Genomic DNA, 113,897 nt, shown 5'->3' with positions numbered 1-113,897 from the left:
ATCCTGAAGTTAATAGAACAAAAAGAATTGTGATTGGGTGAATATTCAATTGGCTTCCTAAAATCAATGGTGATACAAAGCGTCCTTCAATGGTTTGCTCAACAATAAAGACGATAATAACTTTTAAGAGCATGACAGGACCTGCAATGAGAGCCAACACAAGGGCTGGAAGCATAGCAAGGAAGCTTCCAAGATAAGGCACAAGGTTCAATACACCTGCAGTAACACCGAGCGCTACTGCATATCGAAGCCCAATTATCTTAAAGAAGATAATAAACATGATAGCTACGATTACAGCGACTGTAATTTGTCCTCTAACGTAATTAGCAAGTTGTTGGTTCACATCTGATAGAACCTTACCTACTGGTTCTCTTAATTTATTTGGTAAAAACTGAGTGATATAGTCTCTTAGCCCTTTACCGTCTCGAAGGAGGTAAAAGAGCATAAATGGCATGATAATTAGAGCAACAATCACTTGTGACGTTCCACTAATAAGAGCACTCACCCAGTTGACAGCTTTAGAAGAAATATTACTTGCCCATGCAGTTGCCTGAGTTGAAAATTGCGCTAAAACCTGTTCCAGTTGAGGTCTAAAGTCATCTGGCAAACGCTTGGTTACAAGGTCATCAATAACTCTATCAGCATCTTCGAGATAACTTGGGACATTTTGCGCAAAAATTACTACTTGACGTTGAAGGTTTGGAATTGCAACAGCTAGACCAATAATCAAGAGTACGGCAATAATGACGAAGATAATACTAATGGCTAAGACGCGGTTAATCTTGTACTTCTCCATCAAATCTACTAGTGGATTCAAGAGATAGAAAAGTAGTCCCGATAAAATAACCGGCAACATGACTACTGATAAAAAGTCTATAACAGGGATAAATAAAAAGCTGATTTTACTGAGAATAAAAATATTCAGACCTAGTAACAAGGCCACCAAAAATACAGTAACAGCCTTATTATCTAAAAACCATTTAAAAAACCAAGATAAGGTAAAGTGTTTCTCTTTTTGTTCCATTTTTTCTTCCTTTCCTTTGTCCTAACATTATACCATGTTTTAAGAAAAATAAGGGGTTTTTATAGTGTTTTAAAAAAGGATAAATTTAGCTTTTTGTCAAGAGTCCAGGACCGTTTTATGAATTAGAATTTTCATCTAGTAGACCTTTTTATGTTATAATTGAAGTATATTTTTTTAGAGGTATGAATATGAAAGAAACAGTCTATTTTGGAACTTATACACGCCGTATTTCCCAAGGGATTTACAAGGCAGATTTTGATACTGAGACAGTCAAGCTAGCAAATTTAAAACTCTTTGCAGCAGAACCAAGTCCAACCTATTTGGCCTTTGATCAAGACCAACATTTATACACTGTAGGAAGCCATGATGGTAAAGGTGGTATCGCAGCATACAAGACTGATGGTAGTCTCCTTAATCATGTCGTTGAAGAAGGTGCTCCTCACTGTTACGTTGCAGTTGATGAGAAGCGTAGTCTAGTCTATGGCGCAAACTACCATAAAGGACAAGTGCTAGTCTATAAACGAAAAGAAGATGGCAGTCTTGAATTAGCTGATATTGACCAACATACCGGCCATGGTCCACATGAAAACCAAACTTCTCCTCACGTACACTACACAGATTTAACACCAGACCAATATTTAGTAACTTGTGACTTAGGTACTGACCAAGTTACTACCTACGATGTCAGTCCAGAAGGACAATTAAAGAAATTAGCAAGCTACAATTCTAATCCTGGTGCTGGAGCTCGCCACCTTGTTTTCCACCACCACTACAAGATTGCTTATCTCATTTGTGAACTCAATAGTACGATTGAAGTATTGATTTACGATGGTGTCGGAGAATTTGAACAAATGCAGGTCATTTCAACCTTACCAGATGACTATGATGGTTTCAATGGAACTGCCGCTATTCGTCTCTCAAAAGATGGTAAATTCCTCTACGCTTCTAACCGAGGACATGATTCTATTGCTGTCTATAGCGTTTTAGCAGATGGTAGCTTGGAGTTATTAGAGATTGTTCCAACGCATGGGAAAAATCCACGTGATTTTGATTTATCACCTGACCAGGAGTTCCTTATCGCTGTTCACCAGGATTCTGATAATGCGACTGTCTTTAAGCGCAATCCTGAGACTGGTAGACTGGCAGAACTCTCTAATGAATTTCATGTTCCTGAAGCAGTCTGTATTAGTTTCAATAAATAGGGCATAAAAAAATGAACTTGATTTAACAAGCTCATTTTTTATTTTATAATTTATTTCCGACATTGATACGGTTAATAGCACGTTGCAATGCAATTTTAGCACGGCGCTCTTGATCAATTAAGTGTTTGTCTTGTGCTTCTTCGATTTCACGTTCTGCACGAAGTTTAGCACGTTCTGCACGACTAACATCAATATCGCGCGCACGTTCAGCTGAGTCAGCAATAATGGTAATGACATTATTAGCAATCTCAATGATTCCTCCGTTTACCGCAATCCAGTTCACATGAGTATCATCATCGATGCGTTTAACCTTTACTTCATCAACTGCTAGAACCGCAATCATATTTTCATGTCGTGGCAAGATCCCCATCTCACCATCCAGAGTTCGTACCGATACAAAGCTGGCATGGTGATCATAGACGAGGCCATCTGGTGTCACGATCTGGACAGTTAAATGTGCCATAGATCACCTCTTAAAATCCCATTTTTTCAGCCTTAGCAATAACATCTTCGATTGAACCTACTCCACGGAAGGCATCTTCTGGCAAATGATCGTATTTACCGTCAAGAATTTCCTTGAAGCCACGAACAGTTTCAGCTACTGGAACATAAGATCCTGGTTGACCAGTAAACTGTTCTGCAACGTTGAAGTTTTGTGACAAGAAGAACTGAATACGGCGTGCACGAGCAACCAAAGTCTTTTCTTCGTCAGAAAGCTCATCCATACCAAGGATGGCGATGATATCTTGCAACTCATGATAACGTTGAAGCACACGTTTCACTTCAGCAGCTACTGCATAGTGCTCTTCTCCAACAATTTCAGGTGCCAAGGCACGTGAGCTTGAAGCAAGTGGGTCAACGGCTGGGTAAATCCCCAATTGAACCAATTTACGTTCCAAGTTAGTTGTTGAGTCCAAGTGAGCAAAAGCTGTTGCTGGCGCTGGGTCAGTATAGTCATCCGCTGGCACATAGATAGCCTGGATAGAGGTTACAGACCCCTTCTTAGTTGAAGTGATACGTTCTTGCAATTGACCCATTTCTGTTGCGAGGGTTGGTTGATAACCAACGGCTGAAGGCATACGACCCAAAAGGGCAGATACTTCTGAACCAGCTTGTGTGAAACGGAAAATGTTGTCAATGAAGAGAAGAACGTCTTGACCTTCTACATCACGGAAGTATTCAGCGATTGTCAAACCAGTAAGAGCAACACGCATACGCGCTCCTGGTGGCTCATTCATCTGACCAAATACCATGGCTGTTTTTTCGATAACGCCTGATTCTTTCATTTCCCAGTAAAGGTCATTCCCTTCACGAGTACGTTCCCCAACACCAGTAAATACTGAGATCCCACCGTGTTCTTGGGCAATGTTGTGAATCAATTCTTGGATCAATACGGTCTTACCAACTCCGGCACCACCGAAGAGTCCGACCTTACCACCTTTAAGGTAAGGGGCAAGAAGGTCGATAACCTTTATCCCAGTTTCTAGAATTTCTGAAGAGGTAGACAATTCATCAAAAGTTGGTGCTTTTTTATGAATTGGCTGACGCTCTGCATCTTCACCAAAAGGAGCTTCCAAGTCAATGGTATCTCCCAAAACGTTGAAGACACGTCCTAGAGTTTCTTTCCCAACTGGTACTGAGATTGGACGGCCTGTGTCCAATACTTCCAAACCACGGGTCAAGCCATCAGTTGATTCCATAGCGATGGTACGAATCATACCATCTCCCAATTCCAAGGCTACTTCAAGGACGATTTTTGTTTTTCTTTCGTCATTTTTGTAGACGACAAGTGCATTATTAATCTCTGGTAGTTTCTCACCTGCTGCAAACATGACGTCTACAACGGGACCGATAACCTGAGCAATTTTACCTGAACTCATCTACTTCTCCTATTCTGTATAAGATACTATCGGTTCCTAGTATGACTAGGTCCTAAGTTCATTTCTCTGAGCAATATTGCTTTATTCTAAAGCACTAGCTCCTGCTACGATTTCTGTAATTTCTTGTGTAATCGCCGCCTGTCTGGCACGGTTATACTGGATAGTCAAATCATTGATAACTTTTTTAGCATTATCTGTAGCTGTTTGCATAGCCGTCATCCCTGCCGCATTTTCAGCTGTCTTGGCATCAATTATGGCACCGTAAATCATACTTTCTGCAAACTGTGGCAATAGTTGATCCAAGATTTCTTCACGACTTGTTTCAAGCTCAAATGTCAAGCTGTAGTTATCATCTGCTTCATTTGGGTCCAAGTCGACAATTGGAAGCATCTGCTCCACACGCATTTGACTTGTCAGTGTATTCACGTGGTGGTTGTAACAAACATAGAGCTCATCGAAAAGTTCATTTTGATACATTTCAATGGTTTTTGAAATAATCTTATGAACTTCATCGAAGCTTGGTTGACTGGCTAGACCACGCAATTCATAAATTGGCTGAATACCACGAGCTTTAAAGAAGTCTGCTCCCATACCACCGATACAGATGACTTCGAAATCATCACCTGAAGGATGGTATTCTTGTTGAAGTTCCATGACTGCCTTCAAGATTGAAGAGTTATAGCCTCCAACAAGACCTCGGTCAGATGTAATGACGATATAGCCTGTTTTTTTGACAGGGCGACTAATCAACATTGGATTTGTTGATCCGCCAGCACCATCTCCGTGAAGGATGTCTGTAAGGAGTTTACGGACTTTTTGAGCATAAATCTGGAAGTTGCGTGCAGCTTCTTCAGAACGACCTAACTTGGCTGCAGAAACCATCTGCATGGCGTTAGTAATTTGACTAGTATTTTTCGTTGAGGCGATTTTTGTTTTAATATCATTTAGAGATACTGCCATCTGACACCTCTATTCTTATTGGAAGCTGGATTGGTTGAGAAACTCAGTAATCGCAGCATCCAAGACTGCTTCTTCTGGCAAGTCTTTTGTTTCACGAATAGTTTCCAAAATCTCTGGATGTTGCGCATCAAAGAAGACATGGAATTCTTCCTCAAAACGAACAATATCATCAACTGATATAGTATCCAAGAATCCATGAGTTAAGGCATACAGAATGGTCACTTGTTTCTCAACAGGTAGTGGTTTATGAACTGGTTGTTTCAATACTTCTACAGTACGACGACCACGGTTCAATTTAGCCTGAGTAGCAGCATCCAAGTCTGAACCAAACTTAGTGAAGGCTTCCAACTCTCGGTATGAAGCAAGGTCGATACGAAGAGTACCAGCAACCTTCTTCATGGCTTTAATCTGAGCTGAACCACCAACACGAGATACAGAAGAACCCGCATCAATAGCTGGACGAATACCCGCATTAAAGAGACTATCACTTAGGAAGATTTGTCCATCAGTAATAGAGATTACGTTTGTCGCGATATAGGCTGAGATATCTCCTGCTTGGGTCTCGATAAATGGAAGAGCCGTGATAGATCCACCGCCAAGCTCATCAGATACTTTTGCAGAACGCTCAAGTAGACGGCTGTGAAGGTAGAAGACATCCCCTGGGAAGGCCTCACGACCTGGTGGACGACGGAGCAAGAGAGAAAGTTCACGATAAGCTACCGCTTGTTTAGATAGGTCATCATAAACAATCAACACATGCTTCCCTTGGTACATGAACTCTTCTGCCATAGCAACCCCTGCATAAGGAGCAAGGAATAGCAATGGAGAAGGTTGTGAAGCGGAGGCTGTCACAACGATTGTGTAATCCAAGGCACCGTACTGACGAAGTGTTTCTACTTGTGTACGAACTGTTGATTCTTTTTGTCCAATCGCTACATAGATACAAATCATATCTTGACCTTTTTGGTTCAAGATAGCGTCAATAGCGATAGTTGTCTTCCCTGTTTGACGGTCACCAATGATCAACTCACGTTGCCCACGACCGATTGGAACAAGGGCGTCAATAGCTTTCAAACCTGTTTGCAATGGTTCTGAGACAGACTTACGTTGCATGACACCAGGAGCTGGTGCTTCAACAGGACGAGTCTTATCTGTGTTGATTGGACCCAAACCATCCACTGGACGACCTAGGGGATCGACAACACGCCCAATCAAGCTATCACCAACTGGAACTTCCATGATTTTACCCGTACGACGAATTGTATCGCCTTCACGGATATCTGTAAAGTCCCCAAGGATGATAATACCGACATCTGTTGATTCCAAGTTTTGCGCCATACCATAAGAGCCATTTTCAAAAATCAACAGCTCACCGCTCATGGCATTTTCAAGACCATGAGCACGGGCAATCCCGTCACCGATATAGGTTACAACACCTGTTTCAGTCACATCAAAATTGGGTTTGAAATTTTCAATTTGTTGCTTAATTAAAGCGCTGATTTCTTGTGCGTTAATTGCCAAAAGAACACCACTTTCTATTTCAAATTTTCCTTAACAACTTTAAGTTGTTGTTTAATACTCACATCAATTGTCTTGTAATTGGCAAAAATAACAAAACCACCGATTAAACTATCGTCAATTTTTTCCTTAATGCTACGAACTTTTAGAGACATCTTTTTCTCGATGAGAGGAATTAGTCGTTCTTTCTGTTCACCAGTCAAAGGATGTGCAGACAAAATAGTCACTTCAAAACGATTGGTTTCTTTTTCAAGACGATTCAAGCAATCTACAATCACATCATAAAACAGGTTTGATCTGTGATTGTAAAGTAGAACCTCGATAAAGTTTTGCACTAAAGGTGACACAGAGTCCTGGAAAAAACGAACCGTTTTTTCTTTATCCGACTCATCTACTGCCACCTGAGCTAAAAAAGAAGGTAAGCCTGTTTCTTCAGCTACTTGCTTGATTTGAGACAAGTCTGAAAAAATAGAGTCTTCTTCTCCTTTTTCAATCACCAATTGGACAAAAGGCATGCTGTATTTTTCAATTACCTTTAGAGTCTTTTTGTCCATTAAGCTTCTCCTAGCTGATCGATATACTGATCAATGAGTTCTTTATGGGCCTGACTGTCAAGGTTTTTAGAGAGAATTTTCTCAGCTAGACTGATTGTCAAGTCTGCCACATCTCCCTTAACACTTTGTAAAGCCTCAGCTTTATTTTGAGCAATTTCTTGGTTGGCTTTTTCTTTTAAGCGCCCTGCTTCAAGTTTAGCTTCGGCTAAAATATCGGCTCTACTTTTCTCAGCAGTTCCCTTTGCATTCTCGATAATCGTTTTAGCTTCGGTACGGCTACCTGCTAACTCAGCTTCACGTTTGCTAGCTAGTTCCTCAGCCTTTTTACGGGCTCCCTCGGCACCATCAATATCTGAAGAAATCTTTTCAGCACGTTCATCTAAGATGCTGGAAATATTTCCCCAAGCATATTTCTTCACTAAAAAGATCAATAAAAGGAAGGAACCAGCGATAAGAATAAAGTCACCGATAATGGTACTAATAGTTAAATCCATCTTCTAATCCTCCTCTACTTACTCTTCCCCTTCGTTTATTTTTTTACCAATGTACATTGATGACAACATGGTAAATACATAAGCCTGAATACATGAAATGAAAATTGAAAAGGCTGTCCATAACATGTTTGCGATAAAGGCAAAAGGATACCAATACAAAGCATTTTGTGACAAGGCCAATAGCAATCCAGCTAAGACCTCACCGGCAAAAATATTTCCGTAGATCCGAATCGCCAAGGAAGCAAAATTGGTGAACTCTTCTAAAATGTTCATCGGAGTCATAAAGCCAGGTGTAACAAATGCTTTCAAATATTCTTTAACGCCTCTACGACGAACTCCTTCTACATGAGCGATCAAAGTGATCAATAATGAGAGGGATAAATCGTATCCAAGGTTAGCTGTTGGGGAAGTCCACAAGTTATAACCGTTTGTTGTTTGTACTTTTGCCATTAAGCCAATATTGTTGGCTACCAAGATAAACAGAAATAGAGAAAACAGAAACAAGGAATAGTCCTTGATGTATGATTCTCCAATGTTTGGTTTGGTAAAACCAATCACAAAGTCATAAATCATCTCAAGAGCATTTTGTTTGCCCTTTGGACGGATGGTCATTTTTCGACTTGCCCAGTAGACAAAGGCAAAAACCATCAAAACAGTTACAAGAGACATGGCAAGCAGGGTCAAATCAAAGGATATTGGTCCAATATTAACGGTTGGATTCAAACTTTCTTCCATGGTTTGACACCTCCATTTCTAAATAGAGTTGTCTATTTAATGACAAATGACATCGCTAGGGTTACAAAGAATGTTCCTTCGATAAAGGCAATCCCCATGATCATCAAACTACGCAATTGAGGGATGATATCTGGTTGGCGTGCTGCAGATTTGAACAAACCGTTCATCAAAAATCCTTCTGCAAGAGATACACCCATACAGGCAAGACATAGACCGAAAAATGTTAAATTCATGACGAATTCTCCTTTTTTAAATTAAATTTACCTCCCTAGTTTAGTCCTAAAATTTGCTTTTGTCAACTTTTTACTAGTAATGAAAGCGTTTCGAATCATTTATTTCTAATTTTACGATTTTCAAGACAATTATATAGAAAATTTTATTGTCTTTTCATACCACTTTCGCTACCTTTCCTTGTTTTCTGAAAATAAAAAAAACGAGTTTTACAACTCGGATTTGTCAGTTCTTATCTGAAATAAATTGAGTAATGATTTTGACAAGCTGGATTAAATGCAGCATTACAAAATGGACAAGTGCCCGTCTCTGTATACTCCTCATACGTTAGTGTTTTCCCACAGGATCCACATAAGACAGGTCTATCCTCTTTCAGATTTAAAGGATAGGGAGAAAATATGTGCGACTCCAGTTCATTATGACACTGATAACAGGCATAGTATTTCTGACACTCATAGCACTGAAGTGCTACAATATCCTTATCACTATGGTAATGAACACATCTGCTTTCATGATCTACTAGTAAGCCCTGAGCTTGAACCATTCTTTTTCCTTATCTAGGCACGAACTGTGACGCTTGTCCCATCTTCTTTATAGAGATTGATGAGACCTTCTTTCAAAGCACGTACCATGTCACCAGCTTGAACAGGTTGAGGAACCTTGATAGTCAAAAGTTCCATTGGATTTGGTGCACGATCGATTTTATTTCCTTTAGCATCGTGAAGGTCTTCTATATAAGTCTCAAAATGACGGAAACCTGGACCGTAGAATTCAACTTGGTCACCTTCGTTGATAACATTACGTTGACGAATAGTTGCTGTTTGAGTTGCAGCATCATATGCTACTACTTCAGCAACAAACTTGTATTCTGGGATCTTTCGACGAGCGCCGAACAGTTGTTCATTTTCAGATGGTGTCCCATAGTAGAAACCTGTAGCCAATTCACGTTGGGCAACCTTCCACATTTCATCAATCAAGTCTTGCTTAATAGCTTCAAACTTTTCAGGGCTCTCAAGATAGGCATCAACAGCAGCCTTGTAGCAGTTTGTTACTGTTGAAACATAGTGGATAGACTTCATACGGCCCTCAATCTTAAGACTGTCCACACCATTTTCAATCATATCTGGGATATGGTCAATCATAGACATATCAACCGCAGACATAGAGAATTCTTCAGGAATTTCTCCCTTGAGACTCTTACGTTCCTTACCGAACGGCATATCGTAAAGGTCATATTTCCAACGACAAGATTGTGAACATCCACCACGGTTGGCGTCACGCATGCTCATATGGTTAGAAAGAGTACAACGACCAGAGTATGAGATACACATAGCTCCATGAACGAAGGCTTCAATCTCAACATCGGTACGTTTGCGAATCTCTGCCAATTCTTCCATAGAAACCTCACGCGCCAAAACGACACGAGTCAAGCCAAGTTCTTTCCAGAATTCTAGGGTTTCGTAGTTAGTCGCACTTGCTTGTGTTGAAAGGTGGATTTCAAGCCCTGGTGCTTCTGTTGCTGCAATCATGATCAAGGCTGGATCTGATACGATAACCGCTGCAATCCCAATATCACGTAATTTACGGAACCATTCGCCGGCCCCTTCTTCGTTTCCTTCGTGCATGACCATATTAGCAGCCACATATACCTTAGCTCCATACTTAGCCGCGAACTGTACTCCTTCTTCCATTTGTTCGAAAGTAAAGTTCCCTGCACGGCTACGAAGACCATAGGCCTGACCACCGATAAAGACAGCATCTGCTCCATATTGAACAGCTACTTTTAGTTTTTCAAGTGTTCCTGCAGGTGATAGAACCTCAGGACGTTTCAAAGTTTTTGTCATGTTTTCTCCTATTTGCAATATAAAAGTTTGACACTAATCTTTACCATTTTATAGCAAAAAGGTTCTAAAATCAAGTTTTGATTGATTGTTTAGACAATTTTAATTTTCTTGAAAAGCTAAGCTCAGCGAACTGTTTCTATTTGCCAAGCACCCCAACCTTTAAAACGAATAGCCCCCTTTTGATCCGTTTTGTAAATCGAATTCCCAAATTCATGGTTGTTCTCCCCATTTTTTTCTTTAAATTTTTTCTTCTTGTCTACAGAAACGACAGTGATTTTAGGATGAAATATTTCGAAGACTTCGACATCTGTCTTTTTCTTCGATGCTTGCTGATGAGTTAGCACTACATCTGCTTGGATTTTTGGATAAGACTTGTTCAAGAACTTCTCCTCTATATTTCCAGTGACTAGAAAAGTTTGATTTAGTAGCTTTCCATACATTGCTATTGAGGCTTTACTATCACTGTTTTGATTTTCGATTACTTCTAAACTACTCCCAAAAATAAATAACTGCTCTCCTGTTTTAATAGGACGTACTTTCAAGTTACTTTCCTCTAATTTATCCATAAATTCTCTTTTAGATAGAGTTTCTTCAGTTACTAGAATCTCTCCAAGATTGAAGGTTTTACTAATTTCTAGTAGATGGTCTAGTTGCTTAGGTTCACTATCCGTTAAAACAAGCTGATCAATCTTTGCGACTCCTCTACTTTTTAGATAAGGGATTAGACTACGTTTGGCATTGCTCGTTATGACCTTCTCCTGCCAAGCTTCTTTTTTCTCAACTGCTAACTTTTCACCGACATCCAGTAGTATGGTCTTTCCTGTCATGTCTCTTAGGAAAATGCTACGTCCCTGCTCCATGTCTAGAACTGTGATTTCATTTTCCAGGGGATGTTTGCTTACTAAGAAAAGGGAAACGATAAATAGGATAAGCAAAGGTGCTTTCTTCAAATTTTTACGATAATCATAAATTAGCGCTAAAGAGACTAATAGACATACCAAAACCCAGAGATTCGGTTGACCAAAAACAAAGGGTCTAGTAGATAGCTGAGAAACATAGCGTATGATGTTCTCTAGCCATTCAAAGAGAAAGTTAAACTGGGTAATAGGATATATCCATGACAGACAGAAGAGTATTGATAAAAGTGGTAGCAAGACCATATCAAATAAAAAAGAAAAGACAAAGGTTAAGAGTATGGACCAAGGTTGAAATTCAGAAAAATAGAATGATAAAATCGGCAGAATTCCTAAGGAAATAATAAAGCTTTCTCTAACCAGACCTTTTATCCCTGCTACTTTTTCACCAGTCATGGTCAGGATAAAGGCATAGGCACAGGAGAGCACTCCACCAGCAGTTAGGAAGAAATTCGGCATCACGATAAACAAGACAAGGACTGTCAAAGCAAAATTATCCAGCCCCTTGAAACCATGTTGAGCCAAAAGTTTTTGTAACAGACTTCTAATAACAGAAGCTGAGAACCCTGTCAAACCTGCATAGATCAAAGAAAAGGGATAGGCAAGCCATTTGAACTTCTCTTGCGTCAAACCCAATCGTAAGAGTGACTTTTTAAAAGCATTCATGAAGAAACCAACCTGCATCCCTGACAAAGCAAAAAGGTGAATAATCCCTAGACTGGAATAGAGTTCATTCATTTCCTCAAAATCTGTGTCCAAGTGCCCTAATAAAAGACCTGTCATATAATTACGCATGGGGTCAGGAAATTTCCTTTTTATCCAGACAACTGCTTTTCTCCGCAAGCTGGATAGATTTTCTCCTATATCCCAGCTGGATGTTTTCTTCAATTCGACAATTTCCGATATAGTTAAGGTCTGATAAATCCCCTGTGTTTTGAGATAGTTTCGATAGTCAAATCCAGCAAAATTATTTGCTTCTTGAGGAATAGCTAGCTTTCCTTTTACTACTATCTCATGCAGTTCAGATAACTCTTTAAACCTTTCCTTTTCAACCTCTGACTGGAATTTATAATAGACCTGAAAGAGTCTACCATCAGCCTTCCCACGAAAGGATAAACTATCTCCATTGACCTTGATAGTATCAGGCAAGATTCGTACCGTATTAACGGAGTCAACAAGATGTTGACTCGTTTCTTCTTGTTGCCATTTTTGAAATATAAACCAGCTTCCAAAAAGACCACAAACAAAGAGAACCTTGACCACAGTCTTCCATGGAAATTGGAAAAAGAGGCAGACGAGTAAAAAGACAAAGCCCAAAAGTGCTAAAAAGCTTGCTGAAAAAATTGCATAGTAGAGCCATAGCAAAAGAAAACTGAGATAGATTTTTGGAATTGGAAAGCGACTAATCCACTGTAACATATTCTTTTAACTTTTCTATCGTTTTTGCACCAATACCAGAAACCTTTTTGAGCTCATCAACTGACTTAAACTTACCGTTGGACTCACGATGGTCGATGATATCCTGAGCACGTTTGGCTCCCAAGCCCTTGACTTGTTTCAGCTCCTCTAAACTGGCTTTATTAAGGTTGACTTTCTTATTTTCTTTGGTGTTGGAAGCATTTGACTGCGCCTCTTGACTAGTAGCTTCTTCCTTAGTCGGAACATAGACAAGTGCTTCGTCACTAATTCTCTGGGCAAGATTGATAGACTTACTATCGGCATTATCTGTCAATCCCCCAGCTTTTTGGACAGCATCGTTAATCCGACTTCCTACTGGCAAATCATAGATCCCAGGTGATTTAACAGCCCCTTTGACATCGACAGTAATTAAATCTTGCTCTACCACTTCTTCCTTCTGATTCCCATCCTCCTTTTCATCCGTCGAATCCTTTGAAACAGTTGTAAATTCTGTCTGCAAATTACTTTCTTTAGCAGGTGTTTGAGGGACTGGTTTTAAGAGGAAAAATCCACCCAGGATCAAACCCAAACTAACACAGATGACGATGATTTTATATTCTTTTATTTTCTCGATAAATACTTCCATATTTTCTCCTCTCTTAACTTATTCGTAAGAGAAAGAAAAAACAGTCGAAAAATCTTTTCAACTGCTTACTTATTTGCAAAATAATCTTCCTTGGTTAAGACATAATGGACATCTGTTACGATTCTTCCAGTTTCATTTTTATCCATTCTAGCATATGGTTCTTCGTGAGAAAAGCTCATGCCTGATTTCTCCATAACCTTTCCTGATGCAGGATTATCCTTATCATAAAAAGCATCTAACTTATTCATTCCTATCTTTTCAAAAGCCAGTTCAATTACAGCACGATTGGCTTCTGTCGTAAATCCTCGGTTCCAATATTTTTGATTGATAATATAACCAATGGTTGCCTTCTTAAGAACAGTATCCATCTTGTGCAGGTCAATGGTTCCGATAAACTCTCCAGTACTTTTTAGTTCAATTCCCCATCGACCCAATGGATTGGCTAGATAAAACTGGGCAATATTATTCTTGGTTTCCTCTAAACTTTGATTGGTCGGGAAAGTGTAGCGTGTATTTTCCTGATTTGAAGCATACTCAAACATGGCTTCTGCATCATCAAGTGTTACTGGTCTAAGTACTAAACGTTCTGTTTCGATAATTGGATACTTCGCTAGTTTGATAAATAGTGATTCCATGATTGTACCTCCTAAAATAGGTTGGTAAAAGAATAACATAAAAGAAATAAGTTTACAAGTTTTTCTTGCAATTTATAGCGGTTTTATATAAAATAAGAACATCACAAGAAAAGACTGGGTTCTTCCTGTGATGATTTCGTATAAGAACCTAGATGTTAAATAAGGAGCTAATCTCTATGTTAATTGGAATTCCAAAGGAAATTAAAAACAATGAAAATCGTGTTGCTTTGACACCTGCTGGTGTACAGAGTCTTGTTGGTCGTGGTCACCGTGTCATCATTGAAACAAATGCGGGACTTGGATCTGGTTTCGCTGATGCTGACTATGAAAATCAAGGAGCTGAGATTGTCGCAACTGCTGCTGAAGCCTGGGCTGCAGAGTTAGTTGTTAAAGTCAAGGAACCCTTAGCTAGTGAGTACCAGTTCTTGCGTGAGGATTTACTTCTATTTACATACTTGCACATGGCTGCCGCTCCTGAATTGGCAGATGCTATGTTAGCAGCGAAAACAACAGGTGTTGCTTATGAAACTGTACGCAATACTGAAGGTCAACTTCCTCTACTGGTTCCAATGAGTGAGGTTGCAGGTCGTATGGCTGTCCAAATCGGAGCTCACTTCTTGACGAAACAAGCTGGAGGTTCTGGAGTTCTTTTAGGTGGTGTCCCAGGTGTACCAAAAGGAAAAGTAACCATTATCGGTGGTGGTGTCGTTGGTACACACGCAGCACGTATCGCTCTTGGTCTAGGAGCTCAAGTAACTATTCTTGATATCAGTGCTAAACGTCTCTCTGAACTTGAAGATGTCTTTGGTCACCAAATCCAAACACTCATGTCTAACCCATTTAATATCGAAGCAAGTGTGCGTGAAGCAGACGTTGTTATCGGTGCAGTATTGATTCCTGGTGCCAAAGCTCCAAAATTAGTGACAGATGACATGGTTCAACAAATGCGTCCTGGTTCTGTCATCGTAGACGTTGCAGTAGACCAAGGTGGTGTTATTGCAACAGCAGACCGTGTGACAACCCATGATGAGCCTGTCTATGAAAAACACGGTGTTCTCCACTATGCAGTTGCTAACATTCCTGGAGCAGTTGCACGTACTTCTACTATCGCCCTTACAAATGTGACCCTTCCTTATATCGAAGCCTTGGCAGGAAAAGGATTTAAGAAAGCAATCCTTGAAGACGCAGGCTTGCTTGAAGGTGTAACAACTTACCAAGGTCAACTCACAAGTCAACCAGTTGCTGAAGGTTTAGAACGTGACTTCACACCTATCAGTGAACTTGTCTAATAAGAAATTCAAAAAAAAATTAAGAGCAGTTTTTCAACTGCTCTTTTTCTTTATTCTGTTTCTTCTTGATTTTCTTCAGCTTTGACAGGTCGAGGTTCATAGGCTCTGATAATCTGAGCAACAACTGGATGGCGAACCACATCCTTGGCTGAGAAGTGTACAAAGTCGATCTGGTGAATGTTCTTAAGTTTTTCTTGGGCATCAATCAAACCTGATTTAACATTACGCGGCAGGTCTATCTGGCTAATATCGCCATTGACAATCATTTTTGAATTGAATCCAAGACGTGTCAAGAACATCTTCATCTGCATGATAGTTGTATTTTGAGCTTCATCCAAAATGACAAAGGCATCATCCAAGGTACGTCCACGCATGTAGGCCAAAGGCGCAATCTCAATAATTTCTCGCTCCATGAGACGAGTTGTTTGGTCTTTCCCTAAGATCTGATATAAAGCATCATAGACTGGTCGAAGATAAGGATCTACCTTTTCTTTCAAATCACCAGGTAGAAATCCCAAGCTTTCCCCAGCTTCTACTGCTGGACGAGTCAAGATAATACGCTTTACTTGGCCACGTTTGAGGGCTGTAACAGCCAAGGTCACTGCTAGGAAAGTTTTTCCTGTCCCCGCTGGCCCAATCCCAAAGGTAACATCATGGTTCTTAACACTATCTACATAAAGTTTTTGACCCAGTGTCTTTACACGTATCGGCTTACCAGTATTGTCTTTGATAATCTCTTCTTCATAGAGGGCAACAAACTTATCGATTTCATTGTTTCTAACCATATTGATGGCAGTCACCACATCCGGAGTTCCTACTGTCATGCCACGATTGACCAAGACCATCAAGGCTTGAATTACTTGTCGTGCTTCTTCACAAGAAGACTCCTCTCCCAAGACTTGTACAATCTCTGTACGAGCATGGATGATAACATCTAACTCATCCTCCATCAAGCGAAGATGGCGTTCATTGGAACCAAAAAGATGAAATAGGTCATCTGGATGACTTAACTGAATGTCTATTGAATGTTCCTTCAAATAAAGAACCTCTCTAACTCTTTAATTTCTTTTTATTATAGCAAAGGCATTTAGAAATTGCTATCCCTAACACCTATGGTATCTTTAATGTTCTAAATATTCTTGCCAGATACGATCGAAGTCTCCCATATTAAAGGAAAAACTAGCATGTTCTTCTAAAAATCGACTCACCTGATCGAAATCATCCGTATGTTTTGGGAAGGCTGACTCCTCAAAGGCAAGATCCGCTAAAATTGCTTTGGGACTATTACTTTTAGGATTACGCTCTGTCATAAGCCAAGTATAAAATGATTTTCGCATAAGCCTCCCTAAATTAACTCAGTACCAAACTGGTCTTGTTTAATCTTTCCAGCTTTCATTAAACCACCAAGCGCTTTTTTAAATTGACCTTTAGAAATACCAAAGGTAGCCTTGATGTCATCTGGTGATGATTTGTCATTTAAGGTCATAAATCCACCATTACTTTCCAAGTATGTCAGAATCATTTGTGCATCGTTTTCTAACATCTCAAAAGAGCGAGGTTTTAGCGATAGATTAAGAGTTCGGTCAACTTCACGGAAACCAATGACACGCACATCTAACACTTGCCCCAAACGTGGCTCTGCATAGCGCTCACTTGGGTGGATAAATCCAAGCATGTTGTTTTCTGGTAGATAGACAAAAGTTCCTGATAACTTAAGACGATAAACGATTGCAGGCCAGTTCTGATTTTGCATGTTGTTGTATGCTGGACGTGCCAAACGTTGGAAGTCTTCCTGATAAGCCAAAACTCCCCAGATACGGTCTTTCTTGTCTACTTCTAGACGAACATAAAGTTTATCGCCCTTCTTAGGCCAAAGCTCTTTCAGTTCAGGTAGGATATCAAGTGACACAACGATTTCCTTGTCAGGAAGCCCTGTATCAACAAAAACACCCAAATCCTTACGAACCTCTGTTACCGTTCCCCAACCAAATTGATCCTGAGTCGCAGTCACTTCTAGGCTAGTCAAGCGAAGTTTTTGCTTCATATCCGTGTAGGCGAAACCTTTGACCGTATCACCAACTGTATGCTGACCTTCTTCTTTAGCAAGAGCATAGGTTTGACCATCCTTTTGTACAAAGTAAAAACGGTCATTTTCATCGATGATGAGTCCAACGATAAAACTTGCAAGATTTGTATTCATGTTTCCTTCTTTCGAATAAAACTCAGCCAGCAATGCCAACTGAGTTTTTCTGTTTATTTCTTAGACTTCCAAGATTTCTTTTTCTTTATTGGCAGTCATGTCGTCGATGTGTTTAACAGCATCGTCTGTCGCTTTTTGAATATCTTTTTCAAGAGTCTTCAATTCATCTTCAGTGATTTCTTTAGCTTTTTCTTGTTTTTTAGCTTCATCCATAGCGTCACGACGAATATTACGGATCGCTACTTTAGCATTTTCACCAACTTTTTTCACCTCTTTAGCGAGGTCGCGACGAGTTTCTTCTGTAAGAGCTGGGATTACCAAGCGAATAACAGAACCATCGTTAGCTGGTGTAATACCAAGATCTGAAGCGTTCAAAGCACGCTCGATATCCTTCAATGAAGATTTATCAAATGGTGTTACCAACAAGACACGCGCTTCAGGAATTGTGATAGAAGCGATTTGGTTAAGAGGTGTTTCGACACCATAATATTCAACAGTAATACGGTCAAGCAAGCTAGCGTTAGCACGACCTGCACGGATACCACCAAATTCACGAGCAAGTGAGTGGTGAGATTGAGTCATTCTCTCTTTAGCTTTTTCTACAATTGCGTTAGCCATAATTTTTCTTATTCCTTTTCTTCGATATTGTTTGAAACAGTTGTTCCGATATTTTCACCAAATACAACACGTTTGATATTGCCAGGTTGGTTCATATTAAAGACTACCAAGTCGATGTCATTATCCATTGAAAGTGTTGAAGCCGTTGAGTCCATGATACGAAGACCTTTATTAATGACATCACGGTGAGTCAATTCTTCAAATTTAACAGCCGTTTTATCTTTCTTAGGATCCGCATTGTAGACACCGTCTACACCATTCTTAGCCATCAAAATAGCGTCTGCTTCAATCTCGGCTGCACGAAGAGCCGCTGTTGTATCTGTAGAGAAGTAAGGTGAACCAATTCCCGCGCCAAAGATAACGATACGTCCTTTTTCAAGGTGGCGAAGGGCACGTCCACGAATATAAGGCTCTGCTACTTGTTGCATGGCAATAGCTGTTTGTACACGAGTATCAACACCAGCTTGTTGCAACGAATCTGCCATCACAAGAGCATTCATAACTGTCCCAAGCATTCCAGTGTAATCCGCTTGAACGCGATCCATACCAGCTTCTGCTGCAGGTTCTCCACGCCAAAGGTTTCCACCACCGATAACCAAGGCGATTTCAATTCCTAGCTCGTGAACTTCCTTGATTTCTTGGGCCATACTTTGGACGGTTTTGATATCAATACCGACACCACGTTCGCCAGCAAGGGCTTCACCAGATAGCTTGATTAAGATACGTTTATACTTAGGTTCTACCATTTTCTCTCTCCTTTTTTCATCCTACCTATTTTATCACAATTTCAAGGATTTTTATAGTATCATGAGCAATTCTTTCAAAAAAATTAGACAGATAAAAATTTCTCTAAATCAGACAAGGCGCGTTCTGCAATTTTCTCATAACGAGCCTTCTTATCACGAATACGCTCACCTTCTAACTCCTTGATAATCCCAAAGTTGACATTCATTGGTTGGAAATGCTTGCTATCAGCATGAGTGATATAATGAGCTAAACTTCCGATAGCTGTTGTCTCTGGGAAAATAGCCTCGCTTTCTCCTTTAAAAAGACGAGCAGCATTTATTCCAGCAACCAATCCTGAAGCAGCCGACTCAACGTAGCCCTCTACACCTGTCATCTGACCAGCAAAAAAGAGATTTGGCTGTTTCTTAGAACGGTATGTCTGTTCAAGAAGATTTGGCGAATCCATATAGGAATTACGATGCATGACGCCATAGCGAACAAATTCAGCATTTTCAAGACCTGGAATCATTTGGAAGACACGCTTCTGCTCTCCCCATTTGAGGTGAGTTTGAAAACCAACAATATTGTAAAGACTTCCAGCCGCATTGTCTTGGCGAAGCTGTACCACAGCGTAAGGTGTCTTAAACTCCCCATCACGAGGCCCTTTATAGTCTTCTGGATATTCTAGACCAACTGGTTTCATAGGGCCATAGAGCATAGTTTTGATACCACGTTTGGCCATAACTTCAATTGGCATACACCCTTCAAAGTACTTTTCTTTTTCAAAAGAATTAAGGGGTGCTTCTTCTGCATTGACCAAAGCTTCATGGAAATCCATAAACTCTTGCTTGGTCATCGGAGCATTGAGGTAGGCTGCTTCTCCCTTGTCATACCGAGACTTGAGATAGACCTTGCTCATATCAATGGTGTTGACGTCGATAATAGGCGCTGCCGCGTCGTAGAAATAGAAGCCATCGCCGTCATTAAGGGCATGAATTTTCTCAGCCAGGGCATCGCTAGTTAAAGGACCAGTCGCTACAACTGTAATAGCATCTGTTGGCAATTCTGTGATTTCGTCACGAACCACTTCAATTAAAGGGTGATTGGCAATTTTTTCAGTAACCATTTGAGAAAAACCGTCACGATCAACCGCAAGCGCTCCACCTGCAGGAACACGGGTAGCTTCTGCTGATTCTAAAATCACAGAACCAAGACGACGCATTTCTTCCTTGAGGAGCCCGACAGCATTTGTAAGAGCATCCCCTCGTAATGAGTTGGAACACACTAATTCTGCAAAATTATCTGTTTTATGCTGAGGTGTTGATTTGACACCACGCATTTCATAGAGTTTAACTGGAATACCACGCTCTGCGATTTGGTAGGCTGCTTCAGAACCTGCTAAACCCGCACCGATAACATTGATATAAGATTGAGACACGACACTAATACCTCTTTGGGTGGAACATCAGTCCATATCCAAACAAGCTACTGGACTATTTGACACCCACAAATCTTTCTAAATTTTCTTTTACTAGTATAACAAAAAAAGGGAAGAAGGCAAACTTCCCTGTTTAGTCATCCGATTGATTTTCTTCCCATTCATGATAAGCAGCGTAGAGCTGGCTTTTGTTCCACTGATAAATTTTAGCAACTTCCTTAATGGCTTGATTTTTCTTAACACCTTCTTGGATACGATTTTGTATCTCAGAGAATAAATCTTCTTCATCCTTATCTTCAACTTCTAGACTAGCACCTTCTACAATCAGAAGACACTCCCCCTTAAGTGGAGTTTCAGAGATACTTTCCAATAACTCTGAGATTTTCCCCCGTTGATATTCTTCAAAAATCTTAGTCAATTCTCGAACTAAGACAACTGAACGATCACCGTAGATCTCTAACATATTTTCTAGGGTATCAGCCACACGATGTGGAGATTCATAGAAAATCTGAGTCTCAGGATAATCTTTTTTTGATTCGAAAAACTGCTTTTGTTGTCCCGATTTTCGAGGTAAGAATCCATAAAAAATGTGGGGTTGTGGAGCTAAACCACTGGCAATCAAGGCAGAAATTCCTGCGCTAGCACCTGGAACTGTGACAACTGCTATATCTTCTTCAATTGCCGCCTTGACTAAATCATGACCTGGGTCAGAAATGCTAGGTAGACCAGCATCCGATACCTGAGCGATATTTTGACCTTGTTTCAACAAACCAATCAAATCAGGAATCTTTTCCTTGGCATTGTGCTCATGAAAACTAATTTGTTTGGTTGAAATATCGAAATGCTTCAGCAATAGACCAGTATTACGAGTATCCTCGGCAGCAATCCAATCAACTTCTTTCAAAGTCTGAATAGCACGAAAGGTCATATCTTCTAGATTCCCAATCGGCGTTGCAACAAGATATAACTTACCATATGGTGACTGCCCTTTAAAACTTTTTTGAATCTGCATGCTTACTCCCTAAACAACAATTCATCACAAAACATACATTCTGCATCTTGTTCACGACGTTGGCCATAAAAGTCGCGACACACATGAAAACCGTCGTCATAGATTCGGCTCACGTTTTCTCTAACATGCTTGGTCTTAGTTGGAGCTGTTTCTTCCTCCTCACTCAAGCGCTCTCTCAGTTTATCGTTCTCTAAACGAAGAGCTGTATTCTCTTCTACAACACTCTTGAGATTTTTTTTGATGGCTTCGACATCTGCCAAGGTTGCCAACAACTGTTGAGAAAAATCATCTAAGGCATCAAATAATTCTTTCTTGTTCATGAACAGCCCTTTCTTTTTCTGTTTTCATGTTCATTTTATTGTAAAACTAGGTATTCCAAAGAATTCTGGAAAGACACATTTGCTTTCCACATTTTTCTGGCTTCGAGAAGGTTTTGCAATATTGTACGTGCTGCATTTTTTTGAATCTCTTGGCCTGCTAAAACTTCTAAAATTCTAAAGACTTGGTCTTGTTTTTCTTTGTCATCTGCTAAGCTAGCTAATTTTGCAACCTGTAAATAAGATTCCTTTTTCCCAGACTCCAACCAGCTATAGAATCGTTCACTTTCTTCAAGTAGAGTCCAAAAACTTGTTTGATTTGTCAGCTTTTCGGCTTCTGTTTGCGATTGACTAAACTCAGCTAAAAGCCTTGCTTTATTTTTGACCAATCCTGCTTGTTCAAGTTGATTCCTAAGGCTTTCGACTTGCTTCTTAAATTGGAAAATTTGAGTCCGACTTCGGATAGTTGGTAACATCTGCTCTTGATCATTGGTTAAAAAGAAAATATAGATTTCACTTTGCGGTTCTTCAATGACCTTTAGTAGTGAATTGGCGGCATTGGCATGCATTTTTTCTGCTTGTTCAATAATAAAAACCTGACGTTGATTTTCGATTCCTGATTGAGAAAACTGGCCAACTAATTCTCGGATTCGTTCCGTTTTAATGATTTGATTCATCGGACGAATAATGGTGACATCAGGAAATTCTTCCTGATCAATCAACTTACAATTTCGGCAAGACTCGCAAGGTAAGACACCTTGCTTTTCTGTACAGAACAAACTCTTAGACAGAAATAAGGCCATATCCATGCTTCCGAAATAGCCTGAAAAGAGAAAGGCATGATTCAGCTGTCTTTGTTCTAAGATGTGAACAAAACGGTCAAATTGCTGGGGTTGACAAGCTCTTAATTGCTCTTGATTCATTCTGTCAGCCCCATTCTGTCAAATAAAACTTGTTTAGTATTTTCAACCACTTGATTTAGTGGTAAACTCGCATCGATTTTAACAATACGCTCACCTTCTTTCTCAAGAAGAGAAAGATAGCCTTGACGAACTTTTCTGTGCAGGTCTAAACCTTCCAAATCTAAACGATTGACTTCGCGATCGCTGTTTGCCGCGATTCTTTCAAGCCCCTTTTCTACTTCAATATCAAAATAAAGTGTCAAATCCGGCTTGAGACCATCTGTCGCAAATTGATTGAGCCAATCAATAGCTTCAATATCTAAACCACGTCCAAAACCTTGATAAGCAACGGAACTATCAATAAAACGATCCACGATGACCAGTTTCCCTGCTGCAAGTGCTGGTAAGACCTTTTCCACTAGGTGTTGTCTACGACTAGCAATATAGAGTAGAAGCTCTGTCTTGGCATCCATTTGAGTATGACTAGGATCTAAAATAACTTCTCGAATCTTCTCACCAATCAATACGCCGCCTGGTTCACGTGTTGTTAAAACCTCTATATTTTTCTCTTCTAACACTGGAAGTATAGCTTCAAGCACACTCGTTTTACCAGCTCCCTCTGGCCCCTCTAGAGAGACTAAAAATCCTTTTGACATGACGAACTCATTTCTTTTTTTCTTCCTTCTATTTTATCAAAAAAAGAGGCATTTGTGAAAAGCTTTTTAACCTAATAAAAATTTATTCTGAAAAACTAGGATATACATTCGTTAATAAAGTAGAAAATTATTTAATTAAGTTTCTATATTCGTAATCAACTACCATACTGTCTTATTTTGTCTTTGTATAGCTAGAAAAAAAGAACCTTGCATAGCAAGATTCTTTTAATGTCTGACTTAAATAATTGTTCTTCTGGGAACTAAATCGAATTAAGCTTCGATTTCTGTAACCATACCTGAACCAACAGTACGTCCACCCTCACGGATAGAGAATGTAGTACCTTGTTCTACGGCGATTGGGTGGATCAACTCAACGTCGATTGTCACGTTATCACCTGGCATTACCATTTCAGTACCTGCTGGAAGTTCGATTGAACCTGTAACGTCAGTAGTACGGAAGTAGAATTGTGGGCGGTAGTTGTTGAAGAATGGAGTGTGACGTCCACCTTCTTCTTTAGTAAGGATGTAAACTTCACCTTTGAATTTAGTGTGTGGGTTGATTGAACCTGGTTTAGCGATAACTTGTCCACGTTCGATTTCGTCACGTTGAACACCACGAAGAAGGACACCTACGTTATCTCCTGCAAGACCTTCGTCAAGTTGTTTACGGAACATTTCAACACCAGTAACAACTGCTTTTGAAGTTTCTTCTTTGATACCAACGATTTCGATTTCGTCGTTGACACGAACAGTACCACGGTCGATACGTCCTGAAGCAACTGTACCACGTCCAGTGATTGAGAATACGTCTTCGACTGGAAGAAGCAATGGTTTATCAGTGTCACGTTCTGGTTCTGGAATGTACTCATCAACAGTGTTCATCAATTCCATGATGATGTCTTCGTATTTAGAGTCACCTTCAAGAGCTTTAAGAGCTGAACCTTGGATAACTGGAAGATCGTCACCTGGGAAGTCGTATTCTGAAAGAAGGTCACGGATTTCCATTTCAACCAATTCAAGCAATTCTTCGTCGTCAACCAAGTCGATCTTGTTCATGAAGACGATAAGGTGTTTAACACCAACCTGACGTGAAAGAAGGATGTGCTCACGAGTTTGTGGCATTGGTCCGTCAGTTGAAGCTACTACAAGGATAGCTCCGTCCATTTGAGCGGCACCAGTGATCATGTTTTTAACGTAGTCCGCGTGTCCTGGAGCGTCGATGTGAGCGTAGTGACGTTTTTCAGTTTCGTACTCAACGTGCGCAGTGTTGATAGTGATACCGCGTTCGCGTTCTTCTGGAGCAGCATCGATAGACGCATAGTCTTTAGGTTGGTTAACTGCTGAAGGCAAGCGACGTGCCAAAACAGTTGTGATAGCTGCAGTTAGGGTAGTTTTACCGTGGTCAACGTGTCCGATAGTACCAATGTTAACGTGTGGTTTACTACGATCGTATTTTTCTTTTGCCATTTGAGTAAAAGCCTCCAATAAAATATATTTTATAGATAGACAGTAGGCAATACAGTCTAACTTTCCTTACTATTTTATCAAATTTTAGCTAAATTGCAAGTGTTTTACAAAGATTTTGTGAATTATTCTTATTCTTCTTCTCGGTACTCGATTTATTGATAAAAGATAAAAAAAGAAACAGATGAATCTGTTTCTTTTTGAAAATCTTTATTTTTCTTGTACTTCTTTATGTTTTTCATAAAGTCGAACTAGGAATTTGGATATTTCTTTGAGAATCGAGTAGGTAGGAACGGCAACAATCATACCAACGACACCATAGATATTACTTGATAACAATAACAGGACGAGAATTGTAATCGGATGAACCTTCATGACACCACCCACAATTCGAGGGTATAGGATATTCCCATCTACTTGTTGGATAATCAGCATATAGATAACTGCTATTATCATCTTTTGTGGATCCGTAAACAGATTTGAAATAATCATCGGGATTAATCCAATACTCGGTCCAACATAAGGAATCAAATTGGCTAAACCAGAGAAAATAGCAAAGACTAATGCATATTTCAAGCCAATCACACTATAACCGATAAAGGCCAAACACCCAATAATAAATGCATCAATGGATACTCCACTTATGTAACGGGAAATAGTTGCATTCAAGTTTGTTATCAAACCAGATATATTGAGTTTGTCTCGTTTTAAAATAGTTCTTTCTAGCATCGGTAAGAATTTATGACCATCTAAAAGGAAATAAATCAAGAAAACCGGTGTCATAATAATAATTAAAACAGTGCTAACCAAAGCTGAAAGAACACTTCCAACACTGTTTGTTACACTATTTAAGATATTCTGTAAAATATCGATGTAAGAAAGATTTAATTGTCGGATTGTTTGTTGAATATCTAGCTCTTGGAAAGCAGGATATTTTGATAATTCTATTACTAAATCTTGGAGTCGACCATAAATACCTTGGCTAGAATTGATCAAACTACTCAACTGATTAATCAAAATCGGTAAGAGATATACTACACCTATCACCAGAGAACCAAAGAGAACAAAAAGTGTCAACAAAATCCCGATAATTCGGTTGATTTTACACTCTTTCTCTAAAAAGATAACAATTGGGTTGGTTAGGTAATACAGAAATCCTCCTAATAAGAAGGGAATCATGATTGTATTTATGACACTTACAAATGGTGTAATAATAGCACCCATTTCTCTCCATAGGTAGAAAATAAGGGTTATTAATAATATCTCAGTGGTCCAGAAGAATAATTTATTTCTCCGAAACATAAGCCACCTCCTCTTTTTCCTATTTTACCATATTTCGAAAAAGATTGATAACCTACATTATAAAAACAAGAATATTTTTTGTCTTTATGATAGAATACAATTACTATGAAGAAATTATTTTTAACATTCCTAACACTTATTTCATTTGGTTCGGCTACTACTGTTTTTGCTAAGGATTTTGATGTTGCTGCAAAACACGCCATCGCTGTTGAAGCTAATACTGGTAAGATTTTATATGAAAAAGATGCTACTCAACCTGTAGAAATTGCCTCTATCAGTAAGTTGCTAACTGTTTACTTGGTCTATGAGGCCCTAGAACAAGGTAAAATCACTCTTTCTACTCCGGTAGAAATTTCAGATTATCCCTACCAGTTGACAACCAATTCTGCGGCAAGTAACGTTCCTATGGAAGCTCGTAACTATACTGTTGAAGAGTTGTTAGAAGCAACATTGGTAACTAGTGCCAATAGTGCAGCTATCGCGTTAGCAGAAAAGGTTGCTGGATCGGAAAAAGACTTTGTAGATATGATGAAAGCCAAACTTCTTGAATGGGGAATTCAAGATGCTACCGTCGTCAATTCAACTGGTCTAAATAATGAAACTCTTGGAGATAATATCTATCCAGGTTCTAAGAAAGACGATGAAAACAAATTGAGTGCTTACGATGTTGCTGTTGTAGCTCGTAATCTGATTCTCAAATATCCTCAGGTCCTAGAAATTACCAAGAAACCTTCATCTACTTTCGCAGGAATGACCATTACTTCTACTAACTATATGTTAGAAGGAATGCCTGCTTATCGTGGTGGTATTGATGGTCTTAAGACTGGAACAACTGATAAAGCAGGAGCATCCTTTGTCGGTACAACTGTTGAAAAAGGCATGCGTATCATTACTGTTGTCCTTAACGCTGACAACCAAGATACCAACCCTTACGCTCGTTTCACAGCAACTTCAGCTCTTTTAGATTATATCTCATCCAATTTTGCTCTTCAAACAATCGTTAACCAAGGGGAAAGCTATCAAGATAGTAAATCTCCAATTTATGACGGAAAGCAAGATACTGTTACAGCAGTCGCTAAAGAAGATATAAAAATTGTCCAACGTCTCGGTAGTCGCGCACAGTCATCTATTACTTACACACCTGATAGAACTGAGCATGCTGCACCACTTGAGGCAGGTACAGTGGTTGGTCATCTGACTTATGAAGACAAAGACTTAGTTGGTCAAGGTTATATTACTACTGATAATCCAACCTTTGATATGGTTGCTGAAAAAAATGTTGAAAAAGCTTTTTTCTTAAAAGTATGGTGGAATCGTTTCGTTCGATTTGTAAATGAAAAATTATAAAAAAAAATCGCGAGAAATCGCGATTTTTTCTTTATTGATTTTTTGATAGTGTAGAGTTTTTATAGCCATAAGTAAAGTAAATAATAACTCCTACTGCTAAGGCTAATACAAATGCTATCCAAGTTTCAAGAGTATATTGAAGCATGAAGGACAGACAAATCAGAATCGATAAGATTGGTAGAAAAGGAACCAAAGGCGTTTTAAATTCTCCCTCTTTGGGCATACCCTTGTCTTTTCTCAGTTTGATAATCCCGTAGGCTAGGAGAATAAGATAGGCTAAGGTGCAGATATTGAGAAAGGCTGCGATACTTGCCAGTGGGAAAATTCCCGCTGCAATCGCTGAAACAAGACCTGTTAAAATGGTCGCATTCTTAGGGACACGACTGGTCTTAGTCACTTGTTTGAAACTCTGAGGCATGAGCCCATCACGTGCCAAACTATAAATCATTCGTGACAAGGCGTAAGTCATGGAAATACATACCGTAATCAAAGTAAAAATTGCAACGAGTGAAACATAATTAGCTGCCCAACCAATACCGATACTTCTCAGAGCAAAAGCCACTGCATCATCAACATTGAGCTTACTATAGTGAACGATACCAGTTAATATTAAGGTAACCATGGCATAGAGAATGGTTACAATGGTCAAGGATAAAACAATCCCACGTGGAATATTCTTTTGTGGATTTTGAATTTCATCAACAGCCATGGAAATAGACTCGAAACCTAGAAAACCAAAGAACATGAGTGAAGCTCCTGCCATAATCCCTGTGCTTCCACCGTAAATTTGACCAAAACCAAATGGAGCAAAGTCCGACCAGTTCTCAGGCTTGATATACCAGACTCCAACTAAGATGAATAAAGCAAGAGCAGAAAATTTCAAGACTACTAGAATCGAATTAAAACGCAAAGCTGTTTTCGAATTTAATAAGACAAGACCAGTAACGAGAAGTATGACTAAAATTGGCAGGAGATCAATATAGCTACCTTGTGCTGGGTTAAACGTCCCATTTAGAGCTTGGGGCAGAGAAATTCCATAATGGCTAAGCAAACCTTTAAAATAGGCAGCCCAACCAGATGCTACACCAGAGACTGCTGTCATAAATTCCATAATGGTTAGCCAACCAGCTATCCAAGCTGGAAATTCTCCCAAAACCACATATAAATAACTATACGCCCCACCAGTTGCTGGTACACGAGATGCAAACTCCGCAAAAAAAAGAGCAGATAAGGAAACACAGATAGCTGAGATTACGATAGAAACAACAAGGGCTGGACCTGCTAATGTAGCTGCAGCTGTTCCTGTAATGGTAAAGATACCTGTTCCCACCATAGCACCAATTCCCAAGAGAATTAAATCCCATAGTTTTAAATGACGATACATTTCAGTTTTACCTAGACTTACGTCCTTGGTTCTAAAAATATTCATAATTCATCTCCACTTACAATAATTGTTTTATTTTACCATAAAAAATGGAATTTGTGAATATTTATAAAATTGTATATAAAAAAACTGAACAAATTCATATTTGTTCAGTTTTTATTTATAATGTTTATCCGACAGATCCTTCCATTTCATAGCTAATCAAGCGGTTAAGCTCAACTGCATATTCCATTGGTAGTTCTTTGGTGAAGGGCTCTACAAATCCCATGACAATCATCTCGGTTGCCTCAGATTCTGACAAGCCACGACTCATGAGATAATAGAGTTGTTCTTCTGAAATCTTAGAAACCTTAGCTTCGTGTTCCAAAGCTACTTGTGAGTTGTGGATTTCATTAAATGGAATGGTATCTGATGCTGACAAGTCATCCATGATAATGGTATCACACTCAATGTGAGAAACAGATTTCTTAGAGTTCTTGTTAAAGGTTACTTGTCCACGATAGTCAACCTTTCCTCCACCTTTAGCGATGGATTTAGACACGATTGACGAGCTTGTATGTGGTGCACTGTGAATCATCTTAGCACCAGTATCTTGGTGTTGCCCTGCATTGGCAAAGGCAATCGAAAGCATAGTTCCACGCGCACCTTCTCCATCAAGGTAAACAGATGGGTATTTCATGGTTGTTTTGGCACCTAAGTTTCCATCAATCCACTCAACAGTCGCATCTTTCAAGGCTTTTGCACGTTTTGTTACCAAGTTATAGACATTATCAGACCAGTTTTGGATGGTTGTATAACGCATGTAAGCTCCGTCCAAGGCAAAGATTTCTACAATGGCAGCATGTAAGCTATTGCTTGAATAAGTAGGTGCTGTACATCCTTCAACATAGTGGACACTTGCTCCCTCATCAACGATGATTAAGGTACGTTCAAACTGTCCTGTATTTTCATTGTTGATACGGAAGTAGGTTTGTAGGGGAATATCAACTTTCACACCTTTAGGAACATAAATAAAGGTTCCACCTGACCATACTGCTGAGTTGAGTGCAGCCAACTTGTTATCAGTCGGAGGTACTAACTTCGCAAAGTATTGTTTAAACAAGTCTGGGTACTCTTTGAGGGCAGAATCTGTATCTGTAAAGATAATTCCTAACTTCTCAAATTCTTCCTTCATGTTATGGTAAACCACTTCTGACTCATATTGGGCAGAAGCTCCAGCTAGATAAGCACGCTCAGCTTCAGGAATCCCGATACGTTCAAAGGTTTCCTTAATCTTTTCAGGTACATCATCCCATGAACGAGCTGGTTTATCAGATGGTTTTTGGTAGTAAATCAAGTCATCAAAATCAATCTCTGACAAGTCTGCTCCCCAAGTTTGCATAGGCATTTTTTTAAAGGTTTCGTAAGATTTCAATCGGAATTCTAACATCCACTCAGGTTCACCCTTAGCAGCTGATAGCTCACGAATGACAGCTTCGTTCAATCCTTTTCCTGTCGATAGGACAGGCTCTACATCGTCATGGAAACCAAATTTATATTCACCAAGATCAATTGGTTTTGGTTCTACTCTTTCTTCAGCCATAATATCCTTTCTTTCATTCTTTATTTCTAGTGATTTATAAGACAAAGAAAGCTTGTCTTATTTGTTTTCTTGGTCTTCAATTGTTTTTTTAAGGGCATTCCAAGCTAGGGTTGCGCATTTAATTCGTTGAGGGAATTTAGCAACTCCTGATAAGAAAGCTGCATCTCCAAGTTGATCTTGACGCTCATCCTTTTGACCTTGAACCATTTCAGAAAAGATGGTTGCAAGCTCTAAGAGTTCTTGCTTGGTCTTTCCTAAGACTGCATCTGTCATCATACTAGCAGAGGCAGTTGAAATCGTACAACCAGAGTTTAGAAAAGCGATATCTTCCAAACGATCATCTGCATCAAACTTGACAGAGAGATTAATGACATCACCACAGGTTGGATTGTTAAGACTGATTTGTTCAGCATCTTCCAACCTACCTTGGTGATGGGGATTTTTCGAATGATCCGCTACCACTGCCATATAAAGGCTATCTAGTTTAGAAAGTGCCATTGAAAAACTCCTTTGTCTTTTGTAGGGCATCTACCAACTTGTCGCAATCAGCCTTGGTGTTGTAGATATAAAAACTAGCGCGAGCTGTTGCTGGAACATCCAAATATTGAAGCAAAGGTTGCGCACAATGGTGACCCGCACGAACTGCTACTCCTTCATAATCCAGAGCAGTTGCAAGGTCATGAGGATGAAGATCGCCAAGGTTAAAGGCAACGACACCTGAACGTTGTGCCAAATCTTGCGAACCGTAAATGGTCAAACCTTCAATTGCCTGCAATTTTGGAAAGACGTATGCAATCAATTCCTGTTCATGGGTTTCAATGGCATCCATACCAATCTTTTCAAGATAATCCACGGCAGCTGCAAGTCCAATAGCACCAGCCATATTGGGAGTTCCTGCCTCGAATTTCCAAGGCAATTCCTTCCAACTAGCAGATTGCTCGTAAACAAAATCAATCATCTCGCCGCCAAATTCTACTGGAGACATTTGCTCAAGATACTTTTCTTTGCCATAAAGGACACCGATACCAGTCGGACCAGCCATCTTGTGACCTGAAAAGGCAAAGAAGTCCACATCCAAATCCTGTACATCAATCTTCATATGAGGTGTAGACTGAGCACCATCCACCACCATAATAGCTCCAACTTCATGAGCCATTTGTGTGATTTCTTTGATAGGATTAACCACTCCAAGAACGTTTGATGTGTGAGCTAGTGAAACAAATTTAACTTTGTCAGTCAATTTAGAACGCAAGTCATCCATATCCAGAGCTCCATCTTTGAGATAGACATAAACAAGCTCTGCCCCAGTCTTTCGGCAAGCTTCCTGCCATGGAATAATATTGGAATGGTGTTCCATGACTGAAATCAAGACCTGGTCTCCCTCAGTCAAGATTTCTTCAGCAAAACGCGCCACCCAGTTGAGACTGGTCGTAGTTCCTCTAGTGAAGAGTACTTCCTTTGTCGAACCAGCGTTGATGAACTTACCAATGGTTTCACGAGCGGCTTCATATGATGCTGTCGCTCTCTCAGCCAAGGTATGAACACCTCGGTGGACATTGGCATTGTCCTGTTCATAGTAGCGATTAATGGCTTCCAGAACAGCTAGTGGTTTTTGTGTCGTCGCAGCATTATCCAAATAAACAAGAGGTTCGTCATTAACAATCTGATCTAAAATTGGAAAATCCTTGCGAATCACTTCTGCATCTAACATAGGCTTCCCCTTAGCGTTTTGACAATTTTTCTTCGATCGTCGCAATCATTTCATCACGAACTTCCTTGACAGGAATCTCAACGATTACAGATCCAAGGAAACCACGAACAACCAAACGTTCTGCAGTTGCCTTGTCTAATCCACGGCTCATGAGGTAGTACATGTCTTCCGGATCAACTTGACCAATAGAAGCCGCGTGACCTGCAGTGACATCATTTTCATCAATCAAAAGAATTGGGTTAGCATCTGAACGCGCTTGGTCTGAAAGCATCAGAACACGGCTTTCTTGTTGGGCATCTGCTCCCTTAGCACCCTTGATGATGTGGCCAATACCATTGAAAGTCAAAGTTGCTTTTTCAAGGATAACCCCATGTTGAAGGATATTACCGATAGAGTTGCAACCATAGTTAGTTACTCGAGTATCAATCCCCTGTACCTGACGACCGCTTGAAAGTGCTACAACTTTCAGGTCTGCATGGCTACCATTACCAATCAAGTCACTATCAAAGTCAGCAACGACATTTCCTTCGTTCATGACACCGATAGCCCAGTCAATACTTGCATCGTTGCCTAATTTACCACGGCGGCTAATGTAGGCAGTGACATTCTCACCAAGACGATCAATTGCAGCAAATTTCACTTGAGCACCAGAACGTGCAATCACTTCAACAGTGATATTAGCAGTCGCCTTAGCACTACCCTCACCGCGTGATTCTAAACGTTCGAGGTAGCTGATTTTAGAGTTTTTACCTGCAATGATCAGAATATGCTTGTTAAATGGCACATCACTATCACTATCTTGGTAGAAAATTCCTTCGATTGGTTCTGTGATTTCGACATTGTCTGGAATGTAGAGAACAGCGCCACTATTAAAGTAAGCTGTGTGGTAGGCTGCCAATTTGTCATCGTCGTATTTTACTGATGACATGAAAAATTCTTCTACGAGTTCTGGAATTTCTTCTAGAGCCGAATGGAAGTCTGTAAAGATCACCCCTTGCTCAGCCAACTCAACTGGAATTTGTTCGAAAACAGTTTGAGTTCCAACCTGCACCAATTTCAAGTGATTATCTAAAGCAGTGAAATCAGGAACATTTGCTGATGGTTCACTTTCCGTGATGGTTCCATCACCAAGATTCCAACGGTGAAATTTTACACGCTCAATGACTGGCAATTCCAAACTCTCAATCTTATCAAAAGCTTTTTGACGGAGGTCTGACAACCAGCTTGGTTCAGCGTGCATTTCTGAAAAAAGTTTAATAGTTTCTTTAGTCATTTACTTCTCCTAAAAGATACGAGGGAATTACAATTCTTCCTTGTAGTCATAGCCAAGTTCTTCAGCTAGTTTCGCGTATCCTTCACGTTCCAAGCGTGCAGCCAATTCTGGACCACCAGAAAGAACAACACGACCTTCCATCATAACGTGTACCACATCTGGTGTGATATAGTTCAAAAGACGTTGGTAGTGAGTAATGATCATAGCACCAAAACCTTCACCACGCATAGCATTCACACCTTTAGAGACAACTTTAAGGGCATCAATGTCAAGACCAGAGTCAATCTCATCTAAGAGGGCAAAAGTTGGTTCCAACATCAAGAGTTGAAGAATTTCGTTACGTTTTTTCTCACCACCTGAGAAACCTTCGTTGAGGTAACGCTCTGCCATTTCTTCTTTCATGTTGAGCAATTCCATTTTTTCGTCTAACTTAGTGATAAATTCACGAACTGAAATCTTCTCATCATCTTCTTTACCAGCATTCATAGCTGCACGAAGAAACTCAGCATTTGTAATCCCAGGAATTTCTGATGGATATTGCATGGCAAGGAAAAGTCCCATACGCGCACGCTCGTCCACTTCCAATTCAAGGATGTTTACACCGTCAAACAAGACTTCACCTTTAGTGACCTCATAGTTTGGGTTCCCCATAATAGCAGCTGAAAGAGTAGATTTACCGGTACCATTTGGTCCCATGATAGCTGCAATTTCTCCTGTTTTAAGAGTCAGATTGACCCCTTTTAAAATTTCTTTTCCTTCAATTTCAACGTGAAGATCTTTGATCTCTAATACTGGCATGATTGTTCCTTTCTTTTCATCCTTTTTACTGTATTTACCTGAAATTTAACCTTTTTAAATCCCTAGAAAAACACGGTAAAATGTCAATAAATATACCTTAATAGTATAACAAAAAAAAGCCTAAAAGGCTTTGATTTTGTCTAGAAGCTAGGAGCTACTTCTTCCCTTGAAAATGATTATCTATAGCGCTCACAATTTTACCCATGATATAACTCACGCGAAAATTTCTCAGGATCAAAATAGCCCAAAGCAAGGCCACGATATACCGTTGCTCCATGATGGATTCATTAAAGAAATAAGTCTCAGCAGCAGTAAATAAGGCCATGATAATAAATTGTTGTCTATTCATAGTCTTTTACCACAACTTCCTTTTAGTCTTCTGCTATGGTCACTTTATCTGCTAAAAATTCAAAGCCTTGAGGAAGTATGGATTCTTCGGGTTCTTCCTTATTGACCTGTTCTTGAGAACCTTTAGCTCTGCTTGAAAATGCAGCTCGAACTTCCTTCCATTCATCCATAGAAATAGCAAGAATCTCTGGAGAAAATCCAGCAGCACGACTAAGAATATTGCCAAACATGGTGTTGAGATTGTCTCGTTTCATGGTTTGACCAGCATTGAAATTCGATTCAAAAGCCAAAATCGCATGATGTTCATTTGCTGCAACAGGTTGAGAACCAGCTAAAAGCGCCTTGTCTGGTCCCGATAAGCTTTCGATGACTTCTCCCCAAGCATTCTGAAGACGGATTAAGTTTTGACGAGCTAAGTCTGGATTTTCTACCGCTTCTTGAAGAATAGACTGCACCTTGTTTCTATCTACACGATAGATGGACTTACTGTTAGTCGGACGACTTGGTGTAGAAGCAGTTTGTTTAGGATTAGAACCAACATTGGCAAGAGCTTGTTTCAAGCGTGCAACTTCTTCTCGAAGAGAAAATAGCTCTTCAGCCACTTCACCTGAAAGTTCTGATTGAGAATCAATTTCTGCTAAACGAATGGTCATCATTTCGGCATAAATTTTAGGTTGTAGGCTAGCCTTAATATCAGCTAGACTTCTAGTAGCAAGACTAATCATCTCAAACAAGACATCCTGCGGAAGAGCTAAGTTTCTCTCAAATACATCACTATGGTGAGTATTTTCTCCACCTGCTTGAACAATTAAGATATCACGTAGGTATTGTAGTAAATCGACTACAAAACGTGTCATGCTCTTCCCATTCTCAAAGATTAAGTCCAGATTTTCTAAGGCAGCTGTTACATCCTTTTGAGCTAAAGCAGCCACGTAATGATCTAAGGCACTTAGACTAATAGTACCTGTAATTTCTTCTGAGACTGCAGTTGTCAATGTAGCTTCTTGGGTTAAGCTTAATGCCTGGTCTAGAATTGACAAGGCATCCCGCATCCCACCTTCAGCTCGTCGAGCAATAATTTCAACAGCTTCTGTCTCGTAATCAATTCCTTCTTTTTCCAAAATCTGGAAGATATGATCACGAATATCTTGAGTCTTAATGGACTTAAACTCGAAGCGTTGAACACGAGACAAGATAGTTGCAGGAATTTTATGCAACTCTGTCGTTGCCAGAATAAAAACGACATTTGGAGTAGGTTCTTCCAGTGTTTTCAAAAGAGCATTAAAGGCACCTGTTGAAAGCATATGGACCTCGTCAATGATATAGACCTTATACTGAGCTATACTTGGAGCATAGGTTGATTTATCACGGATATCACGAATTTCATCAACCCCATTATTAGAAGCAGCATCCATTTCGATAACGTCTTCTAAACTTCCTTCCGTTACCGCTTGACAGATATAACAGTTATTACAAGGTTCTCCCCCTACTTGATTAGGGCAGTTCATAGCCTTGGCAAATATTTTGGCTACACTGGTTTTACCAGTTCCACGAGGCCCTGAAAATAGGTAGGCATGACTAATCTTATCCTGCTCCACAGCCTGTTTAAGTGTTCGAGCAATAACATCCTGGCCTACTAACTGTGAAAAATTTTGACTTCTATATTTTCGATAAAGCGCCTGATACATTATGCTTTCTCCTCAAACATTGAAAATTTCCATTCTGTTTTATCTAGTAAAATGGACACAAACTCTTCTAAATAGCGTTGATCAATTTCATCATAATCATCTACATGAGATGAGTCCAAATCTAATACACCCAGAAGCTGTCCATTTTTTTCCATCGGAAGTACGATCTCGCTACGAGCACTACTATCACAAGAAATATAATTTGGATAAGTCTTCACATCAGCAACGATAACCGTTTGACGGCTAGCCGCAGACTCTCCACAAACGCCTTTCCCAAGTGGGATTCTAACACATGAGATTCCACCTTGAAAAGGCCCTAAAATAAGCTCATTCCCGTCATATAAATAGAAACCTGCAAAGACAGTACGAGGGAAGTTCATTTTTAAGAGAGCACTGGCATTTGATAGATTAGCCAACACATTGGTCTCACCTTCTAAAAGTGCAGTGAGCTGAGCATTGACCATTTGATAAATTGATTCTTTTTCGGAATATAACATAAAACCATTATATCAAAAAATACTAGTTGAAAAAAGAAAAATCCCTTGTTTTAACAACAAAGGATTTGTAATTAAATCTGATTGATTAAAGTTCGATGTCTCCGAACAAGTCAGCCATTGAGAATCCAGTTTGTGTTTCTGGAAGTTCAAAGTCACGTTTTTCTTGACGTTTTGGACGACGTGGACGTGGAGCACGTTTTTCTTCGTTTTGTCCTTCTTCTTGAGCTGGACGTTCTTCAAGAGCTTTGATAGAAAGTGAAACGCGTTCTGCATCAGCATTAACATCAAGAACTTTAACAGTAACTTCTTGACCAACTGTAAGAGCTTCTTTTGGATTTTCAATACGTTTGTGTGAAATTTGTGATACGTGAACAAGTCCATCGATACCTGGCAATACTTCAACAAATGCACCGAAGTCAGTCAAACGTTTAACTGTTCCTTCTACAACGTCACCTTTAGCCAATTTTTGCTCAACGCCATCCCATGGTCCAGGTGTTGTTGCTTTAAGTGAAAGTGATACACGTCCTTCTTCTTCGTTAAGATCAAGGATTTTCACTTCAACTTCTTCACCAACAGTTACAACTGACTTTGGTGAAACGTTACGTTCGTGTGACAATTCAGTCAAGTGAACCAAGCCATCAACACCACCAAGATCGATGAAAGCACCAAAGCTTGTGATACGAGCAACTTTACCAGTTACTACATCGCCAGCAGCCAATTTACCGAATACTTCAGCACGAGCTGCTGCAGTAGCTGCTTCTACAACTTCACGACGTGAAAGGATGAAGCGGTTTTCTTTAGGGTCAACTTCTTTGATTTTAGCTTCAAATTCTTGACCTACAAAACGCTCAGTGTTACGTACGAAACGAGTATCCAACATTGAAGCTGGGATAAATCCACGCAACCCTTCAAATTCTACTGAAAGTCCACCTTTAACAGCGCGAGTTCCTTTAACTGTAACAACTTCTTCTTCGCGTCCTACAAGTTTGTCCCATGCTTTGCGAGCTTCAAGGCGTTTTTTAGATACAAGGTATGTTACTGTATCAGTATCTTTACCAACTACTTGACGAAGTACAAGAACGTCAAATACTTCACCTACTTTTACAAAGTCATTGATATCTGCATCGCGATCGTTTGTCAATTCGCGAAGAGTCAAGACACCTTCAACACCAGTTCCTGAGATTGCAACGTTAGCTTGATTAGCATCAACTGTCAATACTTCAGCACTAACAACATCACCAGGTTCAACTTGGCTAACGCTATTTAGCAAATCTTCAAATTCATTCATCTAAAAAATCCTCCAACAATCAAGTTTTTTAACTTGACATACTTATAATTTTTTTCCTAAGCACCCGCAACGACATGAACATCTCGAACGTCCTTCAATTATAAAAATAAAATACCCTAAGATATTTTTCTTTTTATCTTGAATTTATTACCTAAGAACTGGGGTAGCTGGATTCGAACCAACGCATGAGGGAGTCAAAGTCCCTTGCCTTACCGCTTGGCTATACCCCAAAAGTGAAATGGAGAGAGAGGGATTCGAACCCCCGAACCCGAAGGAGCGGATTTACAGTCCGCCGCGTTTAGCCTCTTCGCTATCTCTCCGATAATGAACAAAACCTATTATATCATGAAAAATTGCAAAAAACAAGCACTATTTTGCTAAATTATAGTTTTCAATCAATATTTCCACAGCTTTTTCAAGATTTTTGTAAAAACTATCGACATTTCCATTCTTTATAATAGCAAATTGGTTATCTAGTTCGGCAATTTCACCAATCAATTTTTTGCCAATCGTTAATGTATAACCATCGTAGTTATCTTTTCCAACTGCTACTTTAGCATCTGACAATTGAATCTCAATTTTTTTATCTTTTTTACTCATACCATACCTCTTTTCACTTTTTCTATTTTACAAGAAATTCCCCAATCTCGCAAGAAAAAACTCTCTATAAAGCTTATCTTGATAGAGAGTTCAATGAATAAAATAGAAAATTTTTTAATTTGAAAATTGAATCATTAGTGAGTCGCCCCTCCGACCAACTTCAAATCTTTATCTTTATGGTCTACGATAGCAGCAATCGCAGCTTCGATACCTCGGACAATATCTCTTAAGCACATGGATGCAGTATTAGGCTTATTTACCACTTGTTCGGTCATATAGGGAATATGCATAAAACCTGCTCTCATATTGGGAAATTTCTTATCCGCTAAATAGAGAACCTGATACATCAAATGGTTGCAAACAAAGGTTCCTGCTGAATTGGATACTGAAGCTGGTAGTCCTTCCTCTTTTATGGCTTGTACCATTGCTTTGATAGGGAGCGTGCTAAAATAGGCAGCTTCTCCATCTAGGCGAATAGGTGTGTCAATCGGTTGATTCCCTTGGTTATCTGGAATTCTTGCATCATCTTGATTGATGGCAACTCGTTCAGGAGTTAAACCAGCTCTACCTCCTGCTTGTCCGATGCAGAGTACAACATCTGGTTGATAACGGACAATTTCTGCTTCTAAAACCTCTGCTGATTGATAAAAGACTGTTGGAATCTCTACCCAGCGTATCTCCGCTCCATGAATTACAGACGGCAATGATTTAACTGCTTCCAGAGCTGGATTGACCTTTTCACCACCGAAAGGATCAAAACCTGTAACTAATATTTTCATTTTATTTCCTTTGCTAAAACGCCAAATAGTACATTAAAAATACATGTAGGATTATCATGATAACAGCCACTCCTACTTGCGCTTTGATAACGCCATTTGGATCTTTCATCTCCAAAAGTGCTGCCGGTAATGCATTAAAGTTAGCAGCCATTGGAGTCAATAAGGTTCCACAACAACCAGCTGTCATTGCCAAGGCAGCAGCTACGATTGGATCAGCTCCCAAGGCAAATACAAAGGGAACACCAATCCCAGCTGTAATGACTGTGAAAGCAGCAAATGCATTCCCCATTATCATGGAAAATAGAACCATCCCAATGACATAAGCTACTACTCCCATAAAACGACTACCCGAAGGCACTAGACCGCTTATCAAATGCGAAATCAAGTCTCCCACTCCTGCTACGGTAAAAATCGCACCCAAAGCTCCTAAAAGCTGAGGAACAATACCACTGGTTGAAACTTGTTGGACCATTCGATTGTTTTCTGCTAATAAGCTCTTAGGAGAACTCTTGGTAATGAAAAGAAGAGACAGGGTTGCAAAAAATGCTGCAAGGCTGATAGCTATCTTACTAAACTCAGGAATTACTTTTGCTAATACTAAAGCAATCAAAGCCATTAACATGACTGGGATAAAAATTTTATTCTTTAATCGTTTGGCTTCAATATTTGCCTTGACTTCATCCAGAGACGGCAAGGTTCCGATACGAATCTGTTTAAAGAGCGTCAGTAGGGCTAAGAGCACTACAATAGTACCAATCAAGATCGATGGTAAATAGGAACCACCAATAAAACTGATACCCAATAAAGCCCAAAACCCAGCTGTTCCAAAGCGAACTGGGTTTGTTTTATCTCTATAGCTACAATAAGCCGTATGAAGGAATTGACAACCAATCACAATATAGGTCAACTCTAATAACTGTCTTGCTAGATTGGTCATTCTTCTTTCCCTTTACTAAGCTTATTAGTTAGCAGTTTTTTATCAAACAAGTAATTGTAAATCCCTACTACAATAAGGGCAACTCCTGCAATAATAAGTGAAGCCGAAGCGATGCCTGCATAATTACTTTCGTAACCTAATTGGTCCAGAGTGCCCCCAACTAAGAGGACACCACCTGCACCAACGAAAGTATTCTGAGCAAAGAAATTTGCAAAATTATCATTTGCTGCTGCACGCGCTTTTAGCGCTTCGCTTTCCTGCTCTGTTAATTTTCTACCTAATTGTAACTCTGCTGCTGCCTGTCCCATGGGTTGAACCAAGGGTCTCACAAACTGCGGATGTCCTCCGATACGAATGGCAAAGAAGCTGTCAAGTTCCCGAAAAAAGAAATAAACGGTATAAAAACTTCCTACGGTCAGCCCCTTTATCCTTTGAATCAAATCAATCGACCGTTGCTTGAGGCCAAAAGTTTCAGATAAACCTACCAGGGGCAAGGTTACCATAAAAATCGTTAGAACTCGTTGATTGCTAAATTCTTTTCCCAAAATTTCTAAGAATTCAACAAGAGAAACTCCAGAAACTAGAGCTGTAACTAAACTAGCTAAGACTACCGTTGCAATGGTATCTAACTTATAGATAAAACCAATCACAATGATAACTATTCCTATTAGTTTAATCCATTCCATATAGGCCCCTTTATTCCAAAAATTCTAGTCTGTTTTATTTGACATGACTTTCTAGCTCTTTTTGGTATTTACTGTTTGATTCCAATTTTTCTTTTTGCCATTTTTCAAGAGCTGCTTGATATTCTTTAGCAGATACAATCTCTTTTTGCAATTTCATTCCCTTGAAGATATATGGATCACCCTTGATACCTACTTGTGAGTAAGGTTTAGAGAATGGAACAACGTTGCTGACAACTGGTGAACCACCTGATGAAGCTGTTGGCATCAAGAGAGAGCTATCAGTGAGCCAAGCTTGAGCTTTAGCATATTTTTCATATCTCTTGTCTAAATCGTTTGTCTCAGAAACTGCATCATCCAAGAGTTTCTTGTATTCGTCCAGACCAAGTTGAGCTACTACTTCCTTGTCTTTACCTTTCGTAATACCAAGGTGTTTCATAGCAGAACCAGTCTTAGGATCCATGATATTTAGATAACTTGCTGGGTCTTGATAGCTTGGAGCCCAACCAGTACTATTCAAGTCATAGTCTTTCTGAGCAGGAACACGTGCTTGTGATGTAATACTTTCCTTTTCATTGTCAGTCATCTGAAGGACGTCAATCACGACATTTTCAGAACCAAGAGTTGACTCAATTGATTGTTTAAAGGAATTGCTTTGTTGAACTGCAATTGTATCTGTTTGCTCAACTGGAACATCCAAGTGAATTGGGAAAGTTACACCTTTTGCTTCCAATTCTTTCTTAGCTTTCTCAAATGAAGCTTTGGCTTTATCAGGATTGTAGATGGTATCTTTTCCGTCTACAAGCTCAACGCCTTTCCATTGGTCGCCGTAGTTGACCAATTCTGCTTGAGCGATGTCACCAAAGTTTTTACCGCCAGATTGTACAAAGTTATCTGGAACTAGGCTGTTACGAATAATCTTATCCGCACCATCTTCACCATTGAGCTGTGCAGCATATGAGTGACGGTTGAAGGCAAAGTTGATTGCTTGACGGAAGTCCTTGTTCAACATTGCTTCTTTTGTAGAAGTTTTCTGTTCTTCACTTGTTTTCGCTGTCTTATTATATGATTGACGGTTTACGTTAAACGTGAAGTAATAACTAGTTGAATCCTGTGGACTGTAGGTGATTTTATCTCCGTATTGTTCTAAAGTAGAAGCAAAGTTTGAGCTACTTGGGAAGATACGAGCTGTTGTATAAACGCCTGAAGAGAAGCTACGGATCAATGATTCTTGGTCTGAACCATCATAGTAGGTCAATTTAATCTTCTCGATTTTAACTTTCTCTTTATCCCAATAATTTGGATTCTTTTCGTATTCGATTAAAGATTTTGAAGTCAAAGTCTTCAAGATATAAGGACCGTTATAAAGGATACCAGATGGGCTGACTGCTCCGTAATTTTTACCTGAAGCTTTGAGGAATTCTTCATTTACCGGCAACATAGTTGCTGAGGTCACTTTTGAATTCCAGAAACTTTCAGGTGCATTAAGAGTGTACTGGACTGTGTAATCGTCCAACGCCTTAACCCCAACTGTTGAGAAGTCGTTAGTCTCACCAGTCATATATTCATTCAAGCCCTTGATGGAGTTTTGAATAAGAGTGACACCGTCTGATTTACCATCTGCAACGTGTTTCAATCCTGTAACAAAGTCATGTGCAGTTACTTCAGCGTATTCTTCACCCTCTGAAGTATACCATTTAACTCCTTTACGAAGTTTATAAGTATAAGTTAAACCGTCTTGTGAGACGCTCCAATCCTCAGCTAGAGATGGAACCAAATTTCCGTATTCGTCATTTTCCAACAAACCATCAACAACGTTACCAATGATATCCGTTGTTGAAGTACGAGTTGCGATACTGTAGTCCAAAGATGATGGGTCTACACCATAGACATAAGAGAAGGTTGTAGGTGCGTCTGCTTCCTTGTCAGCTTTACCACAAGCCACAAGAAGAACTGCTGTACTCAGGACAACTCCTGCTGTTAACATCCACTTTTTCGTTTTCATAAAGATCTCCTTTAATAATTTTTAATCTACTTTTACAATCCAGCCTTCTGGTGCTTCAATGTCACCAAATTGGATACCTGTCAATTCATCGTATAGTTTACGAGTCACTGGACCAACCTCTGTTTCACTGTAGAAAACATGGAAGTCATCACCGTGTTGGATTCCCCCAATAGGTGAAATTACGGCTGCAGTACCACAGGCACCTGCTTCTACAAATCGATCCAGACTATCAATTGGTACATCTCCCTCAACAGGTTTCAAGCCCAATCGATGCTCTGCCAAGTAAAGTAATGAGTACTTGGTAATCGATGGCAAGATTGATGGACTCAATGGCGTTACAAACTCATTATCAGCTGTAATCCCAAAGAAGTTAGCCGAGCCTACTTCTTCAATCTTGGTGTGGGTTGATGGGTCAAGATAAATAACATCTGAGAAATGACGGGATTTAGCCACTTTTCCTGGCAAAAGACTAGCTGCATAGTTCCCACCGACCTTGGCAGCTCCTGTCCCATTTGGTGCAGCACGGTCATACTCGTCTTGAATCAAGAAGTTTGTTGGAATCAAACCACCTTTAAAGTAATTTCCAACTGGCATGGCAAAGATCGTAAAAATATACTCCTCAGCTGGTTTTACCCCAATGATATCTCCAACACCAATCAAAAGCGGACGGAGGTAGAGAGTTCCACCAGTTCCATAAGGTGGTACGTATTCCTCATTGGCACGAACAACTGCTTTACATGCTTCTACAAACATTTCTGTTGGAACTTGTGGCATCAAGAGACGATCACAGGTGCGTTGCAGACGTTTGGCATTTTCATCTGGACGAAAGAGTTGAATACTGCCATCCTTGGTACGATAAGCTTTTAATCCTTCAAATGCTTGTTGTCCATAGTGAAGACTTGGAGATGATTCTGAAATGTGAAGAGTTGAGTCCTCGGTTAATTCTCCTTGTGTCCATTGTCCATCTTTAAAATAAGCGATATAACGATAAGGTAGTTTCATATAGGAAAAACCGAGATTTTCCCAATCGATTGTAACTGTCATCCATTTCTCCTTTATTCTAATCAAGCTTTGTGTTCTATTCTACACTATTCTCCTAAAAATTCAAGTATTATTTGTAATTTTCTGAAAATTTTGCTTATAAAAAATCAGTCACTAGGACTGATTTTCTTATTAATTATCTTTTTCTTCTTTAAAGACTTCTTTGAGGTAAGCATCGAAAACTTCCTCGTCTGAAATAGTATCTGAGATAAAGCTTCCGTTGCTAGTACGTTCTGATAGATTCAAATCTTGTAGGATTACTTCGTAAATCGTTCCATTATTTGATTGGATGACAAGAGTTTGTTCTCCATCTTCTACTTCTGTACTAAAGAGATCTCCAATAAATCCTTTTTCTGATACAGCACCAGCCAAGAAGACGCGATGCGGTTTGTTCTTCAATTCTCTCAGAACCTGAAGACCACGCTTAGCACGACTGGTTGCTGGGATTTCCACTGTCGATACACGTTTCAAGCTTCCACGTTGCGTTAGAAGATAGAAGGATGAAGTGTTGCAGATAAAGGCAGATTGAAGTACATCGTCTGCTTTCAGATTCATAGCTTTGACACCTGCAGCCTTAGATCCTACAACTGGAACCTCTTCAATATTAAAGCGAAGGGCATAACCATTTTTACTGATTAATAGGACATCATCTAGCTTGATTGGTGCTACTGCTACAATCTGGTCACTATCGTCTTTCAACTTAGCGAATTTAACAGATTTAGAACGGTAGGTTCTCCATGGAGAGAATTCTTTACGTTCTACACGTTTGATTTGTCCAAGGCGAGTTGCTGCAAAGTAGGTTGTCGCATCCTCAAACTGATCCACAACTTCGACGTAAAGTACTTCTTCATTGGTTTCAAAGTTGGTAATCGTTTGACTCAAGTGCTCCCCGATATCCTTCCAACGAATGTCTGACAACTCATGGACTGGTCGGTAAATGACATTCCCAAGCGTTGTAAAGATTAAGAGGTGCTGAGTGGTTTTAACTGATTGAACAAATAGCAATCGGTCATCATCCCGTTTCCCAATTTCTTCTAAGGTAGAAGCTGCGAAAGAACGAGGACTAGTACGCTTGATGTAACCTGCCTTAGTCACGCTTACGTAAGTATCTTCTTCAGCGATTAGACTAGCTGTATCAATCTCGATGACTTTTGCTGTATCTTCTAAAGTACTCAAACGTGGAGTCGCAAATTTCTTCTTGACCTCACGGAGTTCTTTCTTCATGAGATTGTACATAGTTCGTTCGTCACCGATGATAGCTGCAAGCATAGCAATCTTCTCACGAAGTTCTGCTTCTTCTTCTTGCAAGACAACCACGTCTGTATTCGTTAAACGATAAAGTTGCAAAGTAACGATAGCTTCAGCTTGTTCTTCCGTAAATTCATAGCTGACCTTGAGGTTTTCCTTGGCGTCAGCCTTATTCTCAGAAGCACGGATAAGGGCAATGACTTCATCCAAAATAGAGATAACGCGAATCAAACCTTCCACGATATGGAGACGTTTTTCAGCCTTTTCCTTATCAAAGCGAGAACGTGCCAATATAACTTCACGACGGTGGGCAATATAACTAGACAAGATTGGCACAATCCCAACCTGACGAGGTGTGAAATTGTCAATCGCCACCATGTTGAAGTTGTAGTTGATTTGCAAGTCAGTGTATTTGAAAAGGTAGTTGAGAACAAGTTCCGTGTTCGCATCTTTTTTGAGTTCTATAGCGATGCGAAGACCATCACGGTCAGACTCATCACGAACCTCAGCGATACCTGCCACCTTGTTATTGACACGGACTTCATCTATTTTCTTGACCAAGTTAGCCTTATTGATTTCATAAGGAATCTCAGTGATAACGATTTGTTCCTTACCACCTTTAAGCTTCTCAATTTCTGTCTTAGAACGAACAACCACGCGCCCTTTACCAGTTTCATAGGCCTTTTTGATTTCGTCACGACCTTGGATAATGGCACCAGTAGGGAAATCTGGCCCAGGCAAGAATTCCATGAGCTTTTCAACCTTAGCAGTCGGGTGATCAATCATATAAACCGTAGCTTCAATAACTTCGGCCAAATTATGCGGTGGAATATCTGTGGCATAACCAGCCGAAATTCCAGTTGAACCATTGACTAAAAGGTTTGGAAAAGCCGCTGGCAAGACTGTTGGCTCTTTCTCGGTATCGTCAAAGTTCCAAGCAAAAGGAACTGTCTTTTTCTCGATATCCTGAAGAAGGTAGCCTGCAATCTCAGACAAACGGGCCTCGGTATAACGCATAGCCGCAGGCGGATCCCCGTCCATAGAACCGTTGTTACCATGCATTTCAACTAGAATCTCACGGTTTTTCCAGTCCTGAGACATACGGACCATGGCATCATAGATAGAAGAATCTCCGTGTGGGTGGAAATTACCCATAATGTTCCCGACAGACTTGGCTGATTTACGATAACTCTTATCAAAAGTATTACCATCCTTATTCATCGAATAAAGAATACGGCGTTGAACCGGCTTCAATCCATCACGAATGTCTGGCAAAGCCCGGTCTTGAATGATGTATTTGGAGTAGCGCCCAAAGCGCTCTCCCATGATGTCCTCAAGGGACATGTTTTGAATGTTACTCATATAGGATACAAAGCCCGTAAAATGCAAAGTGAAAATAGGAAATTCTTGCAGTAAGCGATGCTCACAAGAGAATTTATCTTTTTCACACAGTATTTAGGGCGTGTTCAACTCCTTTCAAAGAATGTAGAGTAGTTTTTTATAGACAAAGGTGTTCAGTTACTTTATATAACTAAACCATCCTTTCTGTAGTTTAAAGTTATGAATTATGTTCTTTATTTACTTAGTGCTTTGAAGTTTTTCCTCAGCATACCCGATCATCTTCTCAGCTACTTTCCTATCGTAGTCAAAGCCCATCTTTTGGGCAAGTCTTTGAGCTTCTTGGTGGAAAAGTTGCATCGTAGCCAATAAAGATTGAATGATTTTGTCTAAACTTGAGAAATCAAGCAGATTTGAGAAATCCTTCTCCTTCACAGAAGGCAAGTAGTTAAAGAGATACTTGTAGTTCTTACCGATATCGACTGCTCCTCTATCACTTGCGACCTGCCAAGCCAAGATTTTCAAGAGTTCTTGCTGGCAGATACCGTATAGATGGTCTGTCGCATAGATGACTTGCTTGCGACAAATTCCTTTGACTACATAAGCTGACACCCACCAAAATTCATTGCAGGCTTTTTTTAAATCCGTCTCACTAGCTGGATGTATCCAGAAACGGTCTGGACTTGAAGAATAAGACTCAAACAAGCCCTTATCATCTACTAAAACTGTGAAGCAAGCCTCGCTATCCACCCACTCGTTGATGTCTTCTTTAGGACAGAGGGTTAAATCAATGCGATTCCCATCTTCAAAAAGCATGAGAAATAAACGGCGATGTCCAAGAGTCACCTCTTGCTCTACGATACGTTTGCCGAACTGGTCCAGCCAAGATAGATTGCTTGTCAAATTATCCAAATCATCCACAATATAGACCACATCATAGTCTTGAAATTCATCTGTTTGAATCTTTTGGTTTGTACGCGAACCAGACATAGCGATAGCTTTAACTTGTAAAGTTTTGGCAGTCTGTAAAATTACATCGAGCATTTCTGTTTCTGTTCTCATGGGAATACCTGCCTTTTTAGTGGAAACTCTTGATTTTGTAGAGGACATGTCTATAAAGTGGACTGTCTGCTGGAACTTTTTAATTATCAAATTCTTTGACAAATTCCATGCTCAGTTTTTGCATAACTTTTTGCGAAAGTTGATTGAGTAAGGATGTAAAAGAGTAAACTTCTGACAAGCCAGCCTGCTGAAAAGCAAAGTCTAGACAGACTTGGGCAGCCTCCGTCGCATAACCATCTTGGCTAGTTCAAGCGAATCTGTCAGACCCAGTTTGTTGTCAAGCGTCATTGGCTGTCTCCTTTCATTCAGATTTTCTAAATCCTGTACCAACAGGCTTAAAACTTATTGACCGATAAAATCCATCTGCTTCAGATATTAATTCAATCCGTGTCAAAGGATATTTTTTGTGGATCTCCTCAATCAGCTGCTGTCCCAGTCCTTTTTTGCGGTGGGATTTATCAATAATTATTTCAGCTAAAAAGGTCGTCATCACTTCATCCGTCAGATAACGGGCAAAGCCAAGGATTTTCTGGTCCTCTTCAAGCACCAAGTAATGAGACAGATTTGTTGAAAATAGAGATGTCACTTTTTCCTCTGTAAAAGAAAGCCATTTTTCACTTTGATAAAGGCTATAAATAGCTTGACAATCTTTTCTGCTTGCAGGTCTGATAATCATCTTCTATTCCTCCAAATCTGTCAGACTTAATTAACACTCCCCACTGCTTCCGTTACCTTCATAGCAGGTTTGCGTTTTTTATAGCGGCTGCGGATGGTTTTGAGGTGGTCTGTCGCATAGATGACTTGCTTGCGACAAATTCCTTTGACCACATAAGCTGACACCCACCAAAATTCATTGCAGGATGCTGTAAATTCCTCTTCTGAGGGTGGAGCAGTCCAGTAGAGCTTAGGATTAGGCAGATACGCTTCAAACAAACCTTTTTCGTCTTTTAAAACTGTAAATCCTGCCTCACTATCCACCCACTCGTTGATATGATCTTTAGGACAGAGGGTTAAATCAATGCGGTTACCATCTTCAAAAAGTATGAGGTAAAGACGACGATGTCCAAGAGTAACCTCTTGCTCTATGATTCGTTTGCCAAACTGGTCCAACCAAGAAAGGTCATTTGTCAGATTATCTAAGTCGTCCACAACATAGACTACGTCGTAATCCTGAAACTTATCTTTTGGTGCTTTTGTATCAGTACGTGAACCAGATAGCGCCACAACATCAACCTGTAACTTTTTAGCTGTTTCTAAAATTAGTTCAAGTATTTCCTGGTCAGTTCTCATGTGGTTCTTCCTCAGTGGTCTCTAGGGGTTGAATAACAGCATCTTCATTTCTTTGCTGAAGAAGCTTCTGAACTCTTTTTCTTTCAAGCTCTCCGACTATAAATTGAATGATAGAACTAAATCCAAAAAAAGGTAGCAGCAACATAATTCCCATTTCTTCCGTCAGCATTAAAAATAGGAAATTAATAACTGAAAATATTTCTAAAAACCAGGCATTTAGCCTAAGAAGTTTTGAGTAACTACTAGGATAATGTTTGAGATGTTTATTGCTCTTATAAATAGCTGTGAATCCAAAAGCTAAGCTAGCTGGTGTGAAAATAAAAATGTCAAAAGTATAGAATAGCAAACCTGCATAAGGATTGGATCTAAAAGGATTATCAAATAAAAAGACACAGGCGGTTACTATAGCTAATAGTAAGAATTCAAGAAAGCGAATTTTCTCAGGTTTTCCTTGTTTAGCTGTTATAAACATAACTGCAACCATAGCCAAAACTATCGCAAGAAAAGGAGTATGATACAATAAACTTATCATGATGTATACCTCTTTTAGAGAGCTAAAATTAAGAAATATAGACGATTTTTCAGATCAATCCTTGAGACTGACGCCATTTATCATAGGTTTCAATGTCTATTTTGACCATATTCATACAAAGTCCTACAACAGCCATATCATCCAAGTAGCCTGCTAACGGAATAAAATCTGGAATAATGTCAATTGGGGAAAGGAAATAAATAAGTGCGCTTAAAACAGCTAAAATAGTCCCATAAGGAACCGTGGTATATTTTCCTTGAACATAATTTTTCACTAAAGAAATCATGACTGGGATCATTGTAAATTTCTTACCAACCAATGGCATCTCTTTTATTTTTTGCTCCAAACGGTACAAAAAATCATCTAATTCATCTTTATCGTTTAATAAGGCCTCAGATTGCGCATAGCCACTTTCAAGAGCTTCTTTAACTTGCTCTTCACTTAGATTTTCAGACATATCTTGTCCTCCATTTGTATTTATATCCTAATTTTAAAACACAGTCGCTTCTTCCAGTGTAAACTTGACATTGTCTTCGATCCACTTACGGCGTGGTTCAACCTTGTCACCCATGAGGACATTGACGCGACGTTCTGCGCGGGCTAGGTCTTCAATCGTAACACGGATAAGGGTACGAGTTTCTGGGTTCATGGTTGTTTCCCATAGTTGGTCCGCATTCATCTCACCAAGTCCCTTGTAGCGTTGGAGGGTAGCACCTTTACCAAACTGCTTACGTAGTTCTTCTAGCTCACCATCTGTCCAAGCGTAGGCCACTTCTTCTTTCTTACCTTTCCCTTTTGACATCTTGTAAAGAGGTGGAAGGGCGATATAAACATGACCTGCCTCAACTAGCGGACGCATATAGCGGTAAAAGAAGGTTAAGAGAAGTGTTTGAATGTGGGCACCGTCGGTATCGGCATCGGTCATGATAATGATTTTGTCATAGTTGGCATCTTCAAGCGAGAAGTCTGCCCCAACACCAGCACCGATGGTATAAATCATGGTGTTGATTTCTTCATTTTTGAGGATATCTGCCATCTTGGCCTTTGCTGTATTGATCACCTTACCACGAAGAGGCAAGATAGCCTGGAACTTGCGGTCACGACCTTGTTTGGCAGAACCACCGGCAGAATCCCCCTCGACTAGGTAAAGTTCATTCTTAGCTGGATTTTTAGACTGGGCTGGGGTTAATTTCCCAGATAGCAAGCCCTTGTCTTTCTTATTTTTCTTACCATTACGACTCTCATCGCGCGCCTTACGTGCTGCTTCACGGGCATCGCGAGCCTTGATGGCTTTGCGAATCAGGTTAGAAGCTAATTCTCCATTTTCCATAAGGAAGAAGGTCAACTTATCAGCCACAATCCCATCTACAACTGGACGAGCAAGGGGACTTCCTAATTTATCCTTAGTCTGTCCCTCAAACTGCAAGTGTTCTTCAGGGACTAGAATAGAAAGAACGGCCGCTAATCCTTCACGGTAATCAGACCCTTCAAGATTTTTATCTTTTTCTTTGAGAAGGCCAGTTTTTCGCGCATAGTCGTTCATAACTTTGGTAATGGCAGACTTAAGCCCTGTCTCATGCGTTCCACCGTCCTTAGTGCGAACATTATTGACAAAGGACAGGATGTTATCTGAAAATCCATCATTATACTGGAGGGCTACTTCTACTTGGAAACCATTGTCTTCGCCTTCAAAGTATAGGACAGGCGTCAAGGTTTCCTTATCTTCGTTGAGGTAGGAAACAAAGTCCTGAACTCCATTCTCATAGTGGAACTCGATTGACTCGTCTGTTCGCTTATCCGTTAATGACAAGGTTACATTTTTCAAGAGAAAGGCAGACTCATTGAGACGCTCTGAAATGGTATTGTACTTGAAGTCTGTCGTAGAAAAGATACTAGCATCCGGCATAAAGGTCACTTTTGTACCTGTCTTAGATTTTGGTGCCGTTCCAACTTTTTCAAGAGTTGTTACTGGCTTCCCACCATTTTCAAAGCGTTGCTTGTAAACAGCACCATCACGCGTAATTTCTACTTCAAGCCAACTAGAGAGGGCGTTCACGACAGAAGAACCAACTCCGTGAAGACCACCAGAAGTCTTGTAACCACCTTGTCCGAATTTTCCTCCAGCGTGGAGAATGGTAAAGATGACCTCAACCGTTGGAATTCCCATAGCGTGCATACCAGTTGGCATCCCACGTCCGTGGTCTTGAACCGTTAAACTTCCATCTTTATTAATGGTTACATCAATGCGATCACCAAATCCAGACAAGGCTTCGTCAACCGCATTATCCACGATTTCCCAGACTAGGTGATGGAGTCCAGCACCGTCTGTCGATCCGATATACATCCCTGGACGTTTACGGACCGCATCCAACCCTTCTAGCACCTGGATGGCGTCATCATTATAATTGTTAATATTGATTTCCTTTTTTGACACAAGGAACCTCCTATTTGTTCATCTTTTCTATTTTACAGGTTTTCTAAGGATTTTGCAAAGTTTTTCTAGTTAAAAAGCCTATTCCCAAGTCTTTTTTAGCAAAAAATCGTCCATCTTCACCAAAAAAAGAAACCAAGACAAAATCTTAGTTTTCTTTTCCTTTAATTTGGCTCGTAGCCACATCTTCGCCAAACCATTTCTGGCTGATTTCTTGGAATTTTCCTTCTTGATAGAGTTCGACAAAAGCTTTATTCAAATTTTCTAACAAGGTCTTATCAGCTGGTCTTACTCCGACTGCAAAGGATTCACTCTCAAAACCAGCTGGGAAAATCTCATACTGGTCTAAAATTCCTTCAGTTTTAAGATAATAGTTGGCATAAACACGGTCAATTAGAAGGGCATCAATCCTGTCATTTTGTAAGTCAATCAAGGCTTCATTAAAACTTTGATATTGGTTAGCCTTTTGATCTTTTACAATATTTTTCAAAAGGTCAGGTTGCGCTTCAAAGTCCAGATAACCCGAAGAACCTGCCTGAGCACCCAAAATCTTACCTGCCATATCAGACACTGATTGGATATTTTGCGATTTTTTAGAGACGAGAACTTGCTGATTTTCCATGTAGGGAATGGTAAAAGCTACCTTTTCACGGCGTTCATCCGTCGCTGAATATCCATTCCAGATCGCATCAATGGTACCGTTTTGAAGTTCAGTTTCCTTCATATCCCAATCGATGGGTTGAAACTGTACCTTGAACCCAAGTTTTTCAGAAACGGCTTGAGCTAAATCAATATCAAATCCAGCATATTGCCCATTCTTTTCTTCAAAACCCATAGGAACAAAGGTATTGTCAAATCCGATGGTTATTGTTCCTTGTTGTTGGTATTTATCCCAATTATCGACTTTGGGATCACTAGCTTTTTGTGTGCATCCTACCAGGAAAAAAGCCAGAAAGAATAACAAAACAAGGCTGATTTTCTTTCGATTCATAGACACCTCCTACTTAGGCTCTACTTTGAGAATCTGGTCAGCGGTATTCTCTGCAAACTGGAGATCGTGGGTCACGACAATCTGAGTCATGCCTAATTCTCTATTTTGTAAAATCAGTTTTTCAACTTCGAGACGCAATTCTGGATCAAGGGCAGAAGTTGGTTCATCATACCCAATCACTTCTGGATCTATCATCATTGCACGTGCTAAGGCAACACGTTGCTTTTGACCACCAGATAAGGAGTATGGATAAGCATCTGCGTGTGCTTCAAGACCTAGACGAGTTAGTAATTCTACCGCCTTCTTCTTAGCATCTGCTTCAGACATCCCCATAGTTTTGATGGGTGACAAGATCAAATTTTCCATAACTGAAAGGTGCGGAAAAAGCTGAAAATCTTGAAAAACAAATCCTAACAAGTGTCGTTTTTCAAGTTCATCCAATGGTAGAGATTCTCCGTTATAAAAAATCTCTCCTGAATCAATGGTCTCAAGTCCAGCTAACATTCTAAGCAAGGTAGTCTTTCCACCACCAGAAGGTCCAACGATGGCCAAAATCTGCTTTTCAGGAATTGTTAAACTGAAATTGGATAAAATTTCTTTTTTTCCAAATTTTTTGCTGATATTTCTTAACTCTAACATGGATAACCTCCTATCTATAGTAGCTGAACTTTTTCTCAAGTTTCTTAGCTAGGATTGTAACAACACCAATCATTAAAAGATAGATAGCTCCCGCTAGAAACATCGGAATCAAGCTAGCATCACGATTGGCCGCAGTTCGACTGGCTAGGATTAAATCTGAAATACCGAGTGCATAAACCAAAGAAGTATCCTTAACCAAACTCATAACCTCGTTAAATACACTTGGTAGGACAATCTTGGTCACCTGTGGCAAGATGATGTAGCGAACGGTATCGATAGGATTAAATTTTAAAACTTTCGCTGCTTCATATTGCCCTTGAGGAATGGTTGCAATCCCTCCACGGAATATTTCTGCAAAATAAGCTGCATAATTAAGCGTGAAGGCAATAATGGCTGCTGGTACTCGGTCGAGTCGAATTCCGATACTTGGCAGGACATAATAAATAAAAATCAACTGCAAAAGTAAGGGTGTTCCACGCATCACCCAGATATAAACATCAATCATGTAATGGAGGGGTTTCCAATGCACCTGTAAGCAAAAGGCAACCAAAATGCCTAAAGGGATTGAAAAGAGTAAGACCAGTGCAAAAACTTGTAAAGTCATTGTCGCACCGCTCAATAAACTTGGTAATATCTCGAATAAGTAAGACATACTCCACCTCCTAAAAATAATTGTTCCCATTATAGCATAAATAAACATAAATATAAAGCATTTCTGAAACTTTCATGAATTTTTAAAACTTTTTCCTTAGTTTTTGGGTTAACCAAAGCCTTTATCTGAAAAATTTCTAATTGCATGAAGTATCAGATGTCACAGCTAGTAAACAGATTCAGTTTCGTTTCTCTCCTATTTCATGGTATAATAGATACATGATGACAATAGTATTATTAATTTTAGCTTATTTATTAGGTTCAATCCCTTCAGGCTTGTGGATTGGACAAATCTTCTTTAATATTAATCTAAGAGAACATGGATCTGGTAATACTGGAACGACCAATACCTTCCGAATCCTAGGCAAGAAAGCTGGAATGGCAACCTTTGTAATTGATTTCTTTAAAGGTACTCTAGCCACTCTACTTCCACTAATCTTCCATGTGCAAGGAGTTTCACCAATCGTCTTTGGGCTTTTAGCAGTCATTGGCCACACCTTCCCTATCTTTGCCAAATTCAAGGGTGGCAAGGCTGTCGCTACCAGTGCAGGAGTTATTTTTGGGTTTGCTCCTCTCTTTTGCCTTTACCTTGCAGTCATTTTCTTTGGAATCCTTTATCTGGGAAGTATGATTTCCCTCTCTAGTATTTCAGCTGCGATTGCTGCGATTATTGGCGTCCTTCTATTCCCTCTCTTTGGATTTATTTTAACTAGTTATGACCTACTCTTCACATTGATTATTATCGCTCTTGCGAGTCTGGTAATTGTGCGACACAAGGACAATATCAAACGGATCCAAAATAAAACAGAAAATCTCATTCCTTGGGGACTTAACATAACACACCAAGAACCAAAAAAATAAAACGTCAGTTGAAACTGACGTTTTTTTTATGTTATTTAGATTTGATATAGTTGATACCATCTGCCTTCGGAGCAACAGCTTTTCCAAAGAAGGCTGCTAGTACGACAATAGTCAAGAGGTATGGCGCAATTTGCAAGTAAACGGCTGGAACTCCTTGCAAGAAAGGAAGTTGAGAACCGATAACTGCCAAACTTTGTGATAGTCCAAAGAAGAGACTTGAAAGCATAGCACCAACAGGATTCCATTTACCGAAGATCATAGCAGCAAGTGCGATAAATCCAGGTCCGACGATCGTTGTAACTGAGAAGTTAACAGAAATTGACTGAGCGTAAATAGCTCCACCGATTCCTCCAAGGAAGCCTGAAATCACAACTCCGAGATATCTCATCTTGTAGACATTAATTCCCAAAGTATCTGCTGCTTGTGGGTGTTCACCAACTGAACGAAGACGAAGTCCAAAGCGAGTCTTAAAGAGGATAAACCAAGCTAAGAATGAGAAGGCAATTGCAATATAACCAAGTAAACTTGTTGACTTAAAGAAGATATCTCCGATAACTGGGATATTAGCCAAAAGAGGGAAATCAAAACGTCCAAAAGTTTGCGTTAAGTTATCCGTTTGTCCCTTGTTATAAAGCACCTTCACCAAGAAGACTGCCAAGGCTGGAGCCATCAAATTAAGTACGGTACCACTGACAACATGGTCAGCACGGAAATGAACTGTAGCTACTGCGTGAATGAGCGAGAAGATAGCTCCAACTAATCCACCAACCAGGAGAGCCAACCAAGGAGTTAGTGCTCCCAAATCTTGTGCAAATTCAAGGTTAAAAACAACTCCAGAAAAGGCACCCATGACCATGATTCCTTCAAGACCAACGTTAACAACTCCACCACGTTCGGAGAAAACTCCTCCGATACTTGTGAAAATAAGTGGTGCTGCATAAATCAACATTGAAGAAACCATAAGGGTTAACATTGTTGTAATCGACATCCTTATTTACCTCCTTTAAGTTGTTTTCTTGGTTTGACAAAGCGTTCGATAATGTAGTGAACGCTGACAAAGAAGATAATTGAGGCTGTAACGATACTTACAAGCTCAGATGGTACTTGTGCAGCATTCATACCAGGAGCTCCAACTTGAAGAACACTGAAAAGGAAGGCTGCAAATAGAATTCCAACTGGTGAGTTTGAAGCAAGCAGACTTACCGCCATACCATTAAATCCAACTGCCAATGATGAACCTTGAACGTATACGTTTTGGAAGGTACCAAGTCCTTCTACTGCTCCACCAAGTCCTGCAAGGGCACCAGAAATAATCATTGATAGAATAATGGTACGTTTGGCTGAAATACCTGCATATTCAGAAGCATTTGGATTGAGACCAACTGCACGGATTTCAAAACCAAGAGTTGTTTTCTTAAGCAAGAACCAAATAACTGCAACTGCTATGATAGCAAAGAAAATCCCTATGTTCATACGAGAGTTTCCTGTTAACTCAGCAAGCCAAGGTGTTTGATATGTTGCATTTGCACTAACTCGAATGGATGAGTCAGTACTTTGCATGATTTCTTTAGGGAAGTGGTGGATAAAGGCATTGCCCACATAAAGAACAATGTAGTTCATCATAATGGTTACGATAACCTCAGATGTCCCAAGGTAGGCTCTTAAAATACCAGGAATGGCACCAACAATTCCTCCCGCAACTAAGGCGATTACAATCGTTGCAAGAATCATCAATGGTCGTGGTAAATCCGGGAAAGAAAGAGCGAACCAGCCACTCATAACCCAGCCTGCAAGAGCTTGTCCTGGTAGTCCGACGTTAAAGAAACCAGCACGACTTGCAACTGCAAATCCAAGGGCAATCAGAATTAAAGGACCCATGGCACGGAAGATTTCACCGATTCCTCGAACACTACCAAAGGCTGTGTAGAACAGTTCTTCATAGCCCCAGATTGCATCGTAACCGAAAATCCACATGACGATGGCTCCGAGTAGAATTCCTAAAATAACAGAAATCAAGGGAACCGAAATTTGTTGTAATTTTTTAGACATCACTCTTCTCCTTTTCCAATTCACCACCAGCCATCAAGACACCAAGCTCTTGCTTGTTGGTTGTTTCTGGTGTAACAATTCCTTGAATCTTACCATCATGGATAACAGCGATTCTATCTGAGACATTTAAAATCTCATCTAGTTCAAAGCTGACAACAAGAACAGCTTTTCCATTATCACGTTCTTGAATCAAACGTTTGTGAATGTACTCAATGGCACCGACGTCCAAACCACGAGTTGGTTGGCTGACGATGAGGAGATCAGGATTTCGATCAACTTCACGAGCGATAATTGCTTTTTGTTGATTTCCTCCAGAAAGAGCTGAGGCTGGAACAATCTCACTAGCAGCACGCACATCGAATTCTTGCATTAATTGCTTAGCGTACCCGATGATATTGGTGTAATTTAAGATTCCCTTCTTGCTAAGAGGTTCCTTATAGTAGGTTTGAAGAGCGATATTTTCAGAAATCATCATTTCTAAAACTAAACCATCACGGTGACGGTCTTCAGGAACGTGGCCCACACTCATTTCTGTAATTTGGCGAGGGTGTAAACCTACGATAGACTGGCCTTTTAACTCCACACTACCAGACTCAATCTTACGGAGTCCAGTGATAGCTTGGATCAATTCTGACTGTCCATTACCATCAATCCCAGCAATCCCGACAATCTCACCAGCTCGAACATCGAGTGAGAGATTTTTAACAGCAGGGACACCACGGTTTTCGTTTACTACTAGGTCTTTAATAGACAGAACAACTTCTTTTGGTTGAGCTTCCTGTTTCTCAGTTTTAAAGGAAACAGAACGTCCTACCATCATCTCAGCTAAGTCAGCGTTAGTCGCACCAGCAATCTCGACTGTTTCGATAGATTTACCACGACGGATAACTGTAACACGGTCAGATACAGCACGAATCTCATCCAACTTATGGGTAATCAAGATAATTGATTTACCTTCTTTAACCAAGTTCTTCATGATAGCCATCAATTCATCAATTTCTGATGGCGTTAAAACGGCAGTTGGTTCGTCAAAGATAAGAATATCTGCTCCACGATAAAGTGTCTTCAAGATTTCAACACGTTGTTGAGCCCCGACAGAGATGTCTGCAACTTTGGCAGAAGGATCCACAGCAAGGCCATAACGTTCAGACAACTCATTGATTTCACGAGTTGCACGAGCAATATCTAGGACACCATTTTTGGTTAATTCGCTTCCTAAAATGATATTTTCAGCAACAGTGAAAGCTTCTACCAACATAAAGTGCTGGTGAACCATTCCAATTCCTAGGCTAGCTGCTTTTGACGGAGAGTCTAGTTTTACAACTTGACCGTTAACCACAATTTCACCACTAGTTGGTTCAAGAAGCCCTGCTAGCATGTTCATAAGAGTGGACTTCCCAGCTCCATTTTCTCCTAAAAGTGCATGAATTTCACCTTTACGAAGTTCAAGGTTAATCTTGTCGTTAGCGACAAATTCACCAAAAACCTTGGTAATTTCACGCATCTCAATGACATTTTCGTGTGTCATGTGCTCTTCCTTTCAGAGTTTTATTTTGTTTCAATAAAACCTGCTAAAGAAATTTAACAAGCTCTATTGAGACAAAACCATTTGTCTCAATTCTTAAAGAAGCGGCCCCAGGCCGCTTCCTAAGAAATGACTTCCTTCAATTATTTTTCAGGAACTTTGATGCTACCATCAAGGATTTTAGCTTTTGCATCTTCAACAGCTTTTTTACCTTCTTCAGAAAGGTTAGTTACTGCCAAGTCAACACCTTTATCCTTCAATGAGTAAACGATAACTTGACCACCAGGAAATTCACCTTTTTCAGCTTTGTTGGCAAGGTCTTTTACAGCTGTACCAACTTGTTTCAAAGAAGAAGCAAGTACGAAGTTTGATTCTTTACCATCTTTAGAAGTGTATTTACCTTCTTCTGCTTGGTCACGGTCTACACCGATAACCCAAACTTTTTCGTCTTCATTTTTGCTTTCATTCAAAGATTTAGCTTCTGAGAAGACACCTGCACCAGTACCACCAGCTACTTGGTAAACTACGTCTGCACCAGCTGCGTATTGAGCAGCAGCGATAGTTTTACCTTTAGCAGCATCACCAAATGATCCAGCATAGTCTACTTGAACCTTGATTGATGAGTCAACAGAGGCAACACCTGCTTTGAAACCAGCTTCAAAACGTGAGATAACTTCAGATTCCATACCACCTACAAAACCAATTTGTTTAGTTTTTGTAGTTTTAGCTGCAGCCACACCTGCAAGGTAAGCTGCTTCGTTATCAGCAAAAGTAGCACTTACAACATTCTTTTGATCTTTAATGACATCGTCAATCAAAACATAGTTTAAGTCTGTATGTTCTTTTGCAGCATCTGCAACTGCATTTTTAAGTGCAAAACCAATTCCATAGATCAAGTTGTAGTTTCCAGCTGCTTGTTGCAAGTTGTTTGCGTAGTCAGCTTCACTTGTTGATTGGAAGTAAGTGTAACCTTTATCTTTTTCAAGGTTGTGTTCTTTACCCCAAGCTTGAAGACCTTCCCAAGCTGATTGGTTAAAGGATTTATCATCAACACCACCTGTATCTGTAACGATAGCTGCTTTAGTCTTCACATCAGAAGAAGATGAAGCCGCGTTACGAGAAGAGCGATTACCACATGCAGCAAGTCCAAATGCTGCTACTGCAACTAGACCAAGGCCTAGCCATTGTTTTTTGTTCATTACTGAACCTCCTAAATAAGATGCGCAACAAAGTTGCAAGTATGGATTGATTGGCCACAAGGACCCTTGCCACTCAGAGAGTGACACAGACTATTGCAAGTCTGTAAAAGAATATGGAAGTAATTCCCCGACCGTCATCTCGACCGTCGATTTATCTTTGGCAACTAGAGTCACCTTTAGATCTGGTTTAAAAAATTCGACCATAACTTGGCGACAAGCACCGCAAGGCGAAATTGGTTTTTCAGTTTGACCATAAACAATCAATTCTGAAAAATCTCGTTGTCCTTCAGAAACTGCCTTAAAGATTGCAGTTCTTTCGCCACAGTTGGTCAAGGGGTAGCTAGCATTTTCAATGTTAACCCCTGTATAGATACTTCCGTCCTTGGCTACCAAAACAGCGCCAATCGGAAAATGTGAGTAGGGAACATAAGCTTTCTTACTAGTTTCAATCGCTAAATCAATCAACTCAGTAGTCGCCATCAGCCAACTCTCCTTTTAAGATTGCTACACCAGAAGATGTCCCGATACGTGTAGCTCCCGCTTCAACAAAGGCAACTGCATCTGCATAAGAACGAGCTCCACCAGCAGCCTTAACACCCATATCAGGTCCAACTGTCTGACGCATTAACTGAACATCTGGCAAAGTCGCTCCACCTGTTGAAAAGCCTGTAGAAGTCTTAACAAAGTCTGCACCAGCTTTTTGAGCAAGTTGGCAAGCCAGAACTTTTTCTTCATCCGTTAACAAACAAGCTTCAATAATAACCTTAACAAGTTTGTCTCCGCTTGCTTCAACAACAGCACGAATATCTGAATCAACTAATGCAGCATTTCCTGATTTGAGTGCGCCAACATTGATAACCATATCAATTTCGTCAGCACCATTTTGGATGGCTTCTTTGGTTTCATAGGCTTTGACAGCTGAAGTTGTAGCTCCAAGAGGAAAACCTACAACTGTACAAACCTTGACATCAGTATCTGTTAGACCAGCTTTTGCATGAGAAACCCAGCAAGGATTCACACAAACACTGGCAAAATCGTACTCTCTTGCTTCAGATAGCAAACGATCGATTTGTTGCTCGGTCGCATCTTGCTTCAAAAGTGTATGATCAATGTATTTATTTAATTTCATTTCGGATTTTCCTTAAATTAGGAGATAATTTCAATGATTTCACGCGTTTTTATCGCTTCATCACTTATTTTAATTTTAACATATTTTTGGAAATCTGTAACTAGTTCCGGAGAAATTTTGCCATTTGCATATACTTTTGCGACAATTTCACCCTTTTTAACTGATTCTCCAACTTTCTTCACAAAAACAATCCCTGTCTCATAGTCAAGAGCATCGGTTTTGACTGCACGACCAGCACCTAATCTCATGGCGAAAAGACCAAACTCCATGGCTGGTAGCGCCTCAATAACACCATCTTCCTGAGCGGGAATCTCAACTACGTGGTCAACTTTTACTGGTCGATAAAGATCGTCTAAATCCCCACCTTGAGCGAGGACCATCTCTTCAAACTTCTTAAGTGCCTGACCATTTTCAAGATGTTGCCTTACCTCCTCGACTGTTTTTTCAACATTTGCCAAAGATAGCATAATCTGGGCTAACTCACAGATAAAGTGGCTGATATCCTCGCGTCCTTTACCTTGAAGAATTTCTAGTGCTTCTAGAATTTCCAAGCGGTTCCCAATGGCACGTCCTAAAGGTTGACTCATATCCGTAATGACTGCTACTGTCTTACGGCCAACAGCCTTACCAAGGTTTACCATGGTTTGAGCCAATTCACGCGCCTCATCAACTGTCTTCATAAAGGCACCTTCACCGACTGTTACATCCAGCAAAATAGCATCGGCTCCAGCTGCAATTTTTTTACTCATGACAGAACTAGCAATCAAGGGAATCGTATCAACTGTCGCAGTGACATCTCGTAGTGCATAGAGAAGTTTATCCGCTTTAACTAATTGATCAGACTGGCCAATAACTGAAACCCCAATATCCTGAACCTGTTTGATAAAGTCATCCTGACTGCGTTCAACTTGAAAACCTTTGATAGATTCTAATTTATCGATTGTTCCGCCAGTATGTCCTAGACCTCTACCACTCATTTTGGCAACTGGAACATCAAAACTAGCTACCAAGGGTGCTAGTATTAAAGTTACCTTGTCACCAACACCACCCGTAGAGTGTTTATCAACCTTCACACCATTTATAGCAGACAAATCAAACTCCTGACCTGTCTTGACCATGTTCATAGTCAAATCGGAAATCTCTCGTGTTGTCATTCCTCGGAAGTAAACTGCCATGGCAAAAGCTGACATCTGGTAATCAGGAACAGTTCCTGCAACATAACCTTCAATCAGCCATTGGATTTCACTTGAAGTTAGTTCTTGACCGTCTCTTTTTTTCTGGATTAGATCTACTGCTCTCATTCTTTCACACTTCTAAGGATATAATATCCCTTGTCTTTCTTCACGACCTCACAATTACCAAAGACTTCTTCCATCTTGTTTTTGGCACTTGGAGCTCCTTGTTTTTTCTGGATAACAATGGTTAAATCTCCACCGTCTACAAGATAATCAATGCTTTTCTCGATGATTTCATGGACGACTTGCTTGCCTGCACGGATGGGTGGATTCGAAATGACATGGTCAAATTGCCCTTCTACCTGCTCATAAATATTGGACTGGAAGATAGTCGCTTGAACTTTGTTTTTCACTGCATTTTGCTGGGCTAAATCCAGGGCACGATTGTTAATATCCACCATAGTCGCTTGAACACCATTAGCTTTAACCAAAGACAAGCCTATTGGACCGTAGCCACAACCAACATCCAGAATTTTTTCACCTTTTTCAACATCGAGACATCTTAGCAATAACTGACTTCCAAAATCAATCATTTTTTTGCTAAAGACACCTGCATCCGTCAAAAAAGTCATCTTTTCTCCAAGTAGTTCCACTCTTAGCTCATGAACATCATGGGCCGCATCTGGATTTTCTGCATAATACATTTTACTCATAGTTTCATTTTACCACATAAATAAGTTAATTGTAAATCGTCTACATGACAACAAAGGCTTTTCTTTGGCATCGATTTATTAAAAAATAGTATAAGTTGCCTAATCCCTTAGGGGCCAAGCAAGTAAGAACCCAATGCCATAGTGATAGCAAAGGAAAAAATACAGACTAGACCAAACAAGAAAAGCCACCATTTTCTTGTTAAAATGGCGAGAATCAAGTAAATAAAACCAATAATTGGTAGCAAGAATAACAAGACAAAGGCAGACCAACTATAGGTTTGACTTCCTATACTCACAGTAAACTCAATCAAAGTCGGAGATAACCACAGAATCACAACCAGTAAGCTAGTCAGTTTTATAAATTTATCACTCACTACTAGTCTCATAACATCACCTCTTTTGATTGCTATACTACTTATATTTTAACAAAGAAAGCGCTTTTTCTCAAATGATTCAGATGTCTTTCTCTGTAAATTATGGTATACTGAGATATCAAACGAGGAAATTTTATGACCAACGAATTTTTACATTATGAAAAAATCAGCCGAGGAACTTGGCAATCATTACATCGTAAGACAACACCTCCTTTAACCGAGGAGGAATTAGATTCTATTAAGAGTTTCAATGACCAGATCAGTCTCCAAGATGTAACAGATATTTATCTACCGCTGGCTCACCTTATTCAAATCTACAAACGTTCCAAGGAAGATCTGGCCTTTTCAAAAGGAATTTTTCTCCAAAGAGAGAGTAAAAATCAGCCTTTTATTATCGGGATTTCAGGTAGTGTAGCAGTCGGAAAGTCAACTACTAGTCGACTCTTACAAATTCTGCTTTCTCGTATTTTTCCAGAAGCAAGTGTTGAATTAGTTACGACTGATGGTTTTTTGTATCCTAACAGTATCTTAAATGAACGAAATATCCTAAACCGAAAAGGTTTCCCCGAGAGCTATGATATGGAAGCTCTACTTAATTTTCTTGACCAACTTAAAAACGGGCAAGATGTTGACATTCCTGTTTATTCTCACGAAATCTATGATATCGTACCTGATAAAACACAAAGAGTTCAAGCAGCGGATTTTGTCATCGTAGAGGGTATCAACGTCTTTCAAACCCCTCATAACAGCCGTCTTTACATTACAGACTTCTTTGATTTTTCAATCTACGTAGACGCTGCAGTTGAGGATATCGAGAGTTGGTATTTGGACCGTTTCTTAAAACTCCTTAGTTTTGCACAAGATGATCCAAGCAACTATTACTATCGCTTCACCCAACAACCAATCAGTGAAGTCAAAGATTTTGCTCATCAGGTTTGGACTAGTATTAATTTGACCAATCTACAAAACTATATTGAACCGACTAGAAATCGGGCAGAAGTCATTCTTCATAAATCTAAAAATCATGAAATTGATGAAATTTATTTAAAAAAGTGATTTCCCCTTGTCAAAATAATAGTTTTCAGATATAATGGTATAGTTAGTAAATATGGAGGTAAGAACATTGGCAAACATTAAATCAGCTATCAAACGCGCTGAATTGAACGTTAAACAAAACGAAAAGAACTCAGCTCAAAAATCAGCTATGCGTACTGCTATCAAAGCTTTTGAAGCAAACCCATCTGAAGAACTTTACCGTGCTGCTAGCTCAGCCATCGATAAAGCAGAAACTAAAGGTTTGATCCACAAGAATAAAGCTAACCGTGATAAAGCACGTCTTGCAGCTAAACTTGGTTAATCTTTAACTGCATACAAAATGAGCTCTTCGGAGCTTTTTTTGTACACATTTTTCTGGAGGTTATCATGAAAATTGCTATTATAGGATATTCAGGATCAGGTAAATCTACTTTGGCTGAAAAACTTTCCAGCCACTACTCCATTCCCAAACTTCATATGGACCGATTGCAATTTCAGCCTGGTTGGGTAGACAGTGATCGCGATTGGATGTTAAAGGAGATGGCGACATTCCTTACTGAAAATGAGGATTGGGTTATTGACGGTAACTATAGCTGGTGTTACTATGAGGAAAGAATGGAGCAAGCTGACCAGATTATCTTTCTAAACTTTTCAGCTTGGAATTGTTTAGCAAGAGCCTTAAAACGCTATCTACAATACAGAGGAAAAGTTAGAGAAAGTATGGCAGACGGTTGTCCTGAACAGTTTAACTGGGAATTTATCCGCTGGATTCTCCGGGATGGCCGAACAAATAATGCTAAGGTAAGATACCAAAAATTAAGTGATACCTACCCTGAAAAGATGCATATTCTCCATTCTCAAGCAGAGATTGATTGTTTCTTACAATCTCTTAAAAAATAGACGATAGAGCAACATTCATTTAGGTCATAGTATGGACTGAATGACTAAAAAAGGAAGATTTTCTGGATGAAAATCTTCCTTTTTTGTGTCTTCTTTTATTCTGCAATTAAAGTCTCTAGACCAACCTTCATCATATCAGTGAAGGTGTTTTGGCGTTCTTCAGCTGTTGTATCCTCATCTGGATTAACCAAACTATCTGAGATGGTCATAATGGCAAGAGCATCAACATGGTGTTGAGCTGCCAAATAGTAAAGAGCTGCTGCTTCCATTTCCACAGCCTTGACTCCCCATTTTCCAAGCTCGATGTTCTTTTCAAAGTAGTTTGAGTAGAAAACATCTGATGACAAGACATTGCCGACATGTGTAGTCATGCCAAGGTCTTTAGCAATATGGTAAGCCTTATCTAGCAAGTCAAAACTTGCAATTTGTGGGAAATCGTATTGAGGCCAATCGTTGCGGATGATGTTTGAGTTAGTTGCAGCTGCTTGAGCCAAGACCAATTCACGGACGTGAACATCCTCATTCAAAGATCCAGCCGTTCCCACACGGATCAATTTCTTCACACCGTAGTCAACAATTAACTCACGCGCATAGATGGAGATTGATGGCATTCCCATCCCTGTTCCCATGACAGATACACGATGGCCCTTGTAAGTTCCAGTGTATCCAAACATGTTACGAACTTCGTTAAAGCAAACAGCATCTTCAAGGAAATTCTCAGCAATAAACTTGGCACGAAGAGGATCCCCAGGAAGAAGAATTTTATCAGCAATTTCACCCTGCTTAGCAGCAATATGGATAGACATAATATAAGATACCAAACCCGTCAAAAAGCGAAGGGAGAATAGGAGTTGGGCGCAGTGAGCGATGCTCGCTAGACCAACTATCTTTTTCCCACTGCTTTTAGGGTGGGTTCAATTCCTTTCTTTCTTAAATTTTATTATTTAGAGGAGAGTAAACAGTATTCAGTTTAGCGAATACGGCTTACCCATCCTTTCATTTTTTGTTTGTAGAAAAGCTTTCCGCTCGTGTTCAAATCTGAACACACGCCCTACCTTTCTTTTATTAATGTTGATTACAATTCAGCAAGAATAGCTTTAAGCAAGCCTTTGAAGTCGCCCTTGACTCGTTCGGTCACTTCTACGACTTCTTCGTGGTTGAGTTCTTCTTGGAAACCTGCAGCAAAGTTAGTAATACATGAAATACCAAGAACCTTCAAACCAGAATGTGCTGCAACGATGACTTCAGGAACTGTTGACATTCCGACAGCATCTGCACCAAGTGTCTTATACGCACGAATTTCAGCTGGAGTTTCGTAAGTTGGACCTGTTACACCGATATAAACACCATCGTCAAGTTTAACACCAAGTTTTTCAGCAACTGCATGTGCTGTAGCACGATATTCTGGGGTGTAAGCTTTTGACATATCAGGGAAACGTGGACCGAAGTCATCCAAGTTTTCACCAATCAATGGGTTTTGACCAGTCATGTTGATGTGGTCAGTGATAGCCATCAAAGTACCTGGACCAAATCCGATACCACCGGCAGCGTTGGTTACAATCACACCTTCACATCCCAAGACTTTCATAACACGAACTGGGAAGGTAACGACCTCAAGAGGATTTCCTTCGTAGAAGTGGAAACGTCCTTGAAGAGCCAAAACCTTACGTCCAGCAAGTTCACCGTACACCAATTTTCCAGCGTGTCCAACAACTGTTGAACGACCCCAGTTTGGAATTTCAGCGTAGTCTACTACGACTGGATTTTCGATTTCTTCAGCTAATTCTCCAAGTCCTGATCCAAGAATCAAGCCGAACTCTGGGGCTTCAACTCCCTTTTCTTTCAAGAAAGCAGCTGTTTCATTGATTTTTGCTAATAATGTCATTATCTATCTCCTTCTTATTGTTTTAAAAAATGACCAATTTTGTCAAAGGTATTAGCGTTACGAATGGTAATATTGCCATAGAAAGGCAACTTCAGTAGTTGTTTGTGATAGGCTGTTTTAGCGTAGGTTTCTTCTGACAATTTACCCCAGAAGATCCCTAATTTTCCAAAATGAAGCACTTCATCGACCAGTTCCAAACTGTTCACTTTCTCGATGACTTGATCCACATCCATACCCTCAGTGTAAAAGAGCACATCCTTTCGAGCCATCTCATGATTCCACCAATCAGGAAGATTTCTAAGCTCCTTTTCATAGTCTTCAAGACTCATCAAGGAAAAACTCTGAATAAATGGATAGTATCTTTCAAAGAAAGACTGTAATTTCTCTATTAATTTAGTTCTAGGCACATTGGTATCAAAGAAAATATTGCCACTATTGATGTAGCTTTCTACATTTTCTAATCCTAACTCCGTCAATTCTTGACGCAGCTGAGCCATGACCACCTTGTTCTTTCCACCGACATTAATGCCTCTAACAAGTAGAGCGTAACGAATCATCTTAAACTAATTTATCTAAGAAACTTTCACCAATCATGGCAGTTTCAACGCCAAAGTTATCCGCAATTGTTGCTGATATATCGGCGAAGTGTCCAACTGGAAGTAAACCATTTCCTTTGAAGGCTGGACTGTATGCCAAAAGTGGGATGTATTCACGAGTATGGTCTGTACCAGCATAGGTTGGATCGTTACCATGGTCAGCAGTAATCAAAAGAAGATCATCTTCTCTCATTGCTGCCATGATTTCTGGCAAGCGCTCATCAAACTCATGCAAGCAATCACGATAGCCTTGTGGATCACGACGGTGTCCATAAAGAGCATCGAAGTCTACCAAGTTTGTGAATGAGAAGCCTTCTTTGAAATCTTCAGATTTCATTGCTTTAATCAAATTATCAATACCATGGCTGTTTGATTTATTATGGCCCATATCATTGTTGATACCAGCACCGTTAAAGATATCGTTAATCTTACCAACCGCATAAGTATCAATGCCGGCTTCATTCAATTTATCCAAAACAGTTGGTGCAAATGGTGAAACAGCCAAGTCGCGACGATTTGCAGTACGTGTGAAGTTTCCTGGCTCCCCAACATATGGACGAGCAATGATACGACCAAGAAGAGCTGGACGCTCTAAAGTAATCGAACGAGCGTATTCGCAAATACGGTACAATTCATCCAAAGGAATAATGTCTTCGTGGGCTGCAATTTGAAGAACTGGGTCAGCTGACGTATAGATAATCAACTCACCAGTCTCCATTTGGCGTGGTCCGAAATCATCGATAACAGCTGTACCAGAATAAGGTTTGTTAGCTTCACGAATAACCTTACGGCCTGAAAATTCTTCAATCTTTGTAATAATTTCTTCAGGGAATCCATTCCAGAAAGTATCAAATGGTTCAGTGATATTAAGTCCCATGATTTCCCAGTGACCGGTCATGGTATCTTTCCCGAGAGAAACTTCTTCTAACTTAGTCGCATAACCAGTAGGGTTGCTTTCAGCTGGAACAGTCTTCAATGGTGTTTCGCGAGGGATGTTTCCAAGACCAAGTTTTGCCATGTTTGGTACATCCAAACCTACAGCTTTTGAAATGTGCCCAAGTGTGTCTGATGCACCATCAGGAACACCCGCATTTACAAAGTTATTAGCATCTGGTGCTGCACCGATTCCTACAGAATCTAGTACCACCAAGTGAATACGATTAAATTTTGGCATAGTGTGTCTCCTTTTTACTTTGATTATTTCGCTTTTGTTGAAGTTAAAACCTGAACGCCCTTTTGTCCAGCAACGATGACCTTATCGACCATTTGGTTAAACAAGCCGTGCTCAACGACACCAACGACGTGATCTAATTCTTGTCCCAGAGCAATTGGATCTTCAATCACTTCCAAGGCGAGGTCAATGATAAAGTTCTGCATATCCGTCACAAAACGTTGGCCATCCTTTTCACGGAAGTTCGGTTTATAGCCAGCTCGTTCAAATCGACGGAAGACCTGTTCGGAACCATATTGAACTACCTCTACAGGCAATTTAAAAGCACCCAGTTTCTCAACTAGTTTGCTCTCATCAACAACCCAGATATATTCTTTAGATGGAGTTGCGACAACCTTCTCCATTAGAAGAGCTCCTCCACCACCTTTGATTCCGTTAAACTGACTGTCTACTTCATCTGCACCATCGACTGTCAGGTCAACAAAGTCCACTTGGTCAATAGACTTAAGAGGAATATTGAGTCCTTCTGCCTGCTTGCTGGTCACACTAGAAGTCGTTACAGCTGTAATCTGCAAGCCTTCTTCCTTGATGCGACGACCTATCTCTTCTACGAAATAGTAGGCAGTTGAGCCTGTTCCAAGTCCGACAACCATACCATCTTTGACGAACTCAGCAGCCTTAATTCCTGCCATTTTTTTCAGATTTTCCACTTATACACCTCCAAATAGAGCTACTTATATTATATCATGAATACGCTTCAAATTCATCCAAATATCAGAAAAACCCGAACATTTTATTTCGGGTTTTTGATTCTTATTTAACCATATCAGGGTCATAGTCGTAAAATCCAGTATCCAAGAAACGATTTTTAGGATGTAGCTTACGAACTTCTTCATCGAGCAAGAAGGCTTGGTCATGTGTAAAGTTCCCTTCTTGAATTAAGCTACGTGCTTGGACAAAGAGTTTGGCAATTTCCACAAAGTTTTGTCCTGGAGTGTAGAGGCCTTCAAGCTTCCAATGAGTGAAGCCATGTTCTACCAACTCAGTCAACTTGGTCATCAAATCAAGGTCATTATTCGCAAAGATATGAGTTCCATGATTGTCTTCAAAAATAGAGTAATGACTCTCTGGATCACTAGGCTCGGCCAAGAACAAATCACGTTGACGAGATTTTTCATCATCAATTTGTGTGAAATTGTAGTAGTTTTGCAAGAGCGGACGCTTCGAATGGTGGATAACACTAGCACCGTATACCAAGACTTCAGCAGGAATTTCTAAAATTTCAGGCATTTTGAAAAGTTCTGCAGATGGGATTTCACGCGCCAAAACAGCTTCTGACGCTCCTGCTTTTTGTCCCCAGAAATTAATCTGACGACTGCTAGTGACCATGGTTGACGCATCATAAATGGTTTTGAAAGAATAGCCGTCACGCTTGACCACATAAAAGACACCTGCATCTCCAACAGTGATATAGTCAGCTTTAATTTCCTCTAGAAAATCCAAGAATGGCTTGATACGGTCCATCATGTCTTGGTGCATAAGAGCATTAACCGCAACGATTAATTCCTTACCTGCATCATGAACGATTTTTGCGATTTCGCGCAATTCTTCATGACTAAAGGTAGTTGGCAAACGAAGACCAAAATCTTTCTCACCGACATAAATGCGGTCGACACCAGCCTCGAGTAGCTGTTTTACTTGTTCAATACTTTCAGCAGTTGCTGTAATGATAATCTTTTCCATAGAGAAAATTATACCACATTTCCAAAAAATCAGCTATATAGAAAAGTGGGTCTTGTTAGTCCAAATTTTAAAAAAAGTTAACCGTATCAATAACAGTTCACTTTTTCGTTTTATGCTTGTGTCTTTTCGACAAGCCGTCCGTCATTCATAACATAAATACGGTCAACCTTATCTAGCAAGCGAGTATCATGCGTAATCATGACAACTCCCCTGCCTTGCTCATGGGCAATTGAAGCCAGCATATCTGTAACCTGATAAGCACGTTGCGTATCTAAGCTAGCTGTCGGCTCATCTGCAAGCACGATGATCGGATTATTGTATAGGGCTCTAGCAATTGCAGCTCGTTGGCGTTCTCCACCAGAGAGAGCTTTGGGATAGTGATTTTGAACCTTTTCCAAGTCCAACAAACTGAACAACTCTTGTCGGTTACTTTTTATAGATTTCTTTTTATCCAAACGGTCAATTAAATCTAATTGCTCCTTAACCGTTAAAAAGGGAATCAGATTTGAAGCCTGGAGAATAAAGCCAAATTCACTAAAGCGCAAATCCGTTTTTTCTTTTTCGGTTAGGTTTCCAGTCTCTTTTCCCTTTACCAGAATCTTGCCACTTGAAGCTTCCTGAAGTTGGCCTAGAGTCGTTAAAAAGGTTGTTTTACCTGACCCAGAAGGCCCTACAATGGCTACAAACTCACCAGCGTTTAGCTGAAAATTGGTCTCATGAAGAGCTGTCACTTTCATATTGCCTTCGCCATAAGTTTTTGTCACTTGAATCATCTCAATTAATCTAGTCATGTCATTCTCCTTATCATTCTGCAATGGCCGTAATTGGATCTACTTTTAGCAGACGAGGAAGCGAAATGACGCCTCCTAGAAGAGCCATCAAGCAGATGACCAGGCTTAACACAAAGTATGCCAGCCAACTAGGGTAGAAAAAGAAGGTTGCAGGTAAGACTAAAATGACAGCCCCAATGGCTAATAAAGCCATGCTTATTCCCAAACCAGATAAGAGAAAGATTTGACAGAAAAGGGACCATACGATGGATTTTATCTGAATTCCTTGTGCTCGCATAATGCCATAGAGGCCTAATTTTTGAATGGTAATGATGTAGATAAAAATTCCTACAATCAGACCTGTAATGACAATCATTGCTAGAATCATTCCTGAGAATACATTGACCTGAGGGGTATAACCAGGAATTTTTGAAATCATTTTTTGAATAGAAATCTGCTTCAAGCCATCGCCAGTCACTTCTACATCATTTTGCAATACTAATGCAGAAATAGATTGATTAGCTTTTGTTGTTCCTTGTAAATTCCAATACGTTGTTAAGCTCGTAAAGACAACAGGTTCTGTGAAAAATTTATTTCCTTTGGTCAAACCTACAATCTTAAAACTTGTTTCACTCCCGTTGAGTTGAATTGCGTCTCCAAGTTTGATGCCATAATTTTCAAAAGACTGATCCACTACCACTTCTTGGTCATTTTCTGGGTAACGCCCTTCAATCAAGGTTGGAGAGATAAAACTGTCCCACTCTTGACCGAAAATAGAGACATTAATCTTGTCACTACTATTAACCAAGTTTGTTACAGCAAACATATAGCTTAGGGGAACAGCATCCTCAGAAACCTTATCCTTGTAGTCTTTTTCAGGTATAAAGGATGCAGTCAAATTATCGTTTGCATAATCGGATAGAACAACTCCTGTTGCTTGCCAATTATCGATAGCAGCCCTATTATTTCGAACAAGCCCGAGAGCCAAACTTGTCATAAAAAAGACCATAAAAGCAATGAGAAAAATGGTAGTTAGAATTAAACTGTAACGTAGTTTATTCTGTAAAATTTCTTTGATAGCAAGATACATGCCAATCTCCTTTAACTATTCTGTTGCCGGGGAATACAGCCCCCCTCTACCATAGCACTAAAGATAGAAAACCATCTTGTCATGAACAACTAGAATCAATTTAAAAGAATCCTGTCCTTACTTCGAAATTGAATTTATTTGCATCAGTGTATGATTTTTATTCGTTTTAATCATCAAATTTCCACTCATTGGAATAAGAGAAAAATAATAAAGTTTAAACGGTTCACCCATCCTATCATTTTCCCTAAGGCATGTCAAGAAAACCGACTTTGTCCTTGAAAACAGATTTTATGCAATTTGTAACCATTCTGTAATAATTCTCTCTTTAAAAAGTGATAAAATAGTAATGTATTGTTAAGGAGAGAAATATGCCCGCTAGAAAATTACACCCGTATGAGTTAGAACAAGAAAGTGTAAAAACTGCTCAGTTTCAAGATTATGTTCCAGAAAATGCTTCTGTTGCTAGTGTAAAGGAAGTCCTATTTTTTGTAAACATCGCTTGCTTCTGCGTCTTTTTAGCGATTTTTAGCTTTTTGTTCTTATCACTAAAAGTAAACACTGTTTTATCATTTGCTTTGGCTATCGGTCTTAGTCTTGTAGCATTGCAATTTCAGCGTACTTTTATCAAGAAAAAATTCAAATAAAAACCTTCGATGAATCGAAGGTTTTTTTATTTATTCTTTCGTTTAGATGGTGTTGAGATCGCTATCTTGACTTCAAAAATTGTTCCGTTAGGTTTGTTATCTTTTACACTGATGCTTCCTTTAAGGGCATCTACGATTTGCTTAGCCAAAGACAAGCCTAAACCGAAACCACCCTTTTGACGTGTCCGAGCTTTATCAACGCGATAAAATCGATCAAAGATTTTCTTTTTATCGGCTGCAGAAATACCAATTCCATTATCTGCTACCTTTAGATAGAGACTGCGTTCTGTCGTTGAAATCTCAAAATAAATATCTCCTTCTTCTTCTGTATACTTGACAGCATTGTCAAACAGAATGGTCATCAATTGCTTGAGGAGAAGTTTATCTGTGATGATAGTGCGATGAACACGATTCGAGAAACGAAAAATACGATTATTCTCGGACGCAATCATCTCATAGTTAGTAAAGGTTGTATTAAAGAAATCTGGCTCTACCTCTCCAAACTCAGGCTTGATTCCATCATCCCTACGTGCCAAATTGAGAAGGTTAGTCGTTAGAAACTTCATATTTCGAACTTCTTCCAAACTAGAAGCGATACTCTCACTTGACTCCATAATAGTCGCCTCTGGTTTTCTAAAAAGAGTTTCCAGACGGTTCTGAAGAACTGCCAACGGAGTCCGTAATTCATGACTGGCATTTTCCACAAAACTTTTCTGCTTTTGCATACTTTCAAGTAAGGGTTTAACACTGACACGTGCAAGATAGAGACTGGCTAAGATAGATAGAATCCAAAAACTTGCCATCACCACCACGATTAACTGCTCGTGGTTTTGACTAATTTGCTCTAGTTGGCTTGTGTTAATCAGGATAGCAGCATACTTAATATTAGTCGAAACAGAATCAATTTTTATTTCTGTCAGTACAACGCGATAAATCTCATCCTGACCGTAGCTATTGACAACATGAAGTTGGCGGATATGATTTAAATCCTTTTTATTGAAAGTTATTCTGTCTAATCCTAAAAAGCGATTGCCAGTCACTAATTGATTCAAATTTGAATCTAGCAAAATCACTTCAGTATTGGAACTCACATTTGGTTTTTTATCAGATGCTGGAGCGACATTGCCACTATCTAAATCCTTAACGTCTTCAGTTGCACGATTGACGGCCAATTGAATAATGTCCTGAGGATTGTTGCTGAGAGATAGCAGTTTCTCATCCACTGATGTGTAGAGACTGGAGTGCATAACCTGCAAGATAATCAAGGTCATGGCAGAGAAAATTAGGGTGAAAACACCAAAATTACGGATAAAGTAGCTAAAATCTTCTGCGTACCAATTCTTTTTTAATTTCTTAAACATGTTTTAAAATATACCCAACACTACGCAAAGTTTGGAGATTTTCAGCAAAGGCTGAACCTTTCAATTTCTTACGAACTTTTGATACATAAACTTCTACAACGGAAATGGTTGTGTCACTGTCAAATCCCCATAAACGGTCAAAAATTTGTGTTTTTGGTAAGATAACATTTTGATTTTGGAGGAAATAAACCAGAAGCTCAAATTCTTTACCCAATAGTTCCACAACAGTATCATTGACTTTAACCTCATTTGTAGATAAATTGACAGTCAAATCACCATAAGAAAGAATATTTTCGTTGAACTTACCAGAACGTTTGAGCAGAGCCTGGATACGCATCTTGAGTTCTTCTAGGTAGAATGGTTTTGTTAGATAATCATCTGCCCCAAGCTCAAATCCATGACCTTTGTCATCGAGACTTTCCTTGGCTGTCATGATGAGAACAGGAGTCGAGACACCTTTTTCACGTAGTTCTTTTAAGACTTGGAAACCATTTTTTTCTGGTAACATCAAGTCCAATAGAATCAAGTCATAGACACCACTTTCAGCCTCATAAAGACCTTCTTCTCCATCAAAAACCTGCATGACATCCGCAAAATCATCCAAAAAATCAAAGACTGAATTTGACAGACCTAGGTCATCTTCCACTAATAGAATTTTGATCATCAAAAATTCCTCCTTATTATATCCATTATAGCAAAAATATCTTAAAAAAAACTCAACTTTCCTTGTTTTTCTATGAGAAAGTTGAGTTTTTATATACTATTTAGTCAAGAAGTTTTTAAGCCTTGCCATATTGTGCAACAGCTGCTTCAACTGCTGTTTTTTCACGCTTGATCAATTCAACGCGTGCTGCGATTTCCTTGATTCCCATACCGATGTTACGGCTAAGAGCTAGGTCAGAAAGTTGTGGCTCAAAGAATTCCTTGTATTCCGCCAAGCGTTGCTCTGTCTTGAATACATGGGCAGGAAGGATAACAAAGCTATCAAAGCTCATATCTCCTCCAAGGGCCGCCTTAATCCAAGCCCAGTTTTCACGCGCCCAAGACCAAACTGGTTCCTGAGTTTCCTTATGACCTAAGAACTGATAATACCATGCAGACAAATCTTGTGGTTTCACGACAAATTTGTCCTTCCAAGAAGCAATCAAGGTTTGGATATTATCCGCATCTGTACTGTAGGCAAGAGCAGCTGCTAATTGACGTTTGAAGACTGCATCTGTTGCATGAGTGTAAAGATCCAGATAAGTCGCTACCAAGTCCTTAGTCTCATGATGTTTGATTTCATTGATGAGGACTTGAGCACGAATGGCTGCTGGAAGTCCTGCAAGTTTTTCTTTATGGGCTGCAAAGATTTGACTTGCTACCTGACTAGCTTCTTCGTCATTTGAACGAATCATCATAGAAATGGTTAATTGACGAACCAACTCATCTTCATCAGATTCACCCTCTTTTGCTTCAAAACCAAGTCGTTCATAGTTGTGACGGGCCAACTTAGCAATGAGGTTATTAAAGGCTTTCTCAGCTTCTGTTCCTTCATCGATAAAGCGCTCAAGGGCACCAATAACCTGAGAAACTGCAGCAACAACCAGGTAAGACTCTTCCTTGGCAAGTTTATCAAGTACTGGCAACAAGTCTGCATATGATACATGTCCTGCTTCAGCAAGCAAACGACGTTCTTGGACGATTTGAAGCTTACTTGTGTTATCAAGTGTCTCTAAGTCAGCAAGAACAGCATCTAACAATTCACCTTGATAGTCAGTAATGTAGTGGGCAGTATTTTCAGTGTTAAGACGAAGAGCTGTTTTGTTTTCAGCAAGAAGCGCTGCATAGCCAGGAATTTCGATACTTTCAGTTTCCAGAGTATCTGGTAGTCCTTTCCAGTTACTGTTCAGTGGCACTACCCAGAGACGGTTCTTGTCTTCGTGCTCACCGATAAAGAATTGTTTTTGAGAAATCTTCAAAACATCATTTTCAACTGTAACAGTCAAAACTGGATAACCAGGTTGCTCCAACCAAGAATCCATAAAGGCTGCTACATCACGGCCTGATGCTTGACCAAGGGCATTCCAAAGGTCGCGACCAATGGTATTTCCGTATTGGTGTTTTTCAAAGTAAGCACGCAAACCTTTAGCAAAATCAGCATCTCCTAGCCAACGACGAAGCATGTGCATGAGACGGCTACCTTTAGCATAAACAATAGCAGCGTCAAAGAGGGTATTGATTTCATCTGGATGTTTAACTTCAACGTGAACAGACTGAACACCATCCGTCGCATCACGTTTAAGTGCGGCTGGCACTCCACTTGTTTGGAAGTCTTCAAAGATATTCCAGCTTGGCTCAATCGCATCCACACAGACGTATTCCATCATATTCGCGAAGCTTTCGTTGAGCCAGAGGTCATCCCACCATTTCATAGTTACGAGGTTACCGAACCATTGGTGAGCAAGTTCGTGGGCAATGACAAGGGCTACTTGTTGACGGCTGGCAAAGGTAGAGTTCTCATCTACAACCAAGTAGACTTCACGGTAGGTTACGAGACCCCAGTTTTCCATAGCACCAGCTGAGAAGTCAGGAAGGGCGATATGAAGAGATTGAGGAATTGGATACTTAACTCCATAGTAATCTTCGTAGAACTCGATTGAGCGAACAGCGATATCTAATGAAAACTCAAGGTTTGAAAGTGGGTGTGCCTTGGTTGAGTAAACACCAACGAGAGTACCATTTTTAGTTGTAGCAGTTACCCCTTGCAAATCACCAGCCACAAAAGCTAACAAGTAAGAAGACATGCGAGGTGTTGTCTCAAACTTCCAGATGCCAGTTTCCTTGCGATTTTCAACGTCAATTTCGGGCATGTTTGACAAGGCAAGTTCGCCTTCTGCTTGGTCAAAACGAAGAGATAGGTCAAAAGTTGCTTTAGCTTCTGGCTCATCCACACATGGAAAGGCTTCGCGGGCAAAGTGGCTCTCAAACTGAGTTGACAAGACTTCCTTCTTAACCCCATCAACTGTGTAGTATGATGGATAGATTCCTGTCATGTTGTCTGTGATTTTACCTGAAAAAGCAATAACCAATTCAACTGAACCTGCTTCTGCAAGTTCGATATGAAGAGCTTCGTTTTCGTTATCAACTGTAAATGGACGAGCTTGTCCTGCTACTTCAACTGAAGAAATCTCCAGATCTTTTTGGTGAAGGGAAATACGGTCACTTTTAGCTTGACCAGTAATGGTTACTTTTCCTGAAAACGTCTTGGTCTCACGACTCAAGTCTAAAAACAAATCATAATGTTCAGGAACAAATTTTTCAATATAATGTTCTACTGCTTGCATCATATTCTCCTATTCTAAATTTCTGAGCGAATGCTCTAGTTCAAACATACCTATTTTATCATATTTTTAAATAGAAAGAAGGATTGAAATGATTTTTACAATATTTTCATCTCGCATAACTCTATAGATATTTTATAAAAATTGTTAAGTCGTATTATTTGACCGCTTAATATGTTAGTGCTAAAATTGTCTTGTTTGGTAAATCAACTATAAAAAGGAGGAACAATGAAAAAGTTATTTTTTGCTGTTATTTCTGCGTTTGCGGCCCTAGCACTTCTAATTTCTATTGGTGCATATAGTACCCAAGCAAAAGAATTAACAAGCCAAGTGAAGATTTCTCAAGTGAAAACTGAAGGCGAAAAGATTTCATATCACTGGGAAATTGATTCAGGTGTGGAAGTCGGAGATACATTCAAGATTTCTATGCCAGAGGACGTTAAGTTTGCTTCTTCTGCTTTTAGCTCAATGAAAAACTCTAGTGGCGAAGAAATTGCAACAGGAAAAGTATCAGATGATGGTAAGACTTTGACTATCACCTTTGTAAAAGGAGGAAATAAAGGGGCCGAAGGAAACGTATCATTCTGGTATAAATGGGATGGAGATAATACCACTGGTCAAGACCAAGAACGCTCCATAAAAATCGGTTCAGAATCCGCAATCGTGAGACGTTCTGGACAAGGTCCAGTACCAGTCCTACTTCCGATTAAGAAGTATAATTCTGGTGGTACAGATAACACTAACTTGCAACACGCTCAAAAAATTTGGGGACCTACAGGAATTCCAGACTGGAGAGATACCCTAGAAGTAACTGATAAGACTACTGATGGTTTCTTGTTCTGGCACATCTCAGTAAACAATGCTGTTGACAAGAAAGAAGCCGCTTCAAGCATCGTCTTTACTGACCAAATGCCTAACCTTCCTGCACTTGATTATAGCCGTATTAAATCTGCTAAAGGTCAAGATGTGTCTCAATACTTCAAAGGTGGAACTTACCTTCCAGCATCATTTGACTTGAAAGTCAATGGTAAAACTCTAGTTGTCAACGGAGTATCAATGTCTGGTCTTGCATTAGAACCATACATTGAGTGGACAGAACATGGATTTAAACTTGATTTGACTAAGGTCAGCGACCAATTTAAAGTTGCATCTACAGACGAAATTACCCTATCATATCAAACACTTCTACAACATGCTGATCAAATCAAGAGCGTAACAAACGTTGCTTCTCTTACAAGCGATCAACACAAAACAGCTGTAACCAAAGAAAACACTTGGGTTAACAAAGCTGCTTCAGCAGATGCACAAGTCTACAATAGTGATGTAACAACTACAACAACGACTACATCTACTACCACAACAACTTCAATAACTTCAACAACGACTACGACATCTACTACTACAACTACTGAGTCTACGACTTCATCCACTACAACTACAACTCCTGAATCTACAACTTCATCCACTACAACTACGACTGAAGAGCCTAAGACTTCAACTTCTACTACTACGACTCCAGAAGAGCCAACTAGTCAAAATAGTAGCGAGGAAGAAACAAGCTCTACAACTACAACAACTACTGAGTCTACAACTTCTACTACGACTCCAGAAGAGCCAACTAGCCAGAATAGTAGTGAAGAAAAATCAAGCTCTACAACTACAGAGAAATCAACTTCAGAGACAACAGCTCCTGGATCTAATAGTTCAACAACTACAACTCATGGAGGACCTACAACAGTTTCAACAACTGGAGACAAACCAGGACTTCCAAATACTGGTGAACGTAATAGCTTAATTGTTTCTGTTGCTGGTGTTGCAATGCTTATCGTAGCTGTAGGAACAGTTTTACATTATCGTAAAAAATAATCAACCAATGTAGAAGTGATATGAATAGGGATTCAAAAGACAAACATCTTTGAAAACTTTATCCAATAACTTTACTTGTTAGATTCAAAAAAGCGGACATGATTGTCCGCTTTTTGTTTAGCTAATTTAGCATTTAAAGTCAGAAAAAGTTTTGGAAAGTGATTTCCAAAACTTTATTTCTTCTAGTAGTCTACAGAGGGTATACCTTGCGAAATTCTTCCAAAACAACCTTGCTTTCGGGTGTGAAAGTCAGACCAGCTTCCTCCAGCCACTCCGTGAAAAATTCCTCATGAACTTGACGCCAGTAGGTCAGAGATTTGTCTCCTTCACCTTCCTTATAGGCATGATCGGCTGACACTTGATGGAAAAGCTGAATAGAAACCTTTGTGACTTCGACAATGCAGACAGCTTGATCTTGACTGTCTAAAACGACATCAAAGGTCCCTGCTTGAGGTAGGGGTTCGTCCTCTACTGCGTAGAGGTCATAGGCAGAGGCTGTTGCTGTTTTTTCGCCTTTAAAGACCAGTTCCGCTAAAAGGTCTGGATCCACTCCAAAGGCCCATGCATCTATCTCATCTCCAATCGAGGGGTTGATTTGCTTGTAGGCATTCCACATTTCTTGCGGTGTCATTTCTTCTCCTTCTTTTCTTTCACCTTCCAATTATTATATCTTGTCAGTTCTAATTTAGGAAATCCTAGTAACTCTACCTTCACCTTCAATACTAAGGGTGAGGCATTTTCTTCGGTAATCTGCTCAAGAGGAAGCCAAATTGCCTTTGCTGAATCATTGTTTCCATCAAGAACCTCCTGAGGAAGGGATTGTTGAGAGTTCTCGAAATCGAGTACGATATCGTAAAAGGCCATGATATGATGTACTGCGAAGTCTTGCCCCTCTTCTTGAACCAGCACATCATACATCCTAGGATTTGAATAACGGCTAAGCGTATAGCCTGTCTCTTCCAGAACTTCTCTCTTGAGGGTTTCTGTCAACCCCTCACCGAGTTCCTGACTACCACCCGGTAGATCAAAACGATGTTGATAGGGGCCTCTTGTTTTTTCAATACAGAGCAGTTTTCCCTCTTGAAGACAGACTCCGTATACCCCAAAGTGATTTTTGATTTCCATATTCTACTCTTTTCTAAAAGTCCAAGATCGATAACTTACCTTATCCCTTAAAAGGAAAGAGGCTATAGATTTCATGCTCCTTGATATACTTCTTTAGTATCTCCTTATTCTCTTCGATTTTTGCTTGTATATCTGTCTCTTCAAACGTTGACTCAGCAATAAAGAGGTGAATCTTCAATAGATCTGTCAAGTATAGCAAACGGCGTTCCATCTCCGATTCAGGACTTGAAGCTTGCTTGATTTTTGCAAGCTTTTGCTCCAAGCTATCACCATTCAAAAATCTCTGATGGATTCTCCTTCTTATGTTTTGAGTTGATTCCTCCCCTTGTTCTAATGGAGATAAAAGGAGTTTTTTATAGACGAGTACCTGATTTTCTGCCTCTCTTTCCAGATAGGCCAATAAAATCAGAGAGCTATCAACAAAGGTCCAAGTGTTATAATTCCCTTCAAATGGAACTTGTATGATACGATCTAATAATTCCTTAGCCATTTCCTCTTGACCATCCAGATAAAGTAAATAGGCCAGATGATTTAGCGATTCGAGATAGCTAGCTTGGGTTTTCTTATTCTTTTTTAAAATTTTATCTAAATAGAGATGTAGGTCTGGATGTTTTTCCAGTTGTTCAACTACTTCTGGTAGCTTCATTTGAAATCCTTTCTATTCTTTTTAAAAAAATTTAAAGAGATTTTAGTCAACTAATCCAACTCTGCTCGACTGAACAAGTCTTTCATAGCTTCTATATCATCGCAAAATTCTTTAAATCCTAAAGCGAATTTAGCCAAGGCGTCCACCTTGGAAGAATAGGCGCAAAACATACTTCCTTCAGGATCAAAGTCGATAGCATCGCTTAATTCAGGCATTTTTTCCTCCAAAAATACCCAAGCTAGGGATGCCCAATCGTAGCCATTTCCTTCAAATCCCTCCTCTTCTCGAGTATCAAACACTTCCTGTCTGTATTCTCCATCAGGGTAATAAATGAGCGACCCTCGAACATTTTTAGAATCCTCATCATATACAAGCAGGCTAAAAGGGGCAATTTTTTCTCCATAATTAATTCCTACTGCTCTTTATTTAAGATATGAAAGAGATCATCTCTTAGAACAATGCCATCGTCTTCTATCAAATAGGCCATGTGCTCCCAGAAGGACAATTCTTGTTCAAGAGGCTTTTCCAAGGCAAGTACTTGATCCTTCAAGTTTGCTGCAATTTCTTCGACTTCATCTTGGTCAATCTCATAAAACTTTGCTTTCAAAAGAAAGATGCTTGATAGAAAGAGCGAATAAGAGGAAACAAAAGTACGCAAGGAAGAATTGACATAGATCCTCTCTTCTTGAAAAACTTCCCTTCCTTCTCGATTGCAAAGCAAGAAGACCTGCCCCTCTTCCCCAATTACAAAAGCACCTAAAAAACACTGACCAAAAAGCCTATAACTCTCTTGCTCTCTCCTGAGTTCCACTAGTTCGTTAGCTGCTTTGACAAAAGAGAATCCCATTTTTGGATAACCCTCTAAATATGCCAGAAGGTTGAAACGTATTTCGTCAAGAGTGAGTGATTTTTCCTCTTTAGGACCTACGCTAAAACCGTACTCCTTCACCAATTCATCGATATTGACTGTCATTTTCTCTCCTTATGCTATCAGTCATCAGATACCATTTCTCTAATCAACCTAGCTAATCATTAAAGGGCATAAAGTTATCGTGCTGATTATAATAATTCAAAGCATCAACCAAGTCTTGGAGACTTGCATCTGGCTTTTCTTCAAGCGCTACGGTGAGAACATCAATCAACTGCTCTCCATAGTAGACTAGCTGGAGATCTTGCTCCGCCACATCAGCTGGGTATACATCACGGTCTTCCACTACATCCGGATAATCAGATACCCAGTAGAGTCTAGCTAGTTCCAGTTCTCCATCCTCCTTGCCATAGAGGCAAAAATCATCTGATACTAATTGATCTACGCGCACCTGCTCGATTATCTGCTCTAGTGAAAGTTCTTGGTGTTTTCGCATCCCGTCTCCTTTTCTCTGTCTCACTCTTCAACAAAAGAGTTCAAAAATTCCTCAAAAGAAGCCCATTGACCATAGATCTCAGCTTTTTCTTCTAAAACATAGAAATACACCTTGCCATAATCCTCTGACCTTAGAGAAAGTGCATAGTTGCCAGAACCAGGATCATAGGCGAAATGGAGAAGGTCTGTAGCCCTAAATCCCGCAGGTACCACCTCATCGTCAAACCATGTAAGAGACTTGCTCATTTCCTCAAGTGAATTAAAGGAATTGAAAGGAAAGAGGTGATGTTCATCGTGGACACCCATTACTTGGGGCTGGCCACCGTTGTGCTTGAGATAAAAGTCCAACATAGTTTTTGGCAATTTCTTCCCAAGAATCTCCTCAAATTGTAAAAGGTCTTCTTTTGAAATCGGTGAATCTTCATCAAGCATCCTAAACATGATAACTCCCTTCAGTTTTCTACAATTCTTCTTCCAATACCTTATCAATAAAGTCATTGACGTTTTTAGCAACTTTTTGCATTTCTAAGGAACCTAAAGCTCCCAAGTCATTTTCATAAATGCAATCATCAGAATTTTTCTTGATAAAGTAAGCCAAATCTCCTTCCTGTCCAATCATAAAGTAATCTGGCTCTACTTCCTCAATCTGATAAGTCTCATTTCGCTCTTGAAGATCCTCCTTAGCGTACAAACAGATGCCTGAATCTCCAATTTCATAGGGGTCAATCTCTTCCCACTCTGATAAAAACTGATAGTAGAGATTGGGCAAGACAAATCCAAACTCATCTCTTTTCATAGCTTACCTCCACATATTCACTGAGTATCAACTATATTACTTCAAAGACCAACCACCATCAATAGTTAGAATTTGTCCTTGCATGGCGCTCGCATTTCCACTTGCTAGGAAAAGGCTAACTTCAGCAACTTCACCTGGCTCAATCCAGCGTTTGATAGGTGTTTCACTTGCTACCCAGTCTGCCAGACCACCTGGTTCAAAGTCTGCTGCGGTCATACCAGTCTTGACTGCTCCAGGAGCAATCCCAAAGACCTGAATACCAGCTTCAGCATAGTCTAGAGCTAATTGCTTGGTAAATCCCGCCAAGGCATGTTTAGACGAGGTATAGGCGTGACCACCACCACCAGCTAGGTTTGAAGCAATGGAACACATATTGATGATGATTCCTCGCTTCTTCTCCAACATTTTAGTCAGATAATACCGTGTCAGCTCTACCGGAGTCACATAGTTGATCTCAAAGATCTCCTGAATCTCCTGAGCGCTTTGCTCAAGGAGCGGTTTGTAGTCATCCAAAACCCCAGCTGTGTTACACAAAATATCCACCTGAGGGCACCAGTCAAAAATTGGTTCCAAGTCAAGCGTTAAATCACGTTGTAAAAAGTGAAAGTCGCCTTGTAAGTCAGGCTTTTCACCCTGATCCACTCCGAAAACCTGATAACCTTTTTCTAAAAAGAGTCGAGCCTGTGCTAGGCCAATCCCTGAGCTAACACCCGTAATGAGTACACGTTTAGTCATGGACTTCCACCCAGTCTGTTGCTAGGACATCACAAGGGGTTGGACTCCACATAGAAAAACCTTCCCCTTCTCCAGATACGTTGATGAGGAAATAAGGTGTCACTTCAAGGGCAAACCCGTTTTGCTCGATAGTATCAAAGAGCTGGACATAGTTTTCAGCCCCACCCCAGCCAGTACGGACGTATTTCTTTTTAGCCTTTAGCCCCGGCAAGATTTCTTCAAATGTCATGATATTCTCCTTTATAGTTTTCTTGTTTTATTATAACAAAAAACCGTTTTTCAACGGCTTTTTGACAATTATTTTTCATGATTTCTTAAGTCTTAGTAGATTACCACTGCAAACCCGCTTCTCTGATTTCCTTTTTAGAGGCATATTTCCCATTTGGTCGATGCCATCTTCCTTTTCTATCTCTAAAGTAACCACCTGAATTACTGCTTTGTGATTCTTCTGCTGGGGCTTCAGTTTCCTGCTGTGTCTGTTCTTCTTTAGCCTTCTCTTCTGCCTCTTTTTTAGCTTTTTCTTGTGCTTCTTTTTCTTCAGCCTCTTTCTTAGCCTTTTCCTCGGCTGCTTTAACTTCAGCAGCGCGTTCTTCAGCTGATTTGACCGTATTTTTTGCAGTACCATCAGCATAATTTATTTCAGCATTTTCTGAAACATTATCCAAGGCGACATGGGTTACAGAATACTTATCAATTTTTTCCTTGCTACTACCTAATTTAATTTCAAGCAATTTTCCATCCTGATCAATTCCTACATACTGTAAGATAATCTGTCTTGGAATCAATTCATTATCCTTATAGACTGCTGTTACCTTATAATCTAGATAATAGTTTGGATGATTTGCAAGCCATGAATCTAGACCATTTTCATAATAAAGCATGCTACTTTGATTTTTGTCATCTGTTCCAGTAAAGGCCCCTGTATTTAACCAGGCTGTCATAGGAACTAGATTACGACCTTCATCGTTTAGTCCGCTAAATTGATAACCAACTAAATGACCTCGATTCATTAGCCAGGCTTCCTTTGTTCCATCACCATAATAAAATTTATAGTTATGCCAACCAACTGGATCAAAGGTTAATTTAGCTTCTCTCTTTTCTTTAGGCTCATCACTATCTTTCAGCTGAATATGGGCATAAGTTGCGCGAGATTTGGAATCCAGTTCTCCAAGTTCAAGCTGCTTTTCGTTTCTAAAAGTAAGTAAACCAGCATTCTTGTACAACTTTGTATTATCCTGCGTAGTCACTACAGTCGTTACAGGTTCAGTTACTTTCGCCTCTTCCTTATGTTTCGAGCAACCAACTGATGTCAGCAGCGAGAGAAAAACAACAGAAGTCAAAACTATTCTTTTCATTTCAAATGCCCCTATTTTATTAAAGTATTTATTATATTGTTATTTTATAAAATTCTACCATATATAGTTTGCTTTTTCAAACAATTATATAAATTTTTAAAACAAAAAGAGAGAGATAGAACCTCGCTCTTGAATGGATTACGTTTTAATTTCTATGGCAAATCATTTCCTGCTGCTAGGTATATCTCATACCATTCTTTTCGAGTTAGATTAACATTACTTGCTTGGCTGGCTTCTATCAAATGTTTAGGGTTAGTTGTTCCCACTACTGCCTGCATCTTAGCTGGATAGCGTAACACCCAAGCGATAGCAATAGCCGATGGGCTTACACCGTATTTTAAGGCTAGTCGATTTAGAACTTCATTTAGATTATGAAATTGCTCTTTTCCAACAAAATTACCCTTGAAATAGCCAAACTGCAAGACTGACCAAGCCTGAATGACCATGTCATTCAGTTTGCAGTATTCAAAGACGCTACCATCACGCAAAGCTGACTTATTACCTTCCATATTGACATGGAAACCAGCCTCAAAACCAGGCGTGAAAGCTGCACTTAGTTGTAACTGATTGATCATTAGAGGTTGTTTGACCTCTTTCTTCAGCAATTCCATCATCATAGGATTTTGATTGGATACACCAAAATCTCTAACCTTGCCCTGTTTGTGTAAGATTTCAAAAGCTTCTGCCACTTGGTCAGCTTCCATCAAGGCATCTGGACGATGGAGAAGCAAGCTATCTAGATAATCAACCTGCAATCGTTGTAGAATCCCATCAACTGACTCTAAAATATAATCTTTTGAAAAATCAAAAAAGGTAAATTCTTCTATGCGAATCCCACATTTGGACTGAATCCACATCTTTTCTCGTAGGTCAGGACGATTGTTCAACACTTGACCTAGTAATTCTTCACATTGACCTCCACCGTAGATATCTGCCAAATCAAAGGCATTGATTCCGACAGATAGGGCTGTTTCAACCAGCTCCTCCACTTCTTTAACCGATTTGTCACTGATTCGCATCATGCCGAGGACAATTTCTGATAGTTCTCTTTTATCTTGTCCAAATGAAATGTATTTCATGGCTTTTTCCTCCGTTTTTCTTCATTATAAAGCAGAATGTCTCTTTTATCAACTGACACCTCACAAAAGAAAAGAACCAGCTCAAACTGGTTCTTTTAATCTTATCCAATCACACTTCCGTTTGGTACAGCTGGATCAACTGTTAGAAGAGTTAATTTGCCATCATGTTCAGCTGAGAGGATCATCCCTTGGCTGACATATTTTTTCATCATCTTACGTGGTTTGAGGTTGGCAACGATTTGTACTTTCTTGCCGACCAATTCTTGCTCATTTGGATAGAATTTCGCAATACCAGATAGGATTTGACGATCTTCACCATCACCAGCATCTAGGCGGAATTGAAGCAATTTGTCAGAACCTTCCACTTTAGAAACTTCTTTGACTTCAGCAACACGAATTTCAACCTTGTCAAAGTCTTCAAACTTGATTTCTTCCTTGTTCAGTTTGAGTTCAACTTCATCTGGATTCCATTCTTTTTCGACTGCAGGTTTGTTTCCTTCCATTTGTTCCTTGATATAGGCGATTTCTTCTTCCATATCGAGACGTGGGAAGATTGGTGTTCCTTTGGCAACAACAGTCACACCAGCAGGGAAATCAGCCAAGCTCAAGTTTTCAAGGCTAGAAACTTCTGCTAAACCAAGTTGAGTCAAAACTGCACGACTAGTTTCCATCATAAATGGCTCAATCAAGTGCGCTACGACACGAAGGCTGGCTGCCAAGTGGCTCATCACACTTGCCAATTGGTCACGGTACGCTTCATCCTTAGCTAAGACCCAAGGTGCTGTCTCGTCGATGTATTTGTTAGTACGTGAGATAAGAGTCCAGACTGCTTCAAGTGCACGTGGATAGTCAACTGCTTCCATGTAGGTATGGTAGTCAGCGATTGATTGTTCTGCAACGTCAGCAAGAGCATTGTCAAACTCAGTTACACCTTCTACATAGGCAGGGATTTGTCCATCAAAGTACTTGTTAATCATAGAAACCGTACGGTTGAGGAGGTTTCCAAGGTCGTTTGCCAATTCATAGTTGATACGACCTACATAGTCCTCTGGAGTGAAGGTTCCGTCTGAACCAACTGGAAGGCTACGCATGAGGTAGTAACGAAGTGGATCCAGTCCATAGCGCTCTACTAACATTTCAGGATAAACGACATTCCCTTTAGACTTAGACATCTTGCCGTCTTTCATGACAAACCAACCATGGGCAATCAAACGGTCAGGTAATTTGATATCCAACATCATAAGAAGGATTGGCCAGTAGATTGAGTGGAAACGAAGAATATCCTTTCCTACCATGTGGAAGACTGTTCCGTTCCAGAACTTGTCAAAGTTGCCATGTTCATCTTGACCATAACCAAGAGCTGTCGCATAGTTAAGAAGAGCATCAATCCAAACGTAGACTACGTGTTTAGGATTTGATGGAACTGGTACACCCCATGTAAAGGTTGTACGTGATACAGCCAAGTCTTCCAATCCAGGCTCAATAAAGTTTTTCAACATTTCATTGAGACGTCCATCAGGAGTGATGAAATCAGGATGTGAATTGAAAAATTCAACTAAACGATCTTGGTATTTGCTGAGGCGAAGGAAGTAAGACTCTTCAGATACCCATTCCACTTCGTGGCCTGATGGAGCGATACCACCAGTTACATTTCCAGCTTCGTCCCGGAAAACTTCCGCAAGTTGACTTTCTGTAAAGAATTCTTCATCTGAAACTGAATACCAACCAGAGTATTCACCCAAGTAAATATCATCTTGAGCAAGCAAGCGTTCAAAAACTTGAGCCACTACTTTTTCATGGTAGTCATCTGTGGTACGGATGAATTTATCGTATGAGATATCCAGCAATTTCCAGAGTTCTTTAACTCCAACTGCCATCCCGTCAACATAGGCTTGTGGTGTGATGCCAGCTTCTTCTGCTTTTTGTTGAATCTTTTGACCATGCTCATCCAGACCTGTCAGATAAAAGACATCGTAGCCCATGAGTCGTTTGTAGCGAGCTAGGACATCACAGGCGATGGTAGTATAGGCAGAACCGATATGAAGTTTACCAGATGGATAGTAAATCGGTGTTGTAATATAAAAATTCTTTTCAGACATAATATTTCCTTTCCAGGCAAATGAAACCTGTTTTTCTAACACTTCATTATACCACATTTTTAGTGATTTTCGATAGAGAAATCCATACAAAAAACAAGATAGACAAGCGTCCATCTCGTTTTTCATCTTGATTGTCTTATTCATAACGAAGTGCCTCGATAGGATCCAGCTTAGAGGCTTTATTGGCTGGTAAAACACCAAATATCATACCGATACTAGCTGAGACCGCTAGACTAAAGAGGGCGATTGGGATGGATACACCTACTTCGATTCCTGCAATCATGTTTTGAAGTAGAATACCTGCAAGCATAGTCACCCCTGCAGCGAGCAGAAGACCGATGAAGCCACCTAACATGGTTAAAATCATAGATTCAATCAAGAACTGAACTAGAATATTCCCACGTGTTGCTCCTAGCGCTTTACGTAGACCAATCTCACGGGTACGCTCTGTCACTGAGACGAGCATAATGTTCATAACACCAGTACCACCGACAAAAAGGGAAATCCCCGCAATAGCACTAATAATCGTTGTTATGAAGCCAAAGAGTTGTTGAACTTCGTTGAAGGCTTCCGTTGCATCGGCAACCTGATACTCCCCTTGTTGGAGGCCTGCAATCTCTGTCATTTTTCTAGCCAGCTCTGGTCCTAAAGTCTGGGTCAAGCTAGTATCATTGACACGAAAGACAATATTTGAAATCTCATCTGTGTTAAAATTGACCGCTAGAGATGTATTAGTCGTAATCGGGAGCCCTCCAACGCCAAAGGTTTTTGCAGCCTTAGCTTCTTTACTTGCATAAACACCAATAACACGGTAACTGATTTCATTTACTTCAACAATCTGGTTGAGGGCATCTTTTGCTGAACCAAAAAGGCTATTGGCTAGTTCTTCATCTAGGATAATCACACTTGCGAAATCCTTATAATCTTGCGCTCTAAGTCCACGACCTGCAATAATTTCATTTTCGACCGCATCCATATAAGTGACATTCCCACCGGTCATGTTAGCGTGTTCGACCTTTTTATCCTTATAAGTCAAGGTCACATTGGCTGAGTTGGTCACATAGTAGCTATCCACTCCCTTGAGCTTAGCAGCTTCCTTGACCCAAGCTTCTTGAGGTTTTGGTGGTTCAACAATATCTTCTTCTTGTCCGCCAGACAAGGTCAGGGCAGATTGTTTTTGGGTGAAGGAACCATCTGTACTCTTGGTAGGTGAGAAAAAGACATGAATATTTTTCTGGGATTTGGTCAAATTTTTATTGACCTGACGAGACATGGAATCTCCCAAGGCCATGATAACGACAACTGAGGAAACACCGATGATGATACCAATCATGGTCAGGAAGGACCGCATCTTGTGAGCCATGATAGATGAAAAGGCAAATTTCAGATTCTGCATCTTAGTTTTCCTCCTTTTCTACGATACCACTATCAGACGAAATGACACCATCTCGGATGACGATTTGACGTTTCGCATAGGCAGCAATTTCAGGCTCATGCGTAACCATAATGATGGTTTTTCCTTCTTTGTTTAATTCAACCAAGAGTTGCATGATTTGATTTCCAGTTTTAGTATCAAGAGCTCCAGTTGGTTCATCTGCCAAAATAATCGAAGGATTGTTAACGAGAGCACGCGCTATGGCTACTCTCTGCTTCTGACCACCCGATAATTCTGATGGTAAGTGATGGCTACGCTCGGTCAGTTCAACCTTTTCCAGATATTCTTCTGCTAGTTTGCGACGTTTAGAAGCTGAAACTCCTGCATAAATCAAGGGAAGTTCTACATTTTGTAGAGCATTCATTTTGGACAAGAGAAAGAATTGTTGAAAGACGAAGCCGATTTCTTGATTTCGAACCTTGGCTAATTGTTTTTCACCCAAACCAGCTACTTCTTTTCCGTCTAGAAAATACTGACCACTTGTAGGTGTATCTAACATACCAATTGTATTCATGAGGGTAGACTTACCAGAACCAGATGGTCCCATAATAGCCACAAATTCTCCCTCATGGACTTCTAGGTTAATGTCTTTAAGGACTTGAAGTTCTTGATCACCATTTCGATAGCTTCGGCAGATATTTTTGAGGCTAATTAGTTGCTTCATCAGTCTTCACCTCTTTTCCTTCTTGCAAGGAAGCTGTCGGATTACTGATGACTTTTGCTCCATCTGTCAGACCAGATGTGATTTCTTGATTTTCTGCATCTGCATTGCCCAATCCAACTTCAACTTTTTTGGCCTTTTGATTTTCATCAAGAATCCAAACATAGTTTTTATCTTCTTCCATCACAATGCTAGTAATCGGTACAAGCAATGCTTTACTCATGCTTTTGACTTCGACACTGACAGTAAAACCTTGTTTCAGATCACCAATTTCACTAGTTACATCGACCGTATATGGATATTTAGAACCTGTGTTTGAACCAGCTAAGCTACTGCTTGCTTCACTACTGTTCTTTGGATAATTTGAAATATAGCTAATCTTACCATTCCAAGTTTTATCTGGGTAAACCTTTGAAGTAAAGGTAACTTCTTGGCCTACAGATAGATTGGCAAGGTTGTACTCAGAAAGTTCTCCCTTGACCTGCAAATTGTCGTTACTAACGATATGCACCAATACTTGGCTATTTCCTGTTGGAGATTTTGAAACATTGCGATTGACTTCAACAACTGTACCTTCTACTGTGCTCAAAACTGTAGCGGCATCCAACTGAGCCTGGGCTTTTTCAAGTTGTGCCACTGCGTCTGCACGAACATCACGGGCATCACTGATTTGTGAATCAATAGAAGCTGTAGCTGATGTAGATGATTGCGCTTGGGTTTGGTCCGTAGCGCCTTCAATACCTGCTTGAGGGAGTACAGGTGTTGCTGCAGCAGTATTTCGAGCCTCATTCAATTCATTGATATGACGGTCAGCTTTCGCAACTGCACGACTGGCAGCATCATAGGCAGCCTGAGCTTCTGTACTACTATACTTAACAAGGGCTTGGCCTTCACTTACCTTATCTCCGACAGAGACCGAAACCTCATCCAAGTCACCTTTACTAGCATCATAATAAACATATTGTTCTTTTTGAGCTGTTACGGTACCAGATAAGAGAACTGATGAAGCCACTGATCCCTCTTTGGCAAGAACGACTTTTGCAGTTTCGTCTTGTGTTGCAGCTTGATTTGGTTGTCTCAATAGAAGAACAGCAGCTGCTCCTACTACAAGAACTGATGTAACTCCGATAGCTGTAAATAAGGGCCATTTTTTAGCTTTTGACTTCTTTTTCATATCCATACCTCTTTTATAAACATATATTAAGATTATAGCACAAGTCCTAAAAATGGACAATTGCTTTCTGACCATCCAAAAATAATTGCCAAATCTTTTATTGTTGTGTTAGTTATATAATACAACTTCTTTTTTATTTTTGCAAGCATTTTCTTAAGAAATTTAAGCGTAGCAGATTTTTGCATTGACTTTCAAAAAAAGATAGAATATGACTAGAAAACAACTAAAGGAGCTTTCAATGAAAGAATATGATATTATCGCCATCGGAGGAGGTAGCGGGGGTATTGCTACCATGAATCGTGCTGGCGAACATGGTGCTAAAGCCGCAGTTATTGAAGAAAAGAAATTAGGGGGAACTTGTGTCAATATAGGGTGCGTTCCTAAGAAAATCATGTGGTATGGAGCACAAATTGCAGAGAGTATCCACAAATATGGACCTGACTATGGTTTCACAAGTACTGACAACGAATTTGATTACGCAACACTTCGTAAGAATCGTGAAGCTTATATTGACCGTGCTCGCTCGTCTTACGATGGAAGCTTCAAGCGCAACGGGGTTGATTTGATTGAAGGACGTGCTGAGTTCGTTGATGCTCATACTGTCAGTGTTAATGGCGAATTAATCCGTGCTAAGCATATTGTGATTGCGACTGGAGCTCATCCTCATATCCCTGCTATTCCTGGTGCTGAACTAGGCGGTAGCTCAGATGATGTCTTCGCCTGGGAAGAGTTACCTGAATCGGTAGCTATTCTAGGTGCTGGTTACATTGCTGTAGAATTGGCTGGCGTACTCCATACCCTTAGCGTACAGACTGATTTATTTGTCCGTCGTGAACGTCCACTTCGTGGATTTGATAGTTATATTGTTGAGAGCTTGGTTCAAGAAATGGAAAATACTGGACTAAAACTCCATACTCATAAAGTTCCTGCTAAACTTGAAAAAACCGAAGAAGGCATTCGAATTCATTTTGAAGATGGTAGCACGCATACTGCTAGTCAAGTTATTTGGGCTACAGGTCGTCGTCCAAATGTTGAAGGACTCAATCTAGAAAAAGCAGGCGTTACCCTCAATGAACGTGGTTTCATCAAAGTTGATGAATACCAAAACACAGTCGTTGACGGTATCTATGCTCTTGGGGATGTCACAGGCGAAAAAGAACTAACACCTGTCGCTATCAAAGCTGGTCGTACTCTCTCAGAAAGACTATTCAATGGCAAAACAAATGCCAAAATGGACTATACAACTATTCCAACTGTTGTCTTTTCACATCCAGCTATCGGAACTGTCGGTATGACTGAGGAAGAAGCTGTCAAAGAGTATGGACAAGAAAACATCAAAGTCTATACTTCAAAATTTGCATCTATGTATTCTGCCGTTACTAGTCACCGTCAAGAAGCTCGCTTCAAGCTCGTTACAGCTGGTGCAGACGAAAAGGTAGTTGGACTTCATGGTATCGGCTATGGCGTCGATGAAATGATCCAAGGTTTCGCAGTTGCTATCAAGATGGGAGCTACAAAAGCAGACTTTGATGCTACTGTCGCTATCCATCCAACTGGTTCAGAAGAGTTTGTGACTATGCGTTAATCCCCCAAAGAAACCTCTTGGTCTCTTTTTTATCTCAATCGGCCGTTACAAGTTTGTAACCTTTTATTTTAAAATAGGTTGACAATTTTGTCTCATCCATTATAATAGTTACTATAAATTAAAAAAGAGGTTAACAATTTTGAAAAAAGCACATATTTACGCTATCCCAGCTATCGGGGCTGCACTGATTGCTGTATTGGCCCAAATCAGTATGCCGATTGGTCCAGTTCCTTTCACTCTGCAAAACTTTGCTATCGGACTCATCGCTACTGTTTTTAGACCTAGAGAAGCTGTTCTATCTGTCGGAATTTATCTCTTACTTGGGGCTATTGGCCTACCGGTCTTTGCTAACGGTGGAGCTGGATTTCACGTTTTGGTTGGACCAAGCGCTGGTTATCTTTGGTTCGATCTTGTCTATGCAGGGCTTGCTTCCTATCTCATTCACACCAATAGTGGTGTTCTACGTATTTTCTTTGCAAATCTCTTGGGAGATTCACTTGTCTTTGTAGGTGGTATTCTCAGTCTCCACTTCTTAGCTGGAATGCCTTTTGATAAAGCACTGGCTGTCGGTGTCATTCCTTTTATCATACCTGATCTTGCCAAAATTGTAGCCATTAGCTTCATCAGCCGACCACTACTCCAACGTCTTCGTACACAAACTTATTTTTCAAACAAATAATAGAGGCCGGGATTTTTCCCAGTCTCTTTTTGATTCATCTTAGATGAATGTTTATTGATTCTTGAAAGCATCCACCATGACTTGAAACTCTTCGTTTGATAGGGTAATTCCCTTCCCCATCTTGGTGTGGTCAGGACTCCAGCTACGAATGTCAAACTTTGCTGGTGCACCATTAAAGCTGACACGATTGATTTCTTTAGTCCATCCTTTTTCGTTTTCAGATAGAGTGAGTAAGTGTTCTTCGATTTCAAATGTAAATTCTGCCATGTTCTTCTCCTTTTTGTTCTCAATTGATTATTCGAAAAATCTTGTAGATTTCATAAAATTTTTATATAATGATGTAAAGAAGGGAGGCCGGAATGAACGATTTATTAAAACAGGCTATGCAAAAAGTCCATGATTTTGTCAATGGACATGAAGATTCCATTCCTGAAAAAAGCGATCCCCTAATTGCTAGACTTGAAGAAGCCCTAGCCCAAAAAAAGGCTGTACATATCATCTTTGCGGAAACGAGTTTTACAGGCGATATTATCAAGTATGATACTGACCGCCAACAAATTATTGTTAAAAATTTCGCCAAAAACGTCAGCCGTATTATTCGAGTGTCGGATATTCGAAGGGTAACTTTCGTTCCCTCTACTATCCAAACGGCCCAAAAAAGAAGATTTAAGAAAGAGTGAGACACTTTTATCATCTCACTCTTTTTCTATTAACGAATTTGTTCAAAATGAAGGTGAACAGCGATGTGGTCGCCGTAACCACTTCTCTCCAAATCACGTTGCAAACGGTAAGAGATATAGTGTTCTGCAATAGTAATATATCCTGCACCTAGTAAGCGGTGCTCAACCATTGATTGGATCATACTGATAGTTGCACGTTCTACTTTTGCTTCTTCCAAATCCAAAACAACCTTTTTAGTAACTTGAGCTAGATTTTGGCGCAAATCGTCCGTCAATACATAGACTGTTTGAGCTGCCTTAAGGATGGCTTGGTAGATTTTATCTGGATCAAAATCAGCGACTTGTCCATCACGTTTAATTACTTGCATAGGTTTCTCCTTTTAATTGTTATTTTCTTTAATTTCTGCTAACATTTTCTCTTCTTCTGCTGTCAGTTCATACTCTTCCAGCAAATCAGGTCTACGTTGGTAGGTTTTCTTGAGGCTCTCATAGAGTCGCCATTGACGTATATTTTCATGGTGTCCACTCATGAGCACATCCGGAACTAACATACCACGAAAATCGTAAGGCCGCGTGTATTGAGGATATTCCAAGAGACCTGATGAAAAGCTATCATCCTGGTGACTTGCTTCCTTCCCGATAACTTCTGGAATCAAGCGAACCGTCGCATCAATCATGGTCATTGCAGCTAGTTCTCCACCGGTCAAGACATAATCTCCAAGAGATATCTCATCTGTTACCAAGGTCTTAATCCGTTCATCATAACCTTCGTAGTGCCCACAGATAAAGATGAGTTCCTCTTCTTGAGCTAAATCTTCCGCATAGGCTTGGTCAAACTGCTTACCGGCTGGATCCAATAGAATCACGCGCGGATTCTTTTTTTCAATGGCATCAAAGGCATCAAAGATGGGTTGCGCTCTTAGCAACATCCCTTGACCACCACCGTAGGGTTCATCGTCAACATGACGGGCCTTTTCAGCGTAGTCACGAAAATTATGGTAGTGGATATCTAAGAGTCCTTTTTCTCGAGCCTTTCCAACGATGGAATGTTCTAAGGGTGTGAACATTTCTGGAAAGAGGGTTAAAATATCAATCTTCATCGTCTAACCCTTCTAAGAGTTCAACATCCACACGGTTATTAGGAATATCTATATTAAGGACAACAGGCGGAATATAGGGCAAGAGTAGGTCTCGTTTGCCTTTTCGTTTGACTACCCAGACATCATTGGCACCTGGCTGAAGGATTTCCTTGATGGTTCCAATCAAGTTATCCCCCTCATAGACTTCTAAACCGATAATTTCGTGGTAGTAAAATTCACCATCATCAAGATCATTGAGATTCTCCTCAGCAACCTTTAGACTGTAACCCTTGTATTTTTCAATGTCATTGATATGGTACATATCCTTGAACTTGATGATATCGAAGGTTTTTTGTTTACGGTGGCTTGCAATGACCACTGTTCGCACAAATTGATCTTTCTCATCAAATAAGGCTAACTCTGCCCCTTTTTTAAAGCGTTCTTCAGCAAAATCTGTCACTGACAAGACTCGCATCTCACCTTGCAAGCCCTGAGTATTGACAATTTTCCCAACGTTAAAGTAGTTCATCTGATCTCCTGTATCTGTTTCTCCCTTTATTTTATCATGTTACAGGGATTTTCACAAGTTGGAGAAAAGGGGAACTATGGAAGGTTTTTATCTAAAAAGCTTTCCAAATCCTGTACATGCTGATACTTGATGGCTGCCTTTTTGTCTTTTTCAAAAATGGTCTTCGTTAGGTCAATATCGTTGATAGCTGCAATTGCCACTGTATAGTGAATGATATCTGCCAACTCCTTTGCCAATTCCTCGTTTGAATCTTGGACACCCTCTTTTCTACCGGAACGTCCATTTAAAACCTCAGCGACTTCTCCAACTTCTTCAACTAGTTTTATAAAGAGCCCTTCTTCTGTCCTAGATTGTTGATAATGGTCAAGTAAGTATTCCTCTAGTTGTCTAACTGTTAAATCTCTCATTTCTTCTCCTTGCAAAAAAAGCGAGATATCATCCCGCTTTTCTTATTTTTCGTCAATAACGATTCTAACTTTTTTGTCTTCAGTTGGGACAGAGTAGACAATCGTTCTTATCGCAGAAATAGTGCGACCCTTACGACCGATTACACGACCCACATCGCTTTGGTCAAGATCCAAATGATATTCCAAAAATTCTGGTGTATCTTCAATCTTGATAGTTAAGGCATCTGGTTGTGAAATCAAAGGTTTCACAATTGCAATAATAAGATTTTCAATCGTATCCATCTGTCAACCTACTTTAAACTTATTTTGAGAATTTAGAATCGTGGAATTTCTTCAATACGCCTTCTTTTGAAAGGATGTTACGAACTGTATCTGAAGGTTGAGCTCCATCAGCCAACCATGCCAAAATACGGTCTTCTTTCAAAGTTACTTGGTTTTCTTCAACAAGTGGGTTGTAAGTTCCAACTGTTTCGATGAAACGTCCGTCACGCGGTGAACGTGAATCTGCTACGTTAATACGGTAGAAAGGTTTTTTCTTAGAACCCATACGAGTCAAACGGATTTTTACTGCCATTTTTAATATCTCTTTTCTTTTATTTTTTAGTTCGGTGAAATAGCTAAGCTATTTAGCACATGTTCTATTATATCAGATTTCTGAGAGGTGTCAAGAAAAAAACTTGACAGAGTTTAAATATTTTTAATTTTTTTTTGAAATTTGTTAGACTGGTAAGGAAAAAAGAAAGAGAAAGAGAAATTTTATGAATACTACTTTAAATTCTATCTATAAAGACTACCCTGTCAAGCCCTATATCTCTCCTAATCGTGATATGGAGGCTTGGCTACTAAACCCTAAGCCTGTTCCAAAACGCAATATGGAACTACTAGAGGACGATCTTCTTGCAGGTGATATTATCCTCCTCTGGAGAATCAACTTTGGAACTTTCACCACTGAAACTTGGTTTCCAAAGTATTTTGAGTATACTTATGGAATTGACGCACCAAAACATTTAGATAAGCTTGTTGAAAAAGGCTATGCTCTTGTCGAAACTGCTTTTGAATCGCTGAATCATATCAATGCTACTATGAAAAAGAATATCCTAAAAAAGAAGGGAGTTACTGGACTTTCCAAAATGAAGGCTTCCGACTTGGATCAAGCCCTTCATAACCATTTTTCAGAAGAGGAATTAGCTAGTCTCTTTTCCATTCGAGGTTATAAACTAACTCCAAAAGGAGAACAGGCTCTCAAGGACCATCAGGCAATCATTGACCGCCATCCTAAAAAGAATCTTTAATCAACCAAGACTGGTTGATTTTTTTTGTAAATTTTCAAAAGACTTACAAATCATTATAATTATTGACAAACACTTACAGAAAGAGTATAGTATTTAAAAAAGGAGGAATTCCTATGTACCAAGAACAACGATTAGAAGAAATCATAAAACTTTTAGAGGATAGAGGAAGTCTATCAGCAAAAGAAATGGTTGAACATTTCCATGTTTCCAAAGATACCATCCGTAGAGATTTTGCAATTCTCGCAAAGGAGAAACGAGCAAAAAGAACTCATGGAGGTTTATTGCCAATTCAAAAGCAAAGGATTCTTGGTTTCCAAGGTCGAGCAGAACAATCTTCTAAAGAAAAAGCGAAAATTGCTCATTTAGCTACCCAACTCATTTCTGATTCACAATTAATTTTCTATGATGTTTCAACAACTGTACTTGAGTTAGCAAAAATAACAGATAAAAAAGTTACTATTTTCAGCCATTCATTGGATAATGCACTGGTCTTAGGAGAAAATGAAAATGTTGATTTTCACATTATCGGTGGACGATTTCATAAAAAGAATCGTTTCTATTACTCATTAGAAGAATCCGAATCTTTGAATAGAATTAAATTTGACATAGCATTTTTTGGTGCAGCTAGTCTTTCAGACGGACAAGTTAGCTTTGAGGATCAAGAAGATGTTCTCATGAAAAAAAGAGCATTTAAAACTAGTAAAATTCGCGTCTTGTTAGCTGAAACTAGCAAAATAAACAAACACTCTCATTATATTCTTTCCGAACTTACTGATTTTGATTATTGGATTACAGACAAAGAACCCGACTTAGAAATTCAACAATCTTTAGATGGCAAAACAACTATTCTATTTTAATAAAAAGGAGAAAAATATGTCAGTAATAAAGTTAATCATGAGTGATATTGACGGTACTATTTTGGATAAAAATCACCAAGTAGATTCTCATTTGATAGAACTGATGCCACTTTTAAAACAATGTGATATTCCTTTTGTTTTAGCTTCTGCTAGATCTCCTCTCGGTATAGCGCCAATTTCTAAAGAGCTTGGCATCACCGACTGTCCCATTGCCTGCTATAATGGAGCACTCATCAGTTTAGGAGATAAAATCCTAAGTCAGCATTCTATTGATAAAAGCGAATTGCTCTTACTTCATGACTTCTTAAAAAAAGAATTCCCGACAGTTTCTATCAATGTTTATTCTGGAAAAGATTGGCTTGTGAATACTATTGATGAATGGGTAGAAATCGAAGCAACTATTACTGGAGAAAGTCCAAAAGTTACATCTTTAGCAGATTTTATAAAAGACGAGAAAACTCTTGTTCATAAACTTTTACTAATAGATAACGCATCTACTATCCAGAAACTTAAAGAGACATTAGCAACCATGGATTTCCCTCAAACCGACTTCTATCTCTCTAAAGATAACTATCTAGAAGTTACACATAATCAAGTATCCAAAAAACAAGCTTTATTAGAATTAGCCAAGTATTATCAACTATCACTTACTGAAATTATGACGATTGGAGATAATTATAATGACATTCCAATGATTGAGACTGCTGGACTTGGTGTTGCAATGGGAAACGCTCCTACAGAAGTTAAAACTTGCGCAAATACAGTAACAGATTCTAATGATCAAAATGGTGTAAGTAAGGCCATAAAATTGTATGTACTATCGGAATCATCACAATTGAATATTTGAAATCCTCTTCTTTTTAGGGTACAATGGAAAAAATTATTTTTGAGAGGATTAACATGAAAAAATTAGCTACACTACTACTCATTTCTACCTTTGCCCTTGGTGGATGTACAAGTATCCAACGTACACTTCGTGGTGATGATTACGTGGATTCTAAGATTGCTGCTGAAGAGAGTTCGAAAGCTGCTGCCCAAGCAGAAAAAGATTTGAAAGATGCTTTAACAAATGAAAATGCCAACTTCCCTCAACTTTCTAAGGAAGTAGCTGAAGACGAAGCTGAAGCTATCCTTCACACAAGTTTGGGTGATATTCGTATCAAACTTTTTCCAAAACTGGCACCTCTTGCAGTTGAAAATTTCCTTACTCATGCTAAAGAAGGATACTACAATGGTGTTACTTTCCACCGTGTAATTGATGGATTTATGATTCAAACCGGAGATCCAAAAGGGGATGGGACAGGTGGCGAATCTATCTGGCACGATAAGGATAAAACTAAAGACAAGGGAACAGGTTTCAAAAACGAAATCTCTCCATACCTCTATAATATCCGCGGTTCCCTATCTATGGCCAATACTGGTCAACCAAGCTCAAATGGTAGCCAGTTCTTCATCAACCAAAGTACAACAGACTATTCAGCTAAACTTCCTACAAATAGCTATCCTAAGAAAATTATCGAAGCCTACAAAGAAGGTGGAAATCCAACTCTTGATGGGAAACACCCCGTCTTTGGTCAAGTCATTGATGGGATGGATGTAGTAGATAAAATTGCCAAGGCTGAAAAAGACGAAAAAGACAAACCAACTACTGCTATCACTATCGACAGTATCGAAATTGTTAAAGACTACGATTTCAGTAAACAATAACACCATTAACTATAAGGAGTATAAAAATGATTCTATTTTGGGGGTCAAAAGGTTACCAAAAAGTGTTGGGACATACACAAACTGCTATCGAATGTGACCATTGTAACAATGTTGGTACTTGGGAAATTACGGAATACGGACGTAAGTTTACTCTTTACTGGATTCCTCTCTTTCCTTATGGAAAAACTTATTTCGTTTCTTGCCCGATTTGTCACTACGGTAGAGAAATCCAAAAATCCGAAATTGAACAATATCTAAACTATTAAAAAAGATAGGTCATTCGGCTTATCTTTTTTTATTTACATTTTTATGTAAACGCTCTCTTTTTTGTTTCAAACAAATATGATATAATTTAGTCAATAGTAACGAGGAGATTTTCCTATGAAACCCTATAAAATCAACCTATTCCAGCTTGGTTTACTCTTGCCAACGTATTTAATCTTTAATGTTGTTTATTCGATTATTTATGATTCTGCTGGATTTGCTTTTATAATCTTGTGGCCAGTAGTTTACTTATCATTTGCGGTAATTGTACTAGGAAATATTTTTATCTTTAGAGATATCTCAAAATTAAAATCCTCCTTCAAAGATAATGAGTTGATTCAAAAGACTTCTAATATACAGTTAGCCTTAGCTACAATTGGAGCCTTCTTGCAAATAGTAGGTTTTAAGGGAGTTCCACTTAATTACATCGACAATTATCCATTACTAGTTTGTACAAATATTGTTTACTCGATCATTCTCCTTATCGGTATTTATCAGACGATAAAGCTAGGTCAAGGAAAAGATAATTCAGCCATATTTGGTTTTATCTTTGGGGGTATGATCATTTTTCTCACTAGCCTTGCACTGGTTTCAATCACTTCTCCATCAATTAAATACACTACTCCTTCTTTCGCTGAAGAATTTCAATCACTTGGGCTTAAGGGAAAAGTTGAGTTAGTTGATAAACACCGAGAGATTGAAGCATTTTACGGAACAGCCTACAAGCTAACATATACAGAAAAATTATCAGATGGAACTATTTTAAAAGAAACTACTACTGCAAAAATTCATGGAACGAGCGGAGAACATTTATCAAATTTCTTTCTTCTTTCAGGAACAGATCTTGAAACACTTCTAAATGATAAAGAAAAGGCACTGTTTCACACTGTCAAACAAGATGAATTCAGTTTCTTACTAGATGTATACAAAGAAAGGCCGAATTTCCAACAAGAAGAAGACAGTATCAAAAATGCTACTGCTGAAAAAATAGATAAACTCTTTGCGACACCAATAACTTCTAGTTTTAAATTTAGAAAATATCCTATCGAAAACTACTATGTTGCAATTATGGCTCAGGCTGTCAGCAATCGAGAAAAAGGAGATTCTGACGCAGCTGGCTTTTATAATATTACAACAAAAGATCTCATGAAAAACAAGGGACTTACTATCGATTTTGATTGTGACCTTACGAAAATCAAGGCAGAAAATGGTAGTCCTTTAGATGCCGTTAAGGAAAAAATCCTATCTTTACCAAAAAATTCATTTTCCGATGGAATCTATCACATCACTTGTTCTTATGATGAAAATGGAATAAAAAAGAAAGTTACTTGCCCATTTGTTGTTGAAGATGGTGTGGGACACTTTGACGAGAATGTAATCGAAGGAAATCAAACAAATTAGTAATTTTTGATACAAAAACTAGGAGATAGCAGTATGACTTCTACTAGTTGCAACCCTCGTAAAAAAGCCAAGTCATTTAGACTTGGCTTTTTTATGGCTATTTATGTTAGTTCATTGAAATCCCAGATTTGATCCATCCAGCCTTCATAAAAGTCAGGTTCATGGCAAACCATAAGGATTGACCCTTTATATTCTTTCAGAGCACGTTTGAGTTCGTCCTTGGCATCCACATCCAAGTGGTTGGTTGGCTCGTCAAGAACAAGGACATTGTTCTCACGGTTCATCAAGAGACAGAAACGCACCTTGGCTTGCTCTCCACCTGACAAGACCTGAATCTGACTTTCGATGTGTTTAGTCGTCAAACCACAGCGAGCAAGGGCTGCACGGACTTCGGCTTGATTGAGAGCCGGAAAGGCATTCCAAACAGCTTCTAATGGTGTTTGGCGATTGCCACCCTCCACTTCCTGTTCAAAGTAGCCGAGTTCTAGATAGTCCCCACGTTCAACCTCCCCAGCAATTGGTGGAATAATTCCTAAGAGACTTTTCAAAAGAGTTGTTTTACCAATACCGTTGGCACCAATGATGGCAACCTTTTGATTGCGTTCAAAGGTGAGATTTAAAGGTTTGGTAAGCGGACGGTCATAACCAATCTGTAAATCCTTGGCTTGGAAAATAAAGCGACCAGGTGTACGAGCTGGTTTAAAATCAAAGGACGGCTTTGGTTTCTCACTTTGAAGCTCGATAATGTCCATCTTGTCCAATTTCTTCTGGCGAGACATAGCCATGTTTCGAGTTGCGACACGAGCTTTGTTACGGGCTACGAAATCCTTGAGGTCCGCAATTTCTTTCTGTTGACGCTCATAGGCTGCCTCCAGTTGAGATTTCTTCATAGCATAGACTTCTTGGAACTGGTAGTAATCGCCAGAGTAGCGTGTCAACTGTTGATTTTCTACATGATAGACGATATTGATCACATCATTTAGGAAAGGAATATCATGCGAAATAAGAACAAAGGCATTCTCATAGTTTTGGAGATAGCGCTTGAGCCAGTCGATATGTTCGGCATCCAGATAGTTAGTAGGCTCGTCAAGCAGCAAGATATCTGGCTTTTCAAGAAGGAGTTTGGCTAAGAGAACCTTGGTTCTTTGTCCACCTGACAAGGCGGTTACGTCCGTATCCATACCATAATCCATGACACCAAGAGCACGCGCGACTTCGTCAATCTTAGCATCCAATGTATAGAAATCACGACTCTCTAAACGATCTTGGAGTTCTCCAACTTCGTCCATCAGAGCTTCGAAATCTGCACCTTCTTCTGCCATTTCCATGTAAAGGTCATTGATGCGAGCTTCGGCTTTGAATAATTCGTCAAAGGCAGTACGAAGAACATCACGTACGGTTTGACCTTCTTTGAGCACAGCATGCTGGTCCAGGTAACCTGCTGTCACATATTTAGACCATTCCACCTTACCTTCGTCCGGTAGCATTTTACCAGTCACGATGCTCATAAAGGTTGATTTCCCCTCACCATTGGCACCGACTAAGCCGATGTGTTCACCCTTGAGGAGACGGAAAGACACGTCTTCAAAAATCGCACGGTCTCCAAAACCGTGACTCAAATTCTTAACTTCTAAGATACTCATTATAATTCCTTATCTTGTTTCTATGTAGTAGTTTATAAAGGACCCAAGCCAGGTAGCCACCCAAAGTATTGGTCCATAAATCATCAATCTCAAATACCCTGTTAAAATCAAAGAAAAAATCTAAAATTAGTTGCGTACACTCTATGCTCAAGCTCAATAAAAAGCTAAACAAAATCACTTTCTTCGTTTTTCTTAGAGCAGGTATAAGATAGAGAAGCTGGAAAATCAGTGGGAAGAGCAAGAGGATATTTAAGGCATTTTGCAAAAATATCCAGAATAGCTGCAGAAGGCTAGTCACTTCACCCAATTTCCAAAAGGAGTTAAAAGGCGTCAAAAGAAAAACCAGGCGTCCAATAGTTTGAATACCTGGAGTTTCCACTCCTATCGGAAGTTTTGGCTGGGGAGTAAAACAAAAACAGACAATACAAAGACTGTATAGCACGACTCCCAAGCTTAGTAATTTTTTTCGTTTCATCTTATGGATTTACTTCAGCTACCGCTTTTTGGCGGTCACGCTTCATGGTATTTGAACGCAATTGTCCACATGCTGCATCGATATCAGTACCATGTTCCTGACGAACAACACAGTTGATGCCTTTCTTCTTGAGTGTATCATAGAAGGCCATCACGCGCTCTTTCGGACTACGACTGTACTGGTCATGTTCACTAACTGGGTTGTAAGGAATCAAGTTGACATATGACAATTTCTTGATATTTTTCAGCAATTCTACCAACTCAAGTGCTTGTTCCACTCCATCATTCACTTCATTGAGCATGATGTACTCAAAAGTTACGCGACGGTTAGTTGTTTCAATATAATACTCAATAGCTGCAAAGAGTTTTTCAATTGGGAAGGCACGGTTAATCTTCATGATACTTGAACGAAGTTCATTGTTTGGCGCATGAAGTGAGACAGCAAGGTTAACCTGCACACCTTCATTAGCAAACTCACGAATCTTGTGGGCCAAACCTGAGGTTGAAACAGTGATATGGCGAGCTCCGATTGCCATTCCCTTATCGTCATTGATGGTACGGATAAAGTTCAAAACGTTATTATAGTTATCAAATGGCTCTCCGATACCCATTACAACGATATGGCTTACACGTTCATCTTGTCCACGTTCGTCAAAATATTTTTGAACCAACATAATCTGGGCAACGATTTCCCCGTTATTGAGGTCACGTTGCTTCTTGATCAAACCTGATGCACAGAAGGTACAACCGATATTGCATCCTACTTGAGTTGTTACACAGACTGACAAACCATAGTGCTGACGCATCAGAACAGTCTCAATCAGCATCCCATCTGGCAATTCAAAGAGATATTTAACTGTCCCGTCAGCTGACTCTTGAACGATGCGTTGTTTCAAGGGATTGACAACAAACTGCTCGTTAAGCTTGGCAATCAAATCCTTAGACAAATTGGTCATTTCTTCAAATGTCTGAACACGTTTACGGTAAAGCCACTCCCAAATTTGGTCGGCACGGAATTTCTTTTCGCCCTGTTCCAAGACCCATTCTTGCATGCCTTGACGAGTTAAACTATAAATCGACGGTTTCATGTTTTCTCCTTATTCTCTAATCTTTCTGACGGATGACGAAATGACGTTGTCCTTTTTCTTCGTTCTGAGGTTTCTGTTCCTTACGACGTCGTCTATTTCTCTTGTCCGTATGATTTCTTTTCCTATTTTGAGAAGACTTCTTCCCTTTACGGTTGTCTTTCTCTTCTTCTCTCTTGCGCATTTTTTGGTCAAATGGTGCTCGTTTAGGAATCTCATTTTCTAAGACAAAGTAGGCACATCCATAGCTACAATACTCAAGTAGGTAATCTTGTAAACGACTGATTTTCTCCAAAGATTCTTCAGCTCGCTCATTCTTGTAGAATCCTCGCAAGCGCAACTGCTCATTGCTCCAGTCTCCTACAATATAATCATACTTATTTAAAACTTCCGAAAAGCGTTGAGTAAAAGCTGTTGCATCAAAAGCGTCCTTACTATTTTCAACCAAGGTAAAGTTAAACCCTTCAGCTTCGACTTTATCTCCAAATAGATGAAATTCAGGACCAGGGAATTTATTGTAATTATATAATTCAGGTGCAATCTCTTTACGCATAATATTCCTTTTTAACGTTTACTTAATACTCTATTTTACCATATTTTTGTCATATTTTCACCTTTAGTTTTAAAATGAAAAAAGTCTGACGATTTAAGTATTAATTGATTGAGGATCCTTTCATTTAGAAAAAAGAAAAAAACTGGGAATTCCCAGTTTTTGATGATTACATGTAAAGTAATTTGAAGAGTGCTACTGCGGCAATACCAGCTACAATCGGTGCAACTACTGGTACCCAAGCGTACCACCATTTTGAATCACCCTTGTGTTCACCAAGGATTGATTTTGGAAGTACTGCGTGAAGAAGACGTGGTCCAAAGTCACGAGCTGGGTTCAAACCTGGTCCTGTAGGTCCACCTAATGAAGTAACCAAGGCCATTACGAGGAAACCAAGAGCCAAGTGTCCAACAGCAAGACCTGGTGACAAGAATGGAGCTACTTGATTTTTTGCTTGTTCAAGAGCTGCAGTAACTTGTTCTTGAGGAATTGTTTGACCTTGGGCAGTCGCTTGTGCCACTTGATCGTTAATCAATCCTTGAGCTTTAGAAAGCAATTCGGCACCAAAGAAGTTCTTTGTCATACCGAGTGCTGCAAAGAAAAGTACGAATGAACCAACGAACTCGTTGATAAAACCGTTAACTGAAGCTGCAAAGCGTGATTCTTTTGTTCCGTGGTCAATACTTGAAATTGTTGAGAAAGTACCCAAAATGTTGTTTGGGTTTTCTGTCTTCAAGTAATATGGATGGTGAGTTGCAACAACCAAGGCTTGTCCAAAGATTGCTCCCAAAACTTGTGCGATGATGTATTGCGCTACTTGTGACCAAGGGAAAAGTCCGCTAACTGCTAAACCAAGTGTGAAAGCTGGGTTGATGTGGTTACCAGAAACATTACCAAACATCAAGGCAGGGATCATAACCCCCATACCGTAACCAACAGCGATAACGAGCCAGCCACTTTGGTGACCTTTCGTACCTTTAAGTTCAACATTGGCAACTGCACCATTACCCAAGATAATCAAGATGGCTGTTCCCAAAAATTCAGTGGCATATTTGACTGCCCATGTGAAATCCATTGATAGATTCTCCTTAATATTTTTTAGACAGTCCCTATTCTATCAATTTTTAGGGCTTTTAGCAACAGATTTTCTAAAAGAATCCTGTGAGAAAACGCTTTTATTTCAATTCTACAAAAAAGACCTAACAAACATCGTTTGTTAAGTCCAAATTTTAATTATTCTTGACGCTGACCAAAGTCCTTAATCATTTGTTCCATTTCTTCACGACTTGGTGTCGTTAGCATATAGAGATAGTCTCCTTGCAATTCAGCAAAGGCTGCAGGCATGATTTTCTTGACCTTGAATTGCTGACCGTATTTAGCGAGTAAGTCTTCTTCTGAATAAACATAGTTGGCATTAGCACGGCGTGATGTCGCCAAACAGTATAGGGGCTCGAATTGAGAAGCTGGGAATGGTTCGCCTGCAACGATCGCTGCATATCCCTTATACAAGTCAAAAGAATGGGCATAGTTATAGACATCAATGGTAAAGCCACCCGCTGGACGGTTATTGTATTCAATAGCAATATAGTCATCACCCTCACGGAAGAACTCAATATGGAAGAAACGTTCCTTCATGCCAAATTCTTTGATAATTGCCTCACCATATTTACGCAATTTTGGATCCATCTCCTTGAGAACATAATAAGAATTGTCCATCTTGTAGATCATGAGATCTAGGGGTGTATGAGCATAGTCAAAAGTCGTAGAAAAGATAATATTTCCATCTCTATCTACCAAACCATCGAAGGTACAGATTTCACTAGAGGTGACAAATTTTTCAAAGAAATAAACGGTTGAGTGGTCCCATTCAGCCTTAAAGTGATTGACATCATCTGCTGTTTCAAGCTTGAAGGTTGCCGCTGCTCCCACTCCATTGTCGGGTTTTGCAATCATCGGAAGGCCGATTTCTTTCACAGCTTTATCAACATCTTCCTCTGTTTCAATAACCGCACCTGGAACCACGGGAACTCCTGCTTTTTTGAAGAGTTTCTTCATTTCAGACTTGAACTTAGTCTTCTTTAGGTCTTCTGGTTTGGCACCAAAGACATGAAACTGTTCACGAAGGGCAGCGTCCAACTCTAGCCAGTATTCATTGTGAGATTCGATGCGATTAATTGGACCATGTTTATAGAAAAGAAAGGCTACTGCACGTTTAACCTCATCTATATTTTCAAGATTATCAACTCGGAAATACTCAGTCAAGCTATTGCGCAATGGTTCATCTAGTTGTTCGTAAGGTTCTTGCCCAATCCCTAGAACGTTGATTCCTTTATTGGCTAGTTCAATACTAAATTGTTGGAAATTTTGTGGGTAATAGGGTGAAATTACAAGATAATTCATAAGCGACTCCTTTTATAGACTCATGTGACCAAGGAAATAAGGCATTTGTTTGCGCCACCATTCCCAGTCATGGGCGACATCATGTCCCCATTCTGCAAACCAGGCAGGAATTTGTTTTTGATCAAAGGCTTCTTTGAGTTTGTAGAAAGAAGGTAGGCCATCATGTTCCCATGCACCAAGACCTGTACAGACCACAATTTCAGCTTGACGATAACGGTCGATAAACCAGCCATCATTTTGATTCCAGATATAATCTACTGGTGAATTTTGATAGATGGCATCGTCATTGTAGTAATCTCCAACGAAGAAACGTGCATCATAAACACCGCTAAGAGCAATTACTTTCGTGAAAACATCCGGGTGTTGTAGGAAGAAGTTGAGGGCATGGTAAGCGCCCATGGAGCAACCTGTCGCCATCATACCGTCGAACCAACCTGTCTTATGCTTGATAAAAGGAATGGCTTCTTCAATCACATATCGTTCATAGGCGCGGTGCATTTCAGCTTGGTCATGACCGTTTTTCCATGTCGCAAGCCAGCTCTCGCTATCGACACTTGAAAGTGTAAAGAACTGGACACGGCCTTCCTCGATAAAGGACGCACAAGCATCAATCATGCCAAAATCATAGTATTCATTGTGGCTACCACCTGAAGAAGGAAAGACTACAATAGGGATACCCGCATGTCCATAACGGTTGACGTACATTTCACGATTTAGGTTTCCACTCCAGTGGCTTAGATGTTCAATATTCATATCCTGTCTCCTTTATACTATTTACCAATTTTCTGCAAAAAAACGTAGACAAGCTGGAAGATTCTCTGACCATGGTACTTCATGGTGAATAGCTCCAGCCTGAACCTTGAGTGAGAGATTTTCCAACTGCACTCCTCCTGCTATCAAATCATGATAATAACGAAGAGAAGAATCAATATAGGCCTGCTTGATATTGCCAGCCATTAGGGTCTTATCTGTGTCATCTGCTTCTTCCGTTCCAACATAGATAAAGATTCGTTGGTCAGGCAAAAGCTTTTTACGTTCAATATAGCGATCAAAGGCTTCTTGGTGCAGCCAGTTAGCTGATGAGAAAACTCCCAAGCAACCAATCTGATCTTGATACTCCAAACCGATAAACTGGGTAATATTCCCACCCAGAGAAGATCCTATCATAGCAGTGTGTTTTCTGTCTGATTTTGTCCGATAGTTTTCATCGATAAAAGGCTTAACCACTTCCATAACAAACTCTGCATACTCAACACCTTTACCACCAAATTGTTGACCAGGAATGTTAGACTCTTGGAATTTCCATGCCGCATACTCATTCATCCGTCCAAGTCCATCGTTGTCAATGGCCACGATAATCATGCGACTGATATCCGGATTTCGTTTGATAGCTGGGATAATCTTCCAGGAATGGCCGACGTAGGATTCTTTACTATAAAAGACGTTTTGTCCATCATGGAAATACACTACTGGGTAACTTCTATCCGTATCTTTCTCATAGTTCTTCGGGAGGAGAACACGTACGCGGCGCTCCTTACCTGTGTAGGGAACTACCAATTTATGCTCTCGCATTTTTAAATAAAAATAAGATTGATTCATTGTCAGAAAACTCTCTATATTCAAAATTTTACCTAATTATATCATAAAAATAGAAAAAAAGTCAGTTTCCGTCCAAATTTAAGACAATAAACTAACTTTTTTTACTTATTTTATCTTTTCCTCTGGTTTTTCTGATTAAAGGAGATCATCAATCAACTCATCGACTGCATCCTTCTCAGCCTGAGGTGTGATTTCCGTAATCATGATTCCCGCTAGTGCTCTCTCAACCAAGCCTTCGACATCCATACGTGCTTCATATTGCTCCGCATTCTTAATCTTAGGATTTGTTTTTGGACGATCTGGCGCAAAAATAGTACAGCAGTCCTCAAAGGGTTGGATAGAGATTTCAAAGGTATCAATTTCTTGTGCAATATCAATGATTTCTAGTTTATCCATAGTTACAACTGGACGAATGATTGGCGTATTTGTAACAGCATTGATAGCTTGCATACTTTCAAGGGTTTGGCTAGCCACCTGACCAAGACTTTCACCATTGATGATAACCAAACCATTTCGGACCTCACGGATACGGTCTGTAATGCGCATCATAAAGCGACGAGTCAGTGTCATCAGATAGGCTTCTGGCGCTTTAGCCTTGATCTCTTCTTGAATTTCAGTAAATGGTACTTCGATAAACTGGATATTACCACCAAACTTAGTCAATTTACGGGTCAAATCCTGAGCTTTCTTGAGGGCACCTGGACTAGTATATGGTGGGCTAGCGAAGTGAACAGCCTCGATATCTACGCCACGTTTTAGTGCAAGATAACCTGCTACAGGAGAGTCAATTCCCCCTGACAACATGAGCATTCCTTTCCCAGAAGTGCCAACTGGCAAACCACCAGCCCCACGAATGGTCTCATAGGAAAGATAAGCCGCCTCTTCACGAATCTCCACTTGCAGATTAATATCGGGATTTTTCATCTGGGCTTGTACATTTGGAATGGCATCAAAAACAGCACCACCAAGAACTTGGTTGAGTTCTCGACTATCCAGTTCAAAGTTGTGATCACTACGTTTGCTAGAGATCTTAAAGGTCATGCCTTCCTTATAGATGTCCTGCATAATCTCTTGGACAGCAGATTTAAGAACTTCTACAGATTTTTCAACCTTATACACTGGAGAAAAGTTTTGAATCCCGAAAACCTGTTTGAGAGACTCAGCTACTGGTTCATAATCTGCCCCATTCAGATAAGCATGGGCACGGTCGCGGTCAGCAGTTACCTTGACTTGAGGATAGATGGACAAGACATCTGAAATGTTATTACGTAGTTTATTGATGAAACGCATACGGTTTTTACCTTTTGTTGAAAGTTCCCCGTAGCGAATCATAATTTCTGAATACTGCATGAATACTCCTATCTTACTTTTTTGGTTTGATTGTAGATTAATTTCAACTTGGTCAAGAACTGCTCTACCTGACTCATATCATTTTCTAGGTCTAGACTGAGACGAACTGCTGACTGGGCCTTATCTTTATCAACACCCATAGCAATCAGGGTCCCTGCAGGTTTCCCAGCCTTGGACGAACAAGCAGAGGTTGTGGAAATGAAAATATCATAGTCTTCAAAGGCATGAACAATGACTTCACCACGAACACCCTTAATCCCAAAGGTCAGAATATGAGGGGCAAAGTCTTCCTCACCTGAGAAAACAAAAATATCTGGATATTCAAGAAGAGCTTGACGGATAACTTCCTTCATCTGACTCGTTTTGCTAGCAAACAATTCCAATCTTTCTATAGCTAAACGCAAAGCCTTGGCTGTCGCTGCAATTCCTGCTACATTCTCAGTTGTTGAACGATAGTCACGCTCTTGGCCACCACCAGTTAATAGGGGGGTGATTTTCTTGCCAGACTTGATATAGACAAAGCCAACACCACGAACGCCGTGGAATTTATGACTAGAGAAGGTCGCAAAATCCACTCGGTCTGTCAAATACTTTTCTGTCGGAATCTTAGCCAAGGCCTGAACCGCATCAACGTGGAAAGAGACAGTTGGCTTATCCGCTAATAGTTCTGAGATAGCTTGAATAGGCTGAATAGAGCCTATTTCATTGTTAACTGCCATGACGGAAACCAAGGTCGTATCAGGACGAAGTAGATTTGCCAAAGCGGCTACATCTACAAATCCCTTTTCATCTACAGGTGCAAAATCCACTTCAAACCCTTGAGTTTTAAGCCAGAGAGCTGACTCCTTGACTGCAGGGTGCTCAATGTCTGACACGATGATGTGTTTACCAAATTGCGCTTTTTCAAATGCAACCCCTTTGATAACCCAGTTATCCCCTTCAGTACCACCAGAGGTAAAGAAGATTTCTTCACTATTTTTGCCAATCAAATCTGCAATCTGTTGACGAGATGCATCTAAAATCCTGGTAGACTGGTCTCCTAAACGATGAAGACTAGAAGGATTTCCAATAATTTTTGCAGACACCTGCATATAGGTTTCAAGTGCTTCTGGATAGGGCTTGGTCGTAGCCGAATTATCAAAGTAAATCATGGTTTCTCACGCTTTCTAAAATCACTCCTTCTATTGTAACACGAAACAGTTCAGGCGACAAGAAAGGCAATTCAGGTTCATTTAAGTTTTTTTTAAAGATTTTGAGTATAATGAATCATGACAAAGGAGAGAAATTATGTCTAACTATCGTAGAAGTTCAAAGCCTAAGACCGAACACATCAAAAAAGGATTCACTGTTTTTCAAAAAACAATCGCGACGATTGCTAGTATTCTAGGTTTGATTACGGCTAGCATCACGATTATGAATGCCTTTGATAAGGAAAAAGATAAAAAAGATACAAATCCGCAAACAACTATTATCAAGGAAGTTCAAAAGGAAGCTCCCGCTGAATCCAATACCCCTGCACAAAATCAAACTAACAATCAAGAAACAACTCAAAAAGAAGAGGTTCAAACTCCTAGCAAGAAGGAGGATACAAAATCAGATAACAATTCTCAGAAAAATGAGCAATCTGATTCTTCTTCAAACACTCCAACTACTGAAGCAGGAGTTAGCGCAAATAACGGAGCATCTTAAGCATTTTTCAATACCAACGATTACTTCGTTGGTATTTTATTTGCAGTTTTCTATACTTTCGAATCACAAAAAACCAGGAACTAGTGTCCCTGGTTTTTCTTTTTAAAACAAGTTATTCTGCATCGAATTAAGATTCGTACTTAGTTTTCTTTCCCTTTTTTGATAAAGGTTGCAGAAAGAACCAATCCAAGACTAGCTAGGAATGCTAAACCTACTGAATCTTGCTCACCAGTCGCTGGAAGTTGAGCTTTGGCTTCAGTTGCTGGTTCCTGTGGTTGTTCTTGTTTTTGGTTTGTTGAAATTTGAGCTGGCTTGTGATTCGCAATTGTTATAGCTGGATCTGAAACAGGTTCTTTGTATTCTGGAACCTCATTCTTAGCAGCTTCAACTGCGTTAACGCCACCCTTGAATTCTGGGAGCTCATTCTTGTCCGCTTCAACCCAATTAACGCCGCCCTTGAACTCTGGAATTTCATGAACAGCCGCTTCTGCATCATTAACGCCACCTGTAAATTCAGGAATTTCAACTACTGGTGGTTCTTGATCTCCCTTACTTGTTAGTATTTCAGGTTCTGGAGTTGGTTTTGGAGTTGGGGTTGGCTCTGGATCTGGGGTTGGCTCTGGATCTGGGGTTGGCTCTGGATCTGGA

Annotated in this window: 123 protein-coding genes, 2 tRNA genes and 3 pseudogenes (1 of these 128 running past the window's edge); 19 read left to right on the top strand and 109 right to left on the bottom strand. The window is 39.8% G+C overall.

The annotated features are described in order from the left end of the window. Window positions 1-1,024, bottom strand: partial view of an AI-2E family transporter gene (locus NMM19_RS02880; protein WP_254729870.1) — the 5' portion only. The gene continues 140 nt to the left of window position 1, outside the view; 1,024 of the gene's 1,164 nt are visible here — the first part of the coding sequence; it begins with the start codon at window positions 1,022-1,024; the stop codon falls past the left edge of the window. A gap of 188 nt (window positions 1,025-1,212) precedes the next feature. On the opposite strand from NMM19_RS02880, the gene NMM19_RS02875 reads away from it, so the two are divergent. Next, a complete protein-coding gene (locus tag NMM19_RS02875) occupies window positions 1,213-2,226 on the top strand; it encodes a lactonase family protein (protein ID WP_254729868.1) in 1,014 nt (337 codons plus the stop codon). A 43-nt stretch (window positions 2,227-2,269) separates the two neighbouring features. Here NMM19_RS02875 and NMM19_RS02870 read toward each other — a convergent pair whose 3' ends face one another. From NMM19_RS02870 to NMM19_RS02810, 13 genes are all read right to left on the bottom strand, one after another. Further along, window positions 2,270-2,689, bottom strand: a complete 420-nt coding sequence (locus NMM19_RS02870) for a F0F1 ATP synthase subunit epsilon (protein WP_006148659.1) — start codon at window positions 2,687-2,689, stop codon at window positions 2,270-2,272. Between the two features lie 10 nt (window positions 2,690-2,699). Then, window positions 2,700-4,106: a F0F1 ATP synthase subunit beta gene (atpD, locus tag NMM19_RS02865; protein WP_036757320.1), complete on the bottom strand. Its 1,407-nt coding sequence runs from the start codon at window positions 4,104-4,106 to the stop codon at window positions 2,700-2,702. Between the two features lie 81 nt (window positions 4,107-4,187). After that, window positions 4,188-5,066 (bottom strand): F0F1 ATP synthase subunit gamma, encoded by an 879-nt coding sequence (locus NMM19_RS02860; RefSeq protein ID WP_178894906.1) that lies wholly within the window; start codon window positions 5,064-5,066, stop codon window positions 4,188-4,190. A 15-nt stretch (window positions 5,067-5,081) separates the two neighbouring features. Next, window positions 5,082-6,587 (bottom strand): F0F1 ATP synthase subunit alpha, encoded by a 1,506-nt coding sequence (gene atpA, locus NMM19_RS02855; RefSeq protein ID WP_254729866.1) that lies wholly within the window; start codon window positions 6,585-6,587, stop codon window positions 5,082-5,084. A gap of 14 nt (window positions 6,588-6,601) precedes the next feature. Beyond that, window positions 6,602-7,138 (bottom strand): F0F1 ATP synthase subunit delta, encoded by a 537-nt coding sequence (locus tag NMM19_RS02850; RefSeq protein ID WP_254729864.1) that lies wholly within the window; start codon window positions 7,136-7,138, stop codon window positions 6,602-6,604. After that, complete coding sequence (gene atpF / locus NMM19_RS02845) at window positions 7,138-7,632, bottom strand: F0F1 ATP synthase subunit B (protein WP_254729863.1); 495 nt, start codon at window positions 7,630-7,632, stop codon at window positions 7,138-7,140. Before atpF ends, NMM19_RS02850 begins: the two co-directional genes overlap by 1 nt. Window positions 7,633-7,650: 18 nt before the next feature. Beyond that, window positions 7,651-8,367 carry a F0F1 ATP synthase subunit A gene (gene atpB, locus NMM19_RS02840; RefSeq protein WP_049495745.1) on the bottom strand — a complete coding sequence of 239 codons (717 nt, stop codon included), beginning with the start codon at window positions 8,365-8,367 and terminating at the stop codon, window positions 7,651-7,653. Between the two features lie 32 nt (window positions 8,368-8,399). Further along, window positions 8,400-8,600 carry a F0F1 ATP synthase subunit C gene (locus tag NMM19_RS02835; RefSeq protein ID WP_001054551.1) on the bottom strand — a complete coding sequence of 67 codons (201 nt, stop codon included), beginning with the start codon at window positions 8,598-8,600 and terminating at the stop codon, window positions 8,400-8,402. Window positions 8,601-8,830: 230 nt separating this feature from the next. Then, complete coding sequence (locus NMM19_RS02830; RefSeq protein WP_049495748.1) at window positions 8,831-9,142, bottom strand: CHY zinc finger protein; 312 nt, start codon at window positions 9,140-9,142, stop codon at window positions 8,831-8,833. Between the two features lie 13 nt (window positions 9,143-9,155). Further along, window positions 9,156-10,442, bottom strand: coding sequence for a U32 family peptidase (locus NMM19_RS02825; RefSeq protein WP_070461022.1), 1,287 nt, complete (start codon window positions 10,440-10,442; stop codon window positions 9,156-9,158). A 122-nt stretch (window positions 10,443-10,564) separates the two neighbouring features. Next, window positions 10,565-12,775 carry a ComEC/Rec2 family competence protein gene (locus NMM19_RS02820; RefSeq protein ID WP_254729861.1) on the bottom strand — a complete coding sequence of 737 codons (2,211 nt, stop codon included), beginning with the start codon at window positions 12,773-12,775 and terminating at the stop codon, window positions 10,565-10,567. After that, window positions 12,759-13,400 (bottom strand): helix-hairpin-helix domain-containing protein, encoded by a 642-nt coding sequence (locus tag NMM19_RS02815; RefSeq protein WP_254729859.1) that lies wholly within the window; start codon window positions 13,398-13,400, stop codon window positions 12,759-12,761. The genes NMM19_RS02820 and NMM19_RS02815 overlap by 17 nt, the downstream gene beginning before the upstream one ends. A gap of 65 nt (window positions 13,401-13,465) precedes the next feature. Then, window positions 13,466-14,035, bottom strand: a complete 570-nt coding sequence (locus NMM19_RS02810) for a GNAT family N-acetyltransferase (RefSeq protein WP_254729856.1) — start codon at window positions 14,033-14,035, stop codon at window positions 13,466-13,468. A 176-nt stretch (window positions 14,036-14,211) separates the two neighbouring features. On the opposite strand from NMM19_RS02810, the gene ald reads away from it, so the two are divergent. Continuing rightward, window positions 14,212-15,324 carry an alanine dehydrogenase gene (ald, locus tag NMM19_RS02805; protein ID WP_254729853.1) on the top strand — a complete coding sequence of 371 codons (1,113 nt, stop codon included), beginning with the start codon at window positions 14,212-14,214 and terminating at the stop codon, window positions 15,322-15,324. Window positions 15,325-15,374: 50 nt separating this feature from the next. Here the strand turns inward: ald and NMM19_RS02800 are convergent, their stop codons facing one another. The 12 genes from NMM19_RS02800 to NMM19_RS02745 all read right to left on the bottom strand — a co-directional run bounded on the left by NMM19_RS02800 (window position 15,375) and on the right by NMM19_RS02745 (window position 25,959). Continuing rightward, on the bottom strand, window positions 15,375-16,361 hold the full coding sequence (locus tag NMM19_RS02800; RefSeq protein WP_036752940.1) for a PhoH family protein: 987 nt from the start codon (window positions 16,359-16,361) through the stop codon (window positions 15,375-15,377). Between the two features lie 84 nt (window positions 16,362-16,445). Beyond that, entirely contained in the window at window positions 16,446-16,661 is a 216-nt protein-coding gene (locus NMM19_RS02795; protein ID WP_001232087.1) for a YozE family protein, read from the bottom strand. Window positions 16,662-16,669: 8 nt separating this feature from the next. Further along, window positions 16,670-17,524, bottom strand: coding sequence for an RNA-binding virulence regulatory protein CvfB (gene cvfB, locus NMM19_RS02790; RefSeq protein WP_254729850.1), 855 nt, complete (start codon window positions 17,522-17,524; stop codon window positions 16,670-16,672). Window positions 17,525-17,584: 60 nt separating this feature from the next. Continuing rightward, on the bottom strand, window positions 17,585-18,142 hold the full coding sequence (gene frr / locus NMM19_RS02785; protein ID WP_006152642.1) for a ribosome recycling factor: 558 nt from the start codon (window positions 18,140-18,142) through the stop codon (window positions 17,585-17,587). Between the two features lie 8 nt (window positions 18,143-18,150). Further along, complete coding sequence (gene pyrH, locus NMM19_RS02780) at window positions 18,151-18,888, bottom strand: UMP kinase (RefSeq protein ID WP_004253279.1); 738 nt, start codon at window positions 18,886-18,888, stop codon at window positions 18,151-18,153. A gap of 83 nt (window positions 18,889-18,971) precedes the next feature. Continuing rightward, window positions 18,972-20,306, bottom strand: a complete 1,335-nt coding sequence (gene trmFO / locus NMM19_RS02775; RefSeq protein WP_254729847.1) for a methylenetetrahydrofolate--tRNA-(uracil(54)-C(5))-methyltransferase (FADH(2)-oxidizing) TrmFO — start codon at window positions 20,304-20,306, stop codon at window positions 18,972-18,974. 133 nt (window positions 20,307-20,439) lie between these two features. Beyond that, complete coding sequence (gene rsmI / locus NMM19_RS02770; protein ID WP_254729844.1) at window positions 20,440-21,318, bottom strand: 16S rRNA (cytidine(1402)-2'-O)-methyltransferase; 879 nt, start codon at window positions 21,316-21,318, stop codon at window positions 20,440-20,442. Window positions 21,319-21,320: 2 nt separating this feature from the next. Then, entirely contained in the window at window positions 21,321-21,638 is a 318-nt protein-coding gene (gene yabA / locus NMM19_RS02765) for a DNA replication initiation control protein YabA (protein ID WP_004253267.1), read from the bottom strand. 35 nt (window positions 21,639-21,673) lie between these two features. Then, window positions 21,674-22,558, bottom strand: coding sequence for a DNA polymerase III subunit delta' (locus NMM19_RS02760; RefSeq protein WP_254729841.1), 885 nt, complete (start codon window positions 22,556-22,558; stop codon window positions 21,674-21,676). After that, window positions 22,555-23,193, bottom strand: coding sequence for a dTMP kinase (gene tmk, locus NMM19_RS02755; RefSeq protein WP_254729838.1), 639 nt, complete (start codon window positions 23,191-23,193; stop codon window positions 22,555-22,557). The genes NMM19_RS02760 and tmk overlap by 4 nt, the downstream gene beginning before the upstream one ends. A 270-nt stretch (window positions 23,194-23,463) precedes the next feature. Then, window positions 23,464-24,660, bottom strand: a complete 1,197-nt coding sequence (gene tuf, locus NMM19_RS02750) for an elongation factor Tu (RefSeq protein ID WP_004253262.1) — start codon at window positions 24,658-24,660, stop codon at window positions 23,464-23,466. 207 nt (window positions 24,661-24,867) lie between these two features. After that, the gene (locus tag NMM19_RS02745) at window positions 24,868-25,959 is read right to left on the bottom strand and encodes an AI-2E family transporter (protein ID WP_178894887.1); all 1,092 of its coding nucleotides are present in this window, start codon (window positions 25,957-25,959) and stop codon (window positions 24,868-24,870) included. A gap of 105 nt (window positions 25,960-26,064) precedes the next feature. Between NMM19_RS02745 and pbp3 the strand changes: the two genes are divergently transcribed. After that, window positions 26,065-27,306: a D-alanyl-D-alanine carboxypeptidase PBP3 gene (gene pbp3, locus NMM19_RS02740; protein WP_178894886.1), complete on the top strand. Its 1,242-nt coding sequence runs from the start codon at window positions 26,065-26,067 to the stop codon at window positions 27,304-27,306. 31 nt (window positions 27,307-27,337) lie between these two features. Here pbp3 and NMM19_RS02735 read toward each other — a convergent pair whose 3' ends face one another. The 29 genes and pseudogenes from NMM19_RS02735 to NMM19_RS02595 form a co-directional block, all read right to left on the bottom strand. Further along, window positions 27,338-28,735, bottom strand: coding sequence for an APC family permease (locus NMM19_RS02735; RefSeq protein WP_254729835.1), 1,398 nt, complete (start codon window positions 28,733-28,735; stop codon window positions 27,338-27,340). Between the two features lie 124 nt (window positions 28,736-28,859). Then, on the bottom strand, window positions 28,860-30,272 hold the full coding sequence (gene sufB, locus NMM19_RS02730) for a Fe-S cluster assembly protein SufB (protein ID WP_254729832.1): 1,413 nt from the start codon (window positions 30,270-30,272) through the stop codon (window positions 28,860-28,862). 57 nt (window positions 30,273-30,329) lie between these two features. Beyond that, window positions 30,330-30,770 (bottom strand): Fe-S cluster assembly sulfur transfer protein SufU, encoded by a 441-nt coding sequence (gene sufU / locus NMM19_RS02725; RefSeq protein WP_254729829.1) that lies wholly within the window; start codon window positions 30,768-30,770, stop codon window positions 30,330-30,332. Beyond that, the gene (locus NMM19_RS02720) at window positions 30,757-31,983 is read right to left on the bottom strand and encodes a cysteine desulfurase (RefSeq protein ID WP_006153247.1); all 1,227 of its coding nucleotides are present in this window, start codon (window positions 31,981-31,983) and stop codon (window positions 30,757-30,759) included. The genes sufU and NMM19_RS02720 overlap by 14 nt, the downstream gene beginning before the upstream one ends. Before the next feature lie 10 nt (window positions 31,984-31,993). Further along, window positions 31,994-33,256 (bottom strand): Fe-S cluster assembly protein SufD, encoded by a 1,263-nt coding sequence (gene sufD, locus NMM19_RS02715; protein ID WP_254729826.1) that lies wholly within the window; start codon window positions 33,254-33,256, stop codon window positions 31,994-31,996. Between the two features lie 27 nt (window positions 33,257-33,283). Further along, window positions 33,284-34,054, bottom strand: a complete 771-nt coding sequence (gene sufC / locus NMM19_RS02710; RefSeq protein ID WP_254729823.1) for a Fe-S cluster assembly ATPase SufC — start codon at window positions 34,052-34,054, stop codon at window positions 33,284-33,286. A 154-nt stretch (window positions 34,055-34,208) separates the two neighbouring features. Then, entirely contained in the window at window positions 34,209-34,403 is a 195-nt protein-coding gene (locus tag NMM19_RS02705; RefSeq protein ID WP_254725655.1) for a DUF3272 family protein, read from the bottom strand. 22 nt (window positions 34,404-34,425) lie between these two features. Further along, entirely contained in the window at window positions 34,426-36,090 is a 1,665-nt protein-coding gene (gene dnaX, locus NMM19_RS02700; protein ID WP_254729820.1) for a DNA polymerase III subunit gamma/tau, read from the bottom strand. Next, window positions 36,090-36,587: a GAF domain-containing protein gene (locus NMM19_RS02695; protein WP_254729813.1), complete on the bottom strand. Its 498-nt coding sequence runs from the start codon at window positions 36,585-36,587 to the stop codon at window positions 36,090-36,092. The genes dnaX and NMM19_RS02695 overlap by 1 nt, the downstream gene beginning before the upstream one ends. Before the next feature lie 85 nt (window positions 36,588-36,672). After that, window positions 36,673-37,875, bottom strand: coding sequence for a 30S ribosomal protein S1 (gene rpsA, locus NMM19_RS02690; protein WP_004253232.1), 1,203 nt, complete (start codon window positions 37,873-37,875; stop codon window positions 36,673-36,675). Window positions 37,876-38,033: 158 nt separating this feature from the next. Next, window positions 38,034-38,105 (bottom strand) — tRNA-Gln (locus tag NMM19_RS02685). A gap of 9 nt (window positions 38,106-38,114) precedes the next feature. Continuing rightward, window positions 38,115-38,195: transfer RNA gene (locus NMM19_RS02680), tRNA-Tyr, on the bottom strand. Between the two features lie 49 nt (window positions 38,196-38,244). Further along, window positions 38,245-38,475, bottom strand: coding sequence for a DUF2969 domain-containing protein (locus NMM19_RS02675; RefSeq protein ID WP_254729810.1), 231 nt, complete (start codon window positions 38,473-38,475; stop codon window positions 38,245-38,247). Between the two features lie 134 nt (window positions 38,476-38,609). Beyond that, window positions 38,610-39,254 (bottom strand): pyroglutamyl-peptidase I, encoded by a 645-nt coding sequence (pcp, locus tag NMM19_RS02670; RefSeq protein WP_254729808.1) that lies wholly within the window; start codon window positions 39,252-39,254, stop codon window positions 38,610-38,612. Window positions 39,255-39,267: 13 nt separating this feature from the next. Further along, entirely contained in the window at window positions 39,268-40,191 is a 924-nt protein-coding gene (locus NMM19_RS02665; RefSeq protein WP_254729805.1) for a DUF979 domain-containing protein, read from the bottom strand. After that, a complete protein-coding gene (locus NMM19_RS02660) occupies window positions 40,188-40,877 on the bottom strand; it encodes a 5-oxoproline transporter, DUF969 family subunit (protein WP_254729802.1) in 690 nt (229 codons plus the stop codon). Before NMM19_RS02660 ends, NMM19_RS02665 begins: the two co-directional genes overlap by 4 nt. Before the next feature lie 34 nt (window positions 40,878-40,911). Continuing rightward, entirely contained in the window at window positions 40,912-42,879 is a 1,968-nt protein-coding gene (locus tag NMM19_RS02655; RefSeq protein WP_254729799.1) for a peptide ABC transporter substrate-binding protein, read from the bottom strand. A gap of 21 nt (window positions 42,880-42,900) precedes the next feature. Then, the gene (locus tag NMM19_RS02650; protein WP_178894871.1) at window positions 42,901-43,923 is read right to left on the bottom strand and encodes a branched-chain amino acid aminotransferase; all 1,023 of its coding nucleotides are present in this window, start codon (window positions 43,921-43,923) and stop codon (window positions 42,901-42,903) included. 129 nt (window positions 43,924-44,052) lie between these two features. Further along, a complete protein-coding gene (parC, locus tag NMM19_RS02645; protein WP_254729797.1) occupies window positions 44,053-46,530 on the bottom strand; it encodes a DNA topoisomerase IV subunit A in 2,478 nt (825 codons plus the stop codon). 216 nt (window positions 46,531-46,746) lie between these two features. Further along, window positions 46,747-47,568 carry an aminoglycoside 6-adenylyltransferase gene (locus NMM19_RS02640; protein ID WP_254729795.1) on the bottom strand — a complete coding sequence of 274 codons (822 nt, stop codon included), beginning with the start codon at window positions 47,566-47,568 and terminating at the stop codon, window positions 46,747-46,749. Between the two features lie 16 nt (window positions 47,569-47,584). Beyond that, window positions 47,585-47,803: pseudogene (locus NMM19_RS02635) on the bottom strand (GNAT family N-acetyltransferase); the annotation flags it as partial. Window positions 47,804-47,869: 66 nt separating this feature from the next. After that, entirely contained in the window at window positions 47,870-48,244 is a 375-nt protein-coding gene (locus NMM19_RS02630) for a GNAT family N-acetyltransferase (protein ID WP_254729793.1), read from the bottom strand. 29 nt (window positions 48,245-48,273) lie between these two features. Further along, window positions 48,274-48,858 (bottom strand): annotated as a pseudogene (locus NMM19_RS02625) (aminoglycoside 6-adenylyltransferase); the annotation flags it as partial. Next, window positions 48,848-49,390 (bottom strand): hypothetical protein, encoded by a 543-nt coding sequence (locus NMM19_RS02620; protein ID WP_254729791.1) that lies wholly within the window; start codon window positions 49,388-49,390, stop codon window positions 48,848-48,850. The pseudogene NMM19_RS02625 and the gene NMM19_RS02620, both read right to left, overlap by 11 nt. Window positions 49,391-49,514: 124 nt before the next feature. Further along, a pseudogene (locus NMM19_RS02615) lies at window positions 49,515-49,616 on the bottom strand (YkvA family protein); the annotation flags it as partial. A 264-nt stretch (window positions 49,617-49,880) separates the two neighbouring features. Then, entirely contained in the window at window positions 49,881-51,824 is a 1,944-nt protein-coding gene (gene parE / locus NMM19_RS02610; protein ID WP_006151256.1) for a DNA topoisomerase IV subunit B, read from the bottom strand. 145 nt (window positions 51,825-51,969) lie between these two features. Continuing rightward, a complete protein-coding gene (locus NMM19_RS02605; RefSeq protein ID WP_254729789.1) occupies window positions 51,970-52,812 on the bottom strand; it encodes an amino acid ABC transporter substrate-binding protein in 843 nt (280 codons plus the stop codon). Between the two features lie 9 nt (window positions 52,813-52,821). Further along, window positions 52,822-53,451, bottom strand: coding sequence for an amino acid ABC transporter ATP-binding protein (locus NMM19_RS02600; protein WP_254729787.1), 630 nt, complete (start codon window positions 53,449-53,451; stop codon window positions 52,822-52,824). A 10-nt stretch (window positions 53,452-53,461) separates the two neighbouring features. Further along, window positions 53,462-54,103 (bottom strand): amino acid ABC transporter permease, encoded by a 642-nt coding sequence (locus NMM19_RS02595; RefSeq protein ID WP_006151191.1) that lies wholly within the window; start codon window positions 54,101-54,103, stop codon window positions 53,462-53,464. A gap of 218 nt (window positions 54,104-54,321) precedes the next feature. Here NMM19_RS02595 and plsY point away from each other — a divergent pair, with 218 nt between their 5' ends. Further along, window positions 54,322-54,963, top strand: a complete 642-nt coding sequence (gene plsY, locus NMM19_RS02590; protein WP_254729785.1) for a glycerol-3-phosphate 1-O-acyltransferase PlsY — start codon at window positions 54,322-54,324, stop codon at window positions 54,961-54,963. Between the two features lie 31 nt (window positions 54,964-54,994). Here the strand turns inward: plsY and NMM19_RS02585 are convergent, their stop codons facing one another. From NMM19_RS02585 to NMM19_RS02545, 9 genes are all read right to left on the bottom strand, one after another. Continuing rightward, window positions 54,995-55,951, bottom strand: a complete 957-nt coding sequence (locus NMM19_RS02585; protein ID WP_254729782.1) for an ABC transporter permease — start codon at window positions 55,949-55,951, stop codon at window positions 54,995-54,997. Window positions 55,952-55,953: 2 nt separating this feature from the next. Beyond that, on the bottom strand, window positions 55,954-57,012 hold the full coding sequence (locus NMM19_RS02580) for an ABC transporter permease (protein ID WP_178894862.1): 1,059 nt from the start codon (window positions 57,010-57,012) through the stop codon (window positions 55,954-55,956). Further along, on the bottom strand, window positions 57,005-58,540 hold the full coding sequence (locus NMM19_RS02575) for an ABC transporter ATP-binding protein (protein WP_254729780.1): 1,536 nt from the start codon (window positions 58,538-58,540) through the stop codon (window positions 57,005-57,007). Before NMM19_RS02575 ends, NMM19_RS02580 begins: the two co-directional genes overlap by 8 nt. 140 nt (window positions 58,541-58,680) lie before the next feature. Next, window positions 58,681-59,736, bottom strand: coding sequence for a BMP family protein (locus tag NMM19_RS02570; protein WP_254729778.1), 1,056 nt, complete (start codon window positions 59,734-59,736; stop codon window positions 58,681-58,683). A 90-nt stretch (window positions 59,737-59,826) separates the two neighbouring features. Next, window positions 59,827-60,216 carry a cytidine deaminase gene (locus tag NMM19_RS02565; RefSeq protein WP_254729776.1) on the bottom strand — a complete coding sequence of 130 codons (390 nt, stop codon included), beginning with the start codon at window positions 60,214-60,216 and terminating at the stop codon, window positions 59,827-59,829. After that, window positions 60,203-60,865: a deoxyribose-phosphate aldolase gene (deoC, locus tag NMM19_RS02560; RefSeq protein WP_254729775.1), complete on the bottom strand. Its 663-nt coding sequence runs from the start codon at window positions 60,863-60,865 to the stop codon at window positions 60,203-60,205. Before deoC ends, NMM19_RS02565 begins: the two co-directional genes overlap by 14 nt. 17 nt (window positions 60,866-60,882) lie before the next feature. Next, window positions 60,883-62,166 (bottom strand): pyrimidine-nucleoside phosphorylase, encoded by a 1,284-nt coding sequence (locus NMM19_RS02555; RefSeq protein WP_254729773.1) that lies wholly within the window; start codon window positions 62,164-62,166, stop codon window positions 60,883-60,885. After that, complete coding sequence (locus NMM19_RS02550; protein ID WP_302851369.1) at window positions 62,163-62,753, bottom strand: class I SAM-dependent methyltransferase; 591 nt, start codon at window positions 62,751-62,753, stop codon at window positions 62,163-62,165. The genes NMM19_RS02555 and NMM19_RS02550 overlap by 4 nt, the downstream gene beginning before the upstream one ends. Window positions 62,754-62,860: 107 nt before the next feature. Further along, complete coding sequence (locus tag NMM19_RS02545; protein WP_254729771.1) at window positions 62,861-63,139, bottom strand: 1,4-dihydroxy-2-naphthoate prenyltransferase; 279 nt, start codon at window positions 63,137-63,139, stop codon at window positions 62,861-62,863. A 123-nt stretch (window positions 63,140-63,262) separates the two neighbouring features. Here NMM19_RS02545 and coaA point away from each other — a divergent pair, with 123 nt between their 5' ends. The 3 genes from coaA (at window position 63,263) to NMM19_RS02530 (ending at window position 65,062) form a co-directional block, all read left to right on the top strand. Beyond that, window positions 63,263-64,183, top strand: a complete 921-nt coding sequence (coaA, locus tag NMM19_RS02540) for a type I pantothenate kinase (RefSeq protein WP_045615125.1) — start codon at window positions 63,263-63,265, stop codon at window positions 64,181-64,183. A gap of 52 nt (window positions 64,184-64,235) precedes the next feature. Beyond that, a complete protein-coding gene (rpsT, locus tag NMM19_RS02535; RefSeq protein WP_029689886.1) occupies window positions 64,236-64,484 on the top strand; it encodes a 30S ribosomal protein S20 in 249 nt (82 codons plus the stop codon). 65 nt (window positions 64,485-64,549) lie between these two features. Next, window positions 64,550-65,062, top strand: coding sequence for a DNA topology modulation protein (locus NMM19_RS02530; protein ID WP_254729769.1), 513 nt, complete (start codon window positions 64,550-64,552; stop codon window positions 65,060-65,062). 95 nt (window positions 65,063-65,157) lie between these two features. On the opposite strand, the gene deoD is transcribed toward NMM19_RS02530, so the two are convergent. The 8 genes from deoD to NMM19_RS02490 all read right to left on the bottom strand — a co-directional run bounded on the left by deoD (window position 65,158) and on the right by NMM19_RS02490 (window position 72,317). Then, window positions 65,158-65,868 (bottom strand): purine-nucleoside phosphorylase, encoded by a 711-nt coding sequence (gene deoD, locus NMM19_RS02525; RefSeq protein ID WP_025173256.1) that lies wholly within the window; start codon window positions 65,866-65,868, stop codon window positions 65,158-65,160. 269 nt (window positions 65,869-66,137) lie between these two features. Beyond that, the gene (locus tag NMM19_RS02520) at window positions 66,138-66,947 is read right to left on the bottom strand and encodes a purine-nucleoside phosphorylase (protein WP_000173180.1); all 810 of its coding nucleotides are present in this window, start codon (window positions 66,945-66,947) and stop codon (window positions 66,138-66,140) included. Between the two features lie 14 nt (window positions 66,948-66,961). Then, window positions 66,962-67,504, bottom strand: coding sequence for a DUF1697 domain-containing protein (locus NMM19_RS02515; protein WP_254729768.1), 543 nt, complete (start codon window positions 67,502-67,504; stop codon window positions 66,962-66,964). Window position 67,505: 1 nt separating this feature from the next. Then, window positions 67,506-68,717 carry a phosphopentomutase gene (locus NMM19_RS02510; protein WP_254729767.1) on the bottom strand — a complete coding sequence of 404 codons (1,212 nt, stop codon included), beginning with the start codon at window positions 68,715-68,717 and terminating at the stop codon, window positions 67,506-67,508. Window positions 68,718-68,740: 23 nt separating this feature from the next. Next, on the bottom strand, window positions 68,741-69,424 hold the full coding sequence (gene rpiA, locus NMM19_RS02505) for a ribose-5-phosphate isomerase RpiA (RefSeq protein ID WP_254729766.1): 684 nt from the start codon (window positions 69,422-69,424) through the stop codon (window positions 68,741-68,743). Between the two features lie 103 nt (window positions 69,425-69,527). Further along, entirely contained in the window at window positions 69,528-70,457 is a 930-nt protein-coding gene (locus NMM19_RS02500; protein ID WP_254729764.1) for a peptidase U32 family protein, read from the bottom strand. A 110-nt stretch (window positions 70,458-70,567) separates the two neighbouring features. Continuing rightward, window positions 70,568-71,248 carry an ABC transporter ATP-binding protein gene (locus NMM19_RS02495; RefSeq protein ID WP_254729762.1) on the bottom strand — a complete coding sequence of 227 codons (681 nt, stop codon included), beginning with the start codon at window positions 71,246-71,248 and terminating at the stop codon, window positions 70,568-70,570. A 13-nt stretch (window positions 71,249-71,261) separates the two neighbouring features. Further along, window positions 71,262-72,317 (bottom strand): ABC transporter permease, encoded by a 1,056-nt coding sequence (locus NMM19_RS02490; RefSeq protein WP_254729760.1) that lies wholly within the window; start codon window positions 72,315-72,317, stop codon window positions 71,262-71,264. Between the two features lie 368 nt (window positions 72,318-72,685). Between NMM19_RS02490 and NMM19_RS02485 the strand changes: the two genes are divergently transcribed. Then, window positions 72,686-72,961, top strand: coding sequence for a DUF3270 family protein (locus tag NMM19_RS02485; RefSeq protein ID WP_254729758.1), 276 nt, complete (start codon window positions 72,686-72,688; stop codon window positions 72,959-72,961). Window positions 72,962-72,987: 26 nt separating this feature from the next. Here the strand turns inward: NMM19_RS02485 and NMM19_RS02480 are convergent, their stop codons facing one another. The 3 genes from NMM19_RS02480 to NMM19_RS02470 form a co-directional block, all read right to left on the bottom strand. Continuing rightward, window positions 72,988-74,322, bottom strand: a complete 1,335-nt coding sequence (locus NMM19_RS02480) for a cell wall metabolism sensor histidine kinase WalK (protein ID WP_254729756.1) — start codon at window positions 74,320-74,322, stop codon at window positions 72,988-72,990. Further along, window positions 74,315-74,986 (bottom strand): response regulator transcription factor, encoded by a 672-nt coding sequence (locus tag NMM19_RS02475; RefSeq protein WP_049495946.1) that lies wholly within the window; start codon window positions 74,984-74,986, stop codon window positions 74,315-74,317. The genes NMM19_RS02480 and NMM19_RS02475 overlap by 8 nt, the downstream gene beginning before the upstream one ends. A 115-nt stretch (window positions 74,987-75,101) precedes the next feature. Next, window positions 75,102-77,648 carry a M1 family metallopeptidase gene (locus NMM19_RS02470; RefSeq protein ID WP_254729754.1) on the bottom strand — a complete coding sequence of 849 codons (2,547 nt, stop codon included), beginning with the start codon at window positions 77,646-77,648 and terminating at the stop codon, window positions 75,102-75,104. A gap of 225 nt (window positions 77,649-77,873) precedes the next feature. On the opposite strand from NMM19_RS02470, the gene NMM19_RS02465 reads away from it, so the two are divergent. After that, the gene (locus NMM19_RS02465) at window positions 77,874-79,511 is read left to right on the top strand and encodes an LPXTG cell wall anchor domain-containing protein (protein ID WP_254729752.1); all 1,638 of its coding nucleotides are present in this window, start codon (window positions 77,874-77,876) and stop codon (window positions 79,509-79,511) included. Between the two features lie 190 nt (window positions 79,512-79,701). On the opposite strand, the gene NMM19_RS02460 is transcribed toward NMM19_RS02465, so the two are convergent. From NMM19_RS02460 to NMM19_RS02385, 16 genes are all read right to left on the bottom strand, one after another. Then, complete coding sequence (locus tag NMM19_RS02460; protein ID WP_254729750.1) at window positions 79,702-80,142, bottom strand: ASCH domain-containing protein; 441 nt, start codon at window positions 80,140-80,142, stop codon at window positions 79,702-79,704. Continuing rightward, window positions 80,139-80,636: an NUDIX hydrolase gene (locus NMM19_RS02455; protein ID WP_254729748.1), complete on the bottom strand. Its 498-nt coding sequence runs from the start codon at window positions 80,634-80,636 to the stop codon at window positions 80,139-80,141. The genes NMM19_RS02460 and NMM19_RS02455 overlap by 4 nt, the downstream gene beginning before the upstream one ends. Before the next feature lie 40 nt (window positions 80,637-80,676). Then, a complete protein-coding gene (locus tag NMM19_RS02450; protein ID WP_254729746.1) occupies window positions 80,677-81,282 on the bottom strand; it encodes a DUF6707 family protein in 606 nt (201 codons plus the stop codon). Between the two features lie 50 nt (window positions 81,283-81,332). Further along, window positions 81,333-81,581 (bottom strand): Imm51 family immunity protein, encoded by a 249-nt coding sequence (locus NMM19_RS02445; protein ID WP_254729745.1) that lies wholly within the window; start codon window positions 81,579-81,581, stop codon window positions 81,333-81,335. A gap of 113 nt (window positions 81,582-81,694) precedes the next feature. Continuing rightward, the gene (locus NMM19_RS02440) at window positions 81,695-82,255 is read right to left on the bottom strand and encodes an SUKH-4 family immunity protein (protein WP_254729743.1); all 561 of its coding nucleotides are present in this window, start codon (window positions 82,253-82,255) and stop codon (window positions 81,695-81,697) included. Between the two features lie 52 nt (window positions 82,256-82,307). Then, a complete protein-coding gene (locus tag NMM19_RS02435) occupies window positions 82,308-82,646 on the bottom strand; it encodes a hypothetical protein (RefSeq protein ID WP_254729741.1) in 339 nt (112 codons plus the stop codon). A gap of 20 nt (window positions 82,647-82,666) precedes the next feature. Continuing rightward, on the bottom strand, window positions 82,667-83,086 hold the full coding sequence (locus NMM19_RS02430) for an SMI1/KNR4 family protein (RefSeq protein ID WP_254729739.1): 420 nt from the start codon (window positions 83,084-83,086) through the stop codon (window positions 82,667-82,669). A 19-nt stretch (window positions 83,087-83,105) separates the two neighbouring features. Continuing rightward, entirely contained in the window at window positions 83,106-83,441 is a 336-nt protein-coding gene (locus NMM19_RS02425; RefSeq protein ID WP_254729737.1) for a hypothetical protein, read from the bottom strand. Window positions 83,442-83,477: 36 nt separating this feature from the next. Next, a complete protein-coding gene (locus NMM19_RS02420) occupies window positions 83,478-84,176 on the bottom strand; it encodes a 3-oxoacyl-ACP reductase (protein ID WP_254729735.1) in 699 nt (232 codons plus the stop codon). Then, entirely contained in the window at window positions 84,169-84,405 is a 237-nt protein-coding gene (locus tag NMM19_RS02415) for a DUF2829 domain-containing protein (protein ID WP_074324209.1), read from the bottom strand. Before NMM19_RS02415 ends, NMM19_RS02420 begins: the two co-directional genes overlap by 8 nt. Window positions 84,406-84,505: 100 nt before the next feature. After that, complete coding sequence (locus NMM19_RS02410) at window positions 84,506-85,531, bottom strand: DNA/RNA non-specific endonuclease (RefSeq protein ID WP_225750183.1); 1,026 nt, start codon at window positions 85,529-85,531, stop codon at window positions 84,506-84,508. Between the two features lie 152 nt (window positions 85,532-85,683). Then, on the bottom strand, window positions 85,684-86,610 hold the full coding sequence (locus NMM19_RS02405; protein ID WP_254729732.1) for an aldo/keto reductase family oxidoreductase: 927 nt from the start codon (window positions 86,608-86,610) through the stop codon (window positions 85,684-85,686). A 101-nt stretch (window positions 86,611-86,711) separates the two neighbouring features. After that, window positions 86,712-88,709 carry a methionine--tRNA ligase gene (gene metG / locus NMM19_RS02400; protein ID WP_254729730.1) on the bottom strand — a complete coding sequence of 666 codons (1,998 nt, stop codon included), beginning with the start codon at window positions 88,707-88,709 and terminating at the stop codon, window positions 86,712-86,714. A 136-nt stretch (window positions 88,710-88,845) separates the two neighbouring features. Beyond that, window positions 88,846-90,105 carry an ABC transporter permease gene (locus tag NMM19_RS02395; RefSeq protein ID WP_214261722.1) on the bottom strand — a complete coding sequence of 420 codons (1,260 nt, stop codon included), beginning with the start codon at window positions 90,103-90,105 and terminating at the stop codon, window positions 88,846-88,848. A gap of 1 nt (window position 90,106) precedes the next feature. After that, window positions 90,107-90,808 carry an ABC transporter ATP-binding protein gene (locus tag NMM19_RS02390; protein ID WP_049494612.1) on the bottom strand — a complete coding sequence of 234 codons (702 nt, stop codon included), beginning with the start codon at window positions 90,806-90,808 and terminating at the stop codon, window positions 90,107-90,109. Continuing rightward, window positions 90,792-91,979 (bottom strand): efflux RND transporter periplasmic adaptor subunit, encoded by a 1,188-nt coding sequence (locus tag NMM19_RS02385; protein ID WP_254729728.1) that lies wholly within the window; start codon window positions 91,977-91,979, stop codon window positions 90,792-90,794. The genes NMM19_RS02390 and NMM19_RS02385 overlap by 17 nt, the downstream gene beginning before the upstream one ends. A 238-nt stretch (window positions 91,980-92,217) precedes the next feature. Between NMM19_RS02385 and gor the strand changes: the two genes are divergently transcribed. Next, a complete protein-coding gene (gene gor / locus NMM19_RS02380) occupies window positions 92,218-93,564 on the top strand; it encodes a glutathione-disulfide reductase (protein WP_254729726.1) in 1,347 nt (448 codons plus the stop codon). 139 nt (window positions 93,565-93,703) lie between these two features. Continuing rightward, window positions 93,704-94,243, top strand: a complete 540-nt coding sequence (locus NMM19_RS02375; protein ID WP_049494609.1) for a biotin transporter BioY — start codon at window positions 93,704-93,706, stop codon at window positions 94,241-94,243. A gap of 51 nt (window positions 94,244-94,294) precedes the next feature. On the opposite strand, the gene NMM19_RS02370 is transcribed toward NMM19_RS02375, so the two are convergent. Further along, complete coding sequence (locus tag NMM19_RS02370; protein WP_006145796.1) at window positions 94,295-94,510, bottom strand: YdbC family protein; 216 nt, start codon at window positions 94,508-94,510, stop codon at window positions 94,295-94,297. Between the two features lie 92 nt (window positions 94,511-94,602). Here NMM19_RS02370 and NMM19_RS02365 point away from each other — a divergent pair, with 92 nt between their 5' ends. After that, a complete protein-coding gene (locus NMM19_RS02365) occupies window positions 94,603-94,923 on the top strand; it encodes a hypothetical protein (RefSeq protein WP_254729724.1) in 321 nt (106 codons plus the stop codon). Window positions 94,924-94,952: 29 nt separating this feature from the next. Here the strand turns inward: NMM19_RS02365 and NMM19_RS02360 are convergent, their stop codons facing one another. The 6 genes from NMM19_RS02360 to rpsP form a co-directional block, all read right to left on the bottom strand. Further along, on the bottom strand, window positions 94,953-95,291 hold the full coding sequence (locus tag NMM19_RS02360) for an ATP cone domain-containing protein (protein ID WP_004253071.1): 339 nt from the start codon (window positions 95,289-95,291) through the stop codon (window positions 94,953-94,955). Between the two features lie 12 nt (window positions 95,292-95,303). Continuing rightward, the gene (gene trmD / locus NMM19_RS02355) at window positions 95,304-96,023 is read right to left on the bottom strand and encodes a tRNA (guanosine(37)-N1)-methyltransferase TrmD (RefSeq protein WP_070888710.1); all 720 of its coding nucleotides are present in this window, start codon (window positions 96,021-96,023) and stop codon (window positions 95,304-95,306) included. Then, the gene (rimM, locus tag NMM19_RS02350) at window positions 96,013-96,531 is read right to left on the bottom strand and encodes a ribosome maturation factor RimM (RefSeq protein WP_254729722.1); all 519 of its coding nucleotides are present in this window, start codon (window positions 96,529-96,531) and stop codon (window positions 96,013-96,015) included. The genes trmD and rimM overlap by 11 nt, the downstream gene beginning before the upstream one ends. Before the next feature lie 74 nt (window positions 96,532-96,605). After that, window positions 96,606-96,938 (bottom strand): MazG nucleotide pyrophosphohydrolase domain-containing protein, encoded by a 333-nt coding sequence (locus tag NMM19_RS02345; RefSeq protein WP_254729720.1) that lies wholly within the window; start codon window positions 96,936-96,938, stop codon window positions 96,606-96,608. A 42-nt stretch (window positions 96,939-96,980) separates the two neighbouring features. Next, on the bottom strand, window positions 96,981-97,220 hold the full coding sequence (gene kphA, locus NMM19_RS02340; RefSeq protein WP_000379617.1) for an RNA-binding protein KphA: 240 nt from the start codon (window positions 97,218-97,220) through the stop codon (window positions 96,981-96,983). 19 nt (window positions 97,221-97,239) lie between these two features. Further along, window positions 97,240-97,512, bottom strand: coding sequence for a 30S ribosomal protein S16 (gene rpsP, locus NMM19_RS02335; RefSeq protein ID WP_004253064.1), 273 nt, complete (start codon window positions 97,510-97,512; stop codon window positions 97,240-97,242). A 184-nt stretch (window positions 97,513-97,696) separates the two neighbouring features. Here rpsP and NMM19_RS02330 point away from each other — a divergent pair, with 184 nt between their 5' ends. The 6 genes from NMM19_RS02330 to NMM19_RS02305 all read left to right on the top strand — a co-directional run bounded on the left by NMM19_RS02330 (window position 97,697) and on the right by NMM19_RS02305 (window position 102,459). Next, window positions 97,697-98,230: a hypothetical protein gene (locus NMM19_RS02330; RefSeq protein ID WP_254729718.1), complete on the top strand. Its 534-nt coding sequence runs from the start codon at window positions 97,697-97,699 to the stop codon at window positions 98,228-98,230. 113 nt (window positions 98,231-98,343) lie between these two features. Beyond that, window positions 98,344-99,087, top strand: coding sequence for a DeoR/GlpR family DNA-binding transcription regulator (locus NMM19_RS02325; protein WP_254729716.1), 744 nt, complete (start codon window positions 98,344-98,346; stop codon window positions 99,085-99,087). Between the two features lie 16 nt (window positions 99,088-99,103). Further along, window positions 99,104-99,934, top strand: a complete 831-nt coding sequence (locus NMM19_RS02320) for an HAD family hydrolase (protein WP_254730011.1) — start codon at window positions 99,104-99,106, stop codon at window positions 99,932-99,934. 53 nt (window positions 99,935-99,987) lie between these two features. Then, complete coding sequence (locus NMM19_RS02315; RefSeq protein WP_254729714.1) at window positions 99,988-100,794, top strand: peptidylprolyl isomerase; 807 nt, start codon at window positions 99,988-99,990, stop codon at window positions 100,792-100,794. A 26-nt stretch (window positions 100,795-100,820) separates the two neighbouring features. Continuing rightward, window positions 100,821-101,060, top strand: coding sequence for a zinc-ribbon domain-containing protein (locus NMM19_RS02310; RefSeq protein ID WP_254729712.1), 240 nt, complete (start codon window positions 100,821-100,823; stop codon window positions 101,058-101,060). A gap of 115 nt (window positions 101,061-101,175) precedes the next feature. After that, on the top strand, window positions 101,176-102,459 hold the full coding sequence (locus tag NMM19_RS02305; protein WP_254729710.1) for a hypothetical protein: 1,284 nt from the start codon (window positions 101,176-101,178) through the stop codon (window positions 102,457-102,459). A 101-nt stretch (window positions 102,460-102,560) separates the two neighbouring features. Here NMM19_RS02305 and NMM19_RS02300 read toward each other — a convergent pair whose 3' ends face one another. The 10 genes from NMM19_RS02300 to NMM19_RS02255 all read right to left on the bottom strand — a co-directional run bounded on the left by NMM19_RS02300 (window position 102,561) and on the right by NMM19_RS02255 (window position 112,711). After that, window positions 102,561-104,102, bottom strand: a complete 1,542-nt coding sequence (locus tag NMM19_RS02300; RefSeq protein WP_254729708.1) for an ABC-F family ATP-binding cassette domain-containing protein — start codon at window positions 104,100-104,102, stop codon at window positions 102,561-102,563. Beyond that, entirely contained in the window at window positions 104,083-104,577 is a 495-nt protein-coding gene (locus NMM19_RS02295; RefSeq protein WP_254729706.1) for a VanZ family protein, read from the bottom strand. The genes NMM19_RS02300 and NMM19_RS02295 overlap by 20 nt, the downstream gene beginning before the upstream one ends. Before the next feature lies 1 nt (window position 104,578). Further along, on the bottom strand, window positions 104,579-105,664 hold the full coding sequence (gene rlmN / locus NMM19_RS02290; protein ID WP_254729704.1) for a 23S rRNA (adenine(2503)-C(2))-methyltransferase RlmN: 1,086 nt from the start codon (window positions 105,662-105,664) through the stop codon (window positions 104,579-104,581). Between the two features lie 16 nt (window positions 105,665-105,680). Beyond that, on the bottom strand, window positions 105,681-106,214 hold the full coding sequence (locus tag NMM19_RS02285; protein WP_254729702.1) for a YutD family protein: 534 nt from the start codon (window positions 106,212-106,214) through the stop codon (window positions 105,681-105,683). A 166-nt stretch (window positions 106,215-106,380) separates the two neighbouring features. After that, window positions 106,381-107,286 carry an aquaglyceroporin Gla gene (gene gla / locus NMM19_RS02280; protein ID WP_254729700.1) on the bottom strand — a complete coding sequence of 302 codons (906 nt, stop codon included), beginning with the start codon at window positions 107,284-107,286 and terminating at the stop codon, window positions 106,381-106,383. A 158-nt stretch (window positions 107,287-107,444) separates the two neighbouring features. Beyond that, window positions 107,445-108,611, bottom strand: a complete 1,167-nt coding sequence (locus NMM19_RS02275) for an acetyl-CoA carboxylase biotin carboxylase subunit family protein (protein ID WP_254729698.1) — start codon at window positions 108,609-108,611, stop codon at window positions 107,445-107,447. A gap of 12 nt (window positions 108,612-108,623) precedes the next feature. Beyond that, window positions 108,624-109,364: an esterase family protein gene (locus NMM19_RS02270; protein WP_254729696.1), complete on the bottom strand. Its 741-nt coding sequence runs from the start codon at window positions 109,362-109,364 to the stop codon at window positions 108,624-108,626. 21 nt (window positions 109,365-109,385) lie between these two features. Further along, entirely contained in the window at window positions 109,386-110,210 is an 825-nt protein-coding gene (locus NMM19_RS02265) for an alpha/beta hydrolase (RefSeq protein WP_001076728.1), read from the bottom strand. Window positions 110,211-110,345: 135 nt separating this feature from the next. Further along, window positions 110,346-111,560 carry a tRNA uracil 4-sulfurtransferase ThiI gene (gene thiI, locus NMM19_RS02260; RefSeq protein WP_254729694.1) on the bottom strand — a complete coding sequence of 405 codons (1,215 nt, stop codon included), beginning with the start codon at window positions 111,558-111,560 and terminating at the stop codon, window positions 110,346-110,348. A gap of 8 nt (window positions 111,561-111,568) precedes the next feature. After that, window positions 111,569-112,711: a cysteine desulfurase family protein gene (locus NMM19_RS02255; protein ID WP_254729692.1), complete on the bottom strand. Its 1,143-nt coding sequence runs from the start codon at window positions 112,709-112,711 to the stop codon at window positions 111,569-111,571. Between the two features lie 136 nt (window positions 112,712-112,847). Here NMM19_RS02255 and NMM19_RS02250 point away from each other — a divergent pair, with 136 nt between their 5' ends. Next, entirely contained in the window at window positions 112,848-113,249 is a 402-nt protein-coding gene (locus NMM19_RS02250; RefSeq protein WP_254729690.1) for a DUF6556 family protein, read from the top strand. Between the two features lie 140 nt (window positions 113,250-113,389). Here NMM19_RS02250 and NMM19_RS02245 read toward each other — a convergent pair. Beyond that, window positions 113,390-113,897 (bottom strand): SIALI-17 repeat-containing surface protein (locus NMM19_RS02245; RefSeq protein ID WP_254729688.1); only part of this gene is annotated, 508 nt, incomplete at its 5' end.

This window comes from Streptococcus sp. CF8_St5-17, from assembly GCF_024295665.1.
Taxonomy (GTDB): Bacteria; Bacillota; Bacilli; order Lactobacillales; family Streptococcaceae; genus Streptococcus.
Note: the sequence above shows the minus strand (reverse complement) of the source record. Positions and strands in the feature narration are given on the sequence as shown.

Excerpts from the sequence above, each read along its gene's own strand:
- NMM19_RS02875 (WP_254729868.1), top strand. The coding sequence starts at position 1,213 with ATGAAAGAAACAGTCTATTTTGGAACTTATACACGCCGTATTTCCCAA.
- NMM19_RS02870 (WP_006148659.1), bottom strand. The coding sequence starts at position 2,689 with ATGGCACATTTAACTGTCCAGATCGTGACACCAGATGGCCTCGTCTAT.
- atpD (WP_036757320.1), bottom strand. The coding sequence starts at position 4,106 with ATGAGTTCAGGTAAAATTGCTCAGGTTATCGGTCCCGTTGTAGACGTC.
- NMM19_RS02860 (WP_178894906.1), bottom strand. The coding sequence starts at position 5,066 with ATGGCAGTATCTCTAAATGATATTAAAACAAAAATCGCCTCAACGAAA.
- NMM19_RS02850 (WP_254729864.1), bottom strand. The coding sequence starts at position 7,138 with ATGGACAAAAAGACTCTAAAGGTAATTGAAAAATACAGCATGCCTTTT.
- atpF (WP_254729863.1), bottom strand. The coding sequence starts at position 7,632 with ATGGATTTAACTATTAGTACCATTATCGGTGACTTTATTCTTATCGCT.
- atpB (WP_049495745.1), bottom strand. The coding sequence starts at position 8,367 with ATGGAAGAAAGTTTGAATCCAACCGTTAATATTGGACCAATATCCTTT.
- NMM19_RS02835 (WP_001054551.1), bottom strand. The coding sequence starts at position 8,600 with ATGAATTTAACATTTTTCGGTCTATGTCTTGCCTGTATGGGTGTATCT.
- NMM19_RS02830 (WP_049495748.1), bottom strand. The coding sequence starts at position 9,142 with ATGGTTCAAGCTCAGGGCTTACTAGTAGATCATGAAAGCAGATGTGTT.
- NMM19_RS02825 (WP_070461022.1), bottom strand. The coding sequence starts at position 10,442 with ATGACAAAAACTTTGAAACGTCCTGAGGTTCTATCACCTGCAGGAACA.
- NMM19_RS02820 (WP_254729861.1), bottom strand. The coding sequence starts at position 12,775 with ATGTTACAGTGGATTAGTCGCTTTCCAATTCCAAAAATCTATCTCAGT.
- NMM19_RS02815 (WP_254729859.1), bottom strand. The coding sequence starts at position 13,400 with ATGGAAGTATTTATCGAGAAAATAAAAGAATATAAAATCATCGTCATC.
- NMM19_RS02810 (WP_254729856.1), bottom strand. The coding sequence starts at position 14,035 with ATGGAATCACTATTTATCAAACTAGCGAAGTATCCAATTATCGAAACA.
- ald (WP_254729853.1), top strand. The coding sequence starts at position 14,212 with ATGTTAATTGGAATTCCAAAGGAAATTAAAAACAATGAAAATCGTGTT.
- NMM19_RS02795 (WP_001232087.1), bottom strand. The coding sequence starts at position 16,661 with ATGCGAAAATCATTTTATACTTGGCTTATGACAGAGCGTAATCCTAAA.
- cvfB (WP_254729850.1), bottom strand. The coding sequence starts at position 17,524 with ATGAATACAAATCTTGCAAGTTTTATCGTTGGACTCATCATCGATGAA.
- frr (WP_006152642.1), bottom strand. The coding sequence starts at position 18,142 with ATGGCTAACGCAATTGTAGAAAAAGCTAAAGAGAGAATGACTCAATCT.
- pyrH (WP_004253279.1), bottom strand. The coding sequence starts at position 18,888 with ATGGTAGAACCTAAGTATAAACGTATCTTAATCAAGCTATCTGGTGAA.
- rsmI (WP_254729844.1), bottom strand. The coding sequence starts at position 21,318 with ATGCAGATTCAAAAAAGTTTTAAAGGGCAGTCACCATATGGTAAGTTA.
- yabA (WP_004253267.1), bottom strand. The coding sequence starts at position 21,638 with ATGAACAAGAAAGAATTATTTGATGCCTTAGATGATTTTTCTCAACAG.
- NMM19_RS02760 (WP_254729841.1), bottom strand. The coding sequence starts at position 22,558 with ATGAATCAAGAGCAATTAAGAGCTTGTCAACCCCAGCAATTTGACCGT.
- tmk (WP_254729838.1), bottom strand. The coding sequence starts at position 23,193 with ATGTCAAAAGGATTTTTAGTCTCTCTAGAGGGGCCAGAGGGAGCTGGT.
- tuf (WP_004253262.1), bottom strand. The coding sequence starts at position 24,660 with ATGGCAAAAGAAAAATACGATCGTAGTAAACCACACGTTAACATTGGT.
- NMM19_RS02745 (WP_178894887.1), bottom strand. The coding sequence starts at position 25,959 with ATGTTTCGGAGAAATAAATTATTCTTCTGGACCACTGAGATATTATTA.
- pbp3 (WP_178894886.1), top strand. The coding sequence starts at position 26,065 with ATGAAGAAATTATTTTTAACATTCCTAACACTTATTTCATTTGGTTCG.
- NMM19_RS02735 (WP_254729835.1), bottom strand. The coding sequence starts at position 28,735 with ATGAATATTTTTAGAACCAAGGACGTAAGTCTAGGTAAAACTGAAATG.
- sufB (WP_254729832.1), bottom strand. The coding sequence starts at position 30,272 with ATGGCTGAAGAAAGAGTAGAACCAAAACCAATTGATCTTGGTGAATAT.
- sufU (WP_254729829.1), bottom strand. The coding sequence starts at position 30,770 with ATGGCACTTTCTAAACTAGATAGCCTTTATATGGCAGTGGTAGCGGAT.
- NMM19_RS02720 (WP_006153247.1), bottom strand. The coding sequence starts at position 31,983 with ATGTTAGATGCAGAAGTGATTCGCAAGGATTTTCCAATTTTAGATCAG.
- sufD (WP_254729826.1), bottom strand. The coding sequence starts at position 33,256 with ATGACTAAAGAAACTATTAAACTTTTTTCAGAAATGCACGCTGAACCA.
- sufC (WP_254729823.1), bottom strand. The coding sequence starts at position 34,054 with ATGCCAGTATTAGAGATCAAAGATCTTCACGTTGAAATTGAAGGAAAA.
- NMM19_RS02705 (WP_254725655.1), bottom strand. The coding sequence starts at position 34,403 with ATGAATAGACAACAATTTATTATCATGGCCTTATTTACTGCTGCTGAG.
- dnaX (WP_254729820.1), bottom strand. The coding sequence starts at position 36,090 with ATGTATCAGGCGCTTTATCGAAAATATAGAAGTCAAAATTTTTCACAG.
- NMM19_RS02695 (WP_254729813.1), bottom strand. The coding sequence starts at position 36,587 with ATGTTATATTCCGAAAAAGAATCAATTTATCAAATGGTCAATGCTCAG.
- rpsA (WP_004253232.1), bottom strand. The coding sequence starts at position 37,875 with ATGAATGAATTTGAAGATTTGCTAAATAGCGTTAGCCAAGTTGAACCT.
- NMM19_RS02675 (WP_254729810.1), bottom strand. The coding sequence starts at position 38,475 with ATGAGTAAAAAAGATAAAAAAATTGAGATTCAATTGTCAGATGCTAAA.
- pcp (WP_254729808.1), bottom strand. The coding sequence starts at position 39,254 with ATGAAAATATTAGTTACAGGTTTTGATCCTTTCGGTGGTGAAAAGGTC.
- NMM19_RS02665 (WP_254729805.1), bottom strand. The coding sequence starts at position 40,191 with ATGACCAATCTAGCAAGACAGTTATTAGAGTTGACCTATATTGTGATT.
- NMM19_RS02660 (WP_254729802.1), bottom strand. The coding sequence starts at position 40,877 with ATGGAATGGATTAAACTAATAGGAATAGTTATCATTGTGATTGGTTTT.
- NMM19_RS02655 (WP_254729799.1), bottom strand. The coding sequence starts at position 42,879 with ATGAAAACGAAAAAGTGGATGTTAACAGCAGGAGTTGTCCTGAGTACA.
- NMM19_RS02650 (WP_178894871.1), bottom strand. The coding sequence starts at position 43,923 with ATGACAGTTACAATCGATTGGGAAAATCTCGGTTTTTCCTATATGAAA.
- parC (WP_254729797.1), bottom strand. The coding sequence starts at position 46,530 with ATGAGTAACATTCAAAACATGTCCCTTGAGGACATCATGGGAGAGCGC.
- NMM19_RS02640 (WP_254729795.1), bottom strand. The coding sequence starts at position 47,568 with ATGAGAACAGAAACAGAAATGCTCGATGTAATTTTACAGACTGCCAAA.
- NMM19_RS02630 (WP_254729793.1), bottom strand. The coding sequence starts at position 48,244 with ATGATTATCAGACCTGCAAGCAGAAAAGATTGTCAAGCTATTTATAGC.
- NMM19_RS02620 (WP_254729791.1), bottom strand. The coding sequence starts at position 49,390 with ATGATAAGTTTATTGTATCATACTCCTTTTCTTGCGATAGTTTTGGCT.
- NMM19_RS02605 (WP_254729789.1), bottom strand. The coding sequence starts at position 52,812 with ATGAATCGAAAGAAAATCAGCCTTGTTTTGTTATTCTTTCTGGCTTTT.
- NMM19_RS02600 (WP_254729787.1), bottom strand. The coding sequence starts at position 53,451 with ATGTTAGAGTTAAGAAATATCAGCAAAAAATTTGGAAAAAAAGAAATT.
- NMM19_RS02595 (WP_006151191.1), bottom strand. The coding sequence starts at position 54,103 with ATGTCTTACTTATTCGAGATATTACCAAGTTTATTGAGCGGTGCGACA.
- plsY (WP_254729785.1), top strand. The coding sequence starts at position 54,322 with ATGATGACAATAGTATTATTAATTTTAGCTTATTTATTAGGTTCAATC.
- NMM19_RS02585 (WP_254729782.1), bottom strand. The coding sequence starts at position 55,951 with ATGTCGATTACAACAATGTTAACCCTTATGGTTTCTTCAATGTTGATT.
- NMM19_RS02580 (WP_178894862.1), bottom strand. The coding sequence starts at position 57,012 with ATGTCTAAAAAATTACAACAAATTTCGGTTCCCTTGATTTCTGTTATT.
- NMM19_RS02575 (WP_254729780.1), bottom strand. The coding sequence starts at position 58,540 with ATGACACACGAAAATGTCATTGAGATGCGTGAAATTACCAAGGTTTTT.
- NMM19_RS02570 (WP_254729778.1), bottom strand. The coding sequence starts at position 59,736 with ATGAACAAAAAACAATGGCTAGGCCTTGGTCTAGTTGCAGTAGCAGCA.
- NMM19_RS02565 (WP_254729776.1), bottom strand. The coding sequence starts at position 60,216 with ATGGCGACTACTGAGTTGATTGATTTAGCGATTGAAACTAGTAAGAAA.
- deoC (WP_254729775.1), bottom strand. The coding sequence starts at position 60,865 with ATGAAATTAAATAAATACATTGATCATACACTTTTGAAGCAAGATGCG.
- NMM19_RS02555 (WP_254729773.1), bottom strand. The coding sequence starts at position 62,166 with ATGAGAGCAGTAGATCTAATCCAGAAAAAAAGAGACGGTCAAGAACTA.
- NMM19_RS02550 (WP_302851369.1), bottom strand. The coding sequence starts at position 62,753 with ATGAGTAAAATGTATTATGCAGAAAATCCAGATGCGGCCCATGATGTT.
- NMM19_RS02545 (WP_254729771.1), bottom strand. The coding sequence starts at position 63,139 with ATGAGACTAGTAGTGAGTGATAAATTTATAAAACTGACTAGCTTACTG.
- coaA (WP_045615125.1), top strand. The coding sequence starts at position 63,263 with ATGACCAACGAATTTTTACATTATGAAAAAATCAGCCGAGGAACTTGG.
- rpsT (WP_029689886.1), top strand. The coding sequence starts at position 64,236 with ATGGAGGTAAGAACATTGGCAAACATTAAATCAGCTATCAAACGCGCT.
- NMM19_RS02530 (WP_254729769.1), top strand. The coding sequence starts at position 64,550 with ATGAAAATTGCTATTATAGGATATTCAGGATCAGGTAAATCTACTTTG.
- deoD (WP_025173256.1), bottom strand. The coding sequence starts at position 65,868 with ATGTCTATCCATATTGCTGCTAAGCAGGGTGAAATTGCTGATAAAATT.
- NMM19_RS02520 (WP_000173180.1), bottom strand. The coding sequence starts at position 66,947 with ATGACATTATTAGCAAAAATCAATGAAACAGCTGCTTTCTTGAAAGAA.
- NMM19_RS02515 (WP_254729768.1), bottom strand. The coding sequence starts at position 67,504 with ATGATTCGTTACGCTCTACTTGTTAGAGGCATTAATGTCGGTGGAAAG.
- NMM19_RS02510 (WP_254729767.1), bottom strand. The coding sequence starts at position 68,717 with ATGCCAAAATTTAATCGTATTCACTTGGTGGTACTAGATTCTGTAGGA.
- NMM19_RS02500 (WP_254729764.1), bottom strand. The coding sequence starts at position 70,457 with ATGGAAAAGATTATCATTACAGCAACTGCTGAAAGTATTGAACAAGTA.
- NMM19_RS02495 (WP_254729762.1), bottom strand. The coding sequence starts at position 71,248 with ATGACTAGATTAATTGAGATGATTCAAGTGACAAAAACTTATGGCGAA.
- NMM19_RS02490 (WP_254729760.1), bottom strand. The coding sequence starts at position 72,317 with ATGTATCTTGCTATCAAAGAAATTTTACAGAATAAACTACGTTACAGT.
- NMM19_RS02485 (WP_254729758.1), top strand. The coding sequence starts at position 72,686 with ATGCCCGCTAGAAAATTACACCCGTATGAGTTAGAACAAGAAAGTGTA.
- NMM19_RS02480 (WP_254729756.1), bottom strand. The coding sequence starts at position 74,322 with ATGTTTAAGAAATTAAAAAAGAATTGGTACGCAGAAGATTTTAGCTAC.
- NMM19_RS02475 (WP_049495946.1), bottom strand. The coding sequence starts at position 74,986 with ATGATCAAAATTCTATTAGTGGAAGATGACCTAGGTCTGTCAAATTCA.
- NMM19_RS02470 (WP_254729754.1), bottom strand. The coding sequence starts at position 77,648 with ATGCAAGCAGTAGAACATTATATTGAAAAATTTGTTCCTGAACATTAT.
- NMM19_RS02465 (WP_254729752.1), top strand. The coding sequence starts at position 77,874 with ATGAAAAAGTTATTTTTTGCTGTTATTTCTGCGTTTGCGGCCCTAGCA.
- NMM19_RS02460 (WP_254729750.1), bottom strand. The coding sequence starts at position 80,142 with ATGACACCGCAAGAAATGTGGAATGCCTACAAGCAAATCAACCCCTCG.
- NMM19_RS02455 (WP_254729748.1), bottom strand. The coding sequence starts at position 80,636 with ATGGAAATCAAAAATCACTTTGGGGTATACGGAGTCTGTCTTCAAGAG.
- NMM19_RS02450 (WP_254729746.1), bottom strand. The coding sequence starts at position 81,282 with ATGAAGCTACCAGAAGTAGTTGAACAACTGGAAAAACATCCAGACCTA.
- NMM19_RS02440 (WP_254729743.1), bottom strand. The coding sequence starts at position 82,255 with ATGACAGTCAATATCGATGAATTGGTGAAGGAGTACGGTTTTAGCGTA.
- NMM19_RS02435 (WP_254729741.1), bottom strand. The coding sequence starts at position 82,646 with ATGCGAAAACACCAAGAACTTTCACTAGAGCAGATAATCGAGCAGGTG.
- NMM19_RS02430 (WP_254729739.1), bottom strand. The coding sequence starts at position 83,086 with ATGTTTAGGATGCTTGATGAAGATTCACCGATTTCAAAAGAAGACCTT.
- NMM19_RS02425 (WP_254729737.1), bottom strand. The coding sequence starts at position 83,441 with ATGAAAAGAGATGAGTTTGGATTTGTCTTGCCCAATCTCTACTATCAG.
- NMM19_RS02420 (WP_254729735.1), bottom strand. The coding sequence starts at position 84,176 with ATGACTAAACGTGTACTCATTACGGGTGTTAGCTCAGGGATTGGCCTA.
- NMM19_RS02415 (WP_074324209.1), bottom strand. The coding sequence starts at position 84,405 with ATGACATTTGAAGAAATCTTGCCGGGGCTAAAGGCTAAAAAGAAATAC.
- NMM19_RS02410 (WP_225750183.1), bottom strand. The coding sequence starts at position 85,531 with ATGAAAAGAATAGTTTTGACTTCTGTTGTTTTTCTCTCGCTGCTGACA.
- NMM19_RS02405 (WP_254729732.1), bottom strand. The coding sequence starts at position 86,610 with ATGAAATACATTTCATTTGGACAAGATAAAAGAGAACTATCAGAAATT.
- metG (WP_254729730.1), bottom strand. The coding sequence starts at position 88,709 with ATGTCTGAAAAGAATTTTTATATTACAACACCGATTTACTATCCATCT.
- NMM19_RS02395 (WP_214261722.1), bottom strand. The coding sequence starts at position 90,105 with ATGCAGAATCTGAAATTTGCCTTTTCATCTATCATGGCTCACAAGATG.
- NMM19_RS02390 (WP_049494612.1), bottom strand. The coding sequence starts at position 90,808 with ATGAAGCAACTAATTAGCCTCAAAAATATCTGCCGAAGCTATCGAAAT.
- NMM19_RS02385 (WP_254729728.1), bottom strand. The coding sequence starts at position 91,979 with ATGAAAAAGAAGTCAAAAGCTAAAAAATGGCCCTTATTTACAGCTATC.
- gor (WP_254729726.1), top strand. The coding sequence starts at position 92,218 with ATGAAAGAATATGATATTATCGCCATCGGAGGAGGTAGCGGGGGTATT.
- NMM19_RS02370 (WP_006145796.1), bottom strand. The coding sequence starts at position 94,510 with ATGGCAGAATTTACATTTGAAATCGAAGAACACTTACTCACTCTATCT.
- NMM19_RS02365 (WP_254729724.1), top strand. The coding sequence starts at position 94,603 with ATGAACGATTTATTAAAACAGGCTATGCAAAAAGTCCATGATTTTGTC.
- NMM19_RS02360 (WP_004253071.1), bottom strand. The coding sequence starts at position 95,291 with ATGCAAGTAATTAAACGTGATGGACAAGTCGCTGATTTTGATCCAGAT.
- trmD (WP_070888710.1), bottom strand. The coding sequence starts at position 96,023 with ATGAAGATTGATATTTTAACCCTCTTTCCAGAAATGTTCACACCCTTA.
- rimM (WP_254729722.1), bottom strand. The coding sequence starts at position 96,531 with ATGAACTACTTTAACGTTGGGAAAATTGTCAATACTCAGGGCTTGCAA.
- NMM19_RS02345 (WP_254729720.1), bottom strand. The coding sequence starts at position 96,938 with ATGAGAGATTTAACAGTTAGACAACTAGAGGAATACTTACTTGACCAT.
- kphA (WP_000379617.1), bottom strand. The coding sequence starts at position 97,220 with ATGGATACGATTGAAAATCTTATTATTGCAATTGTGAAACCTTTGATT.
- rpsP (WP_004253064.1), bottom strand. The coding sequence starts at position 97,512 with ATGGCAGTAAAAATCCGTTTGACTCGTATGGGTTCTAAGAAAAAACCT.
- NMM19_RS02330 (WP_254729718.1), top strand. The coding sequence starts at position 97,697 with ATGAATACTACTTTAAATTCTATCTATAAAGACTACCCTGTCAAGCCC.
- NMM19_RS02325 (WP_254729716.1), top strand. The coding sequence starts at position 98,344 with ATGTACCAAGAACAACGATTAGAAGAAATCATAAAACTTTTAGAGGAT.
- NMM19_RS02320 (WP_254730011.1), top strand. The coding sequence starts at position 99,104 with ATGTCAGTAATAAAGTTAATCATGAGTGATATTGACGGTACTATTTTG.
- NMM19_RS02315 (WP_254729714.1), top strand. The coding sequence starts at position 99,988 with ATGAAAAAATTAGCTACACTACTACTCATTTCTACCTTTGCCCTTGGT.
- NMM19_RS02310 (WP_254729712.1), top strand. The coding sequence starts at position 100,821 with ATGATTCTATTTTGGGGGTCAAAAGGTTACCAAAAAGTGTTGGGACAT.
- NMM19_RS02305 (WP_254729710.1), top strand. The coding sequence starts at position 101,176 with ATGAAACCCTATAAAATCAACCTATTCCAGCTTGGTTTACTCTTGCCA.
- NMM19_RS02300 (WP_254729708.1), bottom strand. The coding sequence starts at position 104,102 with ATGAGTATCTTAGAAGTTAAGAATTTGAGTCACGGTTTTGGAGACCGT.
- NMM19_RS02295 (WP_254729706.1), bottom strand. The coding sequence starts at position 104,577 with ATGAAACGAAAAAAATTACTAAGCTTGGGAGTCGTGCTATACAGTCTT.
- rlmN (WP_254729704.1), bottom strand. The coding sequence starts at position 105,664 with ATGAAACCGTCGATTTATAGTTTAACTCGTCAAGGCATGCAAGAATGG.
- NMM19_RS02285 (WP_254729702.1), bottom strand. The coding sequence starts at position 106,214 with ATGCGTAAAGAGATTGCACCTGAATTATATAATTACAATAAATTCCCT.
- gla (WP_254729700.1), bottom strand. The coding sequence starts at position 107,286 with ATGGATTTCACATGGGCAGTCAAATATGCCACTGAATTTTTGGGAACA.
- NMM19_RS02275 (WP_254729698.1), bottom strand. The coding sequence starts at position 108,611 with ATGAATTATCTTGTAATTTCACCCTATTACCCACAAAATTTCCAACAA.
- NMM19_RS02270 (WP_254729696.1), bottom strand. The coding sequence starts at position 109,364 with ATGAATATTGAACATCTAAGCCACTGGAGTGGAAACCTAAATCGTGAA.
- NMM19_RS02265 (WP_001076728.1), bottom strand. The coding sequence starts at position 110,210 with ATGAATCAATCTTATTTTTATTTAAAAATGCGAGAGCATAAATTGGTA.
- thiI (WP_254729694.1), bottom strand. The coding sequence starts at position 111,560 with ATGCAGTATTCAGAAATTATGATTCGCTACGGGGAACTTTCAACAAAA.
- NMM19_RS02255 (WP_254729692.1), bottom strand. The coding sequence starts at position 112,711 with ATGATTTACTTTGATAATTCGGCTACGACCAAGCCCTATCCAGAAGCA.
- NMM19_RS02250 (WP_254729690.1), top strand. The coding sequence starts at position 112,848 with ATGTCTAACTATCGTAGAAGTTCAAAGCCTAAGACCGAACACATCAAA.